Below are 109957 nucleotides of genomic sequence, written 5' to 3'. Positions count from 1 at the left end.
TCCACAAGCGGCCAAGGCCCATATAAGAGAGGAACGCTGAATGCGTGTCGGTTGCCCGAAGGAAATCAAGAACCACGAATATCGTGTCGGTCTGACCCCCGGCGCGGTCAGGGAATATGTGGCGCATGGCCACGAGGTCCTGATCGAGACGGGAGCAGGTTCGGGCATCGGCGCCGATGACGGCGCATACAGGGCTGCAGGCGCGAAGATCGCCGCCTCTGCCAAGGACGTGTTCGAACAGTCCGACATGATCGTCAAGGTCAAGGAACCGCAGCCCTCCGAATGGGCGCAGCTGCGCGACGGTCAGCTTCTCTATACCTATCTCCATCTGGCCCCGGATCCGGAACAGACCAAGGGCCTGATCGCATCCGGCGTGACCGCGATTGCCTATGAGACCGTCACCGACGAGCGCGGCGGCCTGCCGTTGCTGGCGCCGATGTCCGAAGTTGCCGGCCGCCTTGCCATCCAGGCGGGGGCAACTGCGCTCCAGAAGGCCCATGGCGGCCGCGGCATCCTGCTCGGTGGTGTCCCGGGCGTGCTGCCGGCCAAGGTCACTGTGATCGGCGGCGGTGTCGTCGGCCTGCATGCTGCCAAAATGGCCGTTGGCCTCGGCGCAGACGTCACGATTCTCGATCGCTCCCTGCCACGCCTGCGCCAGCTGGACGACATCTTCGGCGGCCGCGTTCATACCGTCTATTCGACCATCGACGCGCTGGAGCAGGAAGTCTTCTCAGCCGATCTCGTCATCGGCGCTGTGCTGATCCCGGGGGCTGCCGCACCGAAGCTGGTCACCCGCGAAATGCTTTCTGGCATGAAGAAGGGCGCTGTGATCGTCGACGTTGCCATCGACCAGGGCGGCTGCTTTGAAACCTCGCATGCCACCACGCATTCCGACCCGACCTATGAAGTTGACGGCATCGTGCATTACTGCGTCGCCAACATGCCGGGTGCGGTTCCGGTGACTTCGGCTCATGCGCTCAACAATGCAACGCTGGTCCATGGTCTGGCGCTCGCCGATCGCGGTCTGCGCGCCATCGCCGAGGACCGCCATCTGCGCAACGGCCTCAACGTCCACAAAGGCCGCGTGACCAATATGCCGGTTGCCGAGGCGCTCGGATACGAAGCCGTGGCACCGGAAAAGGCGCTCGCCGTCGCCTGAAACGCGCGAGGCTGAAAAACCGGAAAGGCGCCCCTGCCATGGCGGGGGCGCCTTCTTTTAGAGCGCCTTCGAAGAGGCGTGCGGCTCGCGCCTCAGCGAACAAAATCGTCGATGCGGCGCAGGGTGACCCGGCGATTGCGCCATTCGTCCCGCTCTGTCGGCACGAGCAGATAGTCTTCGCCGTAGCCGACCGTATCCAGCACGCGCGCCGGCAATCCGAATTCGCGGACCAGCACCTGTTTCAAGGAGGTGGCGCGGCGGTCCGAGAGGATCTGGTTGGAATAGGCGGAGCCGACGGCATCTGTGTGCCCCTCGATCAGGAAACGCACCGCGCGTCGGCGACGCAAGATACGCTCCATGGCGCCGGCGATCTGGCGCACCTTGCGATATTCCGAGCGCGGGATCTCTGCCGAGCCCGTGGCAAAATTGATTGCCTGGATGTCGATCGAGGGGGCCGCGCGGCGCAGCTCCGGCCGACGCTTGAACTCGTCGATCGTCACCCGGTTCTGCGGCGCGACCTGACGCTGCGGGGCCGCATCGAGACGGCGAAGGATCATCTCCTCGCTCGGGGCCTCCTGCGCCATGGCAGCACCCGGCATGATGAAATCGAGCGGCACGACGCTCGGCAGGATGGCAGCGGCCCCGAATGCGAGGAGAAATTGGCGTCTGTCCATGATGTGCCCTCCGGTTTCTGGTTCGATCGGAGGAGCTTTGCACGGGGAAGGTGAATTGCAACTGAACCACGCGTTGGTGCGGGTTCAGGGGGGTGCCGGGTTCCGGTCGACGCGGCACTGGTAGCAATTGTTGCGGGCCGATCGGATATGCAGGTAAGCGATCCGCGGATCGGTGAAAAGGGCTTCGGCCCGCGCCGGTATGGCTTCCGTCGCGACCACGCCGCCGCTGCCATAGACGATGCGATGATCCTCGCCATAGCCGCGCACGATATAATCCGGACTGACGAGCATGGGCGGCAAGATTTCCAGCGCCTGATAGCGCGGGCAAATCTCGGCATGCAGAAAGATCGGTCCGGTCTCGGCATAAGGCTGGAGTTCGGGGAAGGGGCGATAGGCGAGCGTCAGGTAGGCCTCGCCCTTGGCAATCTCGTCCAGGCAATGGCGGCACGGATAGCCGCCGGGCGAGAGGCGTCTTTCCGGTGCCAGGCTATAGGCGTCGAGACCGCCATTGCGAAGGGCCTCGGCGTCGTCGGAGGGCATGGCGTGGAATTGGATCGGTCGTGTCATTGGCGGGCCTCGGGCTGTGAGAGGGGGAACGTCTCGGCAGACTGGCGCGCCAACCACGCGACCGCCACCCGTTTCCTGCGCAGCAATGTCCTTGTATCCCGACCGCAAAACCAAAAATGGCGATTCCGGTCGCTTAACCTCTCCTCTACATAATGGGCGCATCCAATTGGGGTTAGGGGCTCACACATGGTTTCATTCAAGTCCGCTGCCGCAGCCGTGCTCGCAACGCTTGCGGCCTCAGCCTTTACGCCTGTCTCATCCGCCACGGCCGCCGAACTGACGGCGGAACAGGTTGAGGAAGGGCAGCGGTTTGTCGTCAACAATGCGATTTTCATCCTGTTCCACGAGGCAGGCCACATGCTGGTCTCCGAACTCAATTTGCCTGTGCTGGGGCGCGAGGAGGATGCGGTTGATGCGCTGTCTTCTGTGCTCTTGCTCGGCGCCGAGGACGAGGAGTTGAACACCACAATCCAGGACGCCGCCGATGGCTGGTTCCTGATTGATGAGGCCAAGGAGGACGGGCCGCAGGAAGACGATTTTATGGGCACCCACGGCCTCGACCGGCAGCGGGCCTATAGCATCGTCTGCATGATGACGGGCGCCAATGCGGAATTCTTCAAGACCTTTGCCGATTCGCTCGACTTCCCCGAAGAGCGTCGCCAGGAATGCGTCTTCGAATACCAGAAGACCCGTGAAAGCTGGATGAGCCTGCTGGCGGCCAATATGAAGGAAGGCCAGAAGACCGCGTTTACCGTGACCTACGAGCCGGCCGGCAATGCCGACCTGCAGGGCTTTGCCGATCTCCTGAAGTCGGCATCCGTTCTGGAGACGATCGCCACCGTGTTTGGCGAAGGCTATAACCTGAAGGGTGGCATCAAGCTGACCGGCAAGACCTGCGGCACCGAGAATGCCTTCTGGAGCGCCCAGGATCGCGAGATCACATTCTGCTACGAAATGGCAGCCTTCCACGCCGGCCTGATCAGCACCTGGTTCGAAAACCAGGAGCAGGAAGCGGCAGCCGAAGACAATGGCACCGAGACTGAAGACGATGCGGCAGATCAGGCGCAAGGTGGCCTGGGCGCCGTCAAGTTGAAGTCGAAGTGAGGTAAGCCACTCCCGACGCCCGCGAGCGGCTGTCGTGCCAAAGCCTTTGCGCATGAACGGAGGTGCGGGAAGGCTCTCGCTCTTTGGTTTCGAGCACGTCCCGAGGCAAGACCGCTCCGCACATGTGCTGGAATGGCTTCAGAGCACCCGGTTGAACAGGACGGCGCGTGCCTCGTCCTTCAGCCGGTACACCTGTGGCGGTCGGTGGCTGGCGGCGCGTTTGACGCCTTCGACGGGCGTGACGAAATCGGCTTCCGCCATGCGTTTCCGAAATGCGGACTTGTCGAGCGGTCGCCCGATCAGGTTCTCGTAGATCGCCTGCAGTTCCGGCAGCGTGAAATGCTCGGGCAGCAGATGGGCGGGCAGGGAACTGTATTCCACCTTGTCGCGCAATCGGCGGATCGCGGCGTCCAGGATCCGGGCGTGATCAAAGGCGAGCGGCTCGGGCAGGGCCGTCTCGTCTGCTGGCACCCAGTGCAGCCGGTCGCCCTCCTGCTGCGTGATCTCCGCCACTTCATCCGCGGGCCGGATCAATGCCATATAGGCAATGCTCACCGACCAGCCGCGTGGGTCGCGTGCCATGTCGCCGAAGCTTGCCACCTGCTCCAGATAGGGGGTCTCGACCCCGGTCTTGTCACGCAAGACTCGACGGGCCGCATCCTCCAAGGTGCCATCCTCCTGGCCGTGCACATAGCCGCCGGGGAGTGCCAGAGATCCGGCAAAGGGCTCGGCATCACGGCGGACCAGCGCGCAGTGCAGCGCTCCGTTGAGCAGACGGAAGATGGCGACATCCACCGTCACGGCGAGTTGGGGATAGGTCATGACGCAGTCTCCTTCGCCTCCTTCATAGCGCCGCAGCACCTTAGTTGAAAGTGAAAACTAACTTAGTTGACAAAATCAACGAAGGTGGATAGTTCAATGGCTGTGGCCGATCGGGCCGCAGGCAGGCGAAGGAGAATGCGATGTTCGGAGTAAGATACCTGAAGGCGATGCCGACCCAGTTCGTCATCCAGCACAAGGCTGGCAAGGTTTTCCGAAAGGGGCCTGGCCTGTCGTTGTGGTACTATGAGCCGGTCAGCTCGATTGCCATTCTCCCGACCGGCACGGCGCATGCACCCTTCATGTTCGAGGAAACGACCTCGGACTTCCAGGAGGTGACGATCCAGGGGCAGACGACCTATCGCATTGTCGATCCGGAGCGGACGGCCGAGATGCTGAACTTCACCGTTAATCGGCGTGGCGCCTATGTCTCTGACGATCCTGATAGCATCGAACTGCTTCTCAGCGAGCAGGTGCAGGTGGCAATCCGGGCAGCCCTTCGCGGGTTGAACCTGCGGGCGGCTCTTGGCGCTGGCGAAGGCTTGGTCGACGGCCTTCTGGCAAGCCTGAAACAAAGCGGCGCCATCGGCTCGCTCGGCATTGATGTCGTGGGTCTCTCGATCCTGGCCATCCGCCCGAAGCCGGAGACCGCCCGCGCCCTGGAAGCCGAGACTCGCGAGCAGCTGCTGAAGACGGCGGACGAGGCCATCTATGCGCGACGCAATGCGGCCATCGAGCAGGAGCGGTCGATCCGGGAGAACGAGCTTGCCACCGAAGTGGCGGTGGAAAACAAGAAACGCCAGGTGCGTGAAGCGGCCATGGATGCCGAGCGCGCCGTGCTTGAGCGCCGGATCGACATCGAGCGCGCCGAGATGGCCGCCCAGATCGCCCGCGAGGCACAGAACCGTGACCTCGTCGAACTGGCAACCGCCAACCAGCGCGCCGAAGCCGATGCCAAGGCCTATGGCATTGACCGGATGATGAAGGCCTTCGAGGGGGCCGAGCCGAAACTTCTGCAGGCGCTTGCCTCTGTCGGCATGAACCCGCAGCAGCTGATGGCGCTCGCCTTCCGCGATCTCGCCGACAATGCGGGCAAGATCGGCCAGCTGAACATGTCGCCAGACCTTCTGCGCGAGATGATGCAGGCACCGGAGCGCCGGAGATGAGCAAGGACACCGACCGCAAGGCTGTCCTGGTGGTCAGGGAGACGCGGCTGGAGGAACTCACCCGCCGCTTCAACACCCGCCAGCAGGCGCGCTTTTACCTTGAGCATCTCGGCGCCGACTACGGTGACTATCTCACTGAGCATGAACACTATGCCCAGGCCGTTGCCGAGGCAGAGGCCGCACTTCGCCAGCGGCTGCGGGTCCAGAAGCTCGATCGGCGCTACCTGCCCAATTTCGTCTTTGGCGGGGACGATATCGTCGTCGTGCTCGGCCAGGACGGACTGGTGGCCAATACGCTGAAATATCTCGACGGGCAGCCGGTCATCGGCGTCAATCCTGATCCTGCGCGCTGGGACGGCGTATTGCTGCCATTCGTGCCCAAGGATCTCGGACGCCTGATGCCGGACCTGCTGGCCGGCAGACGGATGCTGGATACGGTGACCATGGCCGAGGCGCGGCTGAACAACGGCGCTTCGCTGCTGGCCGTCAACGATCTCTTCATTGGCCCGAAGAGTCATGTCTCTGCGCGCTATGTGCTGACCCTGGGGGAGCGATCCGAGCGCCAGTCTTCCAGCGGTATCATCGTCTCGACCGGCCTTGGCTCGACCGGCTGGCTGCGCAGCATCTATGCGGGCATGGCAGCCGGTCTGTCGGAACTTGGCGGGCTGGACGGCGACCTGCCGGATGGTGCCTTTGCCCGCAATGCCCCTGAACTGCACTTCACCGTGCGTGAGCCCTTTCCGAGCCGCACGACCCGAGCCTCGCTCGTGCTCGGCCGCTTCGGTTCCGATGGGCCGCTCGAAATCCTCTCCGAAATGCCGGAGAACGGTGTTATCTTCAGCGACGGGATCGAGGCTGACTATCTCGAGTTCAACAGCGGCACGCGCGCAACCATCGGCATTGCGCAACGTGAAGGCATTCTCGTAACGTGATGCCTGGATGCCTTATCATTCCGCTCGTATGAGGACGGCTCTACAGGCTGCCACGCACCACGAGCGCCGTGAGTTCCGCCTCGCTGATCGGGTCGACGAGCGCATTATAGGTCGAGACCGGCGAGAAGCCGAACTGCTGGTAAAGCTGCAGCGCGCGGGGATGATCGAGCGAATTGGTCGTGACTGTGACCTTCTTCGGATTGGTGGCCCAGGCCGCATAGAGACATTGCAGCAGGAACCACTTGCCGATGCCAAGGCCGAGCGCATGCTCGAAGAGGCCGAAATAGGAGAGCTCGACGAGATCGTCCGTCTCCTGCGATAGCTCGAAGAAGCCGGCCGGTGCACCGTTGACGTAGAGCACCGAGATCGACACTTTCGGCGCATGGATGAGCGCCTTCAGTTGGGCATCCGGCAGGCGCAGACGCTCATACCAATGCCAGCGCGCACCAACCTGGCGGTGCAGGAAGCGATAGAAGGACAGCGGGATTTCATGCGTGCGCATGATCGCCGTCTGAATATTGACCGGCACCGGCAGGCTCGACTTTGGCGGCGCGGTCATTTCGAGCTTCGTCACATGTGCCGTGAGCGGGCCGGAGGTTTTCGACGCGAGTTGATCGGCCGCGCCTGTCGCCACCGGCGTGTCGGTCTTGGACCCCCATTCCGACCAGGAGCCGTCATAGAGCGAATTGTCGGTATGGCCGAGGCTTTCCAGTGCCAGCGTCACGACCGCTGCCGTCACGCCCGAGCCGCAACTTGTGACCACCGGATTGTTGAGGTCGATGCCGGCGCTGGTGAAGATCGAGCGCAGCGTGGCGAGATCCTTCAGGCGGCCGTTTTCCGACAGCGAGGCGGCCGGCACGCTGCGTGCGGCCGGCATATGGCCCGAGCGCATGCCGGCGCGGGGTTCCGGCTCCTCGCCGGTAAAGCGGCCAGCAGGACGCGCATCGGCAATCTGCTTTTCGCCACTGTCGGCAATTGCCGACATCTGATCGAAGGACGTGAGTTTTGCCCGGTCGAACTTTGCTTCGAAGGTGACAGGCGCCGGTTCCGGCAGGTCGGTTTCAACAGGGCGGCCTTCCGCCTTCCAGCCGTCGAAGCCGCCATCGAGGACATAGACGCGGCGCGCCCCCATGACGCGGAACATCCACCAGACGCGGGGCGCGGAGAAGAAGCCGGGGCCGTCATAGACGACAATCGTATCCTCGGCGGAAATGCCGAGCTGACCGACGGCCTGGGCAAAGAAGGCCGGCGAGGGCAGCGAATGGGGAAGGCCGGTTGTCGTATCGGCAATCACGTCCTGGTCGAAAAACACGGCACCGGGAATGTGGCCGCTTGCATATTCGACCGCGCCGTTGCGGCCTTGGGACGGCAGATACCATGAGGCGTCGACAAGCTTGAATTCGGGAGATCCGAGGTTCTTTTCGACCCAATCCGCCGACACGACGAAACGGCTTTTCTCACCGGACATGCACTTCTCCCGTATCTTCTATCAGGCAGAAGCGTCCGGGGCTCCAAAGCGAATGCGGAACCGGCGGTTCTCCTTGCCCTTCTTTTCAATCTTGGCGATATGAATCGCGCCGACCTCCTGGGTCTCGGAAACATGTGTGCCCCCGCAGGGCTGGCTGTCAACGGCGGAGTTTTCCCCGATGCAGACAAGGCTAACGCGGCCGAGGCCGACGGGCGGGCGGACATTCTTCGACTTGACGATTCCCGGATTGGCCGCGAGCTGTTCGTCGGTGATCCACTGTAGATAAACGGGATGGTTTTCGCCGACGAGTTTCATCAGGTCTGCCGTCACCTGATCCTTGTCAATCGTCTCCGACATGTCGAAATCGACGCGGCTCTCCTCCTCGCCAACGGCAGCCCCGGTGATCGGATAGGGGCAGACGACGGAGAGAAGATGGCAGGCGGTGTGCATGCGCATCAGCTTGTAGCGGCGTGGCCAGTCGACATGCAGCACGAGTTTTTCGCCAAGTGAGGGCAGGGGCTCGCCATCGGCCGGACGGTGGAGGATCACATCCTTGCTGGCCCCATGGCGGGTTTCGGAAAGCTGGATGCGGCTGCCATCCTCGCGCTCGAAGAAACCGGTATCGCCGGGCTGGCCGCCGGACGCGGCATAAAAGCAGGTCTGGTCGAGCTCGATCGCGCCATCCTCATGCACCGCTGTGACCACCGCCTCCGCTGTCGCCAGATAGAAATCGTCGCGGTAAAGGGCGATGGTGGTCATGGCAATGCTTTCGGATGAGGATCAGGCCGTCTCGAAGGGCAGGTCGAAATCGGCGCGCTTTTCGAGCCAGGTCGGGATCGGCAGACCCTTGGAGCGCAGGAAATCCGGGTTGAACAGTTTCGACTGGTAGCGATTGCCATAGTCGCACAGGATCGTCACGATCGTATGGCCCGGGCCGAGATCCTTTGCCAGCCGCATGGCGCCGGCAATGTTGATGCCGGAGGAGCCGCCGAGGCAAAGGCCTTCGTTCTCGACAAGGTCGAAGACAATGTCGAGCGCTTCGGAATCGGGGATCTGATAGGCGAAGTCAGGCGTGAAACCTTCGAGGTTGGCCGTGATGCGGCCCTGGCCGATGCCCTCGGTGATCGAGGAGCCTGCCGATTTCAGCTCGCCGTTCTTGTAATACTCGTAAAGCGCAGCGCCTTCCGGATCGGCGATGCCGATCTTGACGCCGGGCTTTCTGTTGCGAAGACCGATGCCGGTGCCGGCAAGCGTGCCGCCCGAGCCGACTGCGCAGATAAAGCCGTCGACCGCGCCGCCGGTCTGCTCGAAGATCTCGCGCGCCGTCGTTTCGATATGCGCATCGCGATTGACGGTATTGTCGAACTGGTTCGCCCAGATCGCACCATTGGGCTCGGTCTTGGCAAGCTGGGCGGCGAGCCGTCCGGAGATCTTCACATAGTTGTTCGGGTTCTTGTAAGGCACCGCCGGCACTTCGACGAGTTCTGCGCCGAGCAGCTTCAGCGCATCCTTCTTCTCCTGGCTCTGGGTTTCCGGAATGACGATCACGGTGCGATAGCCAAGCGCCTTGGCCACCAGTGTCAACCCGATGCCGGTATTGCCGGCCGTGCCCTCGACGATCACGCCGCCGGGACGAAGCAACCCGCGCCGCTCGGCATCCCGGATGATGAAGAGGGCAGCGCGATCCTTGACCGACTGGCCGGGATTGAGGAATTCGGCCTTGCCGAGGATCGTGCAGCCGGTCGCCTGCGAGGCGCCCTTCAGCCGGATGAGCGGGGTATTGCCGATCGCTTCGAGAACCGAGGGATGAAATGCCATGATGCCTGCCTTTTCGTCTGACGCGGACACTAGAACCAAATGCGCGGGTAAGAAAACCACCGGGGCCAGAGATTTCGTCTGTATGGACAAGAATATGATGGGCCGGGGTTGCAACGTGTGAACAGGTCTTTTCGGCGCGACGGCGAAAGAAGGCAAGGAATGGCTTTTCGTGCGTGGGCGGGGCGAGGGAAAAACCATCTGCTTCACCACAGGTCGTGGTGTCGAAGAGCCGAAACGACGGATCGACACGGGCCAATTTAGGGAGCACTGATCGCTTCCATAGGAACGTCTGTGCAAGGCCCTCTCCGCGCGCTTGGATGAGATGCGGCGACCCGCTATGGTTGCCAGCCAAGGTTTGAGGTCAATTTGGGGGTCAGCATGCGTATCTATCTCTGGGCGGCAGTCGGCATGGCCCTGGCCGCGCTATCTTCGTGCAACTCCATGTCGAAGGAAGAGTGTGCGGCCGCCGATTGGTCTGTCATCGGCCAGGCGGATGGCGGGGCGGGTGAAAATCCGCAGGAGCGGTTCGCCGCCCATGTCAAATCCTGCGCCCGCATCAATGTCGTGCCCGACCAGACCCAATGGTATCAGGGCTATCAGGTCGGCCTGACCCGTTATTGCACACCGCTGAACGGCCTCAGCCGCGGCGAGGCGGGCGATGCCTATTACAATGTGTGCCCGGCTGAGACGAGCGCCGGCTTCCTGCGCGGCTATGGCCTCGGCCAACAGGCCTACCGCGCCCGTTCGCGCATCTCCTCGTTGAAGAGCGATGTATCGTTCAAGGACATGCAGATCGACCGCAATTATGACGCCATCAAACGGACCGAGGACGGCAAGATGCGGCGCACCCTGCGCGACGAGATCGACCGTCTGGAGCGCGACATCCGCCGCGCCGAGCGCGAGATCGCCGATCTCGAATTCGATCTCTACGCGATCGAACGGGATGTCGAGGCTTTCAGGCGCAATCCGAATGGGCCGGTGCCAGGGTATTGAGGCGCCTGGCTGCTAGTGTGACCGACAGGCGATGGCTGCTTGAGCTAAATTCAGTATCGGGAATGCGATTAAGTAACTCCCTAAATTTTTAAGGGTTTGATTAAGGGGAAGGTTGGAATCCGGGCGTAACCTGAGGGCTCACACGTCAGTCAGGATGTCCCCCATGATATTCCTTCTTTCGCTTATGGCATGTGTATTCCTGGTGATCGCCAGGGGACTTCAGATCCAGAGGGACTTGGTCACTCGCCAGTATTCTTGGCGAAGTGCCGCCCTGGTTTCGGTCGCGTGGTTGGTCACCTTTGTTCCAAGCCTTCAATCGGCCTGCACAGGCTGGGGCTGTCGCTGGAGCGTCAGCGTGGTCTGGCTGGCAAACCAGTTGCGCGAAGTGCCGACATTCGGTCGCCTGAGCCAGGATCAGGTTGCCACGATCACGATGCTGTTGGTTGGCCTCCTGACGATCCTGTTCCTCGGTCAATTGCTGGGATGGCTGCTTTACGGCACGCAACGCCTTCTGCGGCGACCTGCCAGCGTTCAGCACGGCTCGCGTATCAGAGATTGATAATAGGGGTCAGCAAGGGTCTCTCTGGCTTCGCGTTGCATAAGGTCGAAATTCTCGCTTATGTGCTTCTTATAGGCGCCGAGCGTGCCGTCGAACCGAAACGTATCTCGCGAAAACAGTGTTTTGAGTGCGATTAAATCGTAGAGGCAGATATTCTTCACGTTATCTGCCATCCATTGCCGTTTTGCAGACGTGCTTTCGGCAAGCTCTTCCGCGCCTATCTCGCGCCGCCAGCGCTCTTGGATCAGGGATCGCGGCTTGAACGTTACCTTTATGTCTTTTGCGGCTAAAAGGATCTGGAGAATCTCTTGCTGAATGACATTGTTGGCGATGATCTCGTCCTCAGCGGTCTTCCCGCCACCAAATTCCGACATCGCGGCATAGGCAAAGGGTTCTTGCCGATCATTTGCAAAAATGACGCCCATGCCATTCGTGTCCATGGGAATGTCAATTGGCTTGGTCGCGCCAACCTTGCTGGCAATGAAGGAGATATCTTCGATTATTTTTAGTTTCGCTTCATGGCCACCTGCATGAATATGCACATGGAGGAAGGTGAGACTGGAACAGGCTGTGACATTGTCGTGAAAGGTCGCCTCGATGTCCAAAGCGGTGCTGGTCCGTATCAACGACAAAAAGCGCTGAACGCGAGATCTGCTTGCCTCCGATGGGGTGCCGACCACGCAGACGTGCAGAGGATTGCCCCAACGGGTGACCATCCGATCGTCGTCATTCTCGCCGTCTGCGACCGCGCTGATGAAGAAACGCGTGAAGTCTTCCGCTTCCGCGTCGGGTTGGCGCAGGGAAAGGATGCCGGCTACAGCGGCCAGGATCACGAATGTGCCGGCGACCATAAACCAGCGGCGGAGTGATATCGTCATTGGTATGCCTGCAGCGGGTTATGAGCTTGCAAACCGTTAACATGGGTCTCTGCGGGTCGCCATGGTTCCTATCGCGCAACCTTTGATTTCAATTGGTTATCTCAGCTCACTCTGCCCTCAGCTTCTGAAACGCCGCCATCGCCGCGTCCCTGGCCTTGCTGTGATCCACAATCGGTGCCGGATAGGTCTTGCCGAGGCTGACCCCTGCGTCCCTGAGCACCGTCAGCGGTGCGTCAAACGGCCGGTGGATGAATTTGTTCGGCATTGCCTTCAGTTCCGGCACGAATCGGCGGACGTAAATGCCCTCGGGGTCGAATTTCTCGCCCTGGGTGATGGGGTTGAAAATGCGGAAGAAGGGCGCGGCGTCGGCGCCGGAGCCGGCGACCCATTGCCAGCTGGCGGCATTCGACGCCGGGTCGGCATCGACGAGCGTGTCGCGGAACCAGCGCTCGCCTTCGCGCCAGTCGATCAAAAGGTCCTTGATCAGGAACGAGGCGACAATCATGCGCACGCGGTTGTGCATGAAGCCGGTCTGCCAGAGCTGGCGCATGCCGGCATCGACGATCGGGTAGCCTGTCTCACCCTTCTGCCATTTTTGAAGCAGGTCCGGTGCATCCTGCCAGGGGAAGGCATCGAACTTGGCGTTCCAGTTCCTGGTCGCGAGATCGGGGAAGTGGAAGAGCAGGTGGTAGGAGAAATCGCGCCAGACCAGTTCCTTGCGGAAATGGATGGTGTCTTCGCTGGAATAGTCGTCGGAAAGGCCGCGCGTTGCCTGCCATACGGACGCTGGCGAGATTTCGCCGAGCGCCAGGTGCGGTGAGAGCATCGAGACATGCGGCTCAGCGGCAAAGTCGCGGCGTTCGCGATAGCCCTTGAGGCCCGTCTTGATGAAAGCGTCGAGACGACGATGCGCGCCAGCCTCGCCCGGTGTCCATACGTCATTGAAGGGGGCAGCCCAATCCGGTTTGGTCGGCAACAGAGCCCAGCTCTCGAGCGCTTCGCTCTCTGGCCAGTCCGCCGGTGCAGAAAGCGCTTTTGGCGCGGGGATTGGTTCCGCTGGCTCGCCTGATCCATCCAGCGCTCGCCAGAAGGGTGTGTAGACGCGGAAATGCCCGCCGGCCCCGGTTTTCAACTTGGTGGGTTCATGCAGGATCTGGCCGGCAAAGCTGCGCAGCTCGAGGCCGCGTTCGGAAAGCTCAGCCTTGATCGCGCGGTCTATGACGATTCCTCGCGGATCGTAGCGGCGATTCCAGAAGACGGCGTTGGCCCCGGTTTCCGCAATCAGTGATGAAAGAACGCTGTCGGCCGGACCTGAGCGCAATACAAGCCTCGCGCCGAGCGTCTCCAGGCTCGCGGCAAGGGCGGTGAGCGAATGATGCAGCCACCAGGCTTGTGCAGCTCCCAAGGGGCCGGTGCCGGCCGACTCGGGTTCGCGGATGTAGACGGGCAGAATACGAAAGCCCTCGTCGACGGCGGTCGAGAGGGCTGCATTGTCGGCCAGTCTCAGATCCTTGCGGAACCAGAGAATCAGGATCTTTTCAGAGGGATTGGATGCGGGCATGGGGCAGGGACCTGTGCGGCGGGATAAGAAGGTGCTTACCCACGCCGTACGAAGCCCGTCGCGTGAAGGATCATTGCGACGGACGAATTATATCGGCAATCGCCGAGGATCGGTCCGTCGCGGGTCAGGCGGCGACCCGGCTGCGTCCGGCGAGGCGTGCTTCTTCGGCGCGGATCATGGCCATGATCTGGTCAGCGCTTTCACGCACGAAAAGTCGGTGCAGCTTTTCGGCAACGGGCGCTGTCGTGAGGAGGCATGTATAGCCCTCGCGCTGGTACCAGCGGAAGTCCACCACGTTGTTCATGTTGACGAAAAAGGGAAAACCGTCCCCGTCGTGAAGCTGCAGCCACATTGGCCGATCTCCTTCTCGTGCCACTCGTTCTGGGACTGAATTAGCAGGCAAAGGTGAAGAGGATGTTTCGCCGGGCGGCATGATCGCACCGTTTCGACACAAAATCCGTCTGGACGCGCAAAACGAAAAAGGCCCGCAGCTTTGAAAGCGCGGGCCTTTTAGAATGAGATGGCTCCCCGGGCCTGAGATTTTATAGCAACCAAGATAACCATTGCATCAACAGCGGAGTCTAAAACGCATTGTTTTTCAATGGTTAGCTTGTCCATTGCGTCCATGCGCACTATCTACATACCGCAACCCAATAGTGGGAAAAAGCGGGGAAGGTCGATGGGGATTCATACTCAGAACGTGCTGACCGTGAAGGGTATTGCGGCCAGCAAGTCTAAGAAACTGCGCGATGGCGGAGGGCTATGGCTCGTGCAGAAAGGCGACGGCAGATATTGGATCTTCAGTTACACGCTTGCCGGTCGTCGTCGCGAGATGGGAGTCGGCCCGCTTCATACAGTTGGACTTGCCGACGCCAGAGAGCGTGCGGCCAGGGCGCGGGAAATGGTTCGGGCAGGGATCGACCCAATCCGCGATAAGCGCCAGGCACTTGCCGAGCAGCCTCAACCAACGACATTCGGCGAGTATGCGGACAGCTTCATTGACGAGGCCGTGAAGCACGGCAGGTGGCGGGGCAACAAGACGGAAGCTCGCTGGCGGAATATGATCGCCAACCACGCCGCCCCGATCCGCCACAGGCCGATCGCCGACATCGATATCGACGACGTGAAGACGGTCCTAAGGCCGTTGTGGGGCGTGAAGCAGGAGAGCGCTGAGAAGCTGCGCGAATGTATTGAGCGGGTGCTTGATGCGGCCCGAGTCGAGAAGCTGCGCACAGGTGACAATCCGGCTGCTTGGAGGGGCAATCTTGAGCACGTGCTGCACAAGCCCGCCAAGCTCGAAGGCGAGGGGCATCATGCCGCTATGCCTCACGACCAGATGAAGGACTTCATGAAGTCTCTGGCTGGTCTCCAGGGCGTGTCGGCACGCTGCCTTGAGTTCACCATACTGACCGCGGCGCGCAGCGGGTCCGCAAGAGGTGCGCTTTGGACCGAGTTTGATTTCAAGGGTAAGATCTGGACCGTGCCGGCGGCTCGCATGAAGACCGGCAAGACGCATCGTGTGCCGCTGTCGGCGGCGGTCGTGGAGTTGCTGGACCGCATGAAAGCGGAGTCTATCAATGAGTACGTTTTCCCGAGTGTCCGAAGTGGCAAGCCGTTGTCTGATATGGCGCTTGGCAAGGCGCTGGCATCTGCAGGAGGAGGGGAGTACACGCCGCACGGCTTCCGGTCTACATTCCGCGACTGGGCAACAGAGGTCGCTCACGTGCCGCGAGAGATTGCGGAAGCTGCCCTGTCTCATGCTGTTGGTGATGCGGTGGAAAGAAGCTATGCGCGCTCGGATGCGTTGCAAAGACGCCACACACTGATGGAACAGTGGGCAAAATACTGCCTCTAACCGCTTTATCCATGTTGACTAATTTGTAGAATGGGCTTAACTGGTAAGTTGCGTATGGATACAGGTAAGCCAATTATTCATGCGTGTCAATAAAATTGCAGAATTCTACAAAGGTGTCAACCCCACAGAGGAGAAAAAAATGGAAAAAGCTGCCAACGATAATTTCCCAGTTCTGATCAGCCTGAACGACGCCGCCAAAATCACCAGCATGAGCCGCAGCATGTTGAACCGCTACCGCTCGGAAGGACGCTTTCCTGTTGCTGTCGAACTAGGTGACAGGCGCGTGGCGTTTGTTCGGGCAGAAGTGCTGGAGTGGGTGAGGGGCAAGATTGCCAACCGGCAGCAGGTGGCAGCATGAAGATCGCCGTCCACACTGAAAACGAACCAAAGGGAATTGAGGTCGACTGGCCGCACATACCCGGTACGGGCGACTTCGTCACTTGGCGATACTCCCACAATGCAGAGAAATTCCGAGTTGAGCGCGTTGACTACGATACAGACAAGAGCGGCGCCCTTGTGAGTGCCTCTGTTCACCTGACGCTCTAACCAGGCCCCCACTACGCCATCAATCACCAACCGCCTGCCGGCTATCGTCGGCGGGTCGATCAACCACGGGAGGGCGAATGCAAATCCTATCCATAACCCCGACCCCGGATGACGGACGGCCGGGCGTCAGAGAGGTCGCGAAGTTCGATCTACAGGTGACGCCAGAAGTTCGACTTCTGGGCTGCAAGTTAATGCAGGCACCCGACGGAAAGCGCTTCTCCTACGGCCCTGCCGCAAGGGGCAATCGCGCCGCTAGCTTCACCCATGACTATGCAGTCCGCGTCACAAAGGAGGCAGAGAAAGCCTATGAACAATTCCGCAGCGCAGCCTAACGGTTCGCCACTTGAGCCGGGTGATGAGGTTGATCATGAGGTTTTCGGTCGTGGCGTAGTCGTGCGGGCTGGCCAATGGATGTCATCTGTTACCATTTCGGACGGAACCACGCCCCTCATCTTCAATAGCGGTCTAAAGCTGGTGAAGCCTGCGGCCGCAAATGACAACGCCCCGCAGACTGTTCCGGCCACGCCAGCCGGACTGGACATCTTCGCATGGAAGGCTAGCCGTTTCGCTGGTGAGCCCGAGCCAGTCGAGTACCTTGTCGACGGCGTTATTGAATCCGGCATCCCTGGGATGATTGCCGCCATGGGGGAGGTCGGAAAGTCCTATTCACTCCTTGAGCTTTCCCGCCGCATCGCTTTTGGCTCGCCGCGATACGCACCGCCCATCTTTGGCGGCCAGGTTGTGCAGGAAGGCACCGCCGTCTTTCTCACGGGCGAAGACGACCAGAAAGCCATGCACCGCCGAATTGCCTCGCTCGATCCCGATGGCGAGCGCTTTACGGCCAAGGGCGACAAGCTCCTCGTGATCCCGATGCCCTCTGCAGTGGGTGCAATCGAGCCGTTCTGGCGCCAAGACAAGCAACGCGGACTTGTGCCGACGGATGCCTGGGCACGCTTCGTTGGCCAGCTTGCCGATATCCGTGATTTGCGATCTGTCGTCATTGATCCTTTGCAGCTTTTCGCTGCGATCCCCCTGAATGAGGATCCGGCCGCAGGGCAGTTCGTTTGCGGCCAGGTGGCCACGGTCGCCGCGCAATTGAAGACGAATATCTTCTTCGCTCACCACATGAAGAAGAGCGGTCGAGAAATCCAAAACCTGTCAGACGCGCGCGATGCTGTCCGCGGCACGACTGCACTCGTCGACGGCGTGCGCCTCGCTTATGGCCTTTGGTATGGAGAGCAGGACAAGGCGCGCAAGACGTGCAAGACGCTCGGCTTGGAATATGCGCCAAACCGCATTGTCATGGGTGGCGTGATCAAGGCTAACGGTGCGGCCCGCCGCATACTATCCACCTACGCCAGAAACGACTTTGGCCTGCTCATCGACAAGACGGCGGGCCTTGGCTCGTCGGCGCCTGATCAGGGTGACTTGCGTGCCGCTCTGGTGATTGCCGTCGAGGCCGCTGCCGTGTCTGGCCAGCCGTTCACGAAGACGGGGGCAACCGGCCTGTATGCGATGCGAGAACGCTTGCCGGAAGAGCTAAAGAGCTTGGCAAGGCACAAGCTTGAAGGGCTCGCTGCTGAAGCGATTAGCAGTGGTGCTATTGTTCTATGCCTTGCTGGTGGGACCGTGGCCAAGTGGCTAGACGTACCGGGCGGGCAGTTCGCAACCGGGCTCGGAGGTTTCCGGAAAGGTATGGTTAGAGCCTGAATATGCATTGCCACTAATGTTGGAAACGCATGGTTTCCATGGAAATGGAAATACTAAGTGCCTGAAATGGCTTGGCTTTCCATTTCCATTTCCACCGTTTCCAACGAAACTGGAAACGTTCTAAGTCATTGAAAACGTTGATATTTCCGGATTTCCAAAGATAACCCCCTACAGGGGGAAGCGTTTCCGGAAACGCATTCCCTTGTGTGGCTGGAAATCAGTCCGCCTCACAAACCCGAACCAGAGGAGATTACCCAGGATGAAAAAGAATGTTCGCACTACCAAACCCCTACATCGCCGAGCGCCGCGTCTACAGCACCCAGCCTAGCGGCAAGTGCACCCCGTCGTGGGAGCAATGCAAGGTCATCGGCATCACCAAGGACGATGAAGGCGAGCCGGCCTATGTTGTCGAAGTTTATCATTTCGGGACGCAAAGCCTGACGATCGAAACCGAGGTTAAGCGCAGCGGTCCGTCTGGCTTCTAAGCTTGACGCAACGCCGGCCACCGCACTAAATCACCCAACAGGGCCAGCGGTGGCCGACACTCGCGGCGGCATGGAGAACCCTATGTCGATTGGACCAGGCGCCCGTCGCCTTATCACTTACCGAAACCACAAGATCACTGTGACTTGCGACCGCTGCAGCATCTCGCGGCGGTACGACGGCAACGCCATGATTGCTAAACTTGGCGCTGACGTAGTGCTTCCCGACTTGATCGGGCGGCTAGCCAAAGCAGAAGGCTGCGAACTCATCAACGCGCCGACGCCAAACGGTTTGAGGTGTGGGTTGCGGTATGCGCGGGCAGGCAACTAATTTCTTGTCTGCTTAAAAGCGCCGTTAGTGTGCTCGTCGATCAGCTCGAACGCGCCCGAGATCACACCATTGAGAGGGTTATCACGACAGAATTTGTCCATCCAAAGGTAAACTTGCTCTGGCTTTAGATTTGAGCCCGTCGCATTCCAAAACTCGACACCCGACCCAAGCGCGAGCCCATTCATGGTGCCTTGGAGATATGCTTCGTAGACGCCAGCAGTGCCTCTTAGTCTATGTTGCGACCAGAGACCGCAATCTATAATGCCAGAGGTGTATATTGGTTTAGCGCTCGCCAAAGTCGGCGCAAGCATGCAGACGGCTATGGTTATTGCTATGCTATTGCGCATCTTCACCTGAGTGTATCTAGAATCGTAGACGATCGACGTGCGCAGAATTATCAGTGTCCGAAGCAGCTCTTAGCGTGATCTTGGAGAATTCAACGACGGAGCGACGAACCCATCCGCCCCAAGATTCAAAAGCAAAGCCTCACATTTCGCCTTCAAAGTTGGATCTGCTTCTGAATCGCGGATCTTGCGAATTGTAGCTATGTCATCAGCGGCAGATGCTAACATATGCCCTCCGCCGCTCAACTGAATCCGTCTAAATTCTTCTTCGTATTTAGCTTCGAGTCCACGAATAATGGTATTATTTTGGCTGATCATCTCAAGGATCCCTGAATTAACAATACAAGAAATAGTAGAGGCGCCAACTGGTGTCAATTTTGAATGTATAGAACACACCAGATGAGCTCGATTAAAAAAAGCTTGACTTTTTGAGAAAACTGTGAAGCGCATATTGACAAATTTGTAGAATTGTCGCATACTACCAAAATCGACACCATGTCGATTTGCAGCGCCGGGAACACCGGCAAGGCGCCGACCAGGGATGGCAGCGCTACTCTTTCAACGGGGGAAGACGTTGAAAATCAAATTTGCACGCAAGAACACCGACGGCCAAGTTTGGGAATGGCCGGCAAGCAACATGGGGCCTCATCGGCCCGCAACGCTTAAAGGCGCCAAAGTCACCGGATCCGATATCGACGCCTTTCGCCAACGTGGCGTTGCCGTCTACTCCTCTAGCTTCCATGAGCCGCAGGCTGCGAACGACAATCAAGACTGGCCGCTCGCAAAGCTCCTGCGCACCGAGCGCAACGACCATTGCCTCGCGCTCGCCGAGCGTTACCGCGATCTACATGACACAGCTACGCGGCCGACCGAGCTCGTCGGCAAGGAAGCGAATAACCTCTACCTCGTCCAGAACGTCGACGAAGAAGGCAAGCTCAAAGGCGCTAAGGTGTTGAAGGGTAAGAAGGCAGTCGTCGACGTGCAGCCCCGTCGCAACCTAGCAGCCCCAGTCCCCAAGAAGTGGCAAGGCGACTGGCCGATCCTTGCGGCAATTGATGCCAAGCGCGAGTTGGCAATCATCCGCGCAAAGCTGGCTTACGTGCCGAAGATCTTGGACGCATTCGAGTGGTCGGTGGTGGATAACCTCACCCTTGAGGAGATCGGCAAGCGGCTGGGCGCTGGCAGCAAGGGCGCAAAGGGCGAAGCCCGTGCCCGTGTCTTCGATGGCTTCGAGATTGTCGATCGGCATTGGCGAGCCCAAGACCGCAGGGCCGCGTAGGGGTACCCCATTTTCCCGCGCCAAATGGGTAGGGAGAGAAGAGGCTCGCAGCGATGCGGGCCTTTTGCGTTTCAGGAAGCTTTCCCTTCCTGACTAGGTGGGTGGCCGCGCGCGGTCGCTCACCTCCAGATCGCAGCAAGTTGGCGCAGAGGGAAACGTAGATGAGTAATTACGTCGAAACGCGAACATTCCGCGAGTGGCATTTGGGGCCTGATCCAATCGGCATGGCGATATCGGATGTTCCAGTTCCCGAGGTGGTCGCGAGGGCTATTGCTGATCACGCGGAGTATGAAGAGCAACAAGTTCGAGGATCTTATCCTTGGTTAGTCCGTCCGGTAGTCCGGTGGCTGCGTCGCGTAGCTGGGCCTTAATTGATCGGGCTGCCAGGGTCTCGTCTTTCACCAATCCAGTAAGAGCCAAAACGATCGCTTTGGTCGCTATCTCCTGAGCGTTCATGCGTTCATCTAGGTCTTTAAGACTTACAGGCATTTGCGTTTCCCCCGTTGTCGACAATCAAAGTAGTGATTGCATAGTGCCGATCTAAGATCAACCTGCGCTGGTAGGTTTCCAATAGCTACTGCACCACCCATTTGCCGAGTTCGGATGTAAAACCGGCAAATATCATCCGATATGCAGCGGGATGCTGCATCTCGTTGATCGAGCCTGGCCGTCGGCGTGTCCTGCCGATGGCCGGGCTTTCGTTTTGCCCTGTTAAAAATCAAACCACTGTTAGGAGGCCCCGATGGCCTGGACTTCTCGCGACCTCACGGTCGCTGAGGCCGCGCGTGTCGTTGGCCTTTCACGTGCTCACCTCGATGTCGTTGTCAGTCGTAACCGCGACATCGACGTCTTGTTTTCCGAAAAGAAGCGCGGCCGTCGCTGGTTCTCGCCGAAGGACATCGCCGTCCTGCGCACTGCCGTCGAGCTCGAACGGGCGGGCCGCAACTGGACCACAGCGATAGCCCAGGCGTTTGAGCATCTGGAGCACCCGCCGCCGCCTGATGCGCTTCTGGTGGTGCCTGTGGCGTCTGTGTCGTGCACGTCAGGGCGCATGCTGACCGGCCTGCCGGATCCTGTGCCGTCCACGTCCTTCATCACAATTACAATCGGCGCCATTGCCGCCGCAGTTCAGGAGGCAATCGATGGCCTGGCCATTCACTAAGCCTGCACCTGTCGTCGACTTCGTGCCCGACACGAAGTCACTTGGCGATCCCACTGCCGAGCTTCTGGAGCTCTTCGGCGCTATCCCAGCCGGCACATCCATCAGCAACGCGGAAGCCTTGTCAGTACCTGCGGTATCCGCTGCCGTCCGTATCATCAGCGAAGCGGCGGCCAGTCTCGACATCAGGCTGAAGCGGAAAGTCGGGGCCGCCGAAACGGACGTGACCGAGCATCCCGCACTGAAGCTGCTGACCGGTCAGGCAAACGGATGGACAAGCGGCTTTGAGCTCATCCGCGACTTGGTGGCGAGCGCACTCACCAAAGATCAGGGTGGCGTTGCGTACGTTACAAAGGTCCGCGGTGAGGTGAGGGAAGTCATCCTGTATCGCGACGGTGTGTTCACTGTGGACACGGACGACAAGACCGGCGAGCCCAAATACCGCCTAGAAGGCAAAGCCGTTCCGGCGGCCAACGTCGTACATGTCCGCGGGCCTTTCACGAAATGCCCGCTCACGATGGCCCGCAGTGCGATCGCCACGGCTTCGGCCATGGAAGGATATGCGAACGGCCTTTGGACGAATGGAGCTCGTCCCGGTGGCGTCATCCAGACGCCAAACAAGCTCGGCGCTGAGGGCGTCAAGGCCATGCTAGCGGGTTGGAAGGCAGCTTTCAGCGGCAAGGCAAACGCCGGCAAGACTGCCGTGCTCTATGAGGGCGCCACTTACCAGCAGATGGCACTGACCAGCGTCGACGGCGAGTTCACGGCCAGCCGCACGTTCCAGATCTTGGAGATTGCGCGCGCGTTCAGGGTGCCGCCTGGCATGCTCTTCGAGCTCACCCGCAACACGTGGGGCAACTCGGAACAGCAGGCGAAGGAGTTCATCCAGTACACGCTAATCCCGTGGCTGCGGATCCTTGAGGGCGCATTCAATCGCGCGCTCCTAACCGATGCCGAGCGAGCCGATTATCGCTTTGCCTTCGACATCGACGACACCAGCCAAGCAGATCTTACGGCCCGCGCGACGGCTATTAGCACGCTCATTGCGGCCCGCGTTCTCAATCCGAACGAGGCACGTGATTGGCTCGGCATGCAGCCCCGGCCAGGCGGCGAAGAGTTTGCAAATCCGGCGATCGACACCGCGCAGCCTGCAAACGACAATCAATCACAGGAGGCGGCGTGACCGTCGATTTTCTAGAGTTCAAGGCCGCCTTCACGGCGGATGATACCGGCCTCGTCGAAGGCAAGGCATGGGACTTCTCCAGCGCTGACCGCGTTGGCGACGTCATCGAGCCGGCAGCCTTCGCCAGCGCCGTTGGCAAGTCGCTTCCGATGTTATTCGCCCACGATCAAGCCCAGGTTCTAGGAACTTGGGAAAGCGTCAGCGTCGATGCGGATGGCCTGAAAGTCAAAGGCCGGCTGCTCGTCGACGACGTCGCACGCGCCAAAGAAGTTCGTGCGCTTCTGCGCGCGAAGTCGGTCACGGGGCTATCTGTTGGCTTCATGACGAGAAAGGCGGCGCCTCGCAAAGGCGGCGGCCGCACCATCACCGACTTGGACCTCATGGAAGTGTCCCTCGTCGCAATCCCCGCGCACCCAGGCGCGCAAATCTCTCAGATCAAGGAACTGTCCATGACCGCTGAAACCAAGACCGTTGAACAGCTCGCTACCGACCTCAAGGCCGCGAACGACAACATCCTAGCCGTCACGAAGCGTCTCGAAACTGCCGAAACGGCGCTCGCCCGCCCGGCCATTATCGGCAAGGCAGCCAATGACAACGAGCCTTCGATGGAGCGGAAGGCCTTCGAGTCTTTCATTCGACATGGCGCCGAGCTGATGCCGACCGAAGAGCGCAAGGCGCTAGTCGTCTCTGATGACTCCAAGGGCGGCTATCTCGCACCGGCTGAATTCCAAGCAGAAATCATCAAGAACCTCGTCGAAATTTCCCCGGTTCGCCAGGCAGCCCGCGTCGGGTCGACTGCTGCATCTTCGGTAATTCTACCGCGACGCACCGGAAAACCTACTGCAAGTTGGGTTGGCGAGACAGAAACTCGCCCCGAAACAGGCTCGACGTACGGCCAGATTGAAATCCCAGTCTGGGAAATGGCGGCTTGGGTCGATGTGAGCAATCAGCTTCTCGAAGACGCTGCCATCAATGTCGAGGCCGAAGTCGCCAGCGACCTCAGTGAAGAATTTGGCCGCTTGGAAGGCAATGCCCTTCTGCTCGGCGACGGAGTCAAGAAGCCGAACGGCCTGATGGCGGCTTCCGGCATTACCGAAGTCAATTCCGGCGGAGCAAGCTCGCTCACCGGCGACAGCCTGATTTCGCTCATGTACAGCTTGCCGGAATTCTACCGCAAAAACGGCGTTTGGATGATGAATGGCACAACGCTCGCCTCCATCATGAAGCTGAAGGAAACGGGAACGGGCGCCTATGTCTGGCAGCCTTCTCTGCAGGCCGGCATGCCATCGACGATCCTCGGACGTCCCGTCATCGAAGCGGTCGACATGCCCGACATTGCTGCAAACAGCAACCCGATTGCTTTCGGTGACTTCCAGCGCGGCTACCGAATTTTCGACCGTGTCGCCATGTCGATTTTGCGTGACCCGTACACTCAGGCAACGACCGGCAAGACCCGCTTCCATGCTCGTCGCCGTGTCGGTGCTGACGTGGTACTCGCTGAAGCCATCCGCAAGATGAAAATCGCCGCTTAATCGCGCACCGGGCCGCTTCGGCGGCCCATCCTTTCCCATCATTCAAGGAGAATACCATGCGCGATCTCGCGAATAACATCAGCGCCGTCACCATCGTTGCGCCCGCCGTACTCACTGCCACCAACACCGCCAGCGGTATTGACCTCAAGGGCTTCAATTCCGCTGCCGTCGTCATCTCGACAGGCGCCATTGTTGGCTCCGGCAACTTCACTCCGAAGCTGCAGGAATCGGCGGACAACTCGACGTTTACGGACGTTGCCGCTGCCGATCTCGTCGGCACGTTCCCGGCAGCACTCGCCGCGGCCACCACATACAAGGTCGGTTATATCGGCCACCGCCGCTACCTTCGAACCGTGCTGACCCTTAACAGTGGCACGTCAATCGCGGCCAGCGCTGTCATCATTAAAGGCAACGCGGCTTCCAAGCCGGTAGCCTGACGAGCCAAGGCGGGGTCATCTTCCTAGGCCTTGGCTGAAGCCTCAACACCCGTTCCGCCCGCCGTTGGTCTTTTCACGGGACGGATGCAGCAAGTCGCGGGGTGGTGCCCGCAGCGTGGTGGCGGCCAGCGAGATGCTGGTCGCCAATACCATCATCACCTTCAACACAGCAGACACCGCGCCAGCCGTAGCAGTTATCAATCTGAAAAGGCTGGTTAATTCATCAAAATTCATCTCATCGTCCTCTCGATAGGTGATCTATCTATTAGGGAGGGGCAAATGGTCAATGTCATATGCCCGTGCGGCTTTGCCGTCCCTAAGGGCACGCGCTGCGATTGCCAGGTGCGCAATGCAGCGGCACGTCAGCGAGCCGCCGATGCAGCACGCGGAAGCGCGGCCAGCCGTGGTTATGATGGCAAGTGGGCCAAGGAGTCCAAGGCCTGGCTAGCATCGCTAGGTGCGCCACTGTGTGCCTGCGGCTGCGGCAAGCAAGCAAACATGGTCGACCACATCGAAGCCCCCAAAGGGGACAAGCGGCTCTTCTGGTCGCGCTCCAACTGGCAGCCGTATCACGACACGTGCAACCGCCGAAAGGCCATTAAGTCTGAGGGTGGTTTTGGGCGTTAAGCTTCAACAGCTCCCCAAACTCGTCGAATGTTTCTCGGTCAAGTTTGTACAGTACGTCGAACACGTCGCGTCGCCCCAATGCTTGAGAGGCAATACAGAATGCCCCTATGGCGCGCTGAAAATAATGACCGAACTGATCGACAGTCGAACGAAGAGGTGGATGATCGAAGTTAGATGGTACAGCGAAAGAAACGCCATCAAATGAGTCCATAGTGTGAATGGCAGCGCCATGGATGAAGCCTGAGAATACTTGCTCGATAACCTCTGTAACGTTGACATGTTTTTGCACGTCCGTTTTTCCGGAGTACGTTCTCGCAACGTAGGCTCGAATATCACTCCTAGAAACTCGGACCCGCTTAGCATTAGATGTCAAAACGTCGACCCCCTCGAACTGTTCTTGGAAAAGCTCAGTCAGATAGATTTCATGTCGCTTCTCGGGTGGATTGCCAAAAACAATCGGGCCCGCGAGAAAAAGAACGTCTGTCCCGACCTCGTCCATCACTCGCATTGAGGCGCCGGCATCCAGAGCGAGTCCATTGCTCAGAAGCAGGCGGAGAGCCTTCAGTGCGCTTAGCAATCTGACGCACTTGATCAAGATCGCCTGCTCTAAGGTCTTCTCCACAAACCGATAGTTCGGCCCTGTCGGCGTGTTCACTGTACGTGCTCGAGGAATTGAAATCTCTAGCTGATAAAGCGCCGCGTCCAATGCGGGGACGATTCGCCCCCACGCTGCTTTGTACTGTTCCACTTGCCACCCCCCGGTACGTCGTCAATTTCCCGCCGCTCGGCTTGGACCAGCGTGGGAGGCATCTTCGGTATTCACCCAATATAGGAATTTCATCCCATGTTCATGACCGTTGCCGAGGCAAGGGACCAACTCCGCGTGCTCGACGATGCCGATGACGAATTCATTGCGGCCAAGCTTGAGGCCGCCATCGCGCACCTCGAGCGGCTGTTGGGCTTTTCCATTGTCGAAGAGTACGACGCGCCGCCGGCCGACATCAAGCACGCAATCCTGGCCTTGATGGCCCACTATTATGAGAACCGCGAGGCGACCGGCGAGAACGTTTTCGAGGTGCCGATGGGTGTCTGGGACGTGGTGCGCGAGCGGCGCGCCTACGCGTGGGAGTGACCTATGGCCCGCGGACGTAAACCCGATTTCCTGACGATTGACGGCGCGCTCACCAAGGCGCCAGCCGCCCCGTCGTGGCTGCCTATACATGCCAAAGCCGAGTGGCGCCGCATCATGCCGCGGCTTGTGCAGGGCGGCCGGATTGCCAACCACGAGCTCTCCACGGTCGAGGACTATTGCCTCTGCGTGGCGCGCAAACGGGAAGCCGAAGCTATCCTGCAAGCTGAGGGGCTGACGTACCTATCGCCCACAGGCGAGCTCAAGCGCCGGCCGGAAACCACCATCCTCAAAGAAGCTATCGAGGCCAGCCGCCGGCTAGCCAGCGAGCTCGGACTCACGCCTGCAGCACGGGCTAAGAACAAGGGAGGCGCCGCAACAGATGACGATGACGACGCCCTCGGTAGCATCTAGTCACCCCGTCTGGCTCTTCGACGGTTCACACATTCCAGATCCGCACGGCAAGGGACAGCGCGCCATCGACTTCTTGCGCGCGTTGAAGCATCCCAAGAGCACTGCGCCTGGCCGCGCTTTTCAGCTAGACCGCTGGCAAGAGCGCCTAATCCGGCGCGTGTATGGTGACACCAAGCCGGACGGCACCCGCCGCATCAAGACCGTCTTTGCCCTCATTCCCCGCGGCAATCGCAAGACCACTCTCGGCGCTGCGCTTGCTTTGCTGCACCTTGGTCCTGAGCGCATCCCCGGCAGCCAGGTCGTGTCTGCAGCCGTCGACCGCGACCAGGCACGCATTGCGCTCGAAGAGATGAAGGGTGTCATCAACGCGCACCCTAAGCTCGAGGCTGCGTTCCGGGTGCAGGACACAAACAACCGCATCACCCACACAAAGACGTCAGCCTTCTATCGTGCCATGTCGGCTGATGCTGCCACGGCCCATGGGCGCACCCCAGTCTTTGCCTTGGTCGACGAGTTGCACGCCTGGAAGAAGCGCGATCTTTGGGACGCCATCAAGACCGGCCTTGTTAAGACGCCAGGCAGCCTTCTGGTGGTGACTACAACGGCCGGCATTGGCCATGAGAACATCGCCTATGAAACCTACAAATACGCCAAGGCCGTAGCCACCGGGCAAATCAAGGACGACGCCTTCTTGCCGGTCATCTTCGAAGCAGATCCGGAAGAAGACTGGCGCGACGAGGCAGTGTGGCACCGCGTGAACCCTGGCCTGTCGTGCAGCCCGCCATATCCGGACATCGAAGGCTTGCGCCAGATGGTGCGGGAAGCTGAGCACCGGCCGTCCGATCGCGAGATGATCCGGCAGCTGCACCTAAATGTGTGGCTTGATGGCGCAGCAAATCCGGAATGGTCGCTCGATGTCTGGGACGAGAACACAGGCGCGCTGGACTTAACCGAGTTGGAAGGTCAGCCCGCATGGATCGGCGTCGACCTCGCCAAGCGTATCGACCTATGTGCCGTCGCCATCGCCATCCCCATGGCTCACGATCGCATGGCCATCCACGTGCAGTCATTCTGTCCGGAGGGTGCCATCAGGCGCCGCACGGACGGCGTGCCCTATGCACTTTGGGTAGAGCAAGGCTGGCTGACCGCATGCCCTGGCGACACCATCGATCTTGATATGATAGAAGGTTACATCCGCTGCCTGTCCGAGCGTTTTCAGGTTGAGGAAGTCGCATTCGACAGGTGGCATGCGCAGGACATCATGAAGTCGCTCGAGGCCGACGGCCTGCCGGTGGCTGAATTCCCGCAGAATATCGCCACGTTCGCGCGGCCGGTCATCGACTTTGAAGAGTCAATGTTCAAGCGCCGTCTCGTCCATGGCGGCAATCCAATGCTGCGCTGGGCTGTTGGCAACGTCGTGCTCTATTCCGACGCAAGCGGCAACAGGCGGCCACTGAAAGAGCGGTCCATAGACAAGATTGACCCGGCCGTCGCGGCCATCATCGCAACAGGCAGAGCATCACAGGGCGCTTCGCTCCGGTCGTCCTATGACGACGCGGACCTTTCCGACCTGTCCATGTTTGCAGTTTGATCTACTGCTAAAGTGAACGCTTTAGGAGCTTCAGCGAATTGGCGAGAAATCTCTCAGTTGCGTTCTTTTAAGGCGAGGCAGATCCCTGCTCGATAGCTTTCAAGTTGTCGAGCAGGGATAGAGACGATTTAACCGATATCCGGCAGGCGACGCGGTTCCACTTCACGCTCACCCAAATCGAGCGTATCTACCGGCACGCCACGCGAAGCCATGCAAGCGCGCCATGCGGCTCCCTTGTCTGCGCCGAGTTCGACATACGGGAGGTCAACGCTGTCCATATGACCTGCCGTGGCTTTCGCATTCCACATAATGGAGCCCATCAGCTTCTTGGCGTCCTTTTTTGCGGCCACCTCGTCGGCGCAAGCGGAGGCGGTCGCCTCAACGTGCTCGTTGTAGGACGAAGCGCTTTTGCTTGCCTGGCAGCCAGAAAGGGCTAGAGCCATCGCGATAGGGGCGATGAGGTGATAATTCATTATGAAACACTCCAGTTGCTTACCGGCCCATTTATCTGGTTCAGCTTTTTGCTCGGTTAAGTAGAATTGTAAAATGCAACCTGAGCTTGATCTTGCGTAGTCGCCCCCTGTTTCAGGACTAACAACACACCAATAGGTGCAGCTCGGGGCGCTGATGGTGAAGGCGCGCCGAGTGATGAGAACGTGATCCGACGGGCTTAAATTTCGCCGTCTGCAACGGTCTTCGAAACGTCTTTTGACAATCGCTTCTTTCGGAAGTCAACCAACGCGCCTGGATCAGGGCTGTCTCCCACGATGGCCATAAGCCGCTTGAAGACGATTTCCTTATCCGAGAGCCACGTCGCGTATATCTTCTCCCACGCCTCGAACAACATGGCGATCTGCTCACCCGTAAGAGTGTCGGTGGAACCGCTCGGCCTCGTTAACAGAGTGGTGTATATGTCTACGACATCGTGTGCGGTAGACGGACCAAGGAGAGCCAGCTGACCAACGCTCTGCCTAAAGATAGGAGCCTCAAATGCTGCAATCTGATGAGATAGGTCGGCCACATTAGCCTTGCTGGTGCCGACCATGTCTTTGTAGACCTTGCGCTGGATGCCCAATAAAGGAAGGCGGTTGGTAACCTGTCCCGAAAGTACAGTGAGTTCAGCGGCCAGAGTCCCTGCTAAACCTTTTTTGTTGCGAAGCTCGCGCTCCAATTCCAGCCGGTTTTGGAGGTACGCTTGATGCTCGCGGGCCTCCCGATTTGCTTCGGCTTGCTCAACCGCGGAGCGGCGAAGGTTCTCAAATCCTTTGTCTGTTTGGAAGGCAATAGCTCCAAAGCCTATGGCCCCCGCAATAAGCGTAGCCCAACCTTGGTCAATTGAGGGGAAAGACAAACCGGCGGATACGACCGTTGTGAGCACAATCGCAAGCAGGGTTATTGCCAAAGCGGCGAGGGCAATTTTTAGGCTGAATGAATATCTATCGTTGTCGCGGTGCGGCTCTGTCATAGTTCATCGCTCATTTGCAGCCCTTCGCCTTCAACGCGTTCTTGATCGCCTGCACCTTGCCCTTGTTGACAGCAACCTGGCCTTCCTTGTCGCCGCCGAATGTCGATGACATCGGCACGCCGATTAGGAACACTCCGAACGCGTCGCCTGTCGCTGCGTCGTTCTGGGCTTTGGAAACGGCCGCCAGGTTTCGCTGCTCCTTGATGAGCTCCTGTGCCAGTTGCTCACAGCCTTGCCCTTGATAAGCCGCCATCGGGATGTCGACGGGCACGATTGCGTCTGGCCGCTTGGCGCACGACGACAGCGCGGCCAGTGCGGCCGCGGCGATGATTAGCTTCTTCATTGATGCTTCCCAGCATTGTTTCTGGACGGAACGTAAAGGACAGGCTGTGCAATGCAAAGTGGAAACTTCAGGTTGAAATCGCGCTCTGGCAATTTCTTCGCCGTCAAGAACGCCAGCTAGCCCATCCAAGAGGAGCCACCGCCACTCGGTCGCGCCGCTCTACGCTCGTCAGCCTTTTTCTGTCTTTCGGCAATGATCCCTTCCGCCCTCTCCGCATCGCCGTCTGGCAGTCGAACAGGAATACTGAATAAAACCCGGCTCGCATTTGATGATCTGTGCGCGCCGCCAGCATCTACGCCCTGTCCGAAGACTGCAACGCGAAGCCCACCTTTGCCCTCGCTCTCGGCACCAACCGAAACATCAAAATCAATACGAGTGAACACGCCAAACTTGCCGCGGTTAATAAGGTGACCCCCAAGATCCTTGGTTGCGCTTCCGCCATCCGTCGAAGCGTTCACGTTCTCCCCCAACGACCCAGCTTGGGCCTCGGAAATGCCTGCCAAAATCTGTTCGATTGTCTCTTTAATGAACTCCTTGAGCTCCATGCCAGCACTCCACCCCATAGTTGAGCCGCCACCATCCCACCACACGCGAAAAAAATCTAGCAGCTATGTCCTTGACCTCATTTTAGAGTTTTGACAAATTTGTAGAACAGTAGCAAAAACAATATCTTAGAATGTTGACGACCCTGATTTTTGGCGCCATGTTCTAGTCATCGAAACGGAGACCACGGACATGAACATGAAAAGACGCCTGGCAATCGACCCCGCCGACCTCGACGCCATCATGGACCGCATTGCCGAGAAGAGGCAGCAGCCGGTCGGCCACCTTCGCAGTCTCCAAACCGGCCAGGAGTGGCTGCAGGTTCGGGATGAAGATGGCCAGCTGCGGCAAGTGCCTTTGAACTAAACCAACGGCCCGCTAGCTCAACTGGAAAGAGCACCGGTTTTCTACCCTGGATGTTCCCCGTTCGATTCGGGGGCGGGCTTCCAATTTCACAGACAGCGCCGCGTAAGCACCACCTCGCGGGACTACCAATCCCACTGAAACGGCGCGGCCCGCTCTCCGCAAGGATTGAGCGGGCCAAATTCGCTGTAGTGCTGGCCTAATTGTCTGTTTTTTGCTGTTTTGCACCGGCACTCTTACCGTCGGAGCTCTTAGAACGCTCCTCAAAGCGGTCGGCGCCCTTTGCTAAATCCGACCCCTTCGAAGCCTCCGTTTTGCGCTCCTTGGCTTCTGCGCTGCTCTGAAGGCCTTTTGCGGCATCCTCGCCGGCTTTCGTCTCTGCGTTTTCGATTCCCATGCCTGATTCCTCCGTTGATCGTTTTCAACGAGTGCGGGGAGGGGAGGTTCCTGAGAGGATCACAAAATGATGGACGATCCAAAAGCGGGGAAGGATTGTGGGAAAAGAAATGCCCGCTTTCGGATTTCTCAACGAAAGCGGGCACTTACAAGAAAATATGGCTCCCCGGGCCGGATTCGAACCGGCGACCTGTCGATTAACAGTCGAATGCTCTACCGCTGAGCTACCAGGGAACAGCCGCTTGCGGCGGTGTGAGCGGGGTAATACTGATGCGCGTCGGATTTGCCAAGCGGTTTTTCAAAAAAAATGTCGTCTTCTTGTTTTATTTCGGTGGATCACCAACTCAGCCTTGCGCGTTGATAGCGCAAAAGGCTTGGTTTTCAGGAGTGTTCGACAGGTGTCCAAGGGATTTTACCGGCTGGATCATGCGCGTGGTCGATTGAAGCTCGGGTCTGTGGAGATCCCCGTGCCGAAGTCTCGCGCCGGACGCATTGCCGTCGGCTCGGCCTTTATCGGCGGCGGCGCGCTTGGATTTTTGCCCATACTCGGATTCTGGATGGTACCGGTCGGTCTGCTGGTCCTGTCGCATGATCTGTCTTCCGTCCGCCGCAGCCGCCGCCGCATGGCCGTATGGTGGAACAGGCGCAATGCGCCGAAGAACACGGACGCGCCGACATCACGATAAAAGGGCCGATACACGATTTAATTGCGCCCGACCTGTCAAATGCAAATGCGGGTGTATCTCTCTCTCTGTATGATTCGCAGTCTGTTGGAGTAACCGAACGGCGATGGGCCGTACCGGTTCCCGGCGATTGCGAGGAAAAATGCACTATGTGGACCAGGATGTCGGGACGTTGATCCTGACGCCTGCCGATCTCCAGATCATCACCCACGCCATGCTCTCCGTTGGAGCGACCGGCGCCGGTGCCGAGGCGATTGGCCATCGGGAGACCGTCGGAAAGGCGGTCATCCGTCTCTATACGGCCGGTATGACCGATCCCGACCTTTTGACGGATGCGGCAAGGATCATGGCCGCTACTCGTTTGCTCGATCACGCCCCCCGGCAGGAGGTTGCCTGATTCTGCCGGGGCACCATGGCGGAGGGGGCCGCATGTTCCCGGGGGGCAGGGTAGCGATCGTCCGCGATGCCTGCTGTCCGTGACCCACAATGCGTGGCGCGTCTCGTTGCGGACGAAAAGCGCTGGTTTTTGAAAATCCCTCTTGCGGTTTTTCTGGGATGGTTCTAAACGACCGCCACCACACGCACTTTTCTACTCGGATGGCCTCGTGGCGGAGTGGTGACGCAGAGGACTGCAAATCCTCGTACCCCGGTTCAATTCCGGGCGAGGCCTCCAAATCTTCCGATGTCCCTTTTGAATGGTGATAGTTGCAAGCGACGCTTTGTCGTTGAGGCAATGATCGGCCAAATTTGCGCCTAACCGGGCTCCAGGGCCCTCCAGATCGGATAGGCCCGATATTGGTCGAGCCATGCGCTTGCGGCAAAGGCTGGGCGCGCTAGAGGCTTTGCGATATCAACACGCGGAGCCTCCATCATGCGCAAACATCTTTCGCTTTCCCTCATCATTGCCCTTCTGTCGCCACTGGCCGCATCTGCCGAGAACCTGAACTTCACGCTGGAAAACGGCACGGAGAACATGATCGTGCAGTTCCATGTCTCGCCGGAAGGTGGCGGCAAGTCGGTCGAACTTCTGAAGAAAAAGGGCCTGTACGGCGGCAAGTCCCGCGCACTGACGATTTCCGACGACTCGGATGCCTGCGTCTACAAGATCCGCGCCGTTTTCGAGGACGACAGCTATTACGACGTGCGCGACAAGGTCGATTTCTGCGAGACGGGCAGCTACACAATCGGCAATTGATGACGCGCGATCAGGCGTTGCAACAGCCCCGTGCGACAGTTTTGCCGCATGGGGTTTCAGATAAACTGTTCGCCACAGCGCGGCCTGACTTGAAAGCCGGACGCCCTGCAATTAAGACACGGGGTGAAATACGACCGGCCACATGGGGCGACAGGACATGATCGATTACGAAGCCGCACGCATCAAGATGGTGGAAAACCAGATCCGCACGACGGATGTCACCTCGCATTCGGTACTTAATGCCTTTTTGAGTGTGCCGCGCGAAGCCTTCGTCGCCGCTGAGCTCAAGCCACTTGCTTATATCGACGAGGATCTGTTGATCTGTCCGGCGTCTGGCAACAATCCGGCCCGATACGTCATGGAGCCGTCGCCGCTCGCCAAGCTGTTGCAGCTGGCCGCGATCGGTCGCGATGACCTCGTCCTCGAAGTGGGCTGCGGTTCTGGTTATGCTGCCGCACTTCTGTCGCTGGTGGGGGGCTCGGTTGTGGCCGTCGAATCCGACGAGGCCCTGGCTGCCAAGGCGACCGAGACGCTGTCTTCGCTCGGCTATGACAATGTCGCTGTCGTCACCGGCAATCTTGAGGCCGGCTATCCGGCCGAGGCACCTTATGATGTGATCTTCGTCAACGGCGCTGTCGAGCAGATGTCGGCGGCTCTTCTCGATCAGCTGCGTGAGGGCGGTCGCCTGGTCGCGGTGGTCGGATATGGCAATGCCGCACGCGCCCGTCTTTACGTCAAGAATTCCGGCCAGGTCTCCTATACCGAGTACTTCAACGCTGCCGTGATGCCTCTGCCCGGCTTCCGCAAGGCTGCTGAATTCGTCTTCTGATCCGCGCCATCAGCGCGACAGTCGAGAGGCCCGCCACGTGCGGGCCTCTTTCGTTTTGGGCAACACAAAACTGTGCATCAGGAACGATCCCGGGCGAGTGTGACCTTTGCGTGATTTTTTTCCCAAGCGGCGTATCCTAGGGTACAGCGAATCGGTGCGGCTCCGCTCGCTGGCCGGACATTTTGAAGACACCGGATACCATGAAGACAACGGGGACAAGTATGGCTCAGCCAAGCGTAGTGCGTGAACCGTCTATGGAAGAAATACTGGCATCGATCCGCCGGATCATCGAAAGCAATGATCCTGCGACAGCCGGTGAGGTGGTTGACGAGCTTGACGGTTATTCGGCGGAGGCCATGGCAGCCGACGAGCGCGCGCAGGAAACAAGCTTCGATGCCCCGGTGTTTGCACCCGCAAACGATCTTCGGCCGAACCTCGCTTCGGAGCGTCCCGTGACATCTGATCGCCCGGCAACGTCCGAGCGGTCTGCCGCGCTGGAACGCATGATTGAACCGGCCCGCATGGAACCGGTGCGCGTCGAGCCTGCTCGCACGGAGCCCGTCCGCCAGGCGCTGACGCCGGCCGCCCCCGTCGAGGCGCCCAAGAGCGTTTCGCTTGCCGATCTGGCCGCACGCGTCCGACTGGCCGCCGAGCGCACCGAGCGCCCGGTGCAGCAGGCTTCTGTGATGGCCTCGCAACGCGGCGAGCGGCCAATGCCGAGCCAGGCGCCGAGGCTCTCTGAAATACGCGATGCCGAACGCCGGCCCGGCGAGGAGCTTCGCGCACAGATGAATGCAGCGCCGGCCATGGAACCGCCGCAAGTCTCGGAAACAATCGCACCTTCAATGCCGATTCTGGAGCCGCGCGCAGACGTGCCGCCCACACGGATCGCATCCGTTGAAGTGAAGATTGAGAAGGGTGAGCGTTTGTCTTTTGAAAATACCGCGTCGAGCATGGCGTCCCGTTCCGAGCCGGCTTTTGAGCCGGTGGCAGCCTGGAACCAGCCGGCCGAGGAAAAGATCGAGAGCAAGGTCGATGGTAACAGCGACCTTGCCGCACTGGTCTCCGTCGCGACCGTACAGCAGGTTTCCCGCTCCTTCTCCGATCTCGCCGCTGCCATTGATGGCCAGCAGCGCCGCTCGCTCGATGAAATGGCCGAGGACATGTTGCGCCCGATGCTGAAGGAATGGCTCGACGACAACCTGCCAACGCTGGTGGAGCGCCTCGTGCGCGAAGAAATCGAACGCGTCGCACGCGGCCCGCGGCGCTGATCCTTCATCCCATCGGGAATTGGGGGCCGCTCGCAAGAGCGGCCTTTTTTATTGACTTGGTTTTGCCAGTCCTATTTACCAATCCCCATCCAGAACTCGAAAATCCGGTCGGAAAATGCTCGAAAAGACCTATGATTCAGCCGCTGTCGAACCCAAGATCGCGAAAGCATGGGAGGAGGCAGACGCCTTCCGCGCCGGCGCCAACGCGAAACCGGGCGAGGACACCTTCACCATCGTGATCCCGCCGCCGAACGTCACCGGGTCGCTGCACATGGGCCATGCGCTGAACAATACGTTGCAGGACATCATGGTCCGCTTCGAGCGCATGCGCGGCAAGGATGTGCTGTGGCAGCCGGGCATGGACCATGCCGGTATCGCCACCCAGATGGTTGTCGAGCGCAAGCTTGCCGAAAACGGACAGAACATTACCCGCCGCGACATGGGCCGTGAGGCCTTTATCGAAAAGGTCTGGGAGTGGAAGGAAGAATCGGGCGGCCTGATCTTCAACCAGCTGAAGCGCCTCGGCGCTTCCTGCGACTGGTCGCGCGAGCGCTTCACCATGGATGAAGGTCTGTCCAAGGCCGTGCTCGAAGTCTTCGTCACGCTCTACAAGGAAGGCCTGATCTATCGCGGCAAGCGACTGGTCAACTGGGATCCGAAGTTCGAGACCGCGATTTCCGACCTCGAAGTCGAGAACAAGGAAGTTGAAGGCCATATGTGGCACTTCAAATATCCGCTCGCCGGTGGCGAGACCTATACCTATGTCGAGAAGGACGAGGACGGTAACGTCACGTTCCAGGAGGAGCGCAACTACATCTCGATCGCCACGACGCGGCCTGAGACCATGCTCGGCGACGGTGCCGTTGCCGTTCATCCTTCTGACGAGCGTTACGCCGCGATCGTCGGCAAGCTCTGCGAGATTCCGGTTGGGCCGAAGGAACATCGCCGCCTGATCCCGATCATCACCGACGAATATCCGGATCCGAAATTCGGATCGGGCGCGGTCAAGATCACCGGTGCGCATGACTTCAACGACTACCAGGTCGCCCGCCGCAACAAGATCCCGCTTTATCGTCTGATGGACACCCAGGCGAAGATGCGCGCCGATGGCGAGGATTATGCCGTCTACGCCGCGCGTGCGCTGGAAATCGCCAAATCTGGCGAACTGCCCAACGAGGCTGAGGTCGACGATATCAATCTGGTTCCGGAAGAGTATCGCGGTCTCGACCGTTACGAGGCTCGCAAGCGGATCGTCGATGCAATCAATGCGGAAGGTCTCGCCGTCACCACCAAGGATGATGAAGGCAACGATGTGCCTTACGTCGAATCTAAGAAGATCATGCAGCCCTTCGGCGATCGCTCTGGCGTCGTCATCGAGCCGATGCTGACCGACCAGTGGTTTGCAGACGCCAAGACGCTGGCCGAGCCGGCAATTGCTTCCGTTCGCGAAGGCCGCACCAACTTCGTGCCGAAGAACTGGGAAAAGACCTACTTCGAATGGATGGAAAACATCGAGCCCTGGTGCATTTCACGCCAGCTCTGGTGGGGCCATCAGATCCCGGCCTGGTACGGTCCTGACGGCCAGGTCTTCGTCGAGAAGACCGAGGAAGAGGCGCTGCACGCCGCCATCCAGCACTACATTGCCCATGAAGGTCCGTGGAAAGCCTGGGTCGAGGAGAAGCTTGAGAACTTCGCACCGGGCGAGATCCTGACCCGCGACGAGGACGTGCTCGACACCTGGTTCTCGTCTGCACTCTGGCCCTTCTCGACGCTCGGCTGGCCGGACAACACGCCGGAGCTGGCCAAGTATTACCAGACCGACGTTCTCGTCACCGGCTTCGACATCATCTTCTTCTGGGTCGCCCGCATGATGATGATGGGCCTGCACTTCATGAAGGACGAGGACGGCAATCCCGTCGAGCCCTTCCACACGGTCTATGTGCATGCGCTGGTTCGCGACAAGAACGGCCAGAAGATGTCGAAGTCGAAGGGTAATGTTATCGACCCGCTCGAGCTGATCGATGAGTATGGCGCGGACGCCCTGCGTTTCACGCTGGCGATCATGGCAGCTCAGGGTCGCGACGTGAAGCTCGACCCAGCCCGCATCGCCGGCTACCGCAACTTCGGCACCAAGCTGTGGAATGCGACGCGCTTTGCCGAGATGAACGGCGTGAAGGCGGACGCGAAATTCCTGCCCGAAACGGCGTCGCTTGCCATCAACCGCTGGATCCTCACGGAACTTGCGCGGACGGAACGCGACGTGACCGAGGCGATTGAAAGCTATCGCTTCAATGATGCGGCCAGCAGCCTCTATCGCTTTGTCTGGAACCAGTTCTGTGACTGGTATCTCGAACTCCTGAAGCCCGTCTTCATGGGTGAGGATGAGGCGGCGAAGGCCGAGGCTCAGGCCTGCGCGGCCTATGTGCTGGAAGAGACCTACAAGCTCCTGCACCCTTTCATGCCCTTCATGACCGAAGAGCTCTGGGCGCATACGGCGGGTGAGGGCGTCTCGCGCGACACGCTGCTCTGCCATGCAGCCTGGCCCGCTCCGGAGTTTTCTGACGAAAGCTCGGCCGCCGATATCAATTGGCTGATTGATCTGGTGACAGGCATTCGCTCGGCTCGCTCCGAGATGAACGTGCCGCCGGGGGCGACAGCACCGCTCGTCATGGTCGGCGCCAACGGCGTGACCCAGGACCGGGTCCTGCGTCACGATGCGGCAATCAAGCGGCTTGCTCGCGTGGAAACGATCACCCTTGCGGCCGAAGCGCCGAAGGGGGCAGCCCAGATTGTGATCGGTGAAGCGACGGCTTGCCTGCCGCTTGGCGCGCTGATCGATATCACTGCGGAGAAGGCTCGTATCGAAAAGGCGATCGGCAAGGTCGAGCAGGAGATGGGGCGCATCTCCGGCAAGCTTAGCAATGAGAAATTCGTCGCCAACGCCAATCCGGAGGTGGTTGCCGCCGAACGCGAGCGCCATCAGGAACTCGTGGTCCAGAAGGCGAGCCTTGAGACGGCGCTGCAGAGGGTTCTCGAAGCTCTTTGAGGCACGCCCCTCAAAAGGAATGGAATTCTAAACGCCGGGCTCTCTGAGTCCGGCGTTCTTCGTCAGAGAAACCCGCAATTCTGCCGGTCCTTATGCTGCGGTGCATATTGATTCAGCCCGATAAGCGGCTGGAATGACGATAAGATTGGCGTTTGCTGCAATTTACGGTGTTCATTCGCTGCCATTTTTACGAACAGTCTTACTGTGTCTGTCGTGCCACAGAATTCCAGCGCAAGGGTAAGATGTTCTAGGAATCTGCAGTATGCGGTGTTTTTTCGCAAATAATTTCCAACGCATGTCGTGAATGACGTGCACGTCAAATACGTTACGTAAAAATTTCGATATCTGTTCTTGGCAACCGGCGCGATCACGCGATTGTCAATCTGTCGCACATGGTTACAATCGCAAATCACAGTTTTGCCGGAATTGGGGAGAGACATGGCGAACCATCTAATGAAGACCACGGCCATCGGCCTGATCGCAGCCAGCGCATTCGTGGGAGGCGCGCAGGCTGGCGGCTGGAACCGGGGTGAGGCGGATACCGATATCCTGTTTGAGGATGGCGACATTGTCGCGCGCGGTGGCTACACGTTCGTTATGCCGAAGCGTGGCTACGATACTATCGACGGTGTTGCGGCAACGGATGACGATTTCTCGCAGAATTACAGCATTCCATCTTTCGCCGCGAAGGTGAAGGTGTCGGACAGGTTTGCTTGTGCCTTTACCTACACCCAACCGTTCGGTGCGGATGCGGATTATGGTGCGGAAGCTCAGGCGGCTGGTGCTGCAATCCACAAAGATTTCATCACCAATGAATATGCGTCCACCTGCGCGGTGAATATGGATGCCGGCATGGGGAAAGCCTACTTGCTCGGTGGCGTGTTCTTGCAAGATTTTGACTACACGGCAAATGCTGCTGCTGGTACTCTGCGTCTAGAAGATGACGCGGCATATGGATACCGCCTCGGTGTTGCTTATGCGATTCCGGAGTATGCGCTACGAGTTCAGTTGATGTATCGCTCGAAGGTTGAGCATGATGCTGATGAAGGTAGCTTCGATTGGAATGCTCCCGTGCCATTCGGGCTTCAAGACGCATTTGGTTACGGCACCTTGCCACAGTCTCTGAAGCTGAGTGTACAAAGTGGCGTCGCACCAGGTTGGTTGGTTTACGGTTCCATCAAGTGGACTGATTGGAGCGTTCTGGAATCCCTCAATTACAGCATCGGATATCCACCTCTGCCAAGCGGATACCTCCCGCAGGAAGACGTCTACAACTGGAAAGATGGCTGGACGGTTCAGGCAGGCGTTGGACATTCCTTCAATGAGAAGATCTCCGGCACCGTCAACCTGACCTGGGACAAGGGTGTCGACTCGGGCGCCGACATCTACACGGATACTTGGACCCTCGGTGCGGGCATTTTGGCGAAGGTTGGCCCCGGCGAGCTGCGCGCCGGTGCTGGCGTCAGCTACCTGACAAGCGGTAGTCAGTCGGTTGCCAATGACGCCACCTTTGACGCCACCGCGGACGGCGACTGGGCGTATGCGGTCACCGCATCCTACAAGGTCTCTTTCTGAGGTCTTCCTAAGCCTCTCGATCTTGAAGAAGCCCGGCTCTGTCCGGGCTTCTTTTTTGCCCGATGTCCAATCCATTAGCTTTCGCAAATGTGACGATTCTGCAACATTGCTCGGATCCCTTGTGGGACGGCTCTGCGGGGCGTTGCTTTTGTCTATTTCCCGCCACAAAGGAAGAGCACCGGTTGGATGCGGGGAACGGAAGTTCCGTTTCAGATGTGTGCGGCGTATCGAGTTAGAAAAGAGCCTCAGGGCATGATTAGGGTGCTGAATCCAGTGTTTGCGGTCGCTGTCGGGGAGCGGTCGGCAAAGGTTTCAGGCAGGGGAATGACTTCGCGAAAGCCAGTCCCAGTATTGCCGGAAATCCAGTCTACTTTCATTCCCATGGTTAAAACAGGATTGAACAAGAGGCCGTTCGGCATCGGCGGTGTTGCGCGACGTGAACGATTGTTTCACCCGTCGGCGTTTATCGTGACTTTGAGTGCGATGGCAGGTGCGGCCTCTGGTCATGTGAGGGCCATGCTGCCAGCGCGGATGACGGAAACCAGGAAGACAATGCCGTTGGGTCATTGGAAGAATTCTGCAGTCATTTGGGCCACCGCAGCCATGCTGCTGGCCGCGCCCGTCGCTGCACGTGCATTCGACCTGAATGCAGGTGTCAACAGCCAGTCCGGCCCCTTCGATCTCTTCAAGTTCGGCTTCAACGCCTACAAGAATGGCCAGAAGGAAGATGCCGTCGAGGCCTATCGCTACGCCGCTGAAAAGGGCCATACCGGGTCCCGCTGGGCGCTGGCGAACATGTACGAGGCTGGCGACGGCGTCGTGGAAAATGACTTCGAGGCCTTCAAGATCTATGCCCAGATCGCCAATCAGGGCGTCGAGCCCGGTTCGGCCGACACAGGCTTCTTCGTCAACGCTCTTCTGTCCCTGGCGCGCTACTATCGTAACGGTATTCCGGACACGCCGGTGAAGGCAGATCTCGCCCAGGCCCGCCAGATCTATTTCCAGGTTGCATCGACCTTTGGCGTGCCAGAAGCCCAGTTTCAGCTGGCGCGGATGATCCTTGCCGGGGAGGGTGGCAGCACCAACGTCCAGCAGGCAAAGAAGTGGCTCAACCTGGCGCGCAAAAGTGGGCATGCCGGTGCCATGTCGATCTTCGGCAATGTGCTCTTTGAAGAGGGACAGACCGTTCGCGGCCTGGCCTTCCTGACGGCAGCCCTCAGTCACTGCCATGCTGCGGATTGTCCTTGGATGCAGGACCTCCAGGAGCAGGCCTTCTCGCTCGCCAATGAAGAAGACAGGCGGGTCGCAGTGCTTCTGGCACCGCAGGTTTATAACGACGCCGAATGATCGGGAGATCATTCTGACAATGAAAAGGGGACGGATTGAATCCGTCCCCTTTGCGTTTTGGGACCGTCATCGAGATGCCGGCCATGATGGAGCGGCAGAGGGCTTTTGTCAGAAACCGAAATAGCCCAGGACAGGGACGTGGTCCGACGGCTTTTCCCAGGCTCGGACATGCTTTTCGATGGTCGCCGAACGCAGCCGGTCGGAGGCTTCGGGCGATAGCATCAGATGGTCGATGCGGATGCCATTGTTCTTCTGCCAGGCGCCGGCCTGATAATCCCAGAAGGAAAAGAGCGGTGCTTCGTCGCTTGTGGCGCGCACCGCATCGACGAAGCCGAGGTTTTCCAGCCTCCGGAATGCGGCCCGTGTCTGGGGCAGGAAGAGCGCGTCGGTGACCCACTGGCTAGGGTCCTTCGCATCATGCGGTTCCGGGATGACATTGTAGTCGCCAGCGAGGATCAGCGGCTCTTCAAGGGCCATGCGGTCACGCGCAAAGGCTTCGAGCCGCGCCATCCAGGCGAGCTTATAGGGGTATTTGACCGGGTCGTCAGACGGATTGCCGTTTGGCAGGTAGAGCGAGCAAACCCTAAGGACGCCACCCTCGACGGAAAACACGCCTTCGATGAAGCGGGCCTGCTCGTCGGTGTCGTCACCCGGCAGGCCGCGATTGACCTCGTCCGGCTTCATCTTGGAGAGAAGTGCGACGCCATTGAACCCCTTCTGGCCGTGGGTTTCGACATGATAGCCAAGCGCCTCGATCTCAAGGCGCGGAAAACCTTCATCGACCGACTTGATCTCCTGCAGGCAGGCGATGTCGGGGCTCGAATCCTTTAGCCACTGACACAGGTTCTCGATGCGCGCCTTGACGCCGTTGATGTTCCAGGTGGCTATTTTCATGACACTCACACGGAGAAGCTGGTGCCGCAGCCGCAGCTCGCCACCGCATTGGGGTTCTTGATCTGGAACGACTGGCCGAGAAGGTTGTCGACAAAGTCGATCTCGGAGCCTGCCATATAGACGATCGACATCGGGTCGATCAGCACGGTGGCGCCGTCGCGGGAAATAACGATGTCGTCGGACTGCGGTTCGCGGTCCAGGTCGAATTTGTAGGAAAAGCCGGAGCAGCCGCCGCCTTCAACCGAGACCCGGAGGCTCGATTTGTCTGTCTCGGCGGCGACGACAGCAGCGATTCGCTTGGCTGCGGCTTCGGAAAGGGTCACGGTTTCGGTGCTCATTCTGCCTCCTGCCGGATTCAAGGTCCGGTGAAAACTGTCATTATCGGCGAAAATCATTGATTTGTCATAGAATACAGCGATTTTCGTCGAGGTCATGGGTGCCGAAGACGGTTCGGGACCCGCATCGCCTTGCGGCTTCGTTCGCTATAGGTATGAAGGCATGGAAGTTGCGTCAATGGGGAGCGACCGCACGCGCATGACGATTGATAAATCAGCCCTTGGATTCGGCAGTGGCGAACGGGCGATCTACGCCACCAATCCGTGGGCCTCTCGCGGTCGCCTCTTTGCAGAGGGCGGCAGCCTGACCCGCTCCGATTTCCAGCGCGACCGTGACCGCATTGTGCACACCACGGCCTTTCGCCGGCTCAAACACAAGACACAGGTGTTCATCGGTCCCGATGGTGATCACTACCGAACGCGGCTCACCCATACGATCGAAGTGGCGCAGATCGCCCGTGCGCTGGCGCGTGCCCTGAAGCTCGACGAGGATCTGGCGGAAGGCGTGGCCCTGGTCCATGATTTCGGCCATACCCCCTTCGGTCACACCGGCGAGGACGCCTTGCATGAAGTGCTCGAGCCCTTTGGTGGCTTCGATCACAATGCCCAGTCGTTGCGGATCGTTACCAAGCTCGAACGGCGCTATGCCGATTTCGACGGATTGAACCTCACCTGGGAAGCGCTCGAAGGTCTGGTCAAGCACAATGGTCCGCTCTTGACCAAAGACGGGCAGGGGACGCGGGGCCCTGTTCCGCAGCCGATCCTTGATTATTGCGAGATCCACGATCTGGAACTGGCAAGTTTCGCCGGCCTCGAAGCCCAGGTTGCGGCCATTGCCGACGATATTGCCTATAACACCCATGACATCGATGACGGCTTGCGCTCCGGCTACCTGACTTTCGACATGCTGGAAGAGGTGCCTTTCCTTGCCTCGCTGATGAAGGAAGTGCGCGACCGCTATCCGCATCTGGACTCCGATCGTTTCACCCATGAGATCATGCGCCGACAGATCACCCGCATGGTCGAAGACGTGATTGGCGTGGCGCAGGAGCGGTTAAGGCGTGTCGACCCGCAGAGTGTCGAGGATATCCGGGCCGCATCGATGACGATTGCGACCTTTTCCGACACGATGGCCGAGACGGACAGGCAGATCAAGAAACTCCTGTTCAGCCGCATCTACCGGCATCCCGACATCATGCGCATCCGGGCGGCCGCAGCCCAGATCGTCACGGATCTGTTCAATGCCTACATGGCCGATCCAAAGCTGATGAAGAGCCACTTCTGGGTCAACCATATTTCCGGCCTGAACGACGGCCAGAAGGCGCGCCATGTCGGAGATTACCTTGCCGGCATGACCGACACCTATGCGGAGCGCACGCACCGGGAGCTGTTTGACCGGACTCCCGATTTGCGATAGTCAGCCGACAAATTCTGAAGAAACGCAGGTGCTCGGCACCTGCGCGCAGGGGCACGACATGAACCTTTTCGCCGATTTCGAAATCCGGATCAAAGCAGCGCTCGATGAGATCGACGCCGTGCGCGAGAAGCGCGACAGCCTTGATTTCAGCCGTATCGTCGTCGAGCCGCCGCGTGATGCGAGCCATGGTGATGCTGCGACCAATGCGGCCATGGTTCTCGCCAAGGGCATGGGCATGAACCCGCGCGCCCTGGCCGATCTCATCGGTGAACAGCTGAAGCGGGATCCCGATGTGGCCGAGGTCGGCGTTGCCGGCCCGGGCTTCATCAACATCCGTCTCTCAGTCGATTACTGGCAGCGTTTGCTGGCGACCGTCATCCGGGAGGGCACCGATTACGGCCGCTCGTCGGTCGGAAACGGGCGCAAGGTCAATGTCGAATATGTATCGGCCAACCCGACCGGCCCGATGCATGTCGGTCATTGCCGTGGCGCCGTCGTTGGCGACACGCTTGCCAACCTGCTCGCTTTTGCCGGTTATGACGTAACCAAGGAATATTACACCAACGACGCCGGCTCGCAGATTGATGTGCTGGCGCGTTCGGTCTTCCTGCGTTACCGCGAGGCGCTCGGCGAGACGATCGGCGAAATCCCGGCTGGCCTCTATCCGGGCGATTATCTGGTACCCGTCGGGCAGGCGCTTGCCGAAGAGTATGGTGTGAAGCTGCACAGCATGCCGGAAGACGAGATGCTCGCAATCGTCAAGGAGCGGGCCATCGCTGCGATGATGGCGATGATCCGCGACGATCTTGCCACCTTGAACGTGCATCATGACGTGTTCTTCTCCGAGCGCACGCTGCATGCCAACAATGCCGCCAAGATCCGCACTGCGATCAATGACCTGACCTTCAAGGGCCATGTCTATCGCGGTACGCTGCCGCCGCCGAAGGGGCAGCTGCCGGAGGACTGGGAAGATCGTGAGCAGACGCTGTTCCGTTCGACCGAAGTCGGTGATGACATTGACCGGCCGCTGATGAAGTCGGACGGCTCCTATACCTATTTTGCCGCTGACGTTGCCTACTTCAAGGACAAGTTCGATCGCGGTTTCAGCGAAATGATCTATGTGCTCGGCGCGGACCATGGCGGTTATGTGAAGCGGCTGGAGGCGGTGAACCGCGCTGTGTCGGAAGGCAAGTCGAAGCTCACCGTACTGCTTTGCCAGCTGGTCAAGCTTTACCGCGATGGCGAGCCGGTGAAGATGTCGAAGCGTTCCGGCGACTTCGTCACGCTGCGCGAGGTCGTGGAAGAAGTGGGACGGGATTCGGTGCGCTTCATGATGCTCTACCGGAAGAGCTCCGAGCCGCTTGATTTCGACTTTGCCAAGGTCACGGAACAGTCGAAGGACAATCCGGTCTTCTACGTTCAATATGCTCATGCGCGCTGCATGTCGGTCATCCGTCAGGCGGGCGAAGCCTTCCCGGACCTCGATCTTGCCAGTCTCGATCTTGCCGACGCCGTCATTGGCCGCATCGCGGACCCGGCTGAGTTGCAACTCGTCGCCAAGCTCGCCGAATATCCAAGGATAGTCGAGGCTGCAGCGCAGTCACAGGAGCCACATCGCCTCGCATTTTATTTGCATGATCTCGCAAGTTCGTTGCATGGTCATTGGAATAAGGGCAAGGATTCGCCGGAATTACGTTTTGTTAACGATAAAGATAGAGAATTGACCATCGCCAGGCTTGGGCTGGTGCATGCTGTCGCTTCGGTGTTGAAGTCTGGACTTACGATCACCGGTACTGACGCTCCTCTCGAGATGCGATAGTCTTGTCACCAATTCCCCACATTGCACTGGCAAGCGTCATGTCGCGTGAGTAAGTGGAATAGGTAATGGTACACAAGCAGGCTGCAAACAGCATGGGCTCGCAGGGCGACGGCTTCGCCGACGACGACCCGTTGGCGGAGCTTGCCCGGATCGTCGGTTTCGACCAGCCTCAGCGACGCGAACCGCCGCGCGAGCCTTCATTGGATGTTGCGTCAGGTAGTGCCGAGTTCAACCTGGAAGACGAGTTGATGGGCGAGTTCGACGGCTACGTCGAACCTGTTGCTCGTTCTTACAGCGAAGATACATTCGTCGCTGCGTCTGAACCGGTAGTCCGTCATGCGGATGAGCCGTCGTGGCAGGCCGACGTGCGGCGCGAGGAGCCCCGGTTTGCATCCGAGGCCCAGGCAGCACCCGAGCCCCTCTTCGATGCCGCACCCGCTGAAGCATACTTCGCCCCCGAGCCGCATCAGAAGGTGGCAGCGCCTGCTTTCGATGTCGAGCCGACGGGCTATGCTGCGCCAGATGCCTCCTATTCTGTCCGCCGTGATGCCTATGACGCGCCGCAGGTCGAGGCGCAGCCGACGCATTACCGCTCGCATGCCGAGCCGGCACCTGTCGCGCATGTTTCTCAGCGGAGCGATTTTAGCGCGGCTGCACCAGACTATGGTCACTCGGATCCCTATGGATTTGATGCTGACTTCGAGCCGGCCAGCTATGCTGTTTCGCCAGCCAATGAGCCATCTCAGCCCATCGATCTCGCTGATGAACTTGAAATGGCGGTGTCGGAACCCTTTGCACCTGTGGCTGCACCGCAGGCAGAACCACCAAGGCTGCGCTTGCCCCTGGCCAATTTCCAGGTCGCCGCCCGGCGGGTGGAGCCCCCTGTGGCGACGCCACCTGCGGCCCAGCCCCCGGCTGCACCATCGTCCGCTTTGCCCCTCTCCGTAGATGCTCCGCTTGTGCAGCCGGTGGTGCCGCAGGTCGACGTCAAGGTCGATCCGCTTGCATTCGACTGGTCGCAGGTCGCGGCAGGTCCCGTCGAGCCCGTGCCGAGGATTGCCCCGGAGCGACCAGTCCAGGCTTCCGTCGAGCCGCCCATGGCGCTCGCTGCACCGAGCCGCAACGAGATCCCGGTCGAAAACGACCCGGTCTTCTCCTTCGACTTCGCTCAGCAACTGGCAGAAGCCGAAGAGTTCGATCAGCGACCTGTGGCAACGATCGCACCGTCGAGGGCTGAGCCTTTGGTGGCAGCACCGTCGGCCACCTTTGCTTCGCTGGATGTTGATCCCTTCGTCGATCAGGAGTTCGAGCTCCAGCTTGACGAGCTGGATATTGACCTTTCCGACATTGAGCCGGTCGCCGCGCGGCCCGTGCAGCCAATGCTGGCGGCACCACAGATCCTGTCGGCCCCTGCGATCGAAGCCCCGCGCACGGTTCACCCGTCGGATACACGCACCTCCTCTGTCGCACCGACGCTGGCGACGGCCACCATGCAGGCATCTGCACGCTTGGAGCCTGACTTCGCGGCCATGCGTGTCCAGCCGGTTCAGCCGACTGTTACGCAGCCGGTGCAGGCGTCTTTCGCCCCGGTGGCATCTGTCTCGGTCTCGCCAAGAGGCCTGGACCTTGAGCAGGACATCGGCTTCGATCCGGCTGAGATCGCCGAGCAGGACGATATGCTCGAGACGATCGCGCCCATGGATGTGCCGGAGGTGCCTGTTGCCGAAAGCCAGCCTCATGTCGCGGCTACCAGTGATTTCGACCTTGATCTCGATGCTGAACTTGCGACCCTCCTCGATGAGCCGGTCGCAGCGCCGCCGCAACAGCCTGTCGCCCTGGGTGCAACATCACCCGTTCAGGCCGCCGATGCCGGACGCACGGCCGGTCCGCTGGATGAGTTCGAAGCTTTCGAAAAGGCACTGGAAGAGGATTTCCGCACCGCCATGACGCCGGCGGCGCCGGTTGAGCGGCCCAATCGCGGCCATATCCAGATCGCCGGACACGGGCAGGGCAGCTATCGCAAGATCAAGCCCTACCTGATGGCCGGCACGGCCGCAGTATTGCTGCTGGCGGGCGCTGGTGGGATCTATGCCTGGCTTGGAAGCGGGGCGGTGGGCTCACTGGGCGGTGGCGAACCGGTGGTGATTGCCGCCGACAAGACGCCGACGAAGATCGTCCCGGAAGATCCGGGCGGCAAGACCGTGCCCAATCAGGACAAGGCGGTTTATGATCGCGTTGCCGGTAATGGCAGTGATGATCCGACGCAGCCAAACCTGATCTCCTCTGAAGAACAGCCGATGGACGTGGTTCAGCGCACGTTGATCCCGGAAAACTTGCCGATGGAAGGCGAGAACGATTTCCTTGGCACGCCGGTTGGCGAGACGGAAGATCCGCGCCTGCTCCCGGAAGGCCAGCAGGCCCAGACGGCGGCGGCCGAAGATCCGGCAACGATCACCCCGCGCCGGGTGCGCACGATGATCGTCCGACCGGATGGAACGCTGGTGGCGCAGGAAGTCCCAGCAGAGCCTGAGGCGTCGCCGCTCCAGGCCGCCACGAAGACCGGCGTTCTTGCCGCGCCGTCGGTTGCGAACGAAAACACCGGCAATGACATCAACACGGTCGCAGCCCGTTCGGTGACGCCGACAGCTGAGACACCGGCACCCGCGGAAACGGCACAGGCGTCTCCGGCGGCGAGTGCTGCAGCACAACTGGCCGCAGCGACGGAAGCTCAGGCCCAAGCCCAAGCCCAAGCCCAAGCCCAGGCGCAGACGGAAACGGCTGCCGCGACGCCGACGGCTTCCTCCGCCATTCCAACGAGCCGCCCGGCCGAACAGCCGGTCAACATCGTCGGGACGGTCACGGATCAAGGCAATCTGCGCCCGGCTCAGCCCGCGACCGCACAGGATACGGTGCCAACGCAGACGGCGGCTGTGTCAGCCTCGCCGGCGGAGACTGGTGCTGCCGGCAGCTATGGCATCCAGATCGCATCTCTGCCCAGCCAGGCTGATGCGGAGCGCAGCTACCGCAATCTGACGTCGCGTTTCGGCAGTATCCTCGGCGGCAAGCCGCATGAGATCCGCGAGGCGGCCATTCCGGGCAAGGGCACCTACTACCGCGTCCGTATTCTCGCTTCGTCGCGTGATGCAGCCGTGGCGCTCTGCGAGCAATATCGTTCGGCCGGGGGCTCCTGCCTCGTGTCGCGGTGATTGCAAACGCCAGTTACAGGCATTCGGGAGGCGGGCATCATGTCCCGCCTCTTTCTTTATCCACATCTTTTCTGTGTATGATTCGGCCCGCGTGCTTCGTGCCGCTTCGGCTTTCTTCGTCAGCCCCTTAAGGTTTCTCCATGACCGCATCGCATCGTCCCGCCAAAGCCATGATCCTCGGTTGCCTCGGCCAGCGCCTGTCCGCTGACGAAAAGGCATTTTATCGCGATGAACAGCCTTGGGGCTTCATTCTTTTCGGCCGCAATATCGGCGAGGCGGAGCAGGTGAAGGATCTGGTGGCGGAGATGCGCGACACCGTCGGCGGCGGCGCTCATGTTCCCGTGCTCATCGACCAGGAAGGGGGGCGCGTCCAGCGCATCCGCGAACCGATCGCGCCGCGTTATCCCTCGGGCGCTCAAATTGGCGCTCTCTATGCGGCAGATCGCGAGAAGGGGCTGCGTGCCGCCTGGCTCCTGTCGCGCCTGCATGCCTTCGACCTCTACCGCCTTGGCATCAATGTCGATTGCCTGCCCGTGCTCGACGTGCCGATTGCGGGTGCCAGCAATGTCATCGGCGACCGCGCCTATTCCAACGATCCGCATGTGGTGGCGGCGATCGGTCGGGCGGCCGCAGATGGCCTGAAGGCGGGTGGTGTGCTGCCCGTAATGAAGCACATTCCGGGCCATGGTCGCGGCATGGCCGACAGCCATCACGATTTGCCGGTGGTCACCGTCCCGCGCTCTGAGCTGGAGGCGCATGATTTTGTGCCTTTCCGCGCCTTGTCGAGCGAACTCATGGGCATGAGCTGCCATGTCGTCTATACTGACATCGACCCTGATCACCCGGCATCGACCTCGCGCATCGTGACCGAGGAGATCATTCGCACGGCGATCGGCTTCGAGGGGCTGCTGATGTCGGACGATATTTCAATGAATGCCTTGAAGGGCACGATCGGCGAACGCGCGCAACGCATTGCGCCGGTGCTGGATGTCGTGCTCCATTGCCATGGTCACATGGACGAGATGAAGGCGGTCGCCGCCGCTGTTTCCGAACTGTCGGGCAAGGGGCGCAGCCGTGCGGATGCCGTCGAGCAAGCCTTTGCGACGCCTGACGATGCCGATGAAGCGGCTCTGCGGGACGAGTTCCAGTCATTGATGGCGGCCTCCTGATGGCACGCGGCCCGGTCCTTCCGACGATTGTCAACAGGCCGAGCAATGCCGAGGCGGTCACGCCGACGCCGATGGATAGCCTTTGGCAGGATGCGTCGAATGACCGAGCCGCGAGTGATCCGGCCCTTCTGATTGATGTTGCCGGCTTTGAGGGGCCGCTCGACCTGCTCCTCTATCTGGCGCGCAACCAGAAGGTTGATCTCGCCCGGATGTCCGTGCTGGCCCTGGTCGAGCAATATCTCGAATTCATCGAAAGTGCGCGGCGGATCCGGATCGAGCTTGCCGCTGACTATTTGGTCATGGCCGCCTGGCTCGCTTATCTCAAGTCGCGTCTGCTGATCCCGCAAGCGCCGAAGGACGACGGCCCTTCAGGCGAAGAACTGGCCGCCACCCTTGCCTTCCGCCTGCGCCGATTGGAAGCGATCCGTGAGGCGGCGACCCGGTTGATCAACCGCAACCGCCTTGGCCGCGATATTTTTGCCCGCGGCGCGCCCGAACATGTGCCGGTGCGTTCGGAAAGCGCCTACGAAGCCTCGCTTTACGACCTGCTCACCGCCTATGCTTCGCTTCGCCAGCGCCAGGCCGTGATGCAGGTGACGATCGAACGCCGGCGGGTCTGGTCGCTCGCCGATGCCCGCGGCATCCTGACCAGGATGATCGGGGAGATCGGCGACTGGACCACGCTCGAACACTATCTTCTGCGCTACCTGCCGAGCGAGGAGGAGCGCGTCACCGCCATCGCCAGCGCTTTTGCAGCCTCGCTGGAACTGGTGCGCGAGGGGCGTCTGGAGATCCGTCAGGACGGTGCCTTCGAGCCGATATACATGCGCAGCGGGCCGAAGGCGGAAGCCCTCCGCTCCGTCGAGTGATGCCGATGGCCGAAGACGATACAAGGCCTGACGAAAACGACGACGAAGAGGCCGTGGTTGACGCCGAGTATCCGTCGACCCGCCCTGTCGATCCCCGTGTCGAGGAAGAGGCCTTGCGTATCGCCGAAGCCTTGGTCTTTGCCTCTGCCCAGCCGGTATCAACGCGGTTTATCGAGGAGCGTCTTCCGCGTGGCATCGATGCGCGAACCGTACTTCTGCGCCTGAAAGACGATTATGCCCGCCGTGGCGTCAACCTCGTTCAGATCGAGGACAGTTGGGCCTTCCGGACCGCAGCAGATCTGTCCTTCGTGATCCGCAGCGACGAGACCGATATCAAGAAATTGTCGCGTGCTGCGCTCGAGGTCCTCGCCATCATCGCCTATCACCAGCCGGTGACGCGTGCCGAGATCGAGGATGTTCGTGGTGTCACCACCTCGAAAGGCACGCTCGATGTTCTGATGGAAGCCGGCTGGGTGCGCTTCCGGGGTCGTCGCCGCACGCCGGGCCGACCGGTCACGCTTGGCACGACGCGGGATTTTCTCGATCATTTTGGTCTGGAGGAGCTGCGTGACTTGCCCGGTCTCGAAGAGTTGAAGGGGGCAGGGCTCCTCTCTGGCCGCATCCCGGCAAATTTCAATATTCCTATGCCACAGGGCGAAGACGAGTTGGGAGACGACGAAGATCCGATCTCCCAGCTTGACCTAGAGGAACTCGGCCTCTTGACACCGGGCGGTGAAGCAGAGGAATAGGGTCAGCTTTTTTAAAACGGTAACCGGTGCGATCCCGGGTCGCCTGGCGGGCCGGTGGCCCGAGCAGCGACAAGGGATGGCTGCCCGCAACGACGACGGCATGGATCAGGCAATCACCTTGCACAAGGATGCTCAGCGAACGGCCGGCGTGACCTTTGCCGCACGGCTCACCTTCGACGACATTCACCATCACTACCAGGGTAAGGAAACGATCCGTGGCCTGTCGCTGACGGCCGAGCCCGGTGAGGTTCTGTGCCTGCTCGGGCCGTCGGGCTCCGGCAAAACGACGCTGCTCAGGATCGCTGCTGGCATCGAGGCGCAAGCCGCCGGTCGTGTCGTGATCAACGATCGCGAAGTCTCCGGACCTTCCGGTTTCCTGCCGCCGGAAAAGCGCGGCGTCGGTCTGATGTTTCAGGACTTCGCGCTCTTTCCGCATCTGAACGTGCTCGACAATGTCCGCTTTGGTCTGACAGCCATGGCCGGCAAGGCAGCGAGCGCCGAAGCGCTGGTGGCGCTCGACCGTGTGGGCTTGGCCCACTGCGCCGAAAAGTTCCCCCACGCCCTGTCCGGTGGCGAGCAGCAGCGCGTGGCGCTGGCGCGGGCGCTCGCTCCGCGTCCAAGTGTGCTTCTCATGGACGAACCCTTCTCTGGCCTCGATTCCCGCCTGAAGGACACGGTGCGCGCCGACACCCTCGCTATTCTCCGAGAGAGCCGTGCGACCGCTGTTGTCGTGACCCATGATGCGGAGGAAGCCATGCGCATGGCCGACCGGATCGCGCTGTTGAAGGACGGCCGCCTGGTTCAGGTCGGCACCTCGGACGATCTCTATCGCCGGCCGAAGGACATTTTTGCTGCTGCCTTCTTCTCCGAGATCAACGAATTTTCAGCCCGCGTCTCTGGCGGTCGGGTCGATACACCGCTGGGGTCCGCAGCCGCTGGCGCGCTTGCCGATGGCACGCAAGTCGATGTCGCCGTACGCCTGTCGGATGTCTCCGTGCGCGAGAGTGGCGGCGCGATACCGGCCCGGATCATCTCGCGCCGGTTCGTCGGTGTGGTTGAGCTCTTGGATCTTGCCGTTCCTGGGACCGAACGGCCGGTTCGTGCGCGCATCCGGGCGGACATCTTGTCGCCGGGTATCCGCGAGGTCACGATTGCGGTTGAGCCCAAAGATATTTTGGTGTTTGAAAAGACGCAGGAAAACCCCTACATCGGGGTGAACTAACGCTCAAGGAGTTGCAGGCATGGGTTCGTTTAGCATTTGGCACTGGATCATCGTACTGGCGATCGTCCTGCTTCTCTTCGGTCGCGGGAAGATCCCGGAACTGATGGGTGATGTCGCCAAGGGCATCAAGAGCTTCAAGAAGGGCATCAGCGAGGACGACGACAAGGATGTCACGTCGACGGCTTCGACGGTCTCTCCGAAGACGGTCGACCACAAGGGCGACGAAATCAAGTAATTTGACCGGTGGTCATGGCACGGGCGGCCCCTCGGCTGCCCGTGTTTATATGGAAGTGTGGCAATGCCGGCGCCCGCAGGCGGCGCCCCGTCTCGGCATCAGGAGCCCGATGGAATGCTGGATATTGGCTGGACCGAGCTTTTGGTGATTGCGGTCATCCTGATCGTGGTAGTGGGTCCGAAGGACCTGCCGCCGATGATCCGGGCCTTCGGAAAGATGACGAAACGGCTGCGCCAGACGGCGGGTGAATTCCGAAGCCAGTTTGACGAAGCCCTGCGCGAGGCGGAACTCGACGACCTGAAAAAATCGGTCGACGACATCCGCTCGCTCAATCCGGCCAATAGCATTCGTGAAACCTTCAATCCCTTGCGTCAGATGGGGCAGGACATCAAGTCCGACCTCGAGCGCCAGACGCGCTACGAGCCGAAGACGAGCGCTCCGTCGGGTACGCCGATCACGGCGGGCGAGGGGCACTTGGACGGGGCGAGCGTTCAGAACTCCATTCTGCCCGAATTGCCGGTTGGATTGGGTGAGCCGCCCGCAGAACTGCGCCCCACCGCATCCGTGCCAACACCCGCTGCTGCTACCACGGTGCCAACGGCCGCTGTTGCCGCGGCATCGCCCGCCAGTTCAGCACCGTCCAGCGTAGCGCCGGCTGTGGCGAAGAAGGTAGCCGTGAAAAAGCCGGCTGTCGCCAAAGCCAAACCCAATCTGCCCGTAGCCGAAGCTGAGGCTGCGCCGAAGAAAACCCGTAAAGCCGCATCTTCTGCCGCACCGGCAGAGACAAAGTCTGTCGCGAAGCCGGCTGCAAAGCCGCGCAAGACCAAGAGTGAGGATCGCGCATGACGATCGACATCGAGGATAAGCCACAGCCGTTGATCGAGCATCTGATCGAACTGCGCACCCGGCTGATCTGGGCGCTGGGCGCTTTTTTCGTCGCCTTTCTCGTCTGCTTCTACTTCGCCAAGGCGCTGTTCAACATTCTGGTCATTCCTTATAAGTGGGCGGTACTCTGGGCGGGGCTGGATCTCAGCAAGGCGGAACTGATCTACACGGCACCGCAGGAGTTCTTCTTTACCCAAGTGAAGGTTGCCGCCTTTGGCGCCATGGTTATCGCCTTTCCGGTGATTGCAGCGCAGGTCTACAAATTCGTTGCCCCCGGCCTTTACAAGAACGAGCGAGCGGCCTTCCTGCCGTTCCTGATCGCCTCTCCCTTGCTTTTTCTGCTGGGCGCCTCGCTCGTCTATTTCTTCTTCACGCCGATGGTCATGTGGTTCTTCCTCGCCATGCAACAGGCACCGGAAGAAGGCGGCGTAGCCATCTCGCTGCTGCCCAAGGTCTCGGAATATCTGAGCCTGATCATGACGCTGGTCTTCTCCTTCGGCCTCGTCTTCCAGTTGCCGGTGGTCACCACGCTTCTGGCCCGGGTCGGGATTCTGGAAAGCCAGTGGCTGGCCGAGAAGCGGAAATATTTCATCGTCGTCGCCTTCGTCGTTGCCGCCGTCCTGACACCGCCAGATCCGCTCTCCCAGATCGGTCTTGCGCTGCCGACAATCCTTCTCTACGAGGTGGCTATCTACGCGGCACGACTCGTGGAACGAAGCCGTGCAGGCACTGCAGTCGCTGAAGCGTCCGCAAGCGACGAGGAATAGCCGGACATCCGTCTATCCATCGCCACATCAACCCATGCCGACATGGGGCCGGACATGGCCGCCGGCCCTCTCCGATCCCGGTCGAGATCAAAGACCTGGAACGATCATGCTCGATATCAAGTGGATCCGCGACAATCCCGAAGCTCTCGACGCCGCTCTTGCCAAACGAGGCGCTGAGCCGCTTTCGGCATCCCTGATCGCGCTCGACCAGAAGCGCCGGACCGTTGCCCAGGCGATGCAGGACATGCAGTCGCGCCGCAACAGCGCCTCCAAGGAAATCGGCGCCGCCATGGCGCAACAGAACGTGGAGCTCGCCGAAAAGCTGAAGGCTGAAGTGGCCTCGCTGAAGGACACGCTGCCGGCTGCGGAAGAAGAAGAGCGCCAGCTCACCGCTGAACTCAACGACGCGCTGTCGCGCATCCCGAACATTCCCCACGACGACGTGCCGGTTGGCCGTGACGAGCACGACAATGTCGTCGCCCGCGTCACGGGTGACAAGCCGACCTGGAACCACAAGCCGCTTGAGCATTTCGAGATCGGCGAAGGCCTCGGCTACATGGATTTCGAACGCGCTGCCAAACTCTCTGGCTCGCGTTTCACGGTGCTGACCAGCCAGCTGGCGCGTCTCGAGCGCGCCATCGGCCAGTTCATGATCGACCTGCACACATCGGAGCATGGCTACACGGAAGTGTCGTCGCCGCTTCTGGTGCGTGCCGAGGCGCTCTTCGGTACCGGCAACCTGCCGAAGTTTGAGGAAGACCTGTTCAAGACCACGGACAGCCGCTACCTCATCCCGACCGCCGAGGTGACGCTGACCAATCTCGTGGCTGGTGAAATTCTCGACCAGGAGAAGCTGCCGCTGCGTTTCACTGCGCTCACCCCGTCTTTCCGTTCGGAAGCGGGTTCGGCCGGCCGTGATACGCGCGGCATGCTACGCCAGCACCAGTTCTGGAAGTGCGAACTCGTCTCGATCACCGACGCGGAAAGCTCGATTGCCGAGCACGAGCGGATGACGGCTTGCGCCGAAGAAGTGCTGAAGCGGCTCGGTCTGCATTTCCGCACAATGACGCTTTGCACGGGCGACATGGGCTTCGGCTCGCGCAAGACCTATGACCTTGAGGTCTGGCTGCCGGGGCAGAATACCTATCGCGAAATCTCGTCCTGCTCGGTCTGCGGTGATTTCCAGGCGCGCCGGATGAATGCTCGCTACCGCAACAAGGACGGCAAGGGCACGACCTTCGTGCACACGCTGAACGGCTCGGGCACGGCGGTCGGCCGCTGCCTGATCGCGGTCATGGAAAACTATTTGAACGAAGACGGCTCGATCACTGTGCCGGACGTGCTCCTGCCTTACATGGGCGGGATCAAGCGCATCGAAAAGGCAGCCTGATCAAAGGGCAGACAAAGGGGAAACGGCGGCCATGCGTATTCTGCTGACCAATGACGACGGTATTCATGCGCCGGGTCTTGCCTCGCTGGAACGCATTGCCCGCAGTCTCTCGGACGATGTCTGGGTGGTGGCTCCCGAGACGGATCAGAGCGGGCTTGCCCATTCGTTGACGCTGTCGGAGCCGCTCAGGCTGCGCGAACTTGGCGATCAGCGTTTTGCGCTGCGCGGGACGCCGACCGATTGCGTCATCATGGCGATCCGTAAGGTTCTCGATCGCAAACCTGATCTCGTGCTCTCCGGGGTGAATGCTGGCGGCAACATCGCAGACGATGTCACCTATTCCGGTACTGTGGCGGGTGCGATTGAGGGTACGGTTCACGGCGTACGGTCGATTGCGCTCAGCCAGGCCTATAGCTACGCAGCCGGTACGCCGATCCCTTTCCATACGGCCGAGGCTCTGGCGCCGGACCTGATCCGTAAGCTTTGCCAGCTGGATCTCCCGCCGGGTACCTTTCTCAACCTGAATTTCCCTAACTGCGAGCCAGCCGAAGTGCAGGGCGTTGATGTGACGGCGCAGGGCAAGCTGGAATTTGGTCTCAGCGTCGAGGAGCGGCACGATGGACGCGGACTGCCGTATTTCTGGCTGAAATTCGGCGACCGGAAGGGCAATTTCCGCGCAGGCACGGATATCCATGCGCTGCGGTCCAACAAGATTTCGGTGACGCCACTCAAGCTCGATATGACGGATTATGCCGTCCAGGATCTGGTTGCGGCTGCCATTGCCGGCGGAGACGATGCGTGAGATCGCAGCTTCTGGAGCGCGAAGGCTTTGCCGCCTTGGTCTTGAGATTGCGCGGCGAAGGTATCACCAATCTGGATCTGCTGACGGCTGTCGAACAGACGCCGCGCTCGACCTTCGTTGCGCCGGAATATTCCAGCAGCGCCTATTCCAGCCGCTCGGTGCCGATTGCCTGTGGCCAGTTCATCGAAGGCGCCGATCTGGCGGTTCGTCTCCTGTCGATGCTGCAGGTCAAGCCGGGGCATCGGGTACTTGAGATCGGCACAGGCAGCGGTTTCATGACGGCGGTGCTCGGACGTTTGGCTGAACGCGTGATCTCGATCGAACGCTATAAGACGCTGATCCAGGACGCCCAGAGGCGACTGGAGACGCTGGGCTTGCGCAATGTGATCCTTCGCCAGTTCGACGGGTCCCATGGTCTTCCGGGCGAGGGGACCTTTGACCGCATCATTGCAACGGCTGCCTATCCGGTCATGCCCCGCTTTTTTGCCGAACAGCTTGTGTCCGGCGGCATGTTGCTCGCGCCGCTGATGGTTGAGGAAAACCGCTGCGTCATGGTCCGACTGACCAAGACCGGCAGTCGTTTCGAGCGTGAGGACCTCTTTGACGTCCCATTCCTGCCGTTGCAGCCGAGGATTGCGCTTCAGCTCTGAGCGCATCCCCACTGCAGCGGCCAAAGATTGAGCGCAGATGGCGGAAAATGTCGCCAATGGCGAATTCCTTGCCAAGGATTCCGCAGGGTTAACTGACCAGTAACACTAACGCGGTTTAATGGACCCACTTCAAACTGTGTCACATGTGGGTCGAGTCATGCGTAAAAGTGTATCGCCAAAAGCAGCTTCGTCGGTCGCCCGTCTCTGTGGCGCCGTCCTTCTGGCGAGTACGGCAGCCGGTTGCAGTTCCGATGCCTCTCGTTTCAGTTCCGTCTTCTCGACCGATACCCTGACGACAGCCTCGATTCCGCGCCAGGCGCCCGTTCCGCAGCAGGATATTGGCGGTGGCGGCGGTTATGCGCAGCAGCCCGTAGCGCAGGCGGCCCCAGTTTCCGGCGGATACGAACAGGCCTCGGCCCGCGCCGCGAGCACGCCGTCGTCGATCCAGCGCGGCGAACTCGCGCCCCCGCCGGGGACATCGGCGTCGACAGGGCCGCTGGGTTCGCGCGCAGAAGCCATGTCTCAGCCATTCCCGAGCACGCCTTCGAGCGCGTCGGCCAGCCAGAACGGCAATATGGCAATGGCAGCCCCGTCGCAGACGCTGCAGGAGCCTGCATCGACCGCGACAACGCCTGGCAACGGCAACTGGTCCAAGCAGAATGCTGCCCGCGTGACCCTGCGTCCGGGTGAAACCATTGCGACCCTGGCCAACCGTTACGGCGTGCCGGAACGGGAAATCTTGAAGGCCAATGGCCTGACCATGGCCTCAGACGCCGCACCCGGGCAGCTCGTCCTGATCCCGTCCTCCGGCGGTAATGTCAATGCGGCCAGAGCCTCGGCGGATGCCAACAATCTGCCGATGAATGGCGGCAAGCAGAGATTGCCGGACGGCCAGCCGCAGAACCTGGGTGTGCTTCCGGGCACGTCTGGCAGCCGTGACAAGCAGCAGAATGCAACCGCGTCTGCCGCCGGCAAGGCGGCGGCCGGAGCCGGTTCGGGCTCTTACGAAGTCAAGCCTGGCGATTCCCTCATTCGCATCGCTCAGGCCCATGGCGTGAGCGTCGATGAACTGAAGCGCGCCAACAATCTGTCGACCGGCAATATCCGCATTGGCCAGTCGCTTGCGATCCCGGCATCCGGCGCAAAGCCGACACAGGTTGCAAGCGCCACTCCTTCGGCTGATCCGGTGAAGACTGCCTCGGTACCGCAGAAGACACCAGCCGCACAGCAGCCGGCCGCTCAGGCCGCACCTGCGGCGACCAAGTCTGTCACGGAAGTTGCCTCGGTGAAGTCGGATGATGTCTCGCCGGAAGGCACAGGCATCGGCAAGTATCGCTGGCCGGCGCGCGGCGCTGTCATCGCCAATTTTGGCGGCAATATCGATGGCAAGCGCAGCGACGGTATCGCGATCTCCGTGCCGAGCGGCACCCCGATCAAGGCTGCCGAAAACGGCGTCGTCATCTATGCCGGCAATGGCCTGAAGGAACTGGGCAACACGGTTCTGATCCGCCACGACGACGGCAAGGTGACGGTCTACGGCCATGCGGACAGCCTCTCGGTGCAGCGTGGCCAGAAGGTTCAGCGCGGCCAGACCATCGGTGCCTCCGGCATGACCGGCAACGTCAAGCGGCCGATGCTGCATTTTGAAGTCCGCAAGGACGCAGCACCGGTCAACCCAATCACTTATCTGGAATAGGTATTTCGTACCAGCTAAGTGAAAAAGCCCGGAACCTGCGTTCCGGGCTTTTTTGTTTCCAATAGTTTTGCGTGCAGGCGGCTAGGCCCTGTCCGTGCTGATCCGGTGGCGGCCGGCTGCATCCTGGATATATTGCCAGGCAACGCGCCCGGATCGACCACCGCGCGTGGTTGCCCATTCGAGGGCTTCGTGGTGCAGCTCGGCTTGGGTGAGCGGCAAGCCGAAATGCGCTGCATAGCCGTCGATCATCGTCAGATAGTCGTCCTGGCTGCATTTGTGGAAACCGAGCCACAGCCCGAAGCGATCCGAAAGCGATACCTTTTCCTCCACCGCTTCAGAGGGATTGATCGCGGTCGACTGCTCGTTCTCCATCATGTGGCGCGGCAGGAGGTGGCGGCGGTTTGATGTCGCGTAGAACAGCACATTGTCAGGCCGCCCCTCGATCCCGCCATCGAGGGCTGCTTTCAGTGATTTGTAGGCCGTATCGTCGTGGTCGAAGGAGAGGTCGTCACAGAAGACCAGCACCCTGTGAGGCGCAGCCTTCAGAATGTCGAGCAAGGCGGGGAGGGTGGATGTGTCCTCGCGGTGGACTTCCACAAGCTTCAGCGCCAGACCGGTCTCCTTGCGGATATCGGCATGCACGGCCTTGACCAGGGAAGACTTACCCATGCCGCGCGCGCCCCAGAGAAGGACGTTGTTGGCCGGAAAACCCTCGGCAAAACGCAGGGTGTTGTCGTGCAGGATATCGCGGACATGGTCGACGCCGCGGATTAGCGATAGCGAGACCCTGTTCGGTTTGACAACCGGTTGGAGATGCTGGCGCGCCGGGTTCCAGACAAAACAGTCGGCGGCGTCCCAGTCGTTCTGACCCGGCGGCGGCCCCGCAACCCGTTCGAGCGCGTTGGCGAGACGTCTAACCTCTTCGAGCAATGCAGCAATCGTCTGATCGGTCATGGCCCTTCTCCTTCCGAACTGGCAGCATTCAACGCGTCTGAGCGGCGGTATCACGCGGAATTGACGTCAGAAAGAGCAGGCGCCACGAAATTGGTACGGCCCGGCGCTGTTTTTGTTGCATTCGCATGGCTCCTCACTATATTCCGGCGACCTGAACGAGGGGGGTCCGTGGGGGTCTCCCAATTGGCTTCATAGGAGTTTTTCATGTTATTCACGCAGGCTTTTGCACAGGATGCAGCCGCTGCACCGAGCGCCATGGGTTCGGGCTTCGAAATGCTGCTTCTGTTCGCGCCGCTGATGGTGGTCTGGTACTTCTTCCTCATCCGTCCGCAGCGCGCGCAGATGAAGAAGCGTGAAGAAACCCTCTCCTCCATTCGTCGTGGCGACCAGGTCGTCATGGGCGGCGGTATCATTGCCAAGGTGACCAAGGTTATCGACGACAAGGAGCTGGAAGCCGAGATCGCCGATGGCGTGAAGGTCCGCGTCATGCGCCAGTACGTGGCGGAAGTCCGCGTCAAGGGCGAACCGGTCAAAGCCGAAAACGCTGCCTGAGTTAGAGAGGCCGGCTGAATGCCGGCCTTTTCCATATCCTCTGCATAAATCGAGATTTCCATGCTCCATTTTTCTCGCTGGAAGACACTGCTGATCTGGGGGCTTGTGGCCCTGGCCGTCGTCTTGGCGCTACCCAATGCTTTCAGCGATGAACAACTGGATGCGATGCCCTCCTGGGTGCCGCGCCACAAGCTGACCCTCGGTCTCGACCTTCAGGGCGGCTCGCATATCATGCTCAAGCTGGAGCGTCAGGATATCGTCAAGGAACGGCTGGAAACGGTCGTCGGTGACGTTCGCCAGACGCTGAGGGATGCAGGCATCCGCTACACGGGCTTGTCTGGCGTCGGTCAACAGGTTCAGGTTCGGATCACGGATACGGACAAGGTCCAGGCCGCTGCTGACGCGCTCAACACTCTGACCCAACCGGTCAGCGTTGGTGGTTTGACGGGCGGAACGGTGGTCGAGGTGACGCTGGAGCAGCCCGGCGACGGCACCATTCGGCTTGCCTTGACGGAAGAGGGGCTCGATTACCGGGTATCCTCCGCCGTGACCCAGTCGATGGAAGTCGTGCGCCGCCGTGTTGACGAGCTCGGCACGACCGAACCGCTGATCCAGCGCCAGGGCAATGACCGCATCATCGTGCAGGTGCCGGGTCTCACCGATCCGCAGCGCCTGAAGGATCTGCTCAACCAGACGGCCAAGCTCACCTTCCATATGGTCGATACGAGCATGCCGGTCAGCGAGGCGATGAACAACCGTCCGCCGCCGCAGTCGCAGGTTCTCTATTCGACAGACGATCCGGCCGTGCCCTATCTCGTCGAACGCAATGCCCTGATTTCCGGCGAAAACCTCGTCGATGCCCAGGCCGTTTTCGATCAGCGCAGCAATGAGCCTGTTGTCAGCTTCCGCTTTGACACCCGTGGTTCGCAGCGCTTTGCCCAGGCGACCCAGCAGAATGTCGGTCGGCCTTTTGCCATCGTGCTGGACGATCAGGTGATCTCGGCGCCCGTGATCCGCGAGCCGATCATCGGCGGTTCCGGTCAGATCTCGGGTAATTTCACCATCGAAGGTGCAAACGATCTGGCTGTCCTGCTGCGCGCCGGTGCATTGCCCGCGACACTGACCGTCGTCGAAGAACGCACGGTCGGTCCGGGTCTCGGCCAGGATTCGATCAATGCCGGCGTGACCGCAAGCGTCATCGGTGCCATCGCCGTTGTCGTGTTCATGCTCGCCTTCTACGGCACGTTCGGTGTCATGGCCAATATCGCGCTCGCGGCCAATATCGTCATGATCATTGCCTGCTTGTCGCTGATCGGTTCAACGCTCACCTTGCCGGGTATCGCCGGTATCGTGCTCACCATGGGCATGGCGGTCGATTCCAACGTTCTGATCTATGAGCGTATCCGCGAGGAAGTGCGCGGCGGACGAAAGCTGGTTGAAGCGATCGATATCGGTTTCAAGAAGGCGTTTGCCACCATCTTCGATGCCAACTTGACGACATTGATTGCAGCCGTCGTCCTGTTCTTCCTCGGCTCTGGCCCTGTACGCGGTTTTGCGGTGACGCTCTCGATCGGGATCATCACCACGCTGTTCACCGCCTATACACTGACCTTCTGGCTCATGGCTGTCTGGTATCGCTGGAAGCGTCCAAAAGGCATTCCGACCAGCGTCCGCACCGGCTTCTTCGACAATCGCAACATTCGCTTCATGGCGATGCGCAAGATAAATTTCGGCGTGGCCATCGCGATCTCAATTGCCTCTGTGATTGGTTTCGCAACGCTCGGCATGAATCTTGGTATCGATTTCAAGGGTGGTTCGATTATCGAGGTTCAGGCCCGTGACGGCACGGCCGATCTTTCGGACATTCGCGAACGCCTGAGCATGCTGAACCTCGGCGAGGTTCAGGCCCAGGGCTTCGGCGATGAATCGAGCGCGCTGATCCGCCTGCAGGCGCAGGACGGCGGCGAGAATGCCGAGCAGTCGGCGCTGAGCAAGGTGCGTGGCGAACTGGAGGCAGACTACGACTTCCGCCGCGTCGAAGTGGTCGGCCCGGCCGTATCGAGCGATCTGACCTTCACGGCAACCGTCGGTGTCGCGGTCGCATTGTTCGGTATCCTGCTCTACATCTGGTTCCGCTTCGAATGGCAGTTTGCCGTAGGTGCCATCATCGCGACCCTGCACGACGTGATATTCACGCTGGGCCTGTTCGTGTTGACCGGCATCGAGTTCAACCTGACCAGCATCGCGGCGATCCTGACGATCATTGGTTACTCGCTGAATGACACCGTCGTCGTCTATGACCGCATGCGCGAAAACCTCAGGCGCTACAAGAAGATGCCGCTCGATATCATGATTGATACCTCGATCAACCAGACGCTGTCGCGAACCGTTTTGACGGCGGGTAGTACCATTCTGGCGCTCGGGGCTCTCTACATGTTCGGCGGAGAAGTGATCTCGTCCTTCACCTTCGCAATGCTCGCCGGCGTTCTGATCGGTACCTTCTCGTCGATCTACATTGCCGGTCCCGTGCTGATCGCCTTCAACCTGCGTCCCGAGACGTTCCAGCAGGATGAGGCCGAGGCGGGCAAGGGCGCAAAGGCAGGGGTCTAAGGTCATGGTGTTCGGATTCGGAGACAAGGACGTCGTCGTGCGCGACGCCCACTTCCCGGGGCGAGCGCCGATTGATTCCTATGGCAATGGCGGGTTCCGCTTCGCCGACATGTCGCACAAGGGGTCGCTGCTCCTGCTGCCCTCCGGCATCTATGGCTGGGAGCAGGGCGAAGACGATGACCTGACCACGGCCTCCTTCTCGCGGGTGATGGCGGAGACCGGTGTGGAATTCTTGCTTGTTGGTACCGGGCGACAGATCAAGCTCTTGTCGCCGGATGTGCGAGCTTCGTTGAAGGCTGCCAAGCTTTCCACCGACACGATGAGCACAGGTGCGGCCATTCGTACGTACAACATCATGCTGGCCGAATCGCGCCCTGTCGCAGCAGCCCTGATCGCTGTCTGACGTGGTGACGCCCAGCATCCTGAAAGGTCGAGAGTGAGCGACACCCAGCCCTCCAACGATATGCTCTGTCTGGCCGCCTTGCGCGACAACGACCGGGACCGCTACCTCGCCTCCCTGTTGACGCCGGTGGAATCAAGGTCCGCTCTCTCGGCACTGTATGCCTATAATGCCGAACTGGCCCGGGTGCGGGACGTGACGCGCGAGCCCCTGACCGGCGAAGTGCGACTGCAGTATTGGCGCGATCTGCTGGCTGGCAGCGCACATGGAGAGACGGCTGCCAATCCGATCGCGGTAGAACTGCTGAACACCGTCAGGACGCATAGCCTGCCGGTGGCCGCGCTTGTCGGCATGGCCGATGCGCGCATCTTTGATCTCTACGATGATCCCATGGAAAGCACGGCGATGTTCGAGGGCTATGCCGGAGAAACGGCATCGGCGCTCATCCAGCTTGCCAGTCTTGTTCTTGATCCTGCAGCGGCTGAGGGCGCCTCTGACATTGCCGGTCATGCCGGTGTGGCGCAGTTGGTGGCGGGATCGCTGCTGATGCTGCCCATTCACAGTCGCCGTGGTCAGGTTTATCTGCCCGCCGATATCCTCGCAGCTGCCGGGCTTGATCGGGCGGGCTTTCTGGCGGGCGAGGATCATGCGCGGATTGCCACGGCGCTCGACGCATTCATCGGCTACGGACTTGATCACCTCGAGAAGGCGCGGGCCGGCGGCACGATCCCGAAGCAGCTCCTGCCGGCTTATCTGCCGGCCGCCTTGACGGAAAACGTCCTTAAACGCGCCCGGCGGGCTGGTGCAGATGTGCTTGTTCGGGACATCCGAGCGCCTCAATGGCGCCGTCAGCTGTCTTTGCTTGCGACGTTGATTTCGGGTAGAATCTGAGCGTTCTGCCGGCTGGCCGCGTGGTCACGTTCGCGCAAGTCTCGCCTGTTAGGGCGGGTTTATACGATATCCTTGTGCGTTTGGAGACGGAGCTGCGCCATGTTCACCTGGGGAATTGTGCTGGTTCTGATCGGCTTCCTTGCCTACTTCTCCACCAAGATGGCGCGCCGTGACGAGCCTGAGGGCCTTCAGGATACCGGGCTTGCAATTGTCGAGTTCGGTCGGGCCTTCCCGCAGGAGGCTATCCGCAGCCTGCATGCGACGGCCGATGGCAAAGCAGTCTTTGTCCGTCTGCATGACAGCAAGGCCGGCTTCATGCGCAATATGCGCAGCCACTATGCCTGCCACCTGATCAAGCCGGGAATGGTGCGCGTCCGCAACCTGCCTGCCGGCAACGGGTTTGCCGTCGAATTCCTCGATGCACCTTTTCACAATGGCGAATTCACTTTCGCCAATCCGGCAGAGGCCGCCGAGGTATCGCTCTGGCTGCTCGGGAACTATGTCGGCCATGCCGATCGACCGGACATGCCCGGCATGCCGGCCTGACTCAAGGATAGACCACTCACCTTGCGGGATGCGGCCTGGCCGCGACCTCAGGCGAGGCCGAGCCAGTCCTTGCAATGTGCCAGTGCGCGGGCCGACACCAATTGCCGCTTCATGATCGTCTTGTCCTTGCCGCGAAAGCGCTTGACGCCTTCGGGCTTGACGATCGAGCCGGGTTCAAGCTCCGGAAACAATCCGAAATTGATGTTCATCGGCTGGAAGGAGCGCTTGCCGGGTTCCTCATCGGAGACGATGTGGCCGCCGGTGATATGGTTGAGCAGTGAGCCAAGCGCGGTCGTTGCCGGCGGAAGGCTTGGTGTCTCGCCCTTGCGCTCTGCTGCTGCGAAACGACCGGCCAGCAGTCCGATCGAAGCGCTCTCGACATAGCCCTCGCAGCCTGTGATCTGGCCAGCGAAACGCAAGCCCGGCCGTGCCTTAAGCTGCAGACTGTGGTCGAGAAGGGTCGGGGAATGGATGTAGGTGTTCCGATGCAATCCGCCGAGCCGGGCGAATTCGGCGTTCTGCAGGCCGGGGATCATCCGGAAGATCTCGGCCTGGGCGCCATAGCGAAGCTTGGTCTGGAAGCCGACCATGTTGTACAGCGTGCCGAGCGCATTGTCCTGGCGCAGCTGCACCACGGCATAGGGCTTGACGGTCGGGTTGTGGGCGTTGGTGAGGCCCATGGGCTTCATCGGCCCGTGCCGCAGTGTCTCGCGACCGCGTTCCGCCATGACCTCGATCGGCAAGCAGCCGTCGAAATAGGGTGTGCCTTCCCATTCCTTGAAGCCGACGGCGTCGCCGGCGATGAGGGCGTCGATGAAGGCGTTATACTGGGTTTCGTCGAGCGGGCAGTTGATGTAGTCCTTGCCCGTGCCGCCGGGCCCCACCTTGTCGTAGCGCGACTGGAACCAGCAGATGTCCATGTCGATGGATTCTGTGTGGACGATTGGAGCGATGGCATCGAAGAAGGCGAGCGCATCCTTGCCCGTTCTTTCGCGGATCGCTTCTGCGAGGGCCGGCGACGTCAGCGGGCCGGTTGCGATGATTGCGAGATCCCAGTCCTCTGGCGGTAGGCCGGTGACCTCTTCGCGCACCACTGAGATCAGCGGGTGCTGGTGAAGTGCTGCGGTCACCGCGTCGGAAAAACCGTCGCGGTCGACGGCAAGCGCCCCACCGGCTGGCACCTGGTGCTTGTCGGCACAGGCCATGATCAGCGAATTGGCAAGCCGCATCTCGGCATGGATGACGCCGACGGCATTGGCTGTCGCATCGTCCGAGCGGAAGGAGTTCGAGCAGACCAGTTCGGCAAGTCCGTCGGTCTTGTGCGCATCGGTGCCGCGGACACCGCGCATCTCGTGCAGAATGACCGGAACGCCGGCTTCGGCGACCTGCCAGGCAGCCTCTGAACCGGCCAGGCCGCCGCCGATGATGTGAATGGGGGAGAAGGTGCTGTTCGTCATGGGCGGCTCCTTATCACGGCTCGGCGCCGAAGGTCCACCGGCTGTCTGGCTGTCACGTGGCCGCAGGGCCCACAATTCGAAAGGCCAGAATCAAAAACGGCACCATGCGGCGCCGTTTCAAACACTCTGCCGCATCAGTTCCGTATTAACGGAAAGAACGCGAAGCAATGTTGCGGATTTCGTAGCGGGTGATGCCGATGTCGTTCAGGGTCTGTGCGGACAGGTTGCCCAGTTCGCTCATCGTACGGCGGTAGCTCATCCAGTTCTTGGCAATGCGGATCGGGTTCATGGTCGTTTCCTCGGTGATGTTCTGGCTGATCTTGCGGTGTTTCCCGCATCAGCGATTGGCCTTCTTATACGCCCGTAAAACAAGATTGTGCAGTGCAATTAATATGCGACTGCTATGCATTTGTGCATGACATGCTGCGTTTTGCGGCATGTTCCTTGGTGTGGCAAAAAAGAAGGCACGGCCGAGAGCGTGCGTCCTGCATGAAAAAGCCCGCAATTGCGGGCTTTTTTGGTATTCCAATCTTGAGCCTTGAGACGTCAGGCTGGCTTGACCAGGATGTGCTTCTTTTTGCCGAGAGAAAGCTTGATCACCCCATCGCCGGTGACCTCTGCACTGCCGACGGACATGCGTTCGTCAGAGACGCCCACGTCGTTGATCTTGACGGCGCCGCCCTGGACGTGACGACGCGCCTCACCGTTGGAGGCGGCGAGACCCGCCTTCACGATCAGTGCGAGAAGGCCGATCCCGGCATCGAGCTCGGACGAGGCGATCTCGATCGTTGGCAGCGTGTCGGCAAGTGCGCCTTCCTCAAAGGTCTTGCGGGCCGTTTCGGCGGCCTGCTCGGCACCCTCGCGGCCGTGGAGCAGCGTGGTCACTTCGGTCGCAAGGATCTTCTTCGCCTCATTGATCTCGGAACCGCCGAGCGCTGCGAGCCGCTCGATCTCATCCATCGGCAGAAGCGTGAAGAGTTTCAGGAAGCGGACCACGTCGGCATCCTCGGTGTTGCGCCAGTACTGCCAGAAGTCATAGACCGGCAGCAGATCGGCATTGAGCCAGACGGCGCCCGAGGCCGACTTGCCCATCTTGGCTCCGGAAGAGGTGGTCAAGAGCGGTGCCGTCAGTGCGTAAAGCTGCGGCGTGCCCATGCGGTGCCCGAGGTCGATGCCGTTGATGATGTTGCCCCACTGGTCGGAACCGCCCATCTGCAGCCGGCAATCGTAGCGCTGGTTGAGCTCGACGAAGTCGTAAGCCTGGAGGATCATGTAGTTGAATTCCAGGAAGGACAGCGACTGCTCGCGATCAAGGCGCGTCTTGACGCTGTCGAAGGACAGCATGCGGTTGACCGAGAAATGCCGGCCGACATCGCGCAGGAATTCGAGATAGTTCAGCGGGCGAAGCCATTCGGCATTGTTGATCATCAGGGCGCCGCCCTTCGGCCCCTTGTCGTAGTCGAGGTAGTTGGCGAAGCAGCGCTTGATCGAGGCAATATTGTCCTCGATCATATCGATCGTCATGAGCTTGCGCGCTTCCTCCTTGAACGAAGGGTCGCCGACCATGCCCGTGCCGCCGCCCATCAGCGAGATCGGCTGGTGCCCAGTGGTCTGGAACCAGCGCAGCATCATGATCTGCATCAGGTGGCCGACATGCAGGCTCGATGCCGTCGGGTCATAGCCGATATAGGCCGTCACGCTTTCCTTGGCGAGCAGGTCGTCGAGCCCCGTTTCATCGGACATCTGATGAATGAAGCCGCGCTCAGAAAGGATGCGGAGGAAATCGGACTTGAACTTCGTCATGACGCTTGCGCTTTCGGTTTCTTGGTCTTTGGTGCCTATCTGGGAAATCCGCGCGGGCTTTAGCATTGTTTTTTGAATTGTGCACCCGTCTAGGTCATGAATGTCCCTGATCAGCAGCAGTCGAATCGGGGGATACATGGCGGACATCAGAACGGCGATCGGGTTGATGAGCGGCACCTCGATGGATGGCATCGACGTGGCGCTTCTGCGCACCGATGGAGAGGCTGCCGTGGAGCGGGGAGCCTTCCTGTCGGTTCCCTACGAGCCGGCCTTCCGCGATCAACTCAAGCAGGCTCTTGAAGACGCCAAGGCAATCAGACAGCGTGACGAGCGACCGGGCGGTCTCTCACGTATGGAAACGGACCTCACTCTACGTCATGTCGAGGCGGTCCTGATGTTTCTCGAGCGGGAAGGCCTGGCCAGTCGCGACGTCGATCTCATCGGTTTCCATGGCCAGACGGTGTTGCACCGACCGGATGAGGCTTTGACCGTGCAGATCGGTGACGGCCCGCTGCTGGCCCGCAAAACCGGTATCGACGTGGTCTATGACATGCGCGCCAATGACATGCTGCATGGCGGGCAGGGTGCGCCGCTGGTGCCTGTCTATCACCACGCACTTGCGCATCAGATCCCGGCAGAGAATTGGCCGGTCTGTTTCGTCAATATCGGCGGAATTTCGAACCTCACTTTCCTTGATCGAGACGGCACGATCATCGGCTTCGACAGCGGTCCGGGCAACACGCTGATCGATCAATGGGTCGAGGCCAATGCCGGCATTCCCTATGACGACGGCGGCCGCATCGCTTCCGAAGGGGCGGTCATCATGGGGCTCGCCGAGCGCTATCTCGCCAGCCCTTTTTTCACGGCAAAGGCGCGCCGGTCGCTTGATCGCAACGATTTCCAGCCGCCGCAAAGTCATGAGGCCGAATTGTCTGATGGCGCCCGGACGCTGGCTTATGTGTCGGCGGCCGCAATCCTAAAATCCGCGGGCCATCTGCCGTCGGCGCCGAAGATTTATGTGATCTGCGGTGGTGGTCGATTAAACCGGATGATCATGGCTGATCTCGCCCACCTTGCGGCGGAAACGGAAGCGACGGTACTGTCTGCGGAGGCGGCGGGATTTGACGGGGACGCCATGGAGGCAGAGGCCTGGGCCTATCTGGCCGTCCGCGCCTCGAAAGGCTTGCCGCTGACATTTCCCGGCACCACCGGTGTCAAGGCGCCGATGGCCGGCGGGATCCTGGCAAAGAGCCGAGACAACAGCGATTAGCGCGCGTTTTCTCCGTTCGGCGTGCTGACTCTTGCAAAAGCCAGCCCGTCGCGTAAGCCCACTTCATAGGCGTGACGGATGCCGGCGGCATCGCCGACGGCAAACTTGTTGACCGGAATATCCTCGCTTGGCCCGACAACCACCCGGTTCGGGGCGGACGCAGGCAGGCGGCCGAAGCGCGTCGACAAAAGGAGCGTCCGCCATCCCTTGTTTTCCACCTCGCTGAGCTTGATCAGCGGCGGATTGTCAACAAGGCCGCCATCGAGATAAGCGCGGGCGCGAACGCGGCCCACCGGCATGAAAGGCGGCACCGAGGCTGTCGCCATCAGTGCGTCCACGAGTTCGCCGGGATAGTCCATGTTGTGTGTCGACATCCAGACCGGTTTCAGCCCCATGCGCCGACCAGCCCGGGAATGCGCCCCATCCGTCAATAGTTTTTCGATCTGGTAGGCTGCGATCGACCCGGCTGCGCCCATGGTTCCGGGCATCCATCCCGGAAGCTCCGATAACTGGATCAGCATCGGAGGGGCGCTTTTGAGCGCCGCGAGTTCAGCCTCGCCGAATTCGCTGGTGAGCAGGTCTCGGAACAATGCGCCGACGACAAGCGGTGACTGGCGTTTTTTCAGCGCCCGCCAATCAATTCCGGGATGTCGTTTTTCTGCAAAGGCAAAGGCCGATGCGCGGACCCGGTCACCGACACCGGCCAGAAACATCGCGCCATGATAGGCCCCGGCGGACACCGCGACATAGAAGCGCGGCGCAAGCGGGCGGTGCTCGCTGTAGGATTTCAGGAAGCCGCTTTGCCAGTAACACCGGTTTCCGCCACCGGCGAGGCCGACGGCGTCGAAGGATGATCGGTTCATTTCAACTTTGGTCATGAAAATTGAGTGTCCTGTCCTTGCGCAAGATCCCTGACGCAGCGGCAGGTTGTCAATGCAAAGCCTTGCACGAATAAAAAATGGCGCGGACATGTCCGCGCCATTTCAAGAGACGAAGATGCGATGCGTTCAGCGGATCCGCTTGGCAGCCGGTTCCGGAACCAGATCGCCCTCAAGGCGACGGTCGAGATAGTCTTCGCATTCGGACATCAGCGTTTCCACCTGGCCGTTAAAGAAGTGGTTGGCACCTGGGATCGTCTTGTGGGTGATCAGGATGCCCTTCTGCGCCTTCAGCTTGTCGACGAGGCCGATCACGTCCTTCTCCGGCGCGACCTTGTCGCCGTCACCATGGATGATCAGGCCCGAAGACGGGCAGGGGGCGAGGAAGGAGAAGTCGTAGATGTTCGGCTGCGGTGCAATCGACATGAAGCCTTCGATCTCCGGGCGGCGCATCAGAAGCTGCATGCCGATCCAGGCGCCGAAGGAATAGCCGGCGACCCAGCAGCTCTTCGAATCCGGATGCAGGCTCTGGACCCAGTCGAGCGCGGAGGCTGCATCCGACAATTCGCCCGCGCCATGGTCGAACTCGCCCTGGCTGCGACCGATCGAGCGGAAGTTGAAACGCAGCGTCGTGAAGCCACGCTTCTGGAACATGTAGAACAGCTGGTAGACGATCTGGTTGTTCATCGTGCCGCCGAACTGGGGGTGCGGGTGCAGGATGATGGCGATCGGCGCGCTTTTTTCCTTGGAGGGCTGATAACGGCCTTCGAGGCGGCCCGCTGGGCCGTTGAAAATCACTTCGGGCATTAGGTTCCGGTCCCTGACAATTTTTGCGGTTCGTCAACATCAAATTAGAAAGCTGACTTGACGACGCCAGTCAGCTTTTCTAGAACAAAGTTTAGAACCGTTCGAAACTGGATGGCGTTCCATCCGGGGTGAAGGTGTCATAGGACATGCCCGGCCGAAATTTCAAGGAAAATACGCCGGTAATATCAGGGGGCCTGAGGGCAGCATGGCTGCAGAGCGCATCTATCTCGACTGGAACGCGACCGCACCGCTTTTGCCGTGCGCCCGCGAGGCCATGCTCGAGGCGCTGGCTATGCCCGGCAATCCATCCTCTGTGCATGCGGAAGGGCGCGCCGCGCGCGCGGTTGTTGAGAAGGCGCGGCGCAGCGTTGCCGCACTCGTTGGCGCAGAGCCGGCCCATGTGACCTTTACCGCGAGCGCCACCGAAGCGGCGAACCATGTCCTGTCGCCCGTTTACAAGATGGGCAAGGCGTCGATCTCGATCGGCGCGCTCTACGTCTCTGCCATCGAGCATCCGGCGGTGCGCGCTGGCGGACGTTTTGCGGCCGACAGTGTGACATCTCTGCCAGTGATGCGGTCTGGCGTTATCGATCTTGAAGCGCTCTCCGATGCGCTTGCTCGGCACGATGTGGCAAAAGGCCTTCCGCTCGTCGCGATCATGCTGGTGAACAATGAAACCGGTATCGTCCAGCCAATCCGGGAAGCCTCCGCCATCGTAAAGAAGTTTGGTGGCTTGCTGGTTGTGGATGCCGTGCAAGCTGTTGCGCGACTGCCTGTCTCGATCGCCGAACTGGGCGCAGACTTCCTGATCCTGTCGGCGCACAAGCTGGGTGGGCCGAAGGGTGTCGGTGCGCTCGTCTCGCGGGGCGAAACGCTGATGCCGGAGCCACTGGTACGGGGCGGTGGCCAGGAAAAGGGGCATCGGGCCGGAACCGAAAACCTGGGCGCCATCGCAGGGTTTGGTGCGGCGGCAGCCCTGATGGCCGATGGACTTTCCGCGCGCAGCGCTTCAATGGCCGAGCTGCGGGATGGAGCAGAAGCCGCCATGCTCGCTGTAGCGCCGGACACGGTCATCTATGGCCGCAATGTCGAGCGCGTCGGCAACACATGTTTTTTTCATCTGCCGGGCCTCAAGGCCGAGACCGGGCAGATCGCATTCGACCTCGAGGGCATTGCGCTTTCGGCCGGTTCCGCCTGCTCTTCGGGCAAAGTCGGCGCGAGCCATGTGCTGACGGCCATGGGCGAGGATGCTGCAACCGGTGCCTTGCGGCTATCGCTTGGCCCGCAGACCACTGAGGCGGAAATGGAGCGCTTTGTCGCGACATTCGCCAAGATCGCGGCGAGACGGCGGATGGCGGGCCAAGCCGCCTGACGCGACGGAATTCTGGGTGAGCCGTCCTTTTTCCCTTGCCAAAAGGGGTGAAAAGATGGCTCGGGAACCTTAAGTAAGGCGGGTCACCCGCCCAACGTTAACAAGCTGCCGGAATTTGGCCCGGCAAGATTGGAGAACGACCATGGCTGCTGTGCAGGAAACGATCGATCAGGTTCGCCAGATCGACGTCGACCAGTACAAGTACGGTTTTGAAACCATGATTGAAGTCGACAAGGCCCCGAAGGGCCTGTCGGAAGACATCGTCCGCTTCATTTCGGCAAAAAAGAACGAGCCGGAATGGATGCTAGAATGGCGCCTCGACGCCTACAAGCGCTGGCTGACGATGGAAGAGCCCACCTGGGCCCGTGTCGACTACCCGAAGATCGACTTTAACGACATCTACTACTATGCCGCGCCGAAGAGCACGGCGGGTCCGACATCGATCGACGACGTCGATCCGGAACTGCTGAAGGTCTATGAAAAGCTCGGTATCCCTCTGCGCGAGCAGGAAATCCTCGCCGGCGTCCAGACCTCGAAGATCGCCGTCGATGCCGTCTTCGATTCCGTTTCGGTTGTCACGACCTTCAAGGAAGAGCTGAAAAAGGCCGGCGTGATCTTCATGTCGATCTCGGAAGCGGTGCGCGAGCATCCCGATCTGGTGAAGAAGTATCTCGGCTCGGTCGTTCCGGTCACCGACAACTACTATGCGACGCTGAACTGCGCGGTCTTCACCGACGGTTCCTTCGTCTACATTCCAAAGGGCGTTCGCTGCCCAATGGAACTCAGCACCTATTTCCGCATCAACGAGAAAAACACCGGCCAGTTCGAGCGCACGCTGATCATCGCCGAGGAAGGCGCCTACGTGTCCTATCTCGAAGGCTGCACGGCACCCCAGCGCGACGAAAACCAGCTGCATGCAGCCGTGGTAGAACTCGTGGCGCTCGATGACGCCGAGATCAAGTATTCGACCGTCCAGAACTGGTATCCCGGCGACAAGGACGGCAAGGGCGGCATCTACAACTTCGTCACCAAGCGTGGCGATTGCCGTGGTGCGCGCTCGAAGATCTCCTGGACCCAGGTCGAGACCGGCTCGGCCATCACCTGGAAATATCCGTCCTGCATCCTGCGTGGCGACGACAGCCAGGGCGAGTTCTACTCGATCGCCGTCTCCAACGGCCATCAGCAGGTCGACAGCGGCACCAAGATGATCCATCTCGGCAAGAACACCAAGAGCCGGATCATCTCCAAGGGCATCTCGGCCGGCGTGTCGCAGAACACATATCGCGGCCAGGTCTCGATGCACCGCAAGGCGGAAAACGCCCGCAACTTCACCAATTGCGATTCGCTCCTGATCGGTGACACCTGCGGCGCGCATACCGTGCCCTATATCGAGGTGAAGAACTCGACGGCCAAGGTGGAGCACGAGGCGACGACCTCGAAGATCTCCGAGGACCAGAAGTTCTACGCCATGCAGCGCGGCATCCCGGAAGAAGAGGCGATTGCGCTCATCGTCAACGGCTTCGTCCGCGACGTCATCCAGCAGCTGCCGATGGAATTTGCGGTTGAAGCGCAGAAGCTGATCAACATCTCGCTGGAGGGAAGTGTTGGCTAGCAGAGAGGTCGCACGATGATCCGCAAGTTCTTCACCTTCGTTTTTGCGGCGGCAGGTGTGGTTCTTGGACTGATGATCATTGGTGGCATTCTGTTGGCACTTGCCGGAGGAATAACGGGCGTAGGAGCGGTAAGGGACACCGGCGCAAGTATGATTGCGATTGGAACCCTGTCGGTGGTCTTCATCTTGGTCTCCGGCATCGGCGACATCGGAACGCTTATTACGCCCGGCAACCCTTCCAGCATCGGAAAACAAAATGGCTCGTCGGAAGACGAGAAATAGAAAACGACGAACAAAGCCTCTGATGTTTGAGGCAAACAGAGATTGAGATTGTCATGCTTGAAATCAGAAACCTCCATGCCCGCATCGCCGAAGATGGCACCGAAATCATCCGTGGCCTGAACCTGACCGTAAAGGCCGGCGAAGTCGCCGCCATCATGGGCCCGAACGGTTCGGGTAAGTCGACACTGTCCTACATCCTGTCGGGCCGCGAAGACTATGAAGTCACCGAAGGCGACATCCTCTATAACGGTGAGAGCATTCTCGAACTCGACCCGGCCGAGCGCGCCGCCAAGGGCATCTTCCTCGCCTTCCAGTATCCGGTCGAAATCCCGGGTGTGGCCACCATGCAGTTCCTCAAAGTGGCGATGAACTCGCAGCGGAAGGCGCGCGGCGAAGCCGAACTGACGACGCCGGACTTCATCCGCCGCGTCAAGGAAGCCTCGGCCGAACTGAAGATCAATCCTGACATGCTGAAGCGTCCGCTGAACGTCGGCTTCTCGGGCGGTGAAAAGAAGCGCGCCGAAATCCTGCAGATGGCGCTGCTCGAGCCGAAGCTGTGCATCCTCGATGAGACCGATTCCGGCCTCGACATCGATGCGCTGAAGATCGTCGCCGACGGTGTCAACGCCCTGAAGCGCCCGGATCGCGCAACCGTGGTAATCACCCACTACCAGCGCCTGCTCGACTACATCGTGCCGGACAGCGTCCATGTTCTTTACAAGGGCCAGATCATCAAGTCGGGCGACAAGGATCTTGCGCTTGAACTTGAAGCCAACGGCTATGCCGACATCACCGGTCAGGCAGCCTAAGGGCTCTCAAGTTTGAAGGAGTTGCAACGATGACTTTGCAAGCGGCCAACCGGCTCACCACAGCCGAGACCCAGCTCATCGACGCCTATACCCACCAGATCGGCAGCCTGCCCGGCGACGGCGCCGTGCTGCAGAAACGTGACGGCCTGTTCGATGCCCTGAAGCGTCAGGGCCTGCCGACGCGCCGCGTCGAGACCTTCCACTATACGGACCTCAAGGCGCTGTTGCGCACGCTTCCCGTCGATGAACCGCAGGCAATCGCCAAGGCGGCCAATCCGCTGGTCGCAGGCGCGACCGTGCTCAACGTCCTGCAGGGCGTGGCGCAGATGCCGGCCGCCTTGCCGGAGGGCTTGAGCGTTTTTGTCTATCGTGACGCCCTGTCGAGCGGAACGGCCGCCGAGGGGCTCACGGCGTTTAACGGCGACGATACGATCGGTCGCATCAATGGCGCCTTTGTGCGCGACGGTTACACGCTTGAGGTGGCCGATGATGCCGAGATCGAAGCGCCGATCGAGTTGCAGTCGGTGCATGCTGCCGGCCAGCTACACATGCGCTTCCCGGCAAACTTCGGCAAGTCCTCGAAGGCAACGGTGGTCGAGCGCCACATCGGCCAGAGCGGTTCTGCGGCCCTTGCCTCCGTCGTCGCCGATCTGAAGCTCGGCGAAGGTGCGGAGATCACCTGGATCATTCTTCAGGGCGAAGGCGATGCGGATACCCATTTGGGTCAAATCCGTGTTGAACTCGGCACGGATGCCAAGTTCCGTCTGTTCATCATCAATGCCGGTGGCAAGCTGGTGCGCCAGGAAGTGCATGTGAAGACGGTTGGCGAAGGCTCCGATTTCATGCTGCGTGGCGTCAACCTGCTGGGCGGTGACACGCATACAGACGTCACCATGACGCTCGGCCATAACGTGCCGAACACGACCTCGACGGAAGTGATCCGCAACGTGGTCTTTGATCGCGCACGCGGCGTCTTCCAGGGCATGATCCGGGTCGCCCCGGATGCGCAGAAGACCGACGCCCGCATGGCCTGCAACACGCTGCTGATGTCGGATGATTGCGAATTTTCGGTCAAGCCCGAGCTCGAAATCTTCGCCGACGACGTGCAGTGCGCCCATGGTGCCACGGTTGCTGACATCGAGAAGAGCCATCTCTACTACCTGATGTCGCGCGGCATTCCGGAAAAGCAGGCCCGCGCCCTGCTGATCAACGGCTTCGTTGCCGAAATCGTCGAGGAGCTCGAAAACGAGCCGCTCGTCGAAGCCCTGGAAGAAATCATCACCGACTGGCTGGAGCATCATGGCTGACACGATCGCGGCTCGGACAGGATATAACGTCGAGGCCGTGCGCCAGGATTTCCCGATCCTGTCGCGCGAGGTCTACGGCAAGAAGCTGGTCTATCTCGACAATGCCGCCTCGGCCCAGAAGCCGCGGCTGGTTATCGACGCGATCAGCCACGCATACTCTAACGAATATGCGAATGTGCATCGTGGCCTGCATTTCCTGTCCAACGCCGCGACGGATGCCTATGAGGCGGCACGCGAAAAGGTGCGCCGCTTCCTGAATGCCCCCTCGATCGATGAGGTGATCTTCACCAAGTCCTCGACCGAGGCGATCAACACGGTCGCCTATGGCTGGGGTATGAAGCACATTGGCGAGGGCGACGAGATCGTGCTCTCGATCATGGAGCACCATTCCAACATCGTGCCCTGGCATTTCCTCAGGGAGCGCAAGGGCGCCAAGCTCGTCTGGGCCCCGGTGACCGATGACGGCGCTTTCGACATGGAAGCCTTTGTCGGCTGCCTGACTGAGCGCACAAAGCTGATCGCCATCACCCATATGTCGAACGCGCTTGGTACCGTCGTGCCGATCAAGGAGGTCTGCCGTATCGCGCATGAGCGCGGCATCGCCGTTATGGTTGATGGCTCTCAAGGGGCAGTCCACATGCCGGTCGATGTCCAGGATCTTGGCTGCGACTGGTATGCGGTGACAGGCCACAAGCTCTACGGCCCCTCGGGCATCGGCGTGCTCTGGGGCAAGATGGACCGGCTTCGCGACATGGACCCCTTCATGGGCGGCGGCGAGATGATCATTGAGGTCGCCGAAGACCGGGTCACCTATAACGAGCCGCCCCATCGCTTCGAGGCCGGCACGCCGCCGATCGTCCAGGCGATCGGGCTCGGCTATGCGCTCGACTATATGGAAGCGCTAGGCCGCCAGAACATCGCCGCCCATGAGGAAAGCCTGCGCGCCTATGCGCATGAGCGCCTCTCGGCGATCAATTCGCTGAGGATCATTGGCAATGCACCCGGCAAGGGAGCGATCTTCTCCTTCGAACTCGCAGGCATTCATGCGCATGATGTCTCGACCATGATCGACCGTCGCGGCGTGGCCGTTCGCGCCGGAACCCATTGCGCCCAGCCGCTTCTGGCACGTTTCGGCGTGACCTCCACTTGCCGGGCGTCCTTCGGTCTCTATAACACAAGGGAAGAAGTCGACGCGCTGGCGGACGCGCTGGATTACGCCCGCAGCTTCTTCGCCTGAGGAATGAACACCATGAGTGACACCGAAACCAAGCCAGACGTCCGCGACGGCATCATCAACACGGCGATCCCGCCGGAAGAGGTGGCGCGCCTGTCGGATGATATCGTTGCGGCGCTGAAGACCGTCTATGATCCGGAAATCCCGGCCGACATCTTCGAGCTCGGGCTGATCTACAAGATCGACATCGAGGACGACCGGACGGTAAAGATCGTCATGACGCTGACGGCACCCGGTTGCCCGGTCGCCGGCGAAATGCCGGGCTGGGTCGAGAATGCCGTCGGCTCGGTCGAAGGCGTGTCGGGCGTCGAAGTGGAAATGAGCTTCGATCCGCCATGGACGCCGGACCGCATGTCCGAAGAGGCGCAGGTCGCCGTCGGCTGGTATTGAGAGAATTAGGCACGCAACGAAACGGCCCGCCTCGCGCGGGCCGTTTCGCGTTTGGGTACAGCCATTTAGACGGTACGATAGCCCCGGTCGAAATAGACCAGCGCCTGGCCGTCCTCGCGGGTGGTGAGGTCGAGAACCTCGCAGAACAAAACGTCATGCGTGCTGCCGTCATGCACTTCCGTGATCCGGCATTCGAAGGAGACGAGGGCGTCTGCGAGGCGCGGCGTGCCGGTCTCTGTGGTCTCCCAGGTGGCAGCGGCGAAGCGCTCGTCGACGGGCGTCTTGCCGCCAAAAAGCCGGCTGACGGGTTCGTGTTCTGCCGAGAGAACGTTGACCGCGACAAACCCGTTGGCGCTGACGGCGGGATAGGCTGAACTACCCTTGTTGAGGCAGACGAGAAGCGTCGGCGGATTGTCCGAAACGCTGGTGACGGCGGTTGCTGCAAAGCCGGCGCGACCGCCGGGTCCATCCGTCGTCACGATGGTCACGGCTGCGGCGAGGCGGGCCATGCCGTTGCGATAGGCGGCACTTTTCTCCGGCGAGACGCCTTCCGACACGGAGGCAACGGGGGTGATGGTCTTGGTGGCCAACATGGGCGTTTCCTTCAGGTGTGTTCGAGGGTCGACAGGAAGTCGATTACCGCACGGTTGAATTGTTGGGGGTAGGTGACGTTCACGGCGTGTCCACCGGCGACGGTCAGCACGAGATTTGCGTTCGGCAGCCCTTCGGCGAGGCGCAGGGAACGGGAATAGGGGACGAGCAGGTCGTCGCGGGTGGCAATGACCAGCGTCGGCGCCTGGATTTCGCCAAGACGGCCGTCGACATCAAAGGCGCGCAGTGCCGCAATCCGGCGCAGGATGTTGTCGCGCCCCTGGAAATGGGCGAGCGCATGCGTCTGTTCCGCCGCCATCTTTTCCGGGTTTTCCGCCATGTAGATGGCCGGATAGAGGAAGAGCGGCTGTGCCTTGACGAAGGCCTCGACACCGGCGTTTTCGAGCAGCGCAATGCGCACGTCGAAGCAACGTCCGGAATGCGGATCTGCCTTGCTCCAGGCATTGATCAGCACGAGACTTTCGATCAGTTCCGGACGGCGCAGCGCCAGATCCAGCCCGATCAGACCGCCCAGCGCATGGCCCATGAAATGGAAACTTTTGAGCTTCAGCGTCTCGACGATTTCAAGCACGTCATCGGCCATGGTCGAAATGCCGCCGTCCTCGGGCACCGTGCCGCCCGTCTTTCCGCAGCCGCGATGGTCATAGGTGATAATGCGAAATCGCTCGGACAGGGCAGGGATCTGCGGTGCCCAATAGCCGCCCGAGCCGCCAAGGCCTGACGAGAGCAGGATGGTCGGCGCATCGGGGGAGGTCAGGCCGTGGATGTCGTAATGCATGCGTGTCTGCTCTGGCTTTGCCCCTCACCCTGACCCTCTCCCCGCAGGCGGGGAGAGGGGACGGCCGCCCTTAGTGCTAGGGAAGCCCAGGTGCAGGCGGTTGCGGTTCGGTTTCTTCTCCCCGCTCGCGGGGAGAAGGTCCCGGCAGGGGGATGAGGGGCTGTGCTTCCGTTACTTCTTCCCGATATGCGCGACCGTCGCGATCTCGACGAGCGCATCCGGCTTCACCAGGCCGCACTGCACGCAGTAGCGGGCCGGTTCGTTGCTGGGGAAGTATTCGGCATAGACCTTGTTCACCGCCTGGTAGTTGGCCCAGTCAGTGACGAAGATATGGTTCATCGTGACGTCCTGCATGGTTCCGCCGGCGGTTTCGATGACGGACTTGATCGTCTCCAGCACATGCCGGGTTTGGGCCTCCGCATCGCCGACATGCACGACATTGTTGTTCTTGTCGAAGGGAAGCGTTCCCGAGACATAGAGGATGCCATCGGCAAGCGTGCCGGGTGAATAGGGGGCAAGCGGCTTGGATGTGCCTTCGGGAACGACGATGGTCTTGGGCATTCTCACTCTCTCCGTTTGTTGAATGGTGATGGTATCAAGCGGCGTCGGCAGGAGCTGCCTGTCCGATCGCGCCGCAGAAGTCGCTGACGGTCGCCACCCAGCCGAAGAATTTTTCGACGTTGTAGACGGTCGCCTGCTGGATGAAGTCGGGGCCGAGGTGATGGGTCGCGTCCTCGAGCATCACGCCGAAATATTCGAGGTGGAAGGCATCGCGCAGCGAGCTTTCGACACAGACATTCGTGGCAATGCCGACAAAGACGAGGTTGCGGATGCCACGGGCTCTGAGCACCGAGTCCATATTGGTGTTGAAGAAGCCGGAGTAGCGGCTCTTCGGCACCAGGATGTCGCCCGGCTGCGGCTGCAGTTCATCGACAATCGCATAGTCCCAGGTGCCCTTGGCAAGCAATTGCCCCTGCAGTTCTGGCCTTGCGCGCATGGTTTTCAGTGCATTCGACTTGTGCCAGTTGGGCGAGCCTGGGCCGCCAGCCTCGACATAATCCTTGTCCCAGCCGTTTTGGAAATAGACGACCAGCACGCCGGCAGCCCGTGCCGCCTCAACCGTCTTCTGAATGTTCGCGATCGTGCCCTTGGCGCCTGAAATGTCGAAGCCGGCAAGATCGACATAACCGCCTTCGGTCGAATAGGCATTCTGCATGTCGACCACGACGACGGCCGTTTCCGATGGCTTGAGGGTGATCGGCTCGGGACGGGCCGGAAGCGTGACGCTCTTGGTCAGCTCCGGGCGTGGCTGATAGCCTGCAACAACGGCCTCGCTCATTCGGCGGCCTCCAGCATCTGGGTGACATGGGCGCGGCTCTTCATCAGCGGCTGAACGTATTTGCCGAACTTCTCGATGCCTTCGAGGAAGTCGTCGAAGGTCAGCATCACGCCGCCGGTGCCGGGGACTTCGCTCATCTCGTCAAGCATGGCGGCGACTTCCGCATAGGAGCCGATCAGCGTGCCCATATTGATGTTGACGGCAGACACCGGGTTCGACATGTGGCGGACATTGGTGTCGGAGCCGGATTTGGTGTCGGCGGCACTCTGCAGGCCGAGCCACTTGATGGCTTCCTCGTCGGCACCCGCCTTGTAGTGCTCCCACTTGGCAAAGGCTTCCTCGGTGGTTTCTTCGGCCAGAACCATGGTCAGCACGAACGAACGCACCTCGCGACCGGTCTTTTCGGTGGCGGCGAGCAGGCGTTCATTGGTGGGCGCGAAGGCTTTCGGCGTGTTCACGCCGACGCCAAAGCAGAAGCTGTAGTCGGCAAACTGGGCAGAGAAGGCCATGCCGGCATTGGAAGAGCCGGCGCAGATCAGCTTCACATCGCCTTCCGGGATCGGTTTCATCTGGCAATCATCCATCTGGAAATGCTTGCCCTTGAGATCCGATCGGCCGGTGGTGAGCAGGTCTTTCAGAACGGTCGTGTATTCGGTCAAATATTCATAGCGGTCGGAGAAATAATCGTCGCCGGGCCACAGCCCCATCTGGCTGTATTCCGGACGTTGCCAGCCGGTGACCAGATTGACCCCGAACCGGCCGCCGGAGATCGAATCAATCGTCGTTGCCATGCGCGCAACGATGGCCGGGGGCATGATGAGGGTGGCGGCGGTGCCAAAAAGCTTGATCTTTGACGTAACGGCGGCAAGGCCGGCCATCAGCGTGAAACTCTCGAGATTGTAGTCCCAGAACTCTGTCTTGCCGCCGAATCCGCGCAGCTTGATCATCGAGAGCGCGAAGTCGAAACCGTAGGATTCGGCCTTCAGCGTGATCGCCTTGTTCAGCTCGAAGCTCGGTTTGTACTGCGGGGCATTCTCCGACAAAAGCCAGCCATTATTGCCGATCGGGATGAAGACGCCGATTTCCATATCCTGTTCTCCGCTTCTGGAGGCGCGCTAAGCGCCGTTTTTGTTCGCAGATAACGAAGCAAATGGCGTGCCAGTCTAAAAAGAATAATGGAATCAATGTATTGGATTTTCTGTCGGAAAATATTTTACCGAATGGTCAAAATTTTCGCGAAAGTCGGCGTCTTTGCTCGTGTTTGCATCCATCTCCTCTGCACGCTGCGTCATTTTTGATCGTGGTCAAATGCGACCCGGCTGCAACCGGGGATCCAAGCTTCTGATAACAAGCGTGTTTTAGAAAATATCCGGCTTGCCCACGGATTGATCACGATGACCTGCGTGGACCTGGGGAAGACGGGAAACCCGTTCGTGGATGCGCGCCTACGCTATTGAACCAACGAGGCTGGTCTCTTACATTGCGCGGAGAAACGCCGGACCTTGAACCCGGTGGTTGATGGAGTAGTGCCGATGGCCTTTCAAGTGATGACCCTCAGCGATGCGGCGGCCGCACGCGTAAAAGCGATCGTCGAGCATTCCGGTCCCGATGCCAAGGGTATCCGGGTCGGTATCAAGAAGGGTGGCTGTGCCGGGATGGAGTACACCATCGATCTGGTGACCGAGCCTAACGACCGTGACGACCGCATCGAAAAGGATGGTGCTACGGTCTGGATTGACCCGGCAGCCGTGCTTTATCTGTTGGGTACCGAGATGGGGTTTGAAACCACGACCTTGCGCTCAGGCTTTACCTTCCACAATCCGAACCAGACCTCGGCCTGCGGTTGCGGTGAATCGGTAGAACTGAAAGCCGCGGATCTGGCCGATCTTGCGGAACGGCGCCAAGCCGAGCAGGCATAAGCCGCGCCAGACCGTGCCGTGGGTGATCTGTTTTCCCTCACAAGATGATTTCCCCTTAAATTGCAGGGATACCGTAGGTCGCTAATGCAGCATGTGGACACGTGTGTTAGCGTGAACCTGAAAGCTATCTTCTGTACTTGTGTCGGGGGCGACAATGGTGGGGCGGCAAGTGGCAGCAAATGCCATGTTTGATTTCATTTCGGAATGTGCGAACGCGAGTAACAAGGCGGCAGTGCTGTCCGGTCTTGGCCGGGCAGCAGACGCCTTCGGGATGGACTGCTATGCTATTTCGGGTATTCCGCTGCCAAATGAGCGGATTGACCCATACTTCATGCTGAGTGCCTGGCCGGAAGAGTGGTTTGAGCGCTATGTCAACGAAAACTATGTGCATGTGGACCCGGTGATCCACCGGACTCGCATGTCGGACGAGGCCTTTGTATGGTCCGAGGCCCTTGCCACGGAGCCGCTCTCCCGGACAGCCCGAAAGGTCATGAACGAGGCGACGGAGTTCGGAATGATGGACGGCTACAGCGTCCCTCTGCACTCCGTCGGCGGTTTTCAGGCCATCGTCACCTTCGGGGCCCGCAAGGTTGACCTCTCGGATGCCCAAAGGGGTGCGCTTCAGATCATCTCGATCTATGCACACAACAAGCTTCGCGCCTTTATGGCGGAGCCCGATACCCGTCGCATGGCCGCAGCATTGAAGGTTACCCCGCGCGAGCGTGAGGTAATTATGTGGTGTGCAGCGGGTAAGACGAACTGGGAAATCGGCCAGATTCTCGGCATCTCGGAGAAAACCGTCCAGCATGAAGTTGCGTCTGCAAGCCGCAGGTTGAATAGTGTCAATCGTGCGCAACTGATTGCCGAGGCGATACGACTCGGCATCATTCGTTAAGTAGGCGAAACGGCCTATTTGGATCGTGCCATGCCTGAAGCATTCTCTCTCAAAATTGAGAGGTATGGGACATGTTGGCGACGATCCTCGGTTCCCACGGTGGGGCCAATCATCAGCTGATGGAGAAGATCTGGCGCTTCCGGCATGCGCAGTTTGTCGAGCGTCTCGGCTGGACGGCCATCCGCCGTCCTGATGGGCGGGAAATCGATCAGTTCGATACGCCCGATGCCGTTCATCTTCCGCTTCTCATCGATGGCGAGGTTATGGGCTACAGTCGCCTGCTGCCGACAATGGGGCCGCATCTTCTCTCGGATATCTATCCTCATTTGATGGACGGCGCGGAGTGGCCCCGTGGCAATCGGATCTATGAGTGGACGCGCTGTATCGCTGCGGTCTCGGACGCGCGGATCGCCAATGTGCCGCTCTCGCATATCCTGATGACTGGTGTGCTCGAATATTGCCTCGTTGCGGGGATCGATCAGTTGATCGTCCAGACGCACCCCAAACTGGTCAATCTTCTGGTCAGCACCGGCTGGGATGTGATGCCGCTTGCCGCACCCAGCGTACTTGATGGCTCATTGATTGTGCCGATCAGCGCAAAGCCTTCCGCGCGGGGGCTGTTGAAGCACCACGAACTCTACGCAATCACGGGCAGCGTTCTCGACCTTGAACTTTCGCCCGGAAATCCCTTCGGCATGGGCGCTCTGAGAAGGCTTCCCTATGCCGATGAAATGCACGGCATTGTCGAATACCACAGAATGGCAGGAGAATGAGATGAAGAACGCCCAGTTTCCATCCTCGGATATCTACGTACGTTCCATCGTCGGGGAGCAGGTTCGTAGCTTGAGAGAAATCATCCACAGTGTCTCGCTGAAAGAGCCACTCAGTGAAGAGACGTTGTTTCTCGACCACTTGCTCGAAATGGTATCGCTTGCAACAAGCGCAACGGCTCTAGAGGCGTCTTCAAGCATTCGCCACGGTTGAGATCGGTCACATGCCGGCGGCGACACGCCTCGGCATGTCCTTACGCTCGCACAAGGCCAATTCGTCCCTCAATGCCTCGATCCCGCAGAGGATGTGATTGCGGGCGACATCCTGGGCTGTGTCTGCAGCGAAAAGGCCGTCGACGGCGAGAGTGATCAGTTCGATGCAGTCATCGACATAATCATTCGTGACGACAGGGCTGAGCGCTTCGGCGAGGGCGTGCTGGAAGGAGGCGTCGAACTGTGCACGAGACAAACGCTCGGCAGACATGACGAGTTTGCTGAGACTATCGATATACGGGTCGAACATGGCTCATCCTGTGGGCAAACGGTGGCAACCGTCTGATGTGGTCTCACGAAGATGGTGCTTTCAAGCCAGATGCGCGGAAATCGTACGCAGCAGATACCATGCCCGCTGCTTTTTTTGGGCTGTCGACAGTTTGAACCCGGAGGGGTGGTCCTGCTGGCTTCGTCTCAAATGCATCTCGGGTCCAGAGGGACGAGGATGAGGCAGGTGCAAACTGCAGACGAATCAGTCGCGGACGATGGTCTTCAACACATCCCACATGTCGGCACCGGTTTCCCAGACGGCAGCATTGGCTTTGAAGGCCGTCTCTGCAGTCATCACAGACAGAATCTCCGTGGCGAGATCGACATTGGAGGCCTCGGCGGAGATCGCGCCACCCGAGGGCTCAACACTCGCCCTCACTCCGCCGCTTTCGACGGACGAAAACTTGGTCTCTAGCCGATTGTAGCCGGGTGTCGAGACATTGGCGATATTGTTCGCTGTGGCGGCCAGCCGCGTCTGCTGCGCCTGCATCCCGGAGAGGGAAATTCCCATGACGGCCGAAAGGCTCATTGGCTGATCCTGCAACTGGCGTTTCCAAGCAGCAGTATTAGCGGGTCACCATTAGGGAAATCTGAAAAAACAGTCTTGCCAGAAAGTGGATGCGGTTGCCGGCCTGCTCCGTTTCGGGACGGAAAGGGACGCTGGCCCTAAGAAAAGCCCGGCGCTGTGCGCCGGGCTCTCAAAGATCAAACTCCTGCAGCCGTCATTCGACGATCTGGATGATCTGACGGGTCTGTGGATCGACGATCACGCGTCGATCATTGACCACGGTGTATGCATAACCCTCATAACCATCGACGGGATAGAGCTCGACCGGGTCTTCAATGACACGGCCGATCAGCACATCACCTTCGTAAGGCACCGAGCGCACTTCGCGCTGCATGACATAGGTTTCGACTGGTGCCGGCACCACGATGGTCGATTGGGTGGCGACCGGAGCCTGCTGGATGATGACAGTTTCCTGCGCATTGGCCGACGCCGAGAGCGTCATGAGTGCCGCTGCACCAGCGAGGATAAGAGTATTGCGCATGTCTGTTCTCCTGTGTTGGACAGGTTGAAGAACGGGCGCCCGAGCATTCCGTTCCATCACAGGGTTTGTCGGTGTGTAATCACAAATGAAAAACGCCGCCTCAAGGGCGGCGTTCAGGAGGCGATTTGAGGGCTGGCCGTTACTCGGCAGCTTCCGCGTAGGCTTCCATCGGCGGGCAGGTGCAAACGAGGTTGCGGTCGCCATAGACATTGTCGACGCGGTTGACCGACGACCAGTACTTGTCGACCCGGAAGGCGCCCGGCGGGTAGCAGGCCTGTTCGCGGCTATAGGGACGATCCCACTGGCCGACCAGGTCTTCCACCGTATGCGGTGCGTTCTTCAGCGGATTGTTGGCCTTGTCCATCCGGCCTTCTTCGATGGCGCGGGCTTCCTCGCGGATCGCCAGCATCGCTTCGCAGAAACGGTCGATTTCGGCCTTGGTTTCCGATTCCGTCGGTTCGATCATCAGCGTGCCGGCAACCGGCCAGCTCATGGTCGGCGCATGGAAACCACAGTCGATGAGGCGCTTGGCGACATCGTCGACGGTGACGCCAGCAGAGACCTGCAGCGGGCGGGTGTCGATGATGCATTCATGCGCCACGCGACCCGAGGCAGACGTGTAAAGCACGTCATAGGCGCCTTTCAGACGCGCTGCGATGTAGTTGGCGTTGAGGATCGCGACTTTCGTCGCCTGCGTCAGACCTTCGCCACCCATCATCAGGCAGTAGGACCAGCTGATCGGCAGGATTGACGGCGAGCCGTAAGGGCCAGCCGAGACCGCACCCGGACGGCCATCGGTCACGACATGGCCTGGCAGGAAGGGCGCGAGATGCGACTTGACGCCGATCGGACCCATGCCCGGACCACCGCCGCCATGCGGAATGCAGAAGGTCTTGTGCAGGTTGAGGTGGGAGACGTCGGATCCGATATCCCCGGGACGGGACACGCCGACCATGGCATTCATGTTGGCGCCGTCGAGATAGACCTGGCCACCGAACTGGTGGGTGATCTCGCAGATCTCGCGCACTGTCTCCTCGAACACGCCATGCGTGGAAGGATAGGTGATCATGCAGCAGGAGAGATTGTCTGCATGCTGTTCTGCCTTGGCGCGGAAGTCGTCGAGGTCGACGTCGCCGTTTTCCTTCGACTTCACCGGCACGACCGTCATGCCGACCATCTGGGCGGAGGCCGGATTGGTGCCATGCGCAGACGTCGGGATCAGGCAGACGGTGCGATGCGTGTCGCCCCGCGACAGGTGATAGGCGCGGATCGTCAGAAGTCCCGCGTACTCACCTTGCGCACCCGAATTCGGCTGCATCGAAATTGCGTCATAGCCTGTGACCGCGCAGAGCTTCTCCGAGAGATCGTCGATCATCTCCTTGTAACCAAGCGTCTGATCGGCCGGCGCGAAGGGGTGGATGTCGGAGAATTCCGGCCAGGTGATCGGCAACATTTCTGCTGTCGCGTTCAGCTTCATCGTGCAGGAGCCGAGCGGGATCATGGCCCGGTCGAGCGCGAGGTCGCGGTCCGAGAGCCGGCGGATATAGCGGGTCATCTCGCTTTCGGCGCGGTTCATGTGGAAGATCGGATGCGTGAGGTAGTCACTGGTGCGCAGCAGATCTTTCGGCAGGCGATAGTCTGCAGAGAAGTCTTCGACCTTGAAACTGCCGCCGAAAGCACGCCAGACGGCTTCGAGTGTGGCTGGACGGCTGCGCTCGTCGAGCGAAATGCCGACCTTGGTCTCGCCGACCTTGCGCAGGTTCACACCTTCGGCGACAGCCGCGCGCATCACGAGGCCCTGCATATGGCCGACTTCGACAGTGATTGTATCGAAGAAGGTTTCAGGCTCTATCCTGTAGCCGAGCTTCTCCAAGCCCTTGGCCAGGATGACTGTCTTCTGATGCACCTGCTGGGCAATTGCCTTCAGGCCCTTGGGACCATGGAAGACGGCATACATCGAGGCCATGACGGCGAGCAGAACCTGCGCTGTGCAGATGTTCGACGTCGCCTTTTCGCGGCGGATATGCTGTTCGCGGGTCTGCAGCGACAGGCGATAGGCGCGGTTGCCACGCGCATCGACGGAGACACCGACGAGGCGGCCCGGCATCGAGCGCTTGATCGCATCCTTGACCGCCATATAGGCCGCATGCGGGCCGCCGTAACCCATGGGAACGCCGAAGCGCTGGGTAGAACCGATGGCGATATCGGCACCCATTTCACCGGGGGACTTCAAGAGCAGCAGCGCCATGATGTCGGCAGCGACGGCGGCGAGTGCGCCGGTCTGGTGCAGACGGGCAATCAGGCCGGAGAAGTCACTGATATGACCGTGCGTGCCCGGATACTGGAAGATCGCGCCGAAGACTTCGGTCGGGTCGAGATCGGTGAAGGGGTCGCCGACGGTAACGGTCCAACCAAGCGGTTCGGCGCGGGTCTGGATGACGGCGATGGTCTGCGGGTGGCAGTCCTTGTCGACAAAGAAGCCGGTCGCCTTGGTCCTGGCGCTGCGCTGGCAGAGCGCCATGGCTTCGGCAGCAGCGGTCGCTTCATCCAGCAGCGAGGCATTGGCCACGTCGAGACCGGTCAGATCCGTCACCATGGTCTGGAAGTTGAGGAGTGCCTCGAGGCGGCCCTGACTGATTTCCGGCTGGTAGGGCGTGTAAGCTGTGTACCAGGCCGGGTTTTCCAAAATGTTGCGCTGGATAACCGGCGGCGTGATGGTGCCGTAATAGCCCTGGCCAATCAGCGAGGTCAGAGCGAGGTTCTTGTTGGCGGTCTCGCGCAGCTTGTCGAGGGCCTCGCGCTCGGTCATCGCCTGGCCCCAGGTGAGCGGGACCGTCTGGCGGATCGAGGCGGGAACCGTCGCATCGATCAGCTCGTCGAGCGTGTGATAGCCGATAACCTTGAGCATCTCGGTCATTTCGGCCGGGGAAGGGCCGATATGGCGGCGATTGGCGAAGTCGTAAGGATCGTAATCCGTGAACTGAAATTCCGTCGTCATTACGCAATCAGCTCCTTGTAGGCGGCCTCATCGAGCAGGGCGTCAGCGTCAGCGGGGTTCGCGAGCTTCAGCTTGAAGAACCAGGCAGCACCTTCCGGATCGGAATTGACCAGTGACGGATCGTCGACGATCGCCTGGTTGATCTCGACCACTTCACCGTCGAGCGGGCAGTAGACGTCGGAGGCGGCCTTGACGCTCTCGACGGTCGCAGCCGTGCCGTCCTTTTTAAAGCTTGTGCCTTCCTCTGGCAGCTCAACAAAGACGAGATCGCCGAGCTGGCCTGCGGCATGGGTGGTGATGCCGACGGTGGCAACGCCGTCTTCAATCTTCAGCCATTCGTGTTCTGCGGTGAATTTCAACATTGTTTGTTCCTCTCGTGTGTTTGTCGGTGTGTCGATGCTGCGCACTTGCCTCTCATTCGGCAGGGGGATGAGGGGCAGCACAATGCATGTTCATCGCGTCAGCGTTTGTAGGTTGGGGTTACAAAGGGCAGAGCCGTGATGGTGAGCGGCAGATACTTGCCACGCACCTCAGCGAAGACCTGCGTGCCGGCCTCGGCCATCTCCGTCGGTACATAACCCATGGCGATCGGCCCCTCGGCACTGGGACCGAAACCGCCGGAGGACACGTGACCGATTTCGATTGAGCCGTCCGCATCGGCAAAGAGCTTTGCCGGTGGGCGCACGGGTGCCTTGCCCTCGGGCTTCAACCCGACGCGGCGGCGGGAAACGCCATTCTCGAGCTCTCCGAGAATGCGCTCGGCACCTGGAAAGCCGCCCTCGCGGGCGCCGCCAGAACGACGGATCTTCTGGATGCCCCATTCGATCGAGGCTTCGACAGGCGACGTGGTGGTGTCGATGTCATTGCCATAGAGGCAGAGACCGGCCTCGAGCCGCAGCGAATCGCGTGCGCCGAGGCCAATGGGCTGACAGTCCGGGTTGTCGAGCAGCGCCTTGGCGAGGTCGGTGGCGCGGTCTTCGGGCACCGAGATCTCAAACCCGTCTTCGCCGGAATAGCCGGTGCGGGAGACGAGAGCAGGAATGTCGCCCAGAGACAGTTCACGCACGTCCATGAACTTCATAGCGCCAACATCGGAATTCAGCGCTGACAAAACGGCTTCAGCCTTCGGACCCTGGAGGGCGAGCAGAGCGCGGTCGTCATGTACCAGAACCTGAATGCCATCAGGAAGCTTCGCCCGCATATGGGCGATGTCCTCATCCTTGCAGCCGGCATTGACCACGACCAGCAGACGCTCGCCGAGGCGTGATATCATCAGATCGTCGAGGATGCCGCCATTGTCGTCGGTGAAAAAGCCATAGCGCTGGCGGCCGTCTTTCAGGCCGAGGATGTCCACCGGAACGAGCGTTTCCAGCGCCTCGGCTGCATCCACGTAAGCGCCCGAGGTCGCAACGAGTTCGACCTGTCCCATATGGGAAACGTCGAAGAGGCCGGCAGCGGAACGCGTATGGAGATGCTCCTTCAACACGCCGGCTGGATACTGAACCGGCATGTCATAGCCGGCAAAGGGCACCATCTTGGCGCCAAGCAACACGTGGAAGTCATAAAGGGGGGTGCGTTTAAGTTGGGTATGATCGTCCAAGACGTCGCCTCCGGGTACTCGCGCTCGCGCGATTGCTCAAGTCTGGGCACGGTTGTGCCATCTCCATGAGCCCCCTCTGTCCTTGTGCCTGAGATTGTTATCCCTTCGGCGCAGCCCGGTTTGGAAACGGGCCTCTCTCCAGAGTGCAGTCGACGCCTTGTGGTCCTTTTGCCTGAGAGTTTCCGGGGCGGTTGCTCCTTCGGCACCGGATTGAACCGGTTTCTCCCAACAAGGTCTTGGCGGCATTATCCGGTTGCGGGGTGACTTGGCAAGGGGGCGCGTCGCTCACGAGCAGATTTTTGTCGTGTCAGCGCCATAGCCGCCTGCGGGAGTATCGCTGAATGGTGGTTAGCCTTTCCATACCCACGCGGCATCTCGTCGCTTGGCTTCGGCCAAGCATCGCGCTAAAGCAGACGTCGAGACGAGGACGGCGATGAAGACGAAGTCACACCCTGCGGCAAAGATCCTGCGCATTCTGTGCGCCATGGTCTTCCTGTCGGTGGGATTTGCCCATCGCACGCCAGCGGCAATTGCGACCGATTTCCAGTCCGCTGCCTACAGTCTGCCAGATGGCACCTTTGCAGATCTGTGCATTGCAGATCGCGGCCATACCCGAAGCCACCAGGCCAGTGATTGTGAGGCGTGCCGGTTGGCCGGCGCCGTGCTTTTGCCGGTGCCTTGTGATGGCTGGCTCATCTCCGCATTCCAGAGCCTTGGCAAGGCCGATGCCGCTGAGGCTCGTCCGTATGTTCCTCAAGCCTCCGAGCAGCCGCGCTCCCGCGGTCCCCCGCTATCCGCCTGATCTGATCTTCACCTTGAAAAGACAGTATCGCCGCTGGCCCACGAGGCGCGGCACGGAGAGATATCCATGAAAACCCAGGTTATTTTCGCAACTGCCATGCTGACGCTGGCTTCCTCGACGGCCGCTCTGGCGCATGCAAGCTTTGCCAATCAGCCGGTCAAGATCGGCTCTTACGTCGCCGCCACCCTGCAGGTACCGCATGGCTGTGACGGCAAGGCGACCAACGAGGTTCAGATCAAGCTGCCGGAAGGCTTCATTTCCGCCAAGCCGATGGTCAAGCCTGGCTGGGAGATTGAAATCATCACTGGCGACTACCAGAAGAGCTACGACAATCACGGCAAGGCGATAACCTCTGGTCCGGTGGAGATCCGCTTTAAGAATGGCGAGTTGCCGGATGATTTCTACGATACGTTTGTCGTCTACGGCAAAGTCGCAGCCGGCGATCCGGCAACCGGCCTTGCTTTCCCCACCGTGCAATTGTGTGGTGCCGATGCCAAGGTTGCCTGGACCGAGATTGCCGCTCCGGGGCAGGATCCGCATTCCTTGAAGGGGCCGGCACCTGTGCTGGCGGTTGAAGCTGGGCAAGGAGATGAGCATGCGGGTCATGCGGCGCATGCTGCCGATAGTTCCCAAGGTCAGCAGGTTTCCACTGTAGACGCAGCTGGCGGTGCGCACGGAGCCCATGCTGCGCATGCGGGTCACGATGCGCAGATGGCGGATGCCAATCCGGGCGGCTTCGAACCGGTCACCCTGGGCAACCTCGAACTGACCGCCGGCTTCACCAAGGCGATGCTTCCCGGCCAGCCGGTTGGCGGTGGTTTCATCACCGTGACCAACAAGGGTGATGCTGACGACCGCCTCGTGTCAGCAACCTCCGAGCAGGCGGGGGAAGTTCAGCTTCACGAAATGAGCATGCAGGGTGACGTGATGAAGATGCGGCAGCTGAAGGATGGCATCACAATTCCGGCCGGCCAGACCGTCGAATTGGCGCCGGGCGGCATGCACATGATGTTCTACAAGGTGGTAAAGCCCTTCAGGCAAGGTGACAGCGTTCCGGTAACCTTGACCTTTGAAAAGGCAGGACAGGTTGAGGTCATGCTGCCGGTCGGCGCGCGCTAACCATCGCAAATCGGCGACGACTTCACATTCGCGGCCATCATGGGCCGCGAAGGGGCGGGGTCAAGGCCCCGCTTTATGTCAGGTCACCGAGTTCTTGTAGGCCTCGATGGTTTCCTTCAAGGTTGATTGCTCGAAGCGCTTCTGGCTCGACGTCAGAAAGTAGAGCGCGAGGGCTGGCGGCTGCACCACGTTGACCAGGGCCCTTAGCCGTAGGTCCTCGCTCTGCGATGCCTGTTCGGCCAGCAGTCGAGTATGTTCCTCCGCATAGGATGTTCTTCCTGTACGCAGTGGTGCTTTTACAGGCTCCATAGCATAGGCGGCGGTATGTGCTGAGACTGTCACGACCTGGGTCATCGTTGTTTTCCAGATATTATGTAATGATATTAGGATAACACGCGGTTATCTATGCATCTTTAAGTCGTTCCGGTCGGTTTTATTAAATCTGTAACCAATGAATTTCGAGGATTGCGCCTCCGGATTTGTCCTGAATCAAGTCGTTATCATGCCGTCAGCGCTACATTTTTTGCATCTGACGCACATGGAGGATGTCTGGATGATGATATTGGTTGGCTATGTTTCGATTGAAGGTCAGACGCGCAAGATTGCAGACAGTATTGCTGGAGAGATTGAAGCTGCGGGAGAAAGGGCATTGCTTTTCGACATCGCCTCACTTGAGGAATACGCCGTTGGACATCCCGAAGCCGCGATCCTCTGTGCGCCGATCCATGCTGGGAAGTACCCGACCGTGTTCCGTGACTTTGTCATGCGAGAGGTGCCCTGGTTGAGCACTGTGCCGACGTCTTTCGTTTCTGTAAGTCTTCTGATCGCAAGCGATGTCGAGGCGGAGCGTCAGGAGGCACGAGGGTTTGCCGATCATTTCGTTGAAGAAACCGGATGGCGGCCAGCCATGACCCATCACGCAGCCGGGGCCCTGCGGTACCGCGAATATGATTTCTTCAAGCGCTGGATGATGCAACGCATGGCCAGAGAGAGACACGCTCCCACGGATGCCGACGAGGATCACGAATTCACCGATTGGGTGGCGCTCAAATCCTTTGTCGGGACCTTTCTTGCTGCGGCCAAGGCTTGACGCCGACCTGCGGCAGGGGTTTGAAGGCTCTGGTCCTCTTTTGTGCCGGAGACTTCATGTTCAATGTTCTGCTCGTTGCCTTTGGTGGCGCCTTGGGCTCCGTGTGTCGCTACCTGACGGGATTGGCGATGACGCGGCTGCTTGGGCCTGCCTTTCCCTGGGGAACGTTGACGGTCAATGTTGTCGGCTCCTTCGCGATCGGCTTTCTCGCAGAACTGTTTGCGCGCAAGTTTGATGCCTCAATGGAGCTACGGCTCCTGCTCATTGTCGGCTTCCTCGGCGGTTTCACCACCTTCTCTTCCTTTTCGCTGGATACGCTGGTGTTGGTCGAGCGGGGGGCTACACTTCAGGGGATGGCCTATATCGCTGGCAGTCTTTTGCTGTCCTTTGCTGCCGTCTTTTCAGGTCTTAGCCTGGGGCGTAGCCTGTTCTGAGCGACCTTTGTCTCATTTCGCTTTCCCTTTAGGGCCGAAATCTACTAAAGGCACGGAACGAGGGCTTTGCCCGCAAGGATGAAAGAAGACTGATGGCTGGCATCGAACATATCACCGTCCAGGCTGACGAGGCGGGCATGCGGCTCGACCGTTGGTTCAAGGTCCATTACCCGGGCCTCGGATTCGGTGCGTTGCAGAAACTGCTGCGCTCGGGTCAGGTCCGCGTTGATGGCGGCCGCGTCAAGACAGATGCCCGAGTTCAGCCCGGTCAGGTTGTGCGCATTCCACCCATGGATGTCGACGCCAAGAAGACCGGCCCGATCGCCAGTCACGACTTGAAACATGGTGACGACCACGAACTTCTGTCGCGCATGCTGCTGCATGAGGACGAAAAGGTCTTCGTGCTGAACAAGCCCGCCGGCCTTGCTGTGCAGGGCGGTTCCGGCCTCAACCGTCACATTGACCAGATGCTGGAAGCCTGGACCAGCAAGCGGGGTGAAAAGCCGCGCCTCGTGCACCGCCTCGACCGCGATACCTCCGGCGTCCTGGTCGTCGCCCGCACGCGTGGCGCCGCCCAGAAGCTGACGGCGGCCTTCCGCGAGCGCGACACCAAGAAGATCTACTGGTCTCTGGTCAAGGGCGTGCCGCGCAAGCTGGAAGACAAGATCTCGACCTGGGTGGTCAAGGACCAGACCGACGAGGGCGACCGCATGCGGGTCTGCCGTCATGGTGAAGAGGGCGCCGACCACGCCGTCTCCTATTACCGTGTAATCGATACCGCGGCCCAGAATCTCGCCTGGTTGGAGATGGAACCCTATACGGGGCGCACCCATCAGCTGCGCCTGCATGCGCTGCATATTGGCCATCCGATCATCGGCGACCCGAAATACTTCATCGACGACCACAACTGGGATTTTCCGGGCGGTGTGCAGAAGCGTCTGCATCTGCATGCACGCTCCATCGATCTGCCCCATCCCAATGGCGGGCGTCTCAAGGTCACGGCACCCCTGTCGCCGCATATGGTTCAGACCTGGAACCTGCTCGGCCTCGACCAGCGCGATGGTGACAGGGACGACGAATGAAGCTGGTTCTCTTTGATTGCGACGGGACGCTGGTCGACAGCGCAGGCCTGATCCATGAGGTCATGCGCCACAGCTTTATGGCCTTTGGCAAGCCGGAGCCGGCATTCGAGACGACAAAGTCGATCATCGGACTGACGCTCGATATTGCCATCGCGCGCATGGACGGCAAGCCCCATGCCGACGATGAGGCTGTTGCCATGGCGGCGCACTACAAATCGATCTTTCGAGACGTGCGCGAGACGTCCGGCTTTGGCGAAACCATGTTTGACGGCATGCGCGCCGTGCTCGACACGCTGATCGCCCGCGACGACATCTTGCTCGGTGCCGTGACCGGCAAGTCGAGGCGTGGGCTCGAGATCATTCTGGAGGGGCACGGCTTGAAGGAGCGTTTCCTGTTCAACCGTACCGCCGATGATTGCCCTTCGAAGCCGCATCCGGCCATGGTCGCCGAATGCTGCGCCGAGGCGGGTATCGCACCGCGCGAGACGATCGTGATTGGTGATGCGATCTATGACATGCAGATGGCCAAGGCTGCCGGCGCCACAGCAATCGGCGTGTCCTGGGGGTATGCTGACGTCGACAACCTCTGGAAAGCCGGCGCTGACGCCGTCGTGACCCAACCGGCCGACCTTCTGGCCTATATTCACTAGGCTGTCTCGGGTGGCGCAAGGTCGCCCGACATGCCCTATCTGATTGTTGTTTCGCATTTCCGGACGCAAACCCAACAAGGCGCTTTTGCTGGAAATGCTCGAGGAGACTGACATGCGTGACGAACTCAGCCAGGACATCTTTGGCACATTCGTGCCGGAACCCAGCCACGCAGATCCTGTCCGGCGGGCGCAGATCCAGATGAAACACCCGCTGCCGAAGCGGTTCTACACAAACGTGACGATCGGTGAGAACGAGGGCGGTTTCGCTATCCTGCTTGATGGCAAGTCCGTAAAGACGCCGGCCAAGAACGCCCTTGTGCTGCCGACCCTGGAGGTTGCCGAACTGGTGGCTGCCGAATGGGCAGGGCAGGGCGAGGAGATTGACCCTGGCACCATGCCGATCACGAGACTGTCCAACACCGCCATTGACGCCGTCAGTCAGAGCCTTGATGCCGTTTTTGACGAGATCGTGCTTTTTGCCGGTTCGGACATGCTTTGCTACCGCGCCGAGGCCCCAAAGGAACTCGTTGAGCGCCAGGCTGCGCGCTGGGACCCCGTGCTGGCATGGATCGCCGAGGCGCATGCAGCGCGCTTCATTCTGGCAGAGGGTGTGATCCACCAGGCTCAGCCATCTGAGGCCATCTCCGCATACGCCGCGGCGCTGGAACGGCATCGCGACGCGTTTGCCCTGTCGTCTATCAATGTTGTCACGACGCTGACAGGGTCGGCTATTCTCGGTCTCGCCTTTGCCGAAGGCGCCTTTGATCTCGACGATGTCTGGTCGCTTGCCCATCTCGATGAAGACTGGACAATCGAACATTGGGGGACGGATGCCGAGGCCCAAGCAAGACGCGAAAGCCGTTACCGGGAATTCGCTGCTGCGGCGTCGTTGTTTACGGCCCTTCAGTCGCGGGATTAACCGGTCGATAACTATGATGGGCTGATGCTCTGGCTGGTAGAATCAGCAGCCAGGGACCGAAATGCTCGCCCGCAGCTTCCGCTCGATCATTGCGCTCGGGCTCATGCTTTGCCTTTCCTCCTGTATCGGCTTGCCGAATGCGGGGACCGGCAGGCCGCTCGTCTACAATATCCGCAGCGTCAGCGTGATGGCGAATGCCACTCTGCCACTTGATCTGCTCAGCAGCGTCGATCAGCGGGTGGGATCGGCGATTGCTGCAACCCGCCCGCCGCAAGGCGCCCAAAGGGTCGTTCTTCTCGTTCGTATCGATCGCCTGGACAAGGGTGATAATGCGCGCCGCCGCATGGACCGCGCCCGCTTTACGGTGACCGCCACCTCCGTCGAAACTGGCGAACCGGTGGCTGAGGGCCAGCTGGTGGCCAACGCGCCGACAGACGATCCGCGTTATGCCAATGAGGCTTTGGCGGAGGAGATTGCAGCTCGCATCCGTTACGCCTTTTCGCTGAAAACACCGCAGGTTAGACGGCTACCCCCACAACGGACGCTGTCGACCCGGCTGATGGATCAGATCGCGGCTTGGCCTGCAAAACCTGCAGAGGCAGCACGCCCTGACGCCCGCGCGCCGACCTTGCCGACGAAGGCCCCACTGCCGCCTGCCGCAAACGGAGATGCGCCCGTTCAGGCGCCACCGCCACGCGCTGCGGCGAGGCCTCCCAGCACGGTGACGGATGGCGCCAGCGGAGCCGTCCGACTCGGTAAAGGCTGCGATGCGACCACCAACCCGAACTGCCTCGCGCCATAGCGCTGAATGCCTTCCCTGTGACTGTTTGTCCTCATGTGGACGCGCCAACCCATGTCGTCGGCGTGATTGACTTGCGCGTTGGGGCCGCCTAATTCTGATGTCGGATGGTTTTCGGATCGCAGGAATGCAATCCGGAAAGCAAAAGGGAATGCGAGGACATGGACCCAGGTCGGGCATGTCGAACGCAGCCGACCCCGCGACTGTATTGCAGCGAGGGTCTCCTATCCGGATGAAGCTGGGCGGGCAGCATACGCATGGTGCGTTCGTTGCTCCGTTCTTCGCCAAAGCCGGAAAAGCCACTGGGGTGGCGACACGATCAGCCGGGGCAGGACGCCTCTTTCTCTACGAATCGTCCGCTCTTTCGTGTCGCCTCTAAACTCCGGGAAGGCGAGGGAGACCCGTTGGCTAAGCGCCACGACCTGTGAGCCAGGAGACCTGCCATCCGGCGGACATGGTGTCCACATTGGGGAAATTTCCCCGTTGCCAGCACGGAGGTTGTCGTGGCGACGTTTCAGATGGGCTGTCCCTGCCGGGGCCGTCGACGGTTTGCGCGCGCCATAGGCTCCCTCCACGGAGGACGGCCATGAGCGGCCATGATCGGCTCTCCACACTGGTGCTTGGCGGCGCCCGGTCCGGCAAATCGCGTTTTGCCGAAGGATTGGCGCGCAAAAGCGGGCTTAACCGCATCTATCTTGCCACCGGCCGTGCCTGGGATGACGAGATGCAAACCCGCATTGAGACCCACAAGGCAGACCGCGCCGGCGATGCCTGGACGACGCATGAAGAACCTCTCGATCTGGTCGGTGCACTGAAATTGCTCGATCGATCCGACAGCGTCATCCTCATCGATTGCCTGACGCTCTGGGTCACCAATCTGATGATGGAGGAGGGGCGAGACGTGGATGCCGAGGGCGTAGCTCTTGCCGCGCTGCTCCCGAAACTAAGCGCTTCCATCATCCTTGTTTCCAATGAAGTCGGTCTCGGCATCGTGCCGGAAAACCGGATGGCTCGTGCCTTCCGCGACCATGCCGGCCGCCTCCACCAGTCGATCGCCGTAGAGGCGACAGACGTCTATTTCGTTGCGGCCGGATTGCCGCTGAAAATGAAGGGTTGAACCATGTTGCAGAAGAAGATCCCCGCGACCGTTATCACTGGCTTCCTCGGTGCGGGCAAGACCACCATCATCCGCAACATGCTGATGAATGCTGGCGGCAAGAAGATCGCTCTCATCATCAACGAATTCGGTGATCTTGGCGTGGATGGCGACGTGTTGAAGGGCTGCGGCGCTGACAATTGCACGGAAGACGACATCATCGAACTGACCAATGGCTGCATCTGCTGCACGGTTGCAGACGACTTCGTGCCAACTATGCAAAAGCTGCTCGATCGCGATGTAAAGCCGGATCACATTGTCATCGAGACCTCGGGCCTGGCTCTGCCGCAGCCGCTGGTCGCCGCCTTTAACTGGCCGGACATTCGCACACGTGTGACCGTCGATGGCGTCGTCACCGTGGTCGATAGTGCCGCCGTCGCGGCGGGCCGCTTCGCCGATGATCATGACGCGGTCGCGGCACAGCGTGCCGAGGATGACAACCTCGACCATGAAAGCCCGATCGAGGAACTGTTCGAGGATCAGCTGACCTGTGCCGATCTTATCGTTCTCAACAAGACCGATCTGCTCGACGCCACTGGCATTGCTGCCGTGCGCGCCGAGGTGACCGGTCGCACCAGCCGCAAACCTTCGATGATCGAGGCGAAGAACGGCGAAGTGCCCTCGCTCGTCCTGCTCGGGATCGGCGCCAGCACTGAAGACGATATCGACAATCGCAAGTCCCATCATGAACTGGAGCATGAGGCGCTGCATGCCTCTGGCGCCGACCACGATCACCACCATGATCACGATGAGTTCGAAAGCTTTGTTCTGAAGCTGGGTGAAGTCTCCGATCCCTCGGCCTTTATTGATCGGCTGAAGCCTGTCATCGAGAAGCACGACATTCTTCGCCTCAAGGGTTTCATCGACGTGCCCGGCAAGCCCATGCGCCTCGTCATCCAGGCCGTCGGAACTCGCGTCGACACGTATTTCGACCGCCCCTGGACATCTAGCGAAAAGCGCGAAACGCGCCTGGTGGTGATCGGACTGCATGAATGGGATTTCGCCTCGGTCGTTGAGGACGTCGAGGCAGCCGCGGCCTGATATGCATCTGCTTCTTGCCCAGAAGGGGTCGATCAGCGACGGCGACGAGGCAATCGACCTCGGCCAAACGGCCGGGGACGTTCTGTTCCTCTCGGCGGCGGACACGGAATTGGCAGCCGTCGCCGCAGCCGTTGCTATAAGGGGTGACGAGACGTTTTCCTGGCGGCTTGCGAGCCTGATGGCGTTGAAGCACCCGATGTCGGTCGACACCTATATCGAGCGAACCGCGCGCCATGCGCGGCTGATCGTGGTGCGGGCGCTCGGCGGGGCAAGCTATTTTCAGTATGCGCTGGAGGCTCTGCATGCGGCAGCGCGAAGGTCCGGTGCCGCCATCATCGTCCTGCCAGGTGACGACAAGCCCGATGCCGGGCTGGAGCCATTTCAAGCCTGCATGGAGCAGGATCGACAGGCCCTGTGGAGCTACTTGACCGAGGGTGGCGAAGCGAATGCCCGGGCCTTCGTGGCCTATGCCGAGGCAATGCTGGCTGATGTAGAAAAACCCGAACCGGCGCGCCCTTTGCTGAAGGCCGGAATCTGGTGGCCGGGCCGGGGCGTGATGGGTGTCGAGGAATGGCGAGCGCTGGCTCTTCCTTCAGCCCGTGGCCAAGGAGAGGGTGCCCGAAAAGCGGATAAGGGGCATGGCACCGAGCAAGATCGGCCTTTAACCCTGAACACTGCCCCGGAACCAACGAGAGGGGATGTCGTCCCCATCTGCTTCTACCGGGCCCTTGTTCAGAGCGGCGAAACGGCGCCGGTGGAAGCGATGATCGGTGCGCTGCAGGCAGAGGGCCTCACGCCGCTTCCGATTTTCGTATCGAGCCTGAAAGACCAGGTCTCCGTGGATACACTGAGAACGATCTTAGTCCAGGCGCCACCGGCCGTGGTGATCAATACAACTGGCTTTGCTGTCTCGACGCCGGGGGCGCGCAACTCCGGGACCGTCCTAGATGAAACGGGTGCCGTAGTTCTCCAGGCGCTGTTTTCATCATCGCCACGCAGCACCTGGGAGGCATCAACGCAAGGCCTGAGCGCCCGCGATCTGGCCATGAGCGTCGCCCTGCCGGAAGTCGATGGCCGCGTGCTCACGCGTGCGGTCTCCTTCAAGTCGAAGGCCCGGTTTGACGAACGGGTAGAGACCAATCTGGTCAGCCATGAGCCCGATATGGGCCGCATGCGCTTCGTCGCAGCGCTTGCCGCCAACTGGGTCCGACTGCGCAATACCGAGCCGTCTCAGCGGCGTGTTGCGCTTGTCATGGCCAATTATCCGAACCGTGACGGCCGTCTCGGCAATGGCGTCGGGCTCGATACGCCGGCCGGCACGATCGAGGTCATGCGGGCGATGCAGATCGCGGGCTACGATGTCGGCGATTTTCCTGAAGATGGCGACGCGTTGATCCAGTCTTTGATGGCGGGCCCAACCAATGCGGCGACCGATGGGCGGATCATCCGTGAACGGTTAGCTGTAAGTGAATACAAAAACTTCTTCCAATCTCTTCCGAAAGAAGTTCAAGAAAGAGTCGTGGGGCGCTGGGGTGATCCGGTTCATGATCCCTTTCATCTCGACGGATCCTTCGCCCTGCCACTGATGCGCTTTGGAAAGCTGGTCATCGGCATTCAGCCAGCCCGTGGCTACAATATCGACCCCAAGGAAACCTATCACTCACCGGATCTCGTGCCGCCGCATGGGTATCTTGCCTTCTACGCTTTTCTGCGCCGCGAATTTGGTGCTCAAGCTGTCATCCATATGGGCAAGCATGGCAATCTCGAATGGCTGCCAGGCAAAGCGCTGGCCTTGTCCGAAACCTGCTTTCCCGAAGCCGTGTTCGGACCAATGCCGCATCTCTATCCCTTCATCGTCAACGATCCCGGCGAGGGCACGCAGGCCAAGCGCCGATCCTCCGCCGTCATCATTGACCACCTGACGCCACCTTTGACGCGCGCCGAAAGCTATGGGCCGCTGAAGGATCTGGAGGCGCTGGTCGACGAATACTACGAGGCATCGGGCAGCGATCCGCGCCGTCTCGTTTTACTGAAGACGCAGATCCTCGACCTGATCGCCGATATCGGCCTTGATCAGGATGCGGGCATAACCAAGGGCGAGGCCGAGGAAACGGCGCTGGAGAAGCTCGACGCCTATCTCTGCGACCTGAAGGAAATGCAGATCCGAGACGGCTTGCATATCTTCGGTCGGGCGCCCGAAGGCCGGCTGTTGACGGATCTCGTTGTGGCGCTCGCACGGGTGCCGCGTGGCATGGGCGAGGGTGGCGACGCCAGTTTGCAGCGGGCGATTGCGGCGGATGACGGAATGCCATTCGATCCTCTCGACTGCGTGCTCTCCGATCCCTGGACCGGAGAGAAACCGGCGATCCTCGCCGATCTCACCGATGCGCCCTGGCGCACCCATGGCGACACCGTCGAGCGCATTGAACTGCTCGCTGCCAAATTCGTATCCGGAGAGATCGCTTGCCCTGAGAATTGGCCGCGGACCCGAGCCGTTCTCACCGAGATCGAAACACGCCTCAAACCCGCCGTCGTCTTGTCCGGTACCGCCGAAATCGAGGGTCTGCTGAAGGGGTTGGCCGGAACCTTCGTACCTCCTGGGCCCTCTGGCGCACCCACTCGGGGCCGACCGGACGTGCTGCCGACCGGCCGCAACTTCTACTCCGTCGATAGCCGTGCCGTGCCGACACCGGCGGCTTACGAACTCGGCAAGAAGTCGGCCGAACTCCTGATCCAGCGCTATGTACAGGACAATGGCGAATGGCCGACCTCCTTCGGCCTGACGGCCTGGGGCACGTCCAATATGCGCACTGGTGGCGATGATATTGCGCAAGGCTTGGCACTGATCGGCGTCAAACCGGTCTGGGATATGGCATCCCGTCGTGTCACCGGCTTCGAGGTAATCCCGCAGGCCGTACTCGGCCGTCCGCGTGTTGATGTTACACTGCGCATTTCCGGCTTTTTCCGCGATGCCTTTCCCGAACAGATCACGCTCTTCGACAAGGCTGTGCGGGCGGTGGCGGGTCTTGACGAGGACGAAAGCGACAATCCGATTGCCGCACGCGTGAAGGCCGAAACCGAAAAGCTCAAGGGCGAAGGGCTCGACGAAAAGCAGGCGGCCCGCCGCGCCGGCTACCGTGTCTTCGGTTCCAAGCCTGGAGCCTATGGCGCAGGCCTGCAGGCGCTGATCGACGAGAAGGGCTGGAGCGACCGCGCCGATCTCGCCGAAAGCTACCTGGTCTGGGGCTCTTATGCTTATGGCGCCGGTGAAGAAGGAAAAGCCGAACGCCGCCTGTTCGAGGAGCGCCTGCGCTCGGTCGAAGCCGTGGTGCAGAACCAGGACAACCGCGAGCACGATCTGCTCGACAGCGACGACTATTACCAGTTCGAAGGCGGCATGACGGCGGCGGTCGAGCACGTCGCGGGGAGCAGGCCGAAGGTTTATCACAACGACCATTCGCGGCCGGAAAAGCCGGTCATCCGCAGCCTTGAGGAAGAGATCGGCCGCGTCGTCCGCGCACGCGTCGTTAATCCCAAGTGGATCGAGGGCGTGATGCGCCACGGCTACAAGGGTGCCTTCGAGATCACCGCCACGGTCGATTACATGTTCGCCTTTGCAGCCACCACAGGGGCTGTTCGCGACCATCACTTCGAAGCGGTTTATCGGGCCTTTATTCTGGATGAGCGCGTGCGCGAGTTCATGACTGAGAAAAATGCGCCAGCTCAGAAGGAACTGGCCGGGCGGCTGATCGAGGCGATCGAGCGTGGCTTGTGGACGCCGAAGAGCAATTCCGCCAAGTTCTCCCTCGTCGAACTGGCTGGAGGAGGACAGCATGACTGAAGCAGCTGTGGGAAGGGCAATGCCGTTGAGCGGTCGGTGCCTGTGTGGCGCCGTAAGCTACAAGACGAGCGGCCTGGTGCGCACCTCTGGCCACTGCCATTGCGAGAGCTGTCGCCGTGCGGCGTCATCACCCGTCACGACCTTCTTCACGGTCCCTCGAAAGGGTACCGAACTTGTCGGCGACAGTCTGCGCTACTACGCCTCGTCTCCGGGGGTGCGCCGTGGTTTCTGCGGCACCTGCGGTTCACCCATGTCCTTCGAGACGGAACGCCGCCCCGAGGACATTGATCTCTATGTCGCAAGCCTTGATACCGGATTGTTCGTGCCCATTCGTGAGCACTGGCACTGGGACGAGCGCGTCGACTGGCTGAATGTGGTCGACGATCTGCCGAAGAGCGAGGGCGGCGTATGACGGATGCGATCCGTATCGACGTCGTCGATGACAAGGATGAGGCCTTTATCGCCGCGACGCTCGACATCCTCGACCGTACCGCGACCGCAATCGGGAAACCCTTTGACGGATGCGATTTGCAGATCCGGGCCGAGGATGACAACGGGGAGCTGGTCGGCGGACTGTTTGCCTTGGAAATTCAGGGCTGGCTCTTTGTTAAATATCTGGCCGTTGCCGAGGCCGCGCGCAACCGGGGTATCGGTGCGCGTCTTCTGTCCAAAGCCGAGATGGAAGCAAAACGGTTGGGGCTTGCTGGGGTTTATCTCGATACTTTCTCCTTCCAGGCGCCGCGATTTTATCTGCGCGCGGGCTATGTCGAGATCGGCCGTCTCCCGGAGACGGAAGGTCGGCCCGCCCGAATCTGGTTCGCCAAGACATTTGAAAAGGACTGAACGATGACAGAAGACATTCCTGCTCCAGAGGCCGATCTCGCCCGTCACGCCGAGAAGATGGCGAAGAAGAAGGCCGCCCGAGACAAGATCATGGCGACCAAGACCGACGAGAAGGGCCTGATCATCGTCCATACCGGCAAGGGTAAGGGTAAGTCCTCCGCCGCCTTCGGCATGATCTTCCGTCATATCGCCCATGGTCGCAAATGCGCGGTCGTCCAGTTCATCAAGGGGGCCATGTCGACGGGCGAGCGGGACCTGATCCTCCGCCACTTCTCGGATCTCTGCGAATTTCACACCATGGGTGAGGGGTTTACCTGGGAGACCCAGGACAAGGCACGCGATATCGCCATGGCCCAGGCCGCCTGGCAAAAGGCCAAGGACCTTATCCGCGATCCCTCGAACTTGATGGTGCTGCTGGACGAGATCAACATCGCCATCCGATACGACTATATTGATCTCTCCGAGGTTCTGGAGTTTCTGGAGACCGAGAAGCCGGAGATGACTCATGTGGTTTTGACCGGTCGAAACGCCAAGGAAGAGCTGATCGAGCGCGCCGATCTGGTGACGGAGATGGAGTTGGTCAAGCATCCGTTCCGCTCGGGCATCAAAGCGCAGATTGGCGTCGAATACTGAACGCAATTGAGGCGCGTCCCGAGAGCGTGCCGGTCAAGCGCTTTCCAGGCTTTGCCGCAGGCGCGGCTCGTCGAGCAGGCCTTCGGCTTGCAGACGGGAAATCGCCGTCGCTGAGCCGTCTTCCTGCCGCAGACGCTTGGCCAATGCTTCGGCGGATGCCCGCATATCTGGTGCTTCGATCCTTCGGATCGCCGCTGCGAGCTTGTCGACGGTAAGGCTGTTACGGGCAAGAGCCGGGGGCGCGACCCCGAGCCGATGGAGGCGCGAGGCCCAGAAGGGCTGGTCGCCGAAGACCGGCGCGACAATGGAGGGAATTCCAGCCCGTGCTGCGGCAATCGTCGTTCCGGCCCCGCCGTGGTGAATGGCGCCCGCCATACGGGGAAAGAGCCAGTCATGCGGCACGTGGCGCACGACGTGGATTGGATCGTCAGCCGCAATCTGCGCGCCGTCCAGACCACCCCAGCCAGTCGCCAGAACGAAGCGCCGTCCGGTAGCCCGTGCCGTGGCGCGGATCATCGCGGTGAGAGCCTCGGCATCGGCACTGAACATGCTGCCGAAACCGACATAGATCGGCTTCGCGCCCGATGCGAGGAAGGCCAGCAACGCCGGTGACGGTTCGAAGCCGCCGGTCGTGTCCAGGACCCAGGGACCGGTGACTGCGATCGTAGCGGGCCAATCCGACGGCGGTGGTGCCAGAACGGAACTATAGCCGAAGAGCCGAAGATGGGCTGCCTCCACGGATGTAAGCGGCCCGCGCCCGGCATAGCGCGCAAGGCCGAGTGTCGGGCGGACAACCTCCTGATAGGCCGGGCTCATCACATGCCAGACCATTCGGCGCGAGAGTTGACCGAGACGCCGGTTGACCCATGCCGGTAACCGATACATCCAGTGCGGAAGCGGCATGAGTGGCGGATTGTCCGAAGGCAGGGTGGGAACCAGCTGTGTTTCGACAACAGGCACGCCAAGGCGTTCGCCAAGTGCTGCTGCCAGCAGGAAGACCATGCCGTTTCCGATCAGAAGATCGGCATCCTTTGCCGCTGCCAGTCCCTGTTGAGGCCAGTCAGCGGCAAGCAGCTTCAGCTGGGCGCGGAACTTCCGGATCATCGCGAGCGTGGCCAGTCCTTGGCCCTGCAGATCCTTGTCCTGTCGCATCCAGGTGTGAAAATCGCCAGAGAGCCTGAAATAGTCGAGGCCGTTGGCGGTGACGAGGTCTGCGCAACTCTGGTCCGTCGCCACGGTCACGGCATGGCCACACCGTGCAAGGGCGACGCCTAGCGCAACGAGGGGCCGGACATCACCCTCGGTGCCGATGGTGAAAATCGTGATGCGCATTCGCCAAGCCCTTGCTGAAGACGGCATGGGTGATGAAAAGGATTAGGTGATGAAATCGCCGGTGTTCCATGCCCTGCCCATGGTGCAAAAAATCGGCCGGTGGCGTCAATTCTCAGCGATCTAGGGGTATTGGACGACGACTGCACGGTTCCGCGCGCTTAGTCACGGTATCGCCCTAACGTCATTCGACCTGCAATCGAACGGCTGTAGCCGTTGTAAACGCACCCTTGCTTGCTCGACTTAGATGCCAAGGAAGACCCAAATGGGGTTTGTCGGATCCATCAGCAGTCGGATGGCGAGAGCCACACAGGTGAAGATCAGCAGTGGCTTGATGATCTTGGCTCCCTTTTTCATCGCGAAACGCGATCCTGTCTGCGCGCCGAGGAACTGCCCGATACCCATCATCAGGCCGACTTTCCACAACACCACGCCGTTGAGCAGGAAGATCAGAAAGGCGCCGGTATTCGAGCCAAGATTGAGAAGCTTGGTATGAGCCGTCGCCTTGAGCATGCCGAACCCGGCAAGGGACACGAAGGCGAGCATGAAGAAGGAACCTGTGCCGGGACCGAAGACGCCGTCATAGAGGCCGATCAGGGGAACGAATGTCAGGCCGAACACAAGGGGGGCAATGCGCTGGTGACGGTCTTCGTCGGAAATATTCGGCTTAAGTGCAAAGTAGAGTGCGATGGCGACAAGCAGGAAGGGCATCAGCGCCCGCAGAACGTCGCCCGGCACGATCGTGGCGATCAAGGCGCCAAGCGCGCCACCAAGTGTCGCCATCCCCGCCATCGGCAACTGTTTTTTCAGATCGACATGGCCTTTACGGGCGTATGCGAGTGTCGCGGAGCCGGCCCCGAACATCGACTGCAGCTTGTTCGTTCCCAATGTTTCTAGCGGCGGGATACCGGCAATCAGCATGATCGGTATGGTGACCAATCCGCCGCCACCGGCAATTGAATCGATAAAGCCGGCAATGAAGGCAGCAACGAACAGGAGGGCAAGGGTGTGCAGGGCGAGATCGGCCACGGGGACACTCGGGTTTGTCTGGGGTGCGGCCCTTGTGCACCAAAGCCGCAAAGTGGGCAACTGCGTTTGACCCGTCCTGCGACGGTCGGCTCTGTGGACTGGCGCTTCCATCATAGAATGCGCCGCAATCTGGTTTGACCGTTTGATGACGCTTCGATAAAGCTCAGGGTAATGTGCGACGGCGCCTGTTCGACAGGCTGGAAATAGTCCGGTGCGGCCGACCCAAGCAGGGGGCCAATTCCGGAGCTGTCCCAAAGGCCATGGACCGTGCTGCAAACCGCGCGCGTCCGGCGCTTCGTACAGGGAGAGCAACGAAGCAGGAGGCCGACATGGCGGAAAAACTCGGAATCATGGTCTGTGGCCATGGCAGCCGCAATCAGAATGCGGCGAAGGAATTTGCCGTGATCGCGCAGGCGCTGCGCGCGCGCAATCCCGATATGCCGGTCGAATACGGTTACCTTGAATTCTGCAATCCGGTCATCGCTTCCGGTCTCGACAGCTTGCGCGAAAAGGGCGTGACGCGGGTTCTGGCTGTGCCCGGCATGCTGTTTGCTGCTGGCCACGCCAAAAACGACATCCCCTCCGTCCTCAACACATACCAGGCCCAGAACCCGGGCATGGTGATCAATTACGGCCGCGAACTCGGGATCGACTTGAAAATGATCCGGGCCGCCGGCGACCGGATCCAGACGGCTGTCGACGAGGCGAACGAAGCCCTCGGCTTTGTCGAGAAGCACGATACGCTGTTGATGGTCGTCGGCCGCGGATCGTCAGACCCGGATGCCAATTCCAATGCTACCAAGGTCATGCGCATGCTCTGGGAAGGCATGGGCTTCGGCTGGGGCGAGACCTGCTATTCCGGCGTGACATTTCCGCTTGTCGAGCCGGGTCTCACCCATGCCGCAAAGCTTGGCTACAAGCGCATCATCGTGTTCCCGTACTTCCTCTTCACCGGCGTCCTGGTCAAGCGCATCTACAGCTACACAGATGAGGTCGCGGCGCGTCATCCAGAGATCCAGTTCGTCAAGGCAAGCTATCTGAACGACCACCCGCTGGTTCTTGATGCCTTCCAGGACCGTGTCCGGGAGATCCTCGAAGGCGCGGCCGTCATGAACTGTCAGATGTGCAAATACCGCGAACAGGTTCTTGGCTTCGAAGCCGATGTCGGCCAGCGCCAGGAAAGCCATCACCACCATGTCGAGGGTATTGGTGGCGGACTGGAAAACTGTCCGTGCAAGGGGGATTGTGACGCCTCCTGCCGCGATCCCGATTTCTGCAAGGAGCATGGCTTGCCCTATACGCCCGTCCACTCCCACGCCGAACCGAACGACCTGGAACCGGCGTTTGACTATGCAGCCTCCACCACGCTTGGCGGCAAATATGGCCATCTGTTAAACGCGGCGCCCGATGCCGGTCTGGAAGCCGTGATGAATGCGCCGTCCAGCGGCAAGAGTGCAGCACACGAGCATGGCCCCAATTGCGGCTGCGGTGGTCACCATGCTCACGATCATCACAACCACGACCACGACCACGGTCATGACCATGCACATGGGCATTCCCATGATCACGACCATGGCCATAATCACGGCCACGGCCACGGCCATGATCACGGGCACCATCACGCGCCGTATCCTCATGCGGACCATCCTCTTGGCCCAAAGTCGATGCAGAAGAAGACGTAAATGCCTCTTTTCGATCGCTATCTGGTTGTTGACTGGTCAGGCGCTGGACAACCGGTGACGGGCCGTAACTCGCTCTGGGCCTGCATGGCCCGGCGTGAGGGCGACCGGATCGTGGTTGAATGGGTGGAGAACGTATCGACCCGTCACGGGTTCATGCGCCGTCTCGAAACGATCGTCCGCTCGGCTCTGGATGCGGGCGAAAAACTGCTGTGTGGTTTTGATTTCGCCTTTGGCTATCCACAAGGGACAGCTGAGCGCTTGACCGGCCGGGCCGACTGGCGAGCCCTGTGGCGCAAGATCGCCGCCGAGATCGAGGATGGCGACAATAATGCCAACAATCGCTTCGCTCTCGC

Annotated in this window: 113 protein-coding genes, 3 tRNA genes and 2 riboswitches; of the genes, 76 read left to right on the top strand and 40 right to left on the bottom strand. The window is 60.3% G+C overall.

The features are described 5' to 3' along the window. Window positions 1-40: 40 nt before the first annotated feature. Window positions 41-1159: an alanine dehydrogenase gene (gene ald, locus ACSV9I_RS04645; protein ID WP_054159993.1), complete on the top strand. Its 1119-nt coding sequence runs from the start codon at window positions 41-43 to the stop codon at window positions 1157-1159. 92 nt (window positions 1160-1251) lie between these two features. Here ald and ACSV9I_RS04640 read toward each other — a convergent pair whose 3' ends face one another. Next, window positions 1252-1836, bottom strand: coding sequence for an OmpA family protein (locus ACSV9I_RS04640; protein WP_438327705.1), 585 nt, complete (start codon window positions 1834-1836; stop codon window positions 1252-1254). An 81-nt stretch (window positions 1837-1917) separates the two neighbouring features. Then, window positions 1918-2400 (bottom strand): DUF1203 domain-containing protein, encoded by a 483-nt coding sequence (locus ACSV9I_RS04635; protein WP_438327594.1) that lies wholly within the window; start codon window positions 2398-2400, stop codon window positions 1918-1920. Between the two features lie 186 nt (window positions 2401-2586). Here ACSV9I_RS04635 and ACSV9I_RS04630 point away from each other — a divergent pair, with 186 nt between their 5' ends. Further along, window positions 2587-3504 (top strand): DUF4344 domain-containing metallopeptidase, encoded by a 918-nt coding sequence (locus tag ACSV9I_RS04630; protein WP_438327592.1) that lies wholly within the window; start codon window positions 2587-2589, stop codon window positions 3502-3504. A 138-nt stretch (window positions 3505-3642) separates the two neighbouring features. Here the strand turns inward: ACSV9I_RS04630 and ACSV9I_RS04625 are convergent, their stop codons facing one another. Then, window positions 3643-4326, bottom strand: coding sequence for an NUDIX hydrolase (locus ACSV9I_RS04625; protein ID WP_438327591.1), 684 nt, complete (start codon window positions 4324-4326; stop codon window positions 3643-3645). Between the two features lie 140 nt (window positions 4327-4466). Here ACSV9I_RS04625 and ACSV9I_RS04620 point away from each other — a divergent pair, with 140 nt between their 5' ends. Together ACSV9I_RS04620 and ACSV9I_RS04615 are read left to right on the top strand one after the other, a co-directional pair. Beyond that, a complete protein-coding gene (locus tag ACSV9I_RS04620; protein ID WP_438327589.1) occupies window positions 4467-5489 on the top strand; it encodes an SPFH domain-containing protein in 1023 nt (340 codons plus the stop codon). Beyond that, window positions 5486-6421, top strand: a complete 936-nt coding sequence (locus ACSV9I_RS04615) for a sugar kinase (RefSeq protein WP_438327587.1) — start codon at window positions 5486-5488, stop codon at window positions 6419-6421. Before ACSV9I_RS04620 ends, ACSV9I_RS04615 begins: the two co-directional genes overlap by 4 nt. 40 nt (window positions 6422-6461) lie before the next feature. Here ACSV9I_RS04615 and sseA read toward each other — a convergent pair whose 3' ends face one another. From sseA to ACSV9I_RS04600, 3 genes are read right to left on the bottom strand one after another with little or no spacing between them, the layout of a single operon-like run. Then, window positions 6462-7889 (bottom strand): 3-mercaptopyruvate sulfurtransferase, encoded by a 1428-nt coding sequence (sseA, locus tag ACSV9I_RS04610; RefSeq protein ID WP_438327585.1) that lies wholly within the window; start codon window positions 7887-7889, stop codon window positions 6462-6464. A gap of 21 nt (window positions 7890-7910) precedes the next feature. Continuing rightward, window positions 7911-8648 (bottom strand): alanyl-tRNA editing protein, encoded by a 738-nt coding sequence (locus tag ACSV9I_RS04605; RefSeq protein WP_438327583.1) that lies wholly within the window; start codon window positions 8646-8648, stop codon window positions 7911-7913. Window positions 8649-8669: 21 nt separating this feature from the next. Beyond that, window positions 8670-9707 (bottom strand): cysteine synthase A, encoded by a 1038-nt coding sequence (locus ACSV9I_RS04600; protein WP_054159986.1) that lies wholly within the window; start codon window positions 9705-9707, stop codon window positions 8670-8672. Window positions 9708-10085: 378 nt separating this feature from the next. Between ACSV9I_RS04600 and ACSV9I_RS04595 the strand changes: the two genes are divergently transcribed. Both ACSV9I_RS04595 and ACSV9I_RS04590 read left to right on the top strand, forming a co-directional pair. Beyond that, on the top strand, window positions 10086-10700 hold the full coding sequence (locus ACSV9I_RS04595) for a DUF2799 domain-containing protein (RefSeq protein WP_438327581.1): 615 nt from the start codon (window positions 10086-10088) through the stop codon (window positions 10698-10700). A gap of 163 nt (window positions 10701-10863) precedes the next feature. After that, complete coding sequence (locus ACSV9I_RS04590) at window positions 10864-11259, top strand: hypothetical protein (RefSeq protein WP_438327580.1); 396 nt, start codon at window positions 10864-10866, stop codon at window positions 11257-11259. Here ACSV9I_RS04590 and ACSV9I_RS04585 read toward each other — a convergent pair. The 3 genes from ACSV9I_RS04585 to ACSV9I_RS04575 form a co-directional block, all read right to left on the bottom strand. After that, a complete protein-coding gene (locus ACSV9I_RS04585) occupies window positions 11232-12137 on the bottom strand; it encodes a hypothetical protein (RefSeq protein ID WP_438327579.1) in 906 nt (301 codons plus the stop codon). The genes ACSV9I_RS04590 and ACSV9I_RS04585 overlap by 28 nt on opposite strands. 106 nt (window positions 12138-12243) lie before the next feature. Further along, entirely contained in the window at window positions 12244-13698 is a 1455-nt protein-coding gene (locus ACSV9I_RS04580) for a cryptochrome/photolyase family protein (protein WP_438327578.1), read from the bottom strand. Window positions 13699-13822: 124 nt separating this feature from the next. Next, a complete protein-coding gene (locus tag ACSV9I_RS04575; protein WP_054159981.1) occupies window positions 13823-14050 on the bottom strand; it encodes a hypothetical protein in 228 nt (75 codons plus the stop codon). A 327-nt stretch (window positions 14051-14377) separates the two neighbouring features. Between ACSV9I_RS04575 and ACSV9I_RS04570 the strand changes: the two genes are divergently transcribed. From ACSV9I_RS04570 to ACSV9I_RS04550, 5 genes are all read left to right on the top strand, one after another. Next, on the top strand, window positions 14378-15553 hold the full coding sequence (locus ACSV9I_RS04570; RefSeq protein ID WP_438327576.1) for a tyrosine-type recombinase/integrase: 1176 nt from the start codon (window positions 14378-14380) through the stop codon (window positions 15551-15553). A 79-nt stretch (window positions 15554-15632) separates the two neighbouring features. Beyond that, window positions 15633-15911, top strand: a complete 279-nt coding sequence (locus ACSV9I_RS04565; protein ID WP_438327574.1) for a helix-turn-helix transcriptional regulator — start codon at window positions 15633-15635, stop codon at window positions 15909-15911. A 265-nt stretch (window positions 15912-16176) separates the two neighbouring features. Continuing rightward, entirely contained in the window at window positions 16177-16431 is a 255-nt protein-coding gene (locus ACSV9I_RS04560; RefSeq protein ID WP_438327572.1) for a hypothetical protein, read from the top strand. Continuing rightward, window positions 16406-17809, top strand: a complete 1404-nt coding sequence (locus ACSV9I_RS04555; RefSeq protein WP_438327567.1) for an AAA family ATPase — start codon at window positions 16406-16408, stop codon at window positions 17807-17809. Before ACSV9I_RS04560 ends, ACSV9I_RS04555 begins: the two co-directional genes overlap by 26 nt. 269 nt (window positions 17810-18078) lie before the next feature. Further along, window positions 18079-18294, top strand: coding sequence for a hypothetical protein (locus ACSV9I_RS04550; protein ID WP_438327565.1), 216 nt, complete (start codon window positions 18079-18081; stop codon window positions 18292-18294). Window positions 18295-19038: 744 nt separating this feature from the next. On the opposite strand, the gene ACSV9I_RS04545 is transcribed toward ACSV9I_RS04550, so the two are convergent. Continuing rightward, window positions 19039-19284 (bottom strand): hypothetical protein, encoded by a 246-nt coding sequence (locus tag ACSV9I_RS04545; protein WP_438327562.1) that lies wholly within the window; start codon window positions 19282-19284, stop codon window positions 19039-19041. Between the two features lie 223 nt (window positions 19285-19507). On the opposite strand from ACSV9I_RS04545, the gene ACSV9I_RS04540 reads away from it, so the two are divergent. The 5 genes from ACSV9I_RS04540 to ACSV9I_RS04520 all read left to right on the top strand — a co-directional run bounded on the left by ACSV9I_RS04540 (window position 19508) and on the right by ACSV9I_RS04520 (window position 24556). Next, window positions 19508-20245 (top strand): hypothetical protein, encoded by a 738-nt coding sequence (locus tag ACSV9I_RS04540; protein WP_438327561.1) that lies wholly within the window; start codon window positions 19508-19510, stop codon window positions 20243-20245. Between the two features lie 742 nt (window positions 20246-20987). Next, window positions 20988-21407 (top strand): hypothetical protein, encoded by a 420-nt coding sequence (locus ACSV9I_RS04535; RefSeq protein WP_438327559.1) that lies wholly within the window; start codon window positions 20988-20990, stop codon window positions 21405-21407. Continuing rightward, window positions 21388-22587, top strand: a complete 1200-nt coding sequence (locus ACSV9I_RS04530) for a phage portal protein (protein ID WP_438327556.1) — start codon at window positions 21388-21390, stop codon at window positions 22585-22587. The genes ACSV9I_RS04535 and ACSV9I_RS04530 overlap by 20 nt, the downstream gene beginning before the upstream one ends. Further along, window positions 22584-24119 carry a phage major capsid protein gene (locus ACSV9I_RS04525; RefSeq protein WP_438327555.1) on the top strand — a complete coding sequence of 512 codons (1536 nt, stop codon included), beginning with the start codon at window positions 22584-22586 and terminating at the stop codon, window positions 24117-24119. The genes ACSV9I_RS04530 and ACSV9I_RS04525 overlap by 4 nt, the downstream gene beginning before the upstream one ends. Before the next feature lie 56 nt (window positions 24120-24175). Beyond that, complete coding sequence (locus ACSV9I_RS04520; RefSeq protein WP_438327553.1) at window positions 24176-24556, top strand: hypothetical protein; 381 nt, start codon at window positions 24176-24178, stop codon at window positions 24554-24556. Between the two features lie 42 nt (window positions 24557-24598). Here ACSV9I_RS04520 and ACSV9I_RS04515 read toward each other — a convergent pair whose 3' ends face one another. Both ACSV9I_RS04515 and ACSV9I_RS04510 read right to left on the bottom strand, forming a co-directional pair. After that, window positions 24599-24790, bottom strand: a complete 192-nt coding sequence (locus ACSV9I_RS04515; RefSeq protein WP_438327550.1) for a hypothetical protein — start codon at window positions 24788-24790, stop codon at window positions 24599-24601. A 364-nt stretch (window positions 24791-25154) separates the two neighbouring features. Then, the gene (locus ACSV9I_RS04510; RefSeq protein WP_438327549.1) at window positions 25155-25931 is read right to left on the bottom strand and encodes a hypothetical protein; all 777 of its coding nucleotides are present in this window, start codon (window positions 25929-25931) and stop codon (window positions 25155-25157) included. 96 nt (window positions 25932-26027) lie between these two features. Here ACSV9I_RS04510 and ACSV9I_RS04505 point away from each other — a divergent pair, with 96 nt between their 5' ends. Genes ACSV9I_RS04505 through ACSV9I_RS04495 form a run of 3 tightly spaced genes read left to right on the top strand, consistent with a single transcriptional unit; the run spans window position 26028 to window position 28317 of the window. Beyond that, window positions 26028-26315 carry a head-tail connector protein gene (locus ACSV9I_RS04505; RefSeq protein WP_438327547.1) on the top strand — a complete coding sequence of 96 codons (288 nt, stop codon included), beginning with the start codon at window positions 26028-26030 and terminating at the stop codon, window positions 26313-26315. Window positions 26316-26318: 3 nt separating this feature from the next. After that, the gene (locus ACSV9I_RS04500) at window positions 26319-26726 is read left to right on the top strand and encodes a phage terminase small subunit P27 family (protein ID WP_438327545.1); all 408 of its coding nucleotides are present in this window, start codon (window positions 26319-26321) and stop codon (window positions 26724-26726) included. Further along, window positions 26695-28317, top strand: coding sequence for a terminase large subunit (locus tag ACSV9I_RS04495; protein WP_438327542.1), 1623 nt, complete (start codon window positions 26695-26697; stop codon window positions 28315-28317). Before ACSV9I_RS04500 ends, ACSV9I_RS04495 begins: the two co-directional genes overlap by 32 nt. 128 nt (window positions 28318-28445) lie before the next feature. Here ACSV9I_RS04495 and ACSV9I_RS04490 read toward each other — a convergent pair whose 3' ends face one another. The 4 genes from ACSV9I_RS04490 to ACSV9I_RS04475 form a co-directional block, all read right to left on the bottom strand. Beyond that, window positions 28446-28790 carry a hypothetical protein gene (locus ACSV9I_RS04490; RefSeq protein WP_438327540.1) on the bottom strand — a complete coding sequence of 115 codons (345 nt, stop codon included), beginning with the start codon at window positions 28788-28790 and terminating at the stop codon, window positions 28446-28448. A 197-nt stretch (window positions 28791-28987) separates the two neighbouring features. Beyond that, the gene (locus tag ACSV9I_RS04485; protein ID WP_438327538.1) at window positions 28988-29782 is read right to left on the bottom strand and encodes a hypothetical protein; all 795 of its coding nucleotides are present in this window, start codon (window positions 29780-29782) and stop codon (window positions 28988-28990) included. Window positions 29783-29792: 10 nt separating this feature from the next. Beyond that, entirely contained in the window at window positions 29793-30125 is a 333-nt protein-coding gene (locus ACSV9I_RS04480; protein WP_438327536.1) for a hypothetical protein, read from the bottom strand. Window positions 30126-30241: 116 nt separating this feature from the next. Next, on the bottom strand, window positions 30242-30670 hold the full coding sequence (locus ACSV9I_RS04475; protein WP_438327535.1) for a hypothetical protein: 429 nt from the start codon (window positions 30668-30670) through the stop codon (window positions 30242-30244). Window positions 30671-30860: 190 nt separating this feature from the next. On the opposite strand from ACSV9I_RS04475, the gene ACSV9I_RS04470 reads away from it, so the two are divergent. Both ACSV9I_RS04470 and ACSV9I_RS04465 read left to right on the top strand, forming a co-directional pair. Beyond that, the gene (locus ACSV9I_RS04470) at window positions 30861-31034 is read left to right on the top strand and encodes a hypothetical protein (protein WP_438327533.1); all 174 of its coding nucleotides are present in this window, start codon (window positions 30861-30863) and stop codon (window positions 31032-31034) included. Between the two features lie 6 nt (window positions 31035-31040). Next, window positions 31041-31117, top strand: a tRNA-OTHER gene (locus tag ACSV9I_RS04465). A 113-nt stretch (window positions 31118-31230) separates the two neighbouring features. Here the strand turns inward: ACSV9I_RS04465 and ACSV9I_RS04460 are convergent. Next, window positions 31231-31428 (bottom strand): hypothetical protein, encoded by a 198-nt coding sequence (locus tag ACSV9I_RS04460; protein ID WP_438327531.1) that lies wholly within the window; start codon window positions 31426-31428, stop codon window positions 31231-31233. Window positions 31429-31586: 158 nt separating this feature from the next. Next, window positions 31587-31661, bottom strand: a tRNA-Asn gene (locus ACSV9I_RS04455). Between the two features lie 164 nt (window positions 31662-31825). On the opposite strand from ACSV9I_RS04455, the gene ACSV9I_RS04450 reads away from it, so the two are divergent. From ACSV9I_RS04450 to exoR, 9 genes are all read left to right on the top strand, one after another. Beyond that, window positions 31826-32113: a hypothetical protein gene (locus ACSV9I_RS04450; RefSeq protein ID WP_197278389.1), complete on the top strand. Its 288-nt coding sequence runs from the start codon at window positions 31826-31828 to the stop codon at window positions 32111-32113. Between the two features lie 139 nt (window positions 32114-32252). Beyond that, entirely contained in the window at window positions 32253-32507 is a 255-nt protein-coding gene (locus ACSV9I_RS04445) for a hypothetical protein (protein WP_438327529.1), read from the top strand. A 202-nt stretch (window positions 32508-32709) separates the two neighbouring features. After that, window positions 32710-32783, top strand: a tRNA-Cys gene (locus ACSV9I_RS04440). Window positions 32784-32981: 198 nt separating this feature from the next. After that, a complete protein-coding gene (locus ACSV9I_RS04435) occupies window positions 32982-33305 on the top strand; it encodes a hypothetical protein (RefSeq protein ID WP_438327527.1) in 324 nt (107 codons plus the stop codon). A 157-nt stretch (window positions 33306-33462) separates the two neighbouring features. Continuing rightward, complete coding sequence (locus ACSV9I_RS04430; protein WP_438327525.1) at window positions 33463-34134, top strand: protein-L-isoaspartate O-methyltransferase family protein; 672 nt, start codon at window positions 33463-33465, stop codon at window positions 34132-34134. Between the two features lie 221 nt (window positions 34135-34355). Next, entirely contained in the window at window positions 34356-35405 is a 1050-nt protein-coding gene (locus ACSV9I_RS04425; RefSeq protein ID WP_438327522.1) for a DUF2497 domain-containing protein, read from the top strand. 115 nt (window positions 35406-35520) lie between these two features. Further along, window positions 35521-38451, top strand: coding sequence for a valine--tRNA ligase (locus ACSV9I_RS04420; protein ID WP_438327520.1), 2931 nt, complete (start codon window positions 35521-35523; stop codon window positions 38449-38451). Between the two features lie 438 nt (window positions 38452-38889). Continuing rightward, window positions 38890-40026, top strand: coding sequence for an OmpP1/FadL family transporter (locus ACSV9I_RS04415; protein ID WP_438327517.1), 1137 nt, complete (start codon window positions 38890-38892; stop codon window positions 40024-40026). A gap of 603 nt (window positions 40027-40629) precedes the next feature. Further along, window positions 40630-41373 (top strand): exopolysaccharide production regulator ExoR, encoded by a 744-nt coding sequence (gene exoR, locus ACSV9I_RS04410; protein WP_054160033.1) that lies wholly within the window; start codon window positions 40630-40632, stop codon window positions 41371-41373. A gap of 108 nt (window positions 41374-41481) precedes the next feature. On the opposite strand, the gene xth is transcribed toward exoR, so the two are convergent. Further along, window positions 41482-42267 carry an exodeoxyribonuclease III gene (gene xth / locus ACSV9I_RS04405; RefSeq protein WP_438327515.1) on the bottom strand — a complete coding sequence of 262 codons (786 nt, stop codon included), beginning with the start codon at window positions 42265-42267 and terminating at the stop codon, window positions 41482-41484. A gap of 5 nt (window positions 42268-42272) precedes the next feature. Then, a complete protein-coding gene (gene erpA / locus ACSV9I_RS04400) occupies window positions 42273-42605 on the bottom strand; it encodes an iron-sulfur cluster insertion protein ErpA (protein ID WP_054160032.1) in 333 nt (110 codons plus the stop codon). 196 nt (window positions 42606-42801) lie between these two features. Between erpA and ACSV9I_RS04395 the strand changes: the two genes are divergently transcribed. The 14 genes from ACSV9I_RS04395 to ACSV9I_RS04330 all read left to right on the top strand — a co-directional run bounded on the left by ACSV9I_RS04395 (window position 42802) and on the right by ACSV9I_RS04330 (window position 59478). Beyond that, the gene (locus tag ACSV9I_RS04395; RefSeq protein WP_438327512.1) at window positions 42802-44019 is read left to right on the top strand and encodes a deoxyguanosinetriphosphate triphosphohydrolase; all 1218 of its coding nucleotides are present in this window, start codon (window positions 42802-42804) and stop codon (window positions 44017-44019) included. A 58-nt stretch (window positions 44020-44077) separates the two neighbouring features. Beyond that, a complete protein-coding gene (gene argS / locus ACSV9I_RS04390; protein WP_438327509.1) occupies window positions 44078-45838 on the top strand; it encodes an arginine--tRNA ligase in 1761 nt (586 codons plus the stop codon). 65 nt (window positions 45839-45903) lie between these two features. After that, the gene (locus tag ACSV9I_RS04385; protein ID WP_438327507.1) at window positions 45904-49044 is read left to right on the top strand and encodes an SPOR domain-containing protein; all 3141 of its coding nucleotides are present in this window, start codon (window positions 45904-45906) and stop codon (window positions 49042-49044) included. A 140-nt stretch (window positions 49045-49184) separates the two neighbouring features. Further along, entirely contained in the window at window positions 49185-50213 is a 1029-nt protein-coding gene (gene nagZ / locus ACSV9I_RS04380) for a beta-N-acetylhexosaminidase (RefSeq protein ID WP_438327505.1), read from the top strand. A gap of 71 nt (window positions 50214-50284) precedes the next feature. Further along, the gene (locus ACSV9I_RS04375) at window positions 50285-51082 is read left to right on the top strand and encodes a segregation and condensation protein A (RefSeq protein WP_438327703.1); all 798 of its coding nucleotides are present in this window, start codon (window positions 50285-50287) and stop codon (window positions 51080-51082) included. A gap of 5 nt (window positions 51083-51087) precedes the next feature. Beyond that, window positions 51088-51831 carry an SMC-Scp complex subunit ScpB gene (gene scpB, locus ACSV9I_RS04370; protein ID WP_438327504.1) on the top strand — a complete coding sequence of 248 codons (744 nt, stop codon included), beginning with the start codon at window positions 51088-51090 and terminating at the stop codon, window positions 51829-51831. Between the two features lie 76 nt (window positions 51832-51907). Beyond that, window positions 51908-53053, top strand: coding sequence for an ABC transporter ATP-binding protein (locus ACSV9I_RS04365; RefSeq protein ID WP_438327502.1), 1146 nt, complete (start codon window positions 51908-51910; stop codon window positions 53051-53053). Window positions 53054-53072: 19 nt separating this feature from the next. Next, window positions 53073-53288, top strand: a complete 216-nt coding sequence (locus ACSV9I_RS04360; protein WP_054159972.1) for a twin-arginine translocase TatA/TatE family subunit — start codon at window positions 53073-53075, stop codon at window positions 53286-53288. Window positions 53289-53402: 114 nt separating this feature from the next. Continuing rightward, the gene (tatB, locus tag ACSV9I_RS04355) at window positions 53403-54134 is read left to right on the top strand and encodes a Sec-independent protein translocase protein TatB (RefSeq protein WP_438327500.1); all 732 of its coding nucleotides are present in this window, start codon (window positions 53403-53405) and stop codon (window positions 54132-54134) included. After that, the gene (gene tatC, locus ACSV9I_RS04350; protein ID WP_054159971.1) at window positions 54131-54940 is read left to right on the top strand and encodes a twin-arginine translocase subunit TatC; all 810 of its coding nucleotides are present in this window, start codon (window positions 54131-54133) and stop codon (window positions 54938-54940) included. The genes tatB and tatC overlap by 4 nt, the downstream gene beginning before the upstream one ends. A gap of 106 nt (window positions 54941-55046) precedes the next feature. Then, window positions 55047-56330: a serine--tRNA ligase gene (gene serS, locus ACSV9I_RS04345; RefSeq protein ID WP_438327498.1), complete on the top strand. Its 1284-nt coding sequence runs from the start codon at window positions 55047-55049 to the stop codon at window positions 56328-56330. A gap of 31 nt (window positions 56331-56361) precedes the next feature. Beyond that, window positions 56362-57132: a 5'/3'-nucleotidase SurE gene (gene surE / locus ACSV9I_RS04340; protein WP_438327497.1), complete on the top strand. Its 771-nt coding sequence runs from the start codon at window positions 56362-56364 to the stop codon at window positions 57130-57132. Next, window positions 57129-57782: a protein-L-isoaspartate(D-aspartate) O-methyltransferase gene (locus ACSV9I_RS04335; protein WP_054159968.1), complete on the top strand. Its 654-nt coding sequence runs from the start codon at window positions 57129-57131 to the stop codon at window positions 57780-57782. Before surE ends, ACSV9I_RS04335 begins: the two co-directional genes overlap by 4 nt. A gap of 157 nt (window positions 57783-57939) precedes the next feature. Beyond that, window positions 57940-59478, top strand: a complete 1539-nt coding sequence (locus ACSV9I_RS04330) for a peptidoglycan DD-metalloendopeptidase family protein (protein ID WP_438327495.1) — start codon at window positions 57940-57942, stop codon at window positions 59476-59478. 81 nt (window positions 59479-59559) lie between these two features. On the opposite strand, the gene ACSV9I_RS04325 is transcribed toward ACSV9I_RS04330, so the two are convergent. Next, window positions 59560-60432, bottom strand: coding sequence for an ATP-binding protein (locus tag ACSV9I_RS04325; protein ID WP_054159966.1), 873 nt, complete (start codon window positions 60430-60432; stop codon window positions 59560-59562). Window positions 60433-60636: 204 nt separating this feature from the next. Between ACSV9I_RS04325 and yajC the strand changes: the two genes are divergently transcribed. From yajC to ACSV9I_RS04300, 5 genes are all read left to right on the top strand, one after another. After that, window positions 60637-60984 (top strand): preprotein translocase subunit YajC, encoded by a 348-nt coding sequence (yajC, locus tag ACSV9I_RS04320; RefSeq protein ID WP_054159965.1) that lies wholly within the window; start codon window positions 60637-60639, stop codon window positions 60982-60984. A 60-nt stretch (window positions 60985-61044) separates the two neighbouring features. Next, on the top strand, window positions 61045-63594 hold the full coding sequence (secDF, locus tag ACSV9I_RS04315) for a protein translocase subunit SecDF (protein WP_054159964.1): 2550 nt from the start codon (window positions 61045-61047) through the stop codon (window positions 63592-63594). A gap of 4 nt (window positions 63595-63598) precedes the next feature. Continuing rightward, window positions 63599-63997: an Mth938-like domain-containing protein gene (locus tag ACSV9I_RS04310; RefSeq protein ID WP_438327492.1), complete on the top strand. Its 399-nt coding sequence runs from the start codon at window positions 63599-63601 to the stop codon at window positions 63995-63997. A gap of 60 nt (window positions 63998-64057) precedes the next feature. Continuing rightward, a complete protein-coding gene (locus ACSV9I_RS04305; protein WP_438327701.1) occupies window positions 64058-64885 on the top strand; it encodes a phytoene/squalene synthase family protein in 828 nt (275 codons plus the stop codon). 99 nt (window positions 64886-64984) lie between these two features. After that, window positions 64985-65431 carry a hypothetical protein gene (locus ACSV9I_RS04300; RefSeq protein WP_054159962.1) on the top strand — a complete coding sequence of 149 codons (447 nt, stop codon included), beginning with the start codon at window positions 64985-64987 and terminating at the stop codon, window positions 65429-65431. 47 nt (window positions 65432-65478) lie between these two features. Here the strand turns inward: ACSV9I_RS04300 and trmFO are convergent, their stop codons facing one another. The 3 genes from trmFO to tyrS form a co-directional block, all read right to left on the bottom strand. Next, complete coding sequence (trmFO, locus tag ACSV9I_RS04295; protein ID WP_438327490.1) at window positions 65479-66888, bottom strand: methylenetetrahydrofolate--tRNA-(uracil(54)-C(5))-methyltransferase (FADH(2)-oxidizing) TrmFO; 1410 nt, start codon at window positions 66886-66888, stop codon at window positions 65479-65481. A gap of 145 nt (window positions 66889-67033) precedes the next feature. After that, window positions 67034-67177 carry a DUF1127 domain-containing protein gene (locus tag ACSV9I_RS04290; RefSeq protein WP_082352633.1) on the bottom strand — a complete coding sequence of 48 codons (144 nt, stop codon included), beginning with the start codon at window positions 67175-67177 and terminating at the stop codon, window positions 67034-67036. A gap of 257 nt (window positions 67178-67434) precedes the next feature. Continuing rightward, complete coding sequence (gene tyrS / locus ACSV9I_RS04285; RefSeq protein WP_438327488.1) at window positions 67435-68691, bottom strand: tyrosine--tRNA ligase; 1257 nt, start codon at window positions 68689-68691, stop codon at window positions 67435-67437. A 136-nt stretch (window positions 68692-68827) separates the two neighbouring features. Here tyrS and ACSV9I_RS04280 point away from each other — a divergent pair, with 136 nt between their 5' ends. Continuing rightward, window positions 68828-69961 (top strand): anhydro-N-acetylmuramic acid kinase, encoded by a 1134-nt coding sequence (locus ACSV9I_RS04280; protein ID WP_438327487.1) that lies wholly within the window; start codon window positions 68828-68830, stop codon window positions 69959-69961. Here ACSV9I_RS04280 and ACSV9I_RS04275 read toward each other — a convergent pair. Both ACSV9I_RS04275 and ACSV9I_RS04270 read right to left on the bottom strand, forming a co-directional pair. Then, a complete protein-coding gene (locus tag ACSV9I_RS04275; protein WP_438327485.1) occupies window positions 69958-70839 on the bottom strand; it encodes a patatin-like phospholipase family protein in 882 nt (293 codons plus the stop codon). The two genes, ACSV9I_RS04280 and ACSV9I_RS04275, sit on opposite strands and share 4 nt — an antisense overlap. A gap of 129 nt (window positions 70840-70968) precedes the next feature. Then, entirely contained in the window at window positions 70969-71646 is a 678-nt protein-coding gene (locus ACSV9I_RS04270; RefSeq protein WP_054159960.1) for an alpha/beta hydrolase, read from the bottom strand. Window positions 71647-71851: 205 nt separating this feature from the next. Here ACSV9I_RS04270 and ACSV9I_RS04265 point away from each other — a divergent pair, with 205 nt between their 5' ends. From ACSV9I_RS04265 to ACSV9I_RS04235, 7 genes are all read left to right on the top strand, one after another. Next, on the top strand, window positions 71852-73018 hold the full coding sequence (locus tag ACSV9I_RS04265) for a cysteine desulfurase family protein (RefSeq protein WP_438327483.1): 1167 nt from the start codon (window positions 71852-71854) through the stop codon (window positions 73016-73018). 142 nt (window positions 73019-73160) lie between these two features. Beyond that, on the top strand, window positions 73161-74630 hold the full coding sequence (gene sufB / locus ACSV9I_RS04260) for a Fe-S cluster assembly protein SufB (RefSeq protein WP_054159958.1): 1470 nt from the start codon (window positions 73161-73163) through the stop codon (window positions 74628-74630). Between the two features lie 15 nt (window positions 74631-74645). Next, on the top strand, window positions 74646-74912 hold the full coding sequence (locus tag ACSV9I_RS04255) for a hypothetical protein (protein ID WP_438327482.1): 267 nt from the start codon (window positions 74646-74648) through the stop codon (window positions 74910-74912). Window positions 74913-74965: 53 nt separating this feature from the next. Continuing rightward, entirely contained in the window at window positions 74966-75721 is a 756-nt protein-coding gene (sufC, locus tag ACSV9I_RS04250; protein WP_054159956.1) for a Fe-S cluster assembly ATPase SufC, read from the top strand. A 29-nt stretch (window positions 75722-75750) separates the two neighbouring features. Further along, complete coding sequence (gene sufD / locus ACSV9I_RS04245) at window positions 75751-77028, top strand: Fe-S cluster assembly protein SufD (protein WP_438327481.1); 1278 nt, start codon at window positions 75751-75753, stop codon at window positions 77026-77028. Then, window positions 77021-78265: a cysteine desulfurase gene (locus ACSV9I_RS04240; protein ID WP_438327480.1), complete on the top strand. Its 1245-nt coding sequence runs from the start codon at window positions 77021-77023 to the stop codon at window positions 78263-78265. The genes sufD and ACSV9I_RS04240 overlap by 8 nt, the downstream gene beginning before the upstream one ends. 12 nt (window positions 78266-78277) lie before the next feature. After that, window positions 78278-78652: an SUF system Fe-S cluster assembly protein gene (locus ACSV9I_RS04235; protein WP_438327478.1), complete on the top strand. Its 375-nt coding sequence runs from the start codon at window positions 78278-78280 to the stop codon at window positions 78650-78652. Between the two features lie 65 nt (window positions 78653-78717). Here the strand turns inward: ACSV9I_RS04235 and ACSV9I_RS04230 are convergent, their stop codons facing one another. From ACSV9I_RS04230 to rutA, 5 genes are all read right to left on the bottom strand, one after another. After that, window positions 78718-79245, bottom strand: coding sequence for a flavin reductase (locus ACSV9I_RS04230; protein WP_438327476.1), 528 nt, complete (start codon window positions 79243-79245; stop codon window positions 78718-78720). An 11-nt stretch (window positions 79246-79256) separates the two neighbouring features. Then, window positions 79257-80042, bottom strand: coding sequence for a pyrimidine utilization protein D (gene rutD, locus ACSV9I_RS04225; RefSeq protein ID WP_438327475.1), 786 nt, complete (start codon window positions 80040-80042; stop codon window positions 79257-79259). A 171-nt stretch (window positions 80043-80213) separates the two neighbouring features. Beyond that, window positions 80214-80603: a pyrimidine utilization protein C gene (rutC, locus tag ACSV9I_RS04220; RefSeq protein WP_054159951.1), complete on the bottom strand. Its 390-nt coding sequence runs from the start codon at window positions 80601-80603 to the stop codon at window positions 80214-80216. Between the two features lie 34 nt (window positions 80604-80637). Then, on the bottom strand, window positions 80638-81381 hold the full coding sequence (gene rutB, locus ACSV9I_RS04215) for a pyrimidine utilization protein B (RefSeq protein ID WP_054159950.1): 744 nt from the start codon (window positions 81379-81381) through the stop codon (window positions 80638-80640). Next, the gene (gene rutA / locus ACSV9I_RS04210; protein WP_438327473.1) at window positions 81378-82469 is read right to left on the bottom strand and encodes a pyrimidine utilization protein A; all 1092 of its coding nucleotides are present in this window, start codon (window positions 82467-82469) and stop codon (window positions 81378-81380) included. The genes rutB and rutA overlap by 4 nt, the downstream gene beginning before the upstream one ends. Before the next feature lie 444 nt (window positions 82470-82913). Here rutA and sufA point away from each other — a divergent pair, with 444 nt between their 5' ends. The 4 genes from sufA (at window position 82914) to ACSV9I_RS04190 (ending at window position 85179) form a co-directional block, all read left to right on the top strand. Next, window positions 82914-83300: a Fe-S cluster assembly scaffold SufA gene (gene sufA / locus ACSV9I_RS04205; RefSeq protein WP_438327471.1), complete on the top strand. Its 387-nt coding sequence runs from the start codon at window positions 82914-82916 to the stop codon at window positions 83298-83300. A gap of 184 nt (window positions 83301-83484) precedes the next feature. After that, window positions 83485-84195 (top strand): helix-turn-helix transcriptional regulator, encoded by a 711-nt coding sequence (locus ACSV9I_RS04200; protein ID WP_438327469.1) that lies wholly within the window; start codon window positions 83485-83487, stop codon window positions 84193-84195. A gap of 71 nt (window positions 84196-84266) precedes the next feature. Then, window positions 84267-84968 (top strand): acyl-homoserine-lactone synthase, encoded by a 702-nt coding sequence (locus ACSV9I_RS04195; RefSeq protein WP_438327467.1) that lies wholly within the window; start codon window positions 84267-84269, stop codon window positions 84966-84968. Between the two features lies 1 nt (window position 84969). Further along, a complete protein-coding gene (locus tag ACSV9I_RS04190; protein WP_054159946.1) occupies window positions 84970-85179 on the top strand; it encodes a hypothetical protein in 210 nt (69 codons plus the stop codon). A 6-nt stretch (window positions 85180-85185) separates the two neighbouring features. Here ACSV9I_RS04190 and ACSV9I_RS04185 read toward each other — a convergent pair whose 3' ends face one another. The 6 genes from ACSV9I_RS04185 to gcvT all read right to left on the bottom strand — a co-directional run bounded on the left by ACSV9I_RS04185 (window position 85186) and on the right by gcvT (window position 91155). Next, window positions 85186-85488, bottom strand: coding sequence for a hypothetical protein (locus tag ACSV9I_RS04185; protein WP_438327465.1), 303 nt, complete (start codon window positions 85486-85488; stop codon window positions 85186-85188). 222 nt (window positions 85489-85710) lie between these two features. Then, window positions 85711-86037, bottom strand: a complete 327-nt coding sequence (locus ACSV9I_RS04180; protein WP_438327463.1) for a flagellar basal body protein — start codon at window positions 86035-86037, stop codon at window positions 85711-85713. A gap of 193 nt (window positions 86038-86230) precedes the next feature. Continuing rightward, window positions 86231-86557, bottom strand: a complete 327-nt coding sequence (locus ACSV9I_RS04175; RefSeq protein WP_054159943.1) for a DUF1236 domain-containing protein — start codon at window positions 86555-86557, stop codon at window positions 86231-86233. A 139-nt stretch (window positions 86558-86696) separates the two neighbouring features. Further along, entirely contained in the window at window positions 86697-89555 is a 2859-nt protein-coding gene (gene gcvP, locus ACSV9I_RS04170) for an aminomethyl-transferring glycine dehydrogenase (RefSeq protein WP_438327461.1), read from the bottom strand. Continuing rightward, window positions 89555-89917, bottom strand: a complete 363-nt coding sequence (gcvH, locus tag ACSV9I_RS04165) for a glycine cleavage system protein GcvH (protein ID WP_438327460.1) — start codon at window positions 89915-89917, stop codon at window positions 89555-89557. Before gcvH ends, gcvP begins: the two co-directional genes overlap by 1 nt. Before the next feature lie 98 nt (window positions 89918-90015). Continuing rightward, the gene (gcvT, locus tag ACSV9I_RS04160; RefSeq protein WP_438327459.1) at window positions 90016-91155 is read right to left on the bottom strand and encodes a glycine cleavage system aminomethyltransferase GcvT; all 1140 of its coding nucleotides are present in this window, start codon (window positions 91153-91155) and stop codon (window positions 90016-90018) included. Between the two features lie 150 nt (window positions 91156-91305). After that, window positions 91306-91393, bottom strand: a riboswitch (glycine riboswitch). Between the two features lie 195 nt (window positions 91394-91588). Here gcvT and ACSV9I_RS04155 point away from each other — a divergent pair. Both ACSV9I_RS04155 and ACSV9I_RS04150 read left to right on the top strand, forming a co-directional pair. Then, window positions 91589-91957 carry a hypothetical protein gene (locus ACSV9I_RS04155; protein ID WP_438327457.1) on the top strand — a complete coding sequence of 123 codons (369 nt, stop codon included), beginning with the start codon at window positions 91589-91591 and terminating at the stop codon, window positions 91955-91957. A 66-nt stretch (window positions 91958-92023) separates the two neighbouring features. After that, a complete protein-coding gene (locus tag ACSV9I_RS04150) occupies window positions 92024-93076 on the top strand; it encodes a copper chaperone PCu(A)C (RefSeq protein ID WP_438327456.1) in 1053 nt (350 codons plus the stop codon). Window positions 93077-93154: 78 nt separating this feature from the next. On the opposite strand, the gene ACSV9I_RS04145 is transcribed toward ACSV9I_RS04150, so the two are convergent. Further along, window positions 93155-93430: a hypothetical protein gene (locus tag ACSV9I_RS04145; RefSeq protein WP_054159937.1), complete on the bottom strand. Its 276-nt coding sequence runs from the start codon at window positions 93428-93430 to the stop codon at window positions 93155-93157. Between the two features lie 97 nt (window positions 93431-93527). Between ACSV9I_RS04145 and ACSV9I_RS04140 the strand changes: the two genes are divergently transcribed. From ACSV9I_RS04140 to cobO, 12 genes are all read left to right on the top strand, one after another. Beyond that, a complete protein-coding gene (locus tag ACSV9I_RS04140) occupies window positions 93528-94166 on the top strand; it encodes a flavodoxin domain-containing protein (protein ID WP_438327455.1) in 639 nt (212 codons plus the stop codon). Window positions 94167-94222: 56 nt separating this feature from the next. After that, complete coding sequence (crcB, locus tag ACSV9I_RS04135; RefSeq protein ID WP_438327454.1) at window positions 94223-94600, top strand: fluoride efflux transporter CrcB; 378 nt, start codon at window positions 94223-94225, stop codon at window positions 94598-94600. A 92-nt stretch (window positions 94601-94692) separates the two neighbouring features. Then, on the top strand, window positions 94693-95682 hold the full coding sequence (locus tag ACSV9I_RS04130) for an RluA family pseudouridine synthase (RefSeq protein ID WP_054159935.1): 990 nt from the start codon (window positions 94693-94695) through the stop codon (window positions 95680-95682). Further along, the gene (locus ACSV9I_RS04125; protein WP_438327453.1) at window positions 95679-96332 is read left to right on the top strand and encodes an HAD-IA family hydrolase; all 654 of its coding nucleotides are present in this window, start codon (window positions 95679-95681) and stop codon (window positions 96330-96332) included. Before ACSV9I_RS04130 ends, ACSV9I_RS04125 begins: the two co-directional genes overlap by 4 nt. 112 nt (window positions 96333-96444) lie before the next feature. Continuing rightward, a complete protein-coding gene (locus tag ACSV9I_RS04120) occupies window positions 96445-97251 on the top strand; it encodes an ATP12 family chaperone protein (RefSeq protein ID WP_438327452.1) in 807 nt (268 codons plus the stop codon). A 61-nt stretch (window positions 97252-97312) separates the two neighbouring features. Continuing rightward, entirely contained in the window at window positions 97313-98053 is a 741-nt protein-coding gene (locus ACSV9I_RS04115) for a hypothetical protein (protein WP_438327451.1), read from the top strand. Window positions 98054-98141: 88 nt separating this feature from the next. Beyond that, window positions 98142-98510: riboswitch (cobalamin riboswitch) on the top strand. Between the two features lie 126 nt (window positions 98511-98636). Continuing rightward, a complete protein-coding gene (cobU, locus tag ACSV9I_RS04110; protein WP_438327449.1) occupies window positions 98637-99167 on the top strand; it encodes a bifunctional adenosylcobinamide kinase/adenosylcobinamide-phosphate guanylyltransferase in 531 nt (176 codons plus the stop codon). Between the two features lie 3 nt (window positions 99168-99170). Beyond that, complete coding sequence (cobW, locus tag ACSV9I_RS04105) at window positions 99171-100247, top strand: cobalamin biosynthesis protein CobW (RefSeq protein ID WP_438327448.1); 1077 nt, start codon at window positions 99171-99173, stop codon at window positions 100245-100247. Window position 100248: 1 nt separating this feature from the next. Then, on the top strand, window positions 100249-104088 hold the full coding sequence (gene cobN / locus ACSV9I_RS04100) for a cobaltochelatase subunit CobN (RefSeq protein ID WP_438327446.1): 3840 nt from the start codon (window positions 100249-100251) through the stop codon (window positions 104086-104088). Continuing rightward, the gene (locus ACSV9I_RS04095; protein WP_438327444.1) at window positions 104081-104500 is read left to right on the top strand and encodes a GFA family protein; all 420 of its coding nucleotides are present in this window, start codon (window positions 104081-104083) and stop codon (window positions 104498-104500) included. The genes cobN and ACSV9I_RS04095 overlap by 8 nt, the downstream gene beginning before the upstream one ends. Continuing rightward, window positions 104497-104931 carry a GNAT family N-acetyltransferase gene (locus ACSV9I_RS04090; protein WP_438327441.1) on the top strand — a complete coding sequence of 145 codons (435 nt, stop codon included), beginning with the start codon at window positions 104497-104499 and terminating at the stop codon, window positions 104929-104931. The genes ACSV9I_RS04095 and ACSV9I_RS04090 overlap by 4 nt, the downstream gene beginning before the upstream one ends. A gap of 3 nt (window positions 104932-104934) precedes the next feature. Next, window positions 104935-105564 carry a cob(I)yrinic acid a,c-diamide adenosyltransferase gene (gene cobO / locus ACSV9I_RS04085; RefSeq protein WP_054159928.1) on the top strand — a complete coding sequence of 210 codons (630 nt, stop codon included), beginning with the start codon at window positions 104935-104937 and terminating at the stop codon, window positions 105562-105564. A gap of 33 nt (window positions 105565-105597) precedes the next feature. Here cobO and ACSV9I_RS04080 read toward each other — a convergent pair whose 3' ends face one another. Both ACSV9I_RS04080 and ACSV9I_RS04075 read right to left on the bottom strand, forming a co-directional pair. Further along, entirely contained in the window at window positions 105598-106896 is a 1299-nt protein-coding gene (locus ACSV9I_RS04080) for a glycosyltransferase (RefSeq protein ID WP_438327439.1), read from the bottom strand. A 240-nt stretch (window positions 106897-107136) separates the two neighbouring features. Then, on the bottom strand, window positions 107137-107922 hold the full coding sequence (locus ACSV9I_RS04075; protein WP_438327436.1) for a TSUP family transporter: 786 nt from the start codon (window positions 107920-107922) through the stop codon (window positions 107137-107139). 329 nt (window positions 107923-108251) lie between these two features. Here ACSV9I_RS04075 and ACSV9I_RS04070 point away from each other — a divergent pair, with 329 nt between their 5' ends. Continuing rightward, window positions 108252-109604, top strand: coding sequence for a sirohydrochlorin chelatase (locus ACSV9I_RS04070; protein WP_438327434.1), 1353 nt, complete (start codon window positions 108252-108254; stop codon window positions 109602-109604). Window positions 109605-109957: the final 353 nt, after the last annotated feature.

The organism is Rhizobium sp. G187 (assembly GCF_051549525.1).
Classification (GTDB): Bacteria; Pseudomonadota; Alphaproteobacteria; order Rhizobiales; family Rhizobiaceae; genus Allorhizobium.
Note: the sequence above shows the minus strand (reverse complement) of the source record. Positions and strands in the feature narration are given on the sequence as shown.

What these genes read in the sequence shown, in the direction of transcription:
- ACSV9I_RS04290 (WP_082352633.1), bottom strand. Translation starts at nt 67,177, where the DNA reads ATGAACCCGATCCGCATTGCCAAGAACTGGATGAGCTACCGCCGTACG.
- ACSV9I_RS04070 (WP_438327434.1), top strand. Translation starts at nt 108,252, where the DNA reads ATGGCGGAAAAACTCGGAATCATGGTCTGTGGCCATGGCAGCCGCAAT.
- ACSV9I_RS04275 (WP_438327485.1), bottom strand. Translation starts at nt 70,839, where the DNA reads ATGACCAAAGTTGAAATGAACCGATCATCCTTCGACGCCGTCGGCCTC.
- ACSV9I_RS04615 (WP_438327587.1), top strand. Translation starts at nt 5,486, where the DNA reads ATGAGCAAGGACACCGACCGCAAGGCTGTCCTGGTGGTCAGGGAGACG.
- ACSV9I_RS04305 (WP_438327701.1), top strand. Translation starts at nt 64,058, where the DNA reads ATGCTCTGTCTGGCCGCCTTGCGCGACAACGACCGGGACCGCTACCTC.
- ACSV9I_RS04505 (WP_438327547.1), top strand. Translation starts at nt 26,028, where the DNA reads ATGTTCATGACCGTTGCCGAGGCAAGGGACCAACTCCGCGTGCTCGAC.
- ACSV9I_RS04115 (WP_438327451.1), top strand. Translation starts at nt 97,313, where the DNA reads ATGCTCGCCCGCAGCTTCCGCTCGATCATTGCGCTCGGGCTCATGCTT.
- sufC (WP_054159956.1), top strand. Translation starts at nt 74,966, where the DNA reads ATGCTTGAAATCAGAAACCTCCATGCCCGCATCGCCGAAGATGGCACC.
- ACSV9I_RS04140 (WP_438327455.1), top strand. Translation starts at nt 93,528, where the DNA reads ATGAATTTCGAGGATTGCGCCTCCGGATTTGTCCTGAATCAAGTCGTT.
- ACSV9I_RS04425 (WP_438327522.1), top strand. Translation starts at nt 34,356, where the DNA reads ATGGCTCAGCCAAGCGTAGTGCGTGAACCGTCTATGGAAGAAATACTG.
- ACSV9I_RS04540 (WP_438327561.1), top strand. Translation starts at nt 19,508, where the DNA reads ATGGCAGCGCTACTCTTTCAACGGGGGAAGACGTTGAAAATCAAATTT.
- rutA (WP_438327473.1), bottom strand. Translation starts at nt 82,469, where the DNA reads ATGGAAATCGGCGTCTTCATCCCGATCGGCAATAATGGCTGGCTTTTG.
- argS (WP_438327509.1), top strand. Translation starts at nt 44,078, where the DNA reads ATGAACCTTTTCGCCGATTTCGAAATCCGGATCAAAGCAGCGCTCGAT.
- tyrS (WP_438327488.1), bottom strand. Translation starts at nt 68,691, where the DNA reads ATGACGAAGTTCAAGTCCGATTTCCTCCGCATCCTTTCTGAGCGCGGC.
- ACSV9I_RS04365 (WP_438327502.1), top strand. Translation starts at nt 51,908, where the DNA reads ATGGCTGCCCGCAACGACGACGGCATGGATCAGGCAATCACCTTGCAC.
- ACSV9I_RS04580 (WP_438327578.1), bottom strand. Translation starts at nt 13,698, where the DNA reads ATGCCCGCATCCAATCCCTCTGAAAAGATCCTGATTCTCTGGTTCCGC.
- ACSV9I_RS04180 (WP_438327463.1), bottom strand. Translation starts at nt 86,037, where the DNA reads ATGAGCCTTTCGGCCGTCATGGGAATTTCCCTCTCCGGGATGCAGGCG.
- cobW (WP_438327448.1), top strand. Translation starts at nt 99,171, where the DNA reads ATGTTGCAGAAGAAGATCCCCGCGACCGTTATCACTGGCTTCCTCGGT.
- ACSV9I_RS04430 (WP_438327525.1), top strand. Translation starts at nt 33,463, where the DNA reads ATGATCGATTACGAAGCCGCACGCATCAAGATGGTGGAAAACCAGATC.
- ACSV9I_RS04490 (WP_438327540.1), bottom strand. Translation starts at nt 28,790, where the DNA reads ATGAATTATCACCTCATCGCCCCTATCGCGATGGCTCTAGCCCTTTCT.
- erpA (WP_054160032.1), bottom strand. Translation starts at nt 42,605, where the DNA reads ATGAGCACCGAAACCGTGACCCTTTCCGAAGCCGCAGCCAAGCGAATC.
- rutC (WP_054159951.1), bottom strand. Translation starts at nt 80,603, where the DNA reads ATGCCCAAGACCATCGTCGTTCCCGAAGGCACATCCAAGCCGCTTGCC.
- ACSV9I_RS04155 (WP_438327457.1), top strand. Translation starts at nt 91,589, where the DNA reads ATGAAGACGAAGTCACACCCTGCGGCAAAGATCCTGCGCATTCTGTGC.
- ACSV9I_RS04150 (WP_438327456.1), top strand. Translation starts at nt 92,024, where the DNA reads ATGAAAACCCAGGTTATTTTCGCAACTGCCATGCTGACGCTGGCTTCC.
- ACSV9I_RS04520 (WP_438327553.1), top strand. Translation starts at nt 24,176, where the DNA reads ATGCGCGATCTCGCGAATAACATCAGCGCCGTCACCATCGTTGCGCCC.
- ACSV9I_RS04545 (WP_438327562.1), bottom strand. Translation starts at nt 19,284, where the DNA reads ATGATCAGCCAAAATAATACCATTATTCGTGGACTCGAAGCTAAATAC.
- yajC (WP_054159965.1), top strand. Translation starts at nt 60,637, where the DNA reads ATGTTATTCACGCAGGCTTTTGCACAGGATGCAGCCGCTGCACCGAGC.
- ACSV9I_RS04270 (WP_054159960.1), bottom strand. Translation starts at nt 71,646, where the DNA reads ATGCCCGAAGTGATTTTCAACGGCCCAGCGGGCCGCCTCGAAGGCCGT.
- ACSV9I_RS04300 (WP_054159962.1), top strand. Translation starts at nt 64,985, where the DNA reads ATGTTCACCTGGGGAATTGTGCTGGTTCTGATCGGCTTCCTTGCCTAC.
- ACSV9I_RS04605 (WP_438327583.1), bottom strand. Translation starts at nt 8,648, where the DNA reads ATGACCACCATCGCCCTTTACCGCGACGATTTCTATCTGGCGACAGCG.
- ACSV9I_RS04230 (WP_438327476.1), bottom strand. Translation starts at nt 79,245, where the DNA reads ATGTTGGCCACCAAGACCATCACCCCCGTTGCCTCCGTGTCGGAAGGC.
- ACSV9I_RS04445 (WP_438327529.1), top strand. Translation starts at nt 32,253, where the DNA reads ATGCACTATGTGGACCAGGATGTCGGGACGTTGATCCTGACGCCTGCC.
- ACSV9I_RS04585 (WP_438327579.1), bottom strand. Translation starts at nt 12,137, where the DNA reads ATGACGATATCACTCCGCCGCTGGTTTATGGTCGCCGGCACATTCGTG.
- ACSV9I_RS04555 (WP_438327567.1), top strand. Translation starts at nt 16,406, where the DNA reads ATGAACAATTCCGCAGCGCAGCCTAACGGTTCGCCACTTGAGCCGGGT.
- ACSV9I_RS04125 (WP_438327453.1), top strand. Translation starts at nt 95,679, where the DNA reads ATGAAGCTGGTTCTCTTTGATTGCGACGGGACGCTGGTCGACAGCGCA.
- ACSV9I_RS04620 (WP_438327589.1), top strand. Translation starts at nt 4,467, where the DNA reads ATGTTCGGAGTAAGATACCTGAAGGCGATGCCGACCCAGTTCGTCATC.
- rutB (WP_054159950.1), bottom strand. Translation starts at nt 81,381, where the DNA reads ATGAGCGAGGCCGTTGTTGCAGGCTATCAGCCACGCCCGGAGCTGACC.
- ACSV9I_RS04635 (WP_438327594.1), bottom strand. Translation starts at nt 2,400, where the DNA reads ATGACACGACCGATCCAATTCCACGCCATGCCCTCCGACGACGCCGAG.
- ACSV9I_RS04415 (WP_438327517.1), top strand. Translation starts at nt 38,890, where the DNA reads ATGGCGAACCATCTAATGAAGACCACGGCCATCGGCCTGATCGCAGCC.
- ACSV9I_RS04120 (WP_438327452.1), top strand. Translation starts at nt 96,445, where the DNA reads ATGCGTGACGAACTCAGCCAGGACATCTTTGGCACATTCGTGCCGGAA.
- exoR (WP_054160033.1), top strand. Translation starts at nt 40,630, where the DNA reads ATGCTGCTGGCCGCGCCCGTCGCTGCACGTGCATTCGACCTGAATGCA.
- ACSV9I_RS04435 (WP_438327527.1), top strand. Translation starts at nt 32,982, where the DNA reads ATGCGCAAACATCTTTCGCTTTCCCTCATCATTGCCCTTCTGTCGCCA.
- ACSV9I_RS04145 (WP_054159937.1), bottom strand. Translation starts at nt 93,430, where the DNA reads ATGACCCAGGTCGTGACAGTCTCAGCACATACCGCCGCCTATGCTATG.
- ACSV9I_RS04570 (WP_438327576.1), top strand. Translation starts at nt 14,378, where the DNA reads ATGGGGATTCATACTCAGAACGTGCTGACCGTGAAGGGTATTGCGGCC.
- ACSV9I_RS04470 (WP_438327533.1), top strand. Translation starts at nt 30,861, where the DNA reads ATGAACATGAAAAGACGCCTGGCAATCGACCCCGCCGACCTCGACGCC.
- cobU (WP_438327449.1), top strand. Translation starts at nt 98,637, where the DNA reads ATGAGCGGCCATGATCGGCTCTCCACACTGGTGCTTGGCGGCGCCCGG.
- ald (WP_054159993.1), top strand. Translation starts at nt 41, where the DNA reads ATGCGTGTCGGTTGCCCGAAGGAAATCAAGAACCACGAATATCGTGTC.
- gcvP (WP_438327461.1), bottom strand. Translation starts at nt 89,555, where the DNA reads ATGACGACGGAATTTCAGTTCACGGATTACGATCCTTACGACTTCGCC.
- sufB (WP_054159958.1), top strand. Translation starts at nt 73,161, where the DNA reads ATGGCTGCTGTGCAGGAAACGATCGATCAGGTTCGCCAGATCGACGTC.
- nagZ (WP_438327505.1), top strand. Translation starts at nt 49,185, where the DNA reads ATGACCGCATCGCATCGTCCCGCCAAAGCCATGATCCTCGGTTGCCTC.
- ACSV9I_RS04195 (WP_438327467.1), top strand. Translation starts at nt 84,267, where the DNA reads ATGTTGGCGACGATCCTCGGTTCCCACGGTGGGGCCAATCATCAGCTG.
- tatB (WP_438327500.1), top strand. Translation starts at nt 53,403, where the DNA reads ATGCTGGATATTGGCTGGACCGAGCTTTTGGTGATTGCGGTCATCCTG.
- ACSV9I_RS04550 (WP_438327565.1), top strand. Translation starts at nt 18,079, where the DNA reads ATGTTCGCACTACCAAACCCCTACATCGCCGAGCGCCGCGTCTACAGC.
- ACSV9I_RS04565 (WP_438327574.1), top strand. Translation starts at nt 15,633, where the DNA reads ATGCGTGTCAATAAAATTGCAGAATTCTACAAAGGTGTCAACCCCACA.
- surE (WP_438327497.1), top strand. Translation starts at nt 56,362, where the DNA reads ATGCGTATTCTGCTGACCAATGACGACGGTATTCATGCGCCGGGTCTT.
- ACSV9I_RS04590 (WP_438327580.1), top strand. Translation starts at nt 10,864, where the DNA reads ATGATATTCCTTCTTTCGCTTATGGCATGTGTATTCCTGGTGATCGCC.
- ACSV9I_RS04535 (WP_438327559.1), top strand. Translation starts at nt 20,988, where the DNA reads ATGGCCTGGACTTCTCGCGACCTCACGGTCGCTGAGGCCGCGCGTGTC.
- ACSV9I_RS04080 (WP_438327439.1), bottom strand. Translation starts at nt 106,896, where the DNA reads ATGCGCATCACGATTTTCACCATCGGCACCGAGGGTGATGTCCGGCCC.
- crcB (WP_438327454.1), top strand. Translation starts at nt 94,223, where the DNA reads ATGTTCAATGTTCTGCTCGTTGCCTTTGGTGGCGCCTTGGGCTCCGTG.
- ACSV9I_RS04480 (WP_438327536.1), bottom strand. Translation starts at nt 30,125, where the DNA reads ATGAAGAAGCTAATCATCGCCGCGGCCGCACTGGCCGCGCTGTCGTCG.
- ACSV9I_RS04095 (WP_438327444.1), top strand. Translation starts at nt 104,081, where the DNA reads ATGACTGAAGCAGCTGTGGGAAGGGCAATGCCGTTGAGCGGTCGGTGC.
- ACSV9I_RS04420 (WP_438327520.1), top strand. Translation starts at nt 35,521, where the DNA reads ATGCTCGAAAAGACCTATGATTCAGCCGCTGTCGAACCCAAGATCGCG.
- ACSV9I_RS04530 (WP_438327556.1), top strand. Translation starts at nt 21,388, where the DNA reads ATGGCCTGGCCATTCACTAAGCCTGCACCTGTCGTCGACTTCGTGCCC.
- ACSV9I_RS04495 (WP_438327542.1), top strand. Translation starts at nt 26,695, where the DNA reads ATGACGATGACGACGCCCTCGGTAGCATCTAGTCACCCCGTCTGGCTC.
- ACSV9I_RS04200 (WP_438327469.1), top strand. Translation starts at nt 83,485, where the DNA reads ATGTTTGATTTCATTTCGGAATGTGCGAACGCGAGTAACAAGGCGGCA.
- ACSV9I_RS04475 (WP_438327535.1), bottom strand. Translation starts at nt 30,670, where the DNA reads ATGGAGCTCAAGGAGTTCATTAAAGAGACAATCGAACAGATTTTGGCA.
- ACSV9I_RS04460 (WP_438327531.1), bottom strand. Translation starts at nt 31,428, where the DNA reads ATGGGAATCGAAAACGCAGAGACGAAAGCCGGCGAGGATGCCGCAAAA.
- sseA (WP_438327585.1), bottom strand. Translation starts at nt 7,889, where the DNA reads ATGTCCGGTGAGAAAAGCCGTTTCGTCGTGTCGGCGGATTGGGTCGAA.
- ACSV9I_RS04240 (WP_438327480.1), top strand. Translation starts at nt 77,021, where the DNA reads ATGGCTGACACGATCGCGGCTCGGACAGGATATAACGTCGAGGCCGTG.
- ACSV9I_RS04175 (WP_054159943.1), bottom strand. Translation starts at nt 86,557, where the DNA reads ATGCGCAATACTCTTATCCTCGCTGGTGCAGCGGCACTCATGACGCTC.
- rutD (WP_438327475.1), bottom strand. Translation starts at nt 80,042, where the DNA reads ATGCATTACGACATCCACGGCCTGACCTCCCCCGATGCGCCGACCATC.
- sufD (WP_438327481.1), top strand. Translation starts at nt 75,751, where the DNA reads ATGACTTTGCAAGCGGCCAACCGGCTCACCACAGCCGAGACCCAGCTC.
- ACSV9I_RS04515 (WP_438327550.1), bottom strand. Translation starts at nt 24,790, where the DNA reads ATGAATTTTGATGAATTAACCAGCCTTTTCAGATTGATAACTGCTACG.
- ACSV9I_RS04500 (WP_438327545.1), top strand. Translation starts at nt 26,319, where the DNA reads ATGGCCCGCGGACGTAAACCCGATTTCCTGACGATTGACGGCGCGCTC.
- ACSV9I_RS04255 (WP_438327482.1), top strand. Translation starts at nt 74,646, where the DNA reads ATGATCCGCAAGTTCTTCACCTTCGTTTTTGCGGCGGCAGGTGTGGTT.
- ACSV9I_RS04385 (WP_438327507.1), top strand. Translation starts at nt 45,904, where the DNA reads ATGGTACACAAGCAGGCTGCAAACAGCATGGGCTCGCAGGGCGACGGC.
- ACSV9I_RS04485 (WP_438327538.1), bottom strand. Translation starts at nt 29,782, where the DNA reads ATGACAGAGCCGCACCGCGACAACGATAGATATTCATTCAGCCTAAAA.
- ACSV9I_RS04325 (WP_054159966.1), bottom strand. Translation starts at nt 60,432, where the DNA reads ATGACCGATCAGACGATTGCTGCATTGCTCGAAGAGGTTAGACGTCTC.
- ACSV9I_RS04595 (WP_438327581.1), top strand. Translation starts at nt 10,086, where the DNA reads ATGCGTATCTATCTCTGGGCGGCAGTCGGCATGGCCCTGGCCGCGCTA.
- scpB (WP_438327504.1), top strand. Translation starts at nt 51,088, where the DNA reads ATGGCCGAAGACGATACAAGGCCTGACGAAAACGACGACGAAGAGGCC.
- xth (WP_438327515.1), bottom strand. Translation starts at nt 42,267, where the DNA reads ATGAAAATAGCCACCTGGAACATCAACGGCGTCAAGGCGCGCATCGAG.
- ACSV9I_RS04130 (WP_054159935.1), top strand. Translation starts at nt 94,693, where the DNA reads ATGGCTGGCATCGAACATATCACCGTCCAGGCTGACGAGGCGGGCATG.
- ACSV9I_RS04575 (WP_054159981.1), bottom strand. Translation starts at nt 14,050, where the DNA reads ATGTGGCTGCAGCTTCACGACGGGGACGGTTTTCCCTTTTTCGTCAAC.
- ACSV9I_RS04630 (WP_438327592.1), top strand. Translation starts at nt 2,587, where the DNA reads ATGGTTTCATTCAAGTCCGCTGCCGCAGCCGTGCTCGCAACGCTTGCG.
- trmFO (WP_438327490.1), bottom strand. Translation starts at nt 66,888, where the DNA reads ATGACGAACAGCACCTTCTCCCCCATTCACATCATCGGCGGCGGCCTG.
- ACSV9I_RS04375 (WP_438327703.1), top strand. Translation starts at nt 50,285, where the DNA reads ATGGATAGCCTTTGGCAGGATGCGTCGAATGACCGAGCCGCGAGTGAT.
- ACSV9I_RS04190 (WP_054159946.1), top strand. Translation starts at nt 84,970, where the DNA reads ATGAAGAACGCCCAGTTTCCATCCTCGGATATCTACGTACGTTCCATC.
- cobN (WP_438327446.1), top strand. Translation starts at nt 100,249, where the DNA reads ATGCATCTGCTTCTTGCCCAGAAGGGGTCGATCAGCGACGGCGACGAG.
- ACSV9I_RS04235 (WP_438327478.1), top strand. Translation starts at nt 78,278, where the DNA reads ATGAGTGACACCGAAACCAAGCCAGACGTCCGCGACGGCATCATCAAC.
- cobO (WP_054159928.1), top strand. Translation starts at nt 104,935, where the DNA reads ATGACAGAAGACATTCCTGCTCCAGAGGCCGATCTCGCCCGTCACGCC.
- ACSV9I_RS04560 (WP_438327572.1), top strand. Translation starts at nt 16,177, where the DNA reads ATGCAAATCCTATCCATAACCCCGACCCCGGATGACGGACGGCCGGGC.
- ACSV9I_RS04090 (WP_438327441.1), top strand. Translation starts at nt 104,497, where the DNA reads ATGACGGATGCGATCCGTATCGACGTCGTCGATGACAAGGATGAGGCC.
- ACSV9I_RS04265 (WP_438327483.1), top strand. Translation starts at nt 71,852, where the DNA reads ATGGCTGCAGAGCGCATCTATCTCGACTGGAACGCGACCGCACCGCTT.
- gcvH (WP_438327460.1), bottom strand. Translation starts at nt 89,917, where the DNA reads ATGTTGAAATTCACCGCAGAACACGAATGGCTGAAGATTGAAGACGGC.
- serS (WP_438327498.1), top strand. Translation starts at nt 55,047, where the DNA reads ATGCTCGATATCAAGTGGATCCGCGACAATCCCGAAGCTCTCGACGCC.
- ACSV9I_RS04330 (WP_438327495.1), top strand. Translation starts at nt 57,940, where the DNA reads ATGCGTAAAAGTGTATCGCCAAAAGCAGCTTCGTCGGTCGCCCGTCTC.
- ACSV9I_RS04280 (WP_438327487.1), top strand. Translation starts at nt 68,828, where the DNA reads ATGGCGGACATCAGAACGGCGATCGGGTTGATGAGCGGCACCTCGATG.
- ACSV9I_RS04395 (WP_438327512.1), top strand. Translation starts at nt 42,802, where the DNA reads ATGACGATTGATAAATCAGCCCTTGGATTCGGCAGTGGCGAACGGGCG.
- ACSV9I_RS04600 (WP_054159986.1), bottom strand. Translation starts at nt 9,707, where the DNA reads ATGGCATTTCATCCCTCGGTTCTCGAAGCGATCGGCAATACCCCGCTC.
- ACSV9I_RS04625 (WP_438327591.1), bottom strand. Translation starts at nt 4,326, where the DNA reads ATGACCTATCCCCAACTCGCCGTGACGGTGGATGTCGCCATCTTCCGT.
- ACSV9I_RS04310 (WP_438327492.1), top strand. Translation starts at nt 63,599, where the DNA reads ATGGTGTTCGGATTCGGAGACAAGGACGTCGTCGTGCGCGACGCCCAC.
- sufA (WP_438327471.1), top strand. Translation starts at nt 82,914, where the DNA reads ATGGCCTTTCAAGTGATGACCCTCAGCGATGCGGCGGCCGCACGCGTA.
- tatC (WP_054159971.1), top strand. Translation starts at nt 54,131, where the DNA reads ATGACGATCGACATCGAGGATAAGCCACAGCCGTTGATCGAGCATCTG.
- secDF (WP_054159964.1), top strand. Translation starts at nt 61,045, where the DNA reads ATGCTCCATTTTTCTCGCTGGAAGACACTGCTGATCTGGGGGCTTGTG.
- ACSV9I_RS04360 (WP_054159972.1), top strand. Translation starts at nt 53,073, where the DNA reads ATGGGTTCGTTTAGCATTTGGCACTGGATCATCGTACTGGCGATCGTC.
- ACSV9I_RS04185 (WP_438327465.1), bottom strand. Translation starts at nt 85,488, where the DNA reads ATGTTCGACCCGTATATCGATAGTCTCAGCAAACTCGTCATGTCTGCC.